This is a genomic window from Pseudomonas sp. CDFA 610, from assembly GCF_021147865.1.
Classification (GTDB): Bacteria; Pseudomonadota; Gammaproteobacteria; order Pseudomonadales; family Pseudomonadaceae; genus Aquipseudomonas; species Aquipseudomonas alliivorans.
The window spans coordinates 115,344-228,452 of record NZ_JAGTPM010000001.1; the positions used below are offsets into that span (position 1 = coordinate 115,344).

A 113,109-nucleotide genomic window follows, 5' to 3' on the forward strand; every position below is an offset into this window, starting at 1 on the left:
AGCCTTTGCCGGTTATCAGAAACGTGATGCGCTGCTCAATGATGCAGCGCCCAGGAACGAGCCATGAAAAACGACACATCCCCGACACTGACATTGCCGGCCCGTCGCGGTGGCAATTATTTCGGCCTGGGCACTTATCTGGGGCTGGCGGGCGCCTTGCTGGCGATGATCGTCCTGTTCTCGATGCTCAGTGACCATTTCCTGTCGTACCAGACCTTCAGCACCCTGGCTAACCAGATTCCCGATCTGATGGTGTTGTCTGTCGGCATGACCCTGATCCTGATCATCGGCGGCATCGACCTGTCGGTAGGTTCGGTACTGGCATTGGCCGCCGCCGCTGTCAGCGTGGCTGTTCTGGGCTGGGGCTGGAGTGTGTTTCCGGCCGCGTTGCTGGGGATTGCCTGTGCAACGCTGGCGGGCACCATCACCGGCTCGATCACCGTCGCCTGGCGCATTCCGTCATTCATCGTCTCGCTGGGCGTGCTGGAGATGGCCCGTGGCGTGGCGTACCAGATGACCGACTCGCGCACGGCCTACATCGGTGATTCGTTCGCCTGGCTGTCCAACCCGGTGGCATTCGGTATTTCCCCGTCCTTCATTATTGCGCTGCTGGTGATCGTCGTCGCTCAGGCGGTGCTGACACGAACGGTCTTCGGCCGCTACCTGATCGGTATCGGCACCAACGAAGAGGCCGTGCGTCTGGCAGGCATCAATCCCAAGCCCTACAAGATTCTGGTGTTCTCGCTGATGGGGCTGCTGGCCGGTGTGGCCGCGTTGTTTCAGATATCGCGTCTGGAAGCCGCTGATCCGAATGCCGGTGCCGGGCTTGAACTACAGGTGATTGCAGCCGTGGTCATTGGCGGTACCAGCCTGATGGGTGGGCGCGGTTCGATCATCAGCACGTTCTTCGGCGTGCTGATCATTTCGGTACTGGCCGCAGGCCTGGCTCAGATCGGCGCCACCGAGCCTACCAAGCGCATCATCACCGGCGCTGTGATCGTGATTGCCGTGGTACTGGACACCTACCGCAGTCACCGGGCGCGGCGACAGGGCTGACATGGCGACCATCAAGGACGTAGCAGCACTGGCCGGGATTTCCTACACAACGGTTTCCCATGTGCTGAACAAGACCCGGCCGGTGAGCGAGCCGGTCCGGCTCAAGGTCGAGGCGGCCATCGCGCAACTGGACTATGTGCCCAGCGCGGTGGCTCGCTCGCTGAAGGCCAAGAGTACATCGACTATCGGCCTGCTGATTCCCAATGGCATGAACCCGTATTTCGCCGAGTTGGCGAGGGGCATCGAGGACTACTGCGAGCGCAACGGTTTCTGCGTCATCCTGTGCAACTCGGATGACAATCCCGAGAAACAGCGCAGTTACCTGCGGGTCTTGCTGGAGAAGCGCGTAGACGGCCTGATCGTCTCGTCGGTGGGCGCAGACGCGAGTGTTGCAGGCGGTCTTGCGGACGTTCGCACGCCCTTGGTCATCGTTGATCGCGAGCTGGACAGCATCGAAGCCGACACGGTGCGCATCGATCACGAGCAGGGTGCCTATCTGGCAACGCGGCATCTGCTCGATCTGGGGCACAAGCGCATTGCCTGTATCGGAGGACCTCGCAACAGCACGGTTGCCGAAATGCGTCTGGCAGGGTATCGACGCGCGATGCAGAAGGCGTCTGTCGAAACCAGTCCGGAGTGGGCCGTACATAGCGAGTTCACCAGTTCTGCCGGTTATGAAACGGCATGCGAACTGCTGGCCAGGCATCGGCCCACCGCGATCTTCGCGGGTAACGACGTTATTGCCATTGGCGTGCTGAGGGCCGCTGCCGAACGCACTATCGCAGTCCCGCAACATCTGTCGGTCATCGGTTTCGATGACATCGACATGAGCCGCTATGTCTATCCCGCACTCACGACCGTGGGGCAGTCGATCATGCAACTGGGTGAAACGGCGGCCGAGATGCTGCTGTGCAGAATCGCCGCCCCTGATGCGTCGCCTGTCGAAAAAAGGCTCGTGACGCCTGTCGTCGTGGTGCGTGAGTCCACGGCCGCCCCCTACAACGCTCCTGATCAATGACGAGCACGCACAGCAACGAGTGAATGAGCCATGCAAGCAAAAATAGTGATAGTGGGCAGCCTCAACATGGATCTGGTGATCCGCGCCCAGCGTCTCCCGCGCCCTGGCGAAACACTGACCGGAGAGAGTTTCGACACCGTTCCCGGTGGCAAGGGCGCCAACCAGGCAGTCGCCGCTGCACGCCTGGGCGCCGATGTAGCCATGATCGGTTGCGTAGGCGCCGACGCTTACGGAGAGCAGTTGCGTGCTGCGCTGCTCGCCGAACAGATTGATTGCCAGGCGGTGACAGTGGTTGACGGCGTACCCACCGGCATTGCCTCGATCGTAGTCGACGCCAACAGTCAGAATGCAATCGTCATCGTCGCGGGCGGCAATGGTCAGTTGACGCCGTCACTGATCGAGCGCTTCGATCCGTTGCTCGCGGGGTCGGAAATTGTCATCTGCCAGCTCGAAGTACCGACCGAGACGGTCTTCCACACCTTGTCGCGAGCTCATGCACTGGGCAAGACCGTTATTCTGAACCCTGCGCCAGCCAGCGAGCCGCTGCCCGCTCACTGGTACAGCCTGATCGATTACCTGATTCCCAACGAAAGCGAAGCCCAGGCACTGTCCGGGATCAGCGTCGACTCGCCAGCCTCTGCGCAAAAGGCAGCCCTGGCGTTGCTGGCAGCCGGTGCACGCAACGTAATCATTACGCTCGGCGAGCAGGGTACGTTGTTCGCCAGTGCCGCTGGCGTCGAACATATTCCAACGCGTCGCGTACAGGCCGTGGACACCACTGCTGCAGGTGATACCTTTGTTGGCGGTTTTGCAGCGGCGCTCGCCAGAGGGCAGAGCGAATCGCAGGCCATCCGCTTTGGTCAGGCTGCCGCCGCGCTGTCGGTTACCCGCGCAGGTGCGCAGCCGTCCATTCCGACGTTCGAGGAAGTACAAGGATTCAACCCGACATGAAAAAAACACCGCTACTCAATATCGCTCTGTCGCGCGTCATCGCATCGCTGGGGCATGGCGATATTCTGATGATCGTTGATGCCGGTATGCCCGTGCCGCCAAGCGTCGAACTGATCGATCTGGCCTTGACCCGCGGCGTGCCGGATTTCGTAAGCGTGCTGGATGTGGTGTTGAGCGAGATGCAGGTCGAGAGCCATGTGCTGGCAAATGAAATGGCTGAAATCAAGCCGCCTGCGTTGCAGGTTATCGAGAGTCTGAACCTTGATGATCAGCTGGGTCATCAGCGTTGGGTCAGCCACGACGATCTGAAAATTCTGAGCCGCAAGGCCAAGGCCATTATCCGCACTGGCGAGTGCCAGCCCTACAGCAACGTGGCGCTGGTATCCGGAGTTGTGTTCTAGGCATTCAGTCTGAACACGTATTCATGACAGGGAGTTACACATGACGTTGACACAGTTTTCCAGACAACTCATCCGGGGGGCGCTGCTCTTGTCCATTCTCAGTGCGACAGCCGTCCAGGCCGTTGAAAAGCGTGACGTGATCATTGATACCGACCCGGGTGCCGACGATGTGGTCGCCCTGCTGCTGGCACTGGCTTCGCCTGAAGAACTCAATGTGATGGCAATCACCACGGTTGCTGGCAATGTGCGCCTGGACAAGACATCACGTAATGCAAGACTCGCTCGCGAGTGGGCTGGGCGTGAGGACGTGCCAGTGTATGCCGGTGCGCCCAAGCCGCTGGTGCGTACGCCAATCTACGCGGAAAACGTGCATGGCAAGGAAGGTCTGCCCGGCGTGCCGGTACACGAGCCTGCCAAAGGCCTGGCCCAGGGCAGCGCCGTCGATTATCTGATTCAGACACTGAGCAAGGCCAAGCCTCATAGCATCACCGTTGCAATGCTCGGCCCACAGACCAACCTTGCGCTCGCATTGGTGCAGGCGCCGGAAATCACCCAGGGCATCAAGGAAGTGATCGTCATGGGCGGTGCGCACTTCAATGGCGGCAATATCACGCCGGTTGCCGAGTTCAATATCTTCGCCGATCCTCATGCGGCGCAGATCGTTCTGGCCAGCGGTGTGAAGCTGACCTACGTGCCGCTGGACGTGACTCACAAGATTCTGACCAGCGAAAAGCGTCTCCAGCAGATTGTTGCCCTGAACAATCAGGCTGGCAAACTGGTGGAAGGTATTCTCAACGAGTACGTCAAGCTGGATATGGAGCACTACGGTTTGCCGGGCGGCCCGATTCACGATGCCAGCGTTATCGCCTGGATGCTCAAGCCCGAGCTGTTTTCGGGCAGGCAGATCAACGTAGCGATCGACAGTCGTGAAGGCATCGGTTTCGGCCAGACCGTCGCCGACTGGAACGGTACGCTCAAGCAGCCGCAAAACGTCTTCTGGGTCGAGGATGGCGACGCCCAGGGGTTCTTCGATCTGCTGACCGAGCGTCTGGCGCGATTGAAGTAACCGTGTCGGGGGCTGATCGTCGTCAGGCGGGCAACCCGGTTGTCGCGTATCGGCTCCAGACCTGAGCGATAAAGGCTCGGGCACCCTCGGTGCCCAGTTCCTTGATCAACAGATCGACAGCGATGATCATCAGCTCCTCCGGTGTCCCCGGGCTGTGCGAGCAATGGCCTTGGGGCCACTTGGCCTTGATGTCCGCATCGATTGAAATCACTGTCATGTCCGTCTCGCCTTCAAGAAAGCACCGCATTGCTCAGGCAGCCGTGCATCGCCCGTTGTCCCTATGGTCAGTTGCAGTAAACCATTCTGCGAGCCGTTTGACACTTCTACTTACGCATCATGAGCACGATTTGACCTTTGCAGAAAACATGCTGTGACGATTTGTCAGCGCGCCCGAAAACGGGGCGAGGCAGACTACACGTGCCTTGCAGACATCTTCGCTTACGAGTAACCGCGATGACTGCAGTGCAACCAATGCAGCAAGCTGCGGTCGCACAAGGTCTGGAAATGTTTATTGGCAAAGGAGGGTGTATGCCCTGGAAATTCGCAACATTGGGTTTTGTGGTCGTGACGTCGGTTCTGGCAGGGTGCAGCAGCACGCCAGATTCGGCGCCCGAGGCCACCAGCAAGACCGAGGCGCCCGCCGCCAGTAATACCGTGCCGGGCCGCTGTGATGCAGAGCCTGCACAGTTCGCCATTGGCAAGCAGGCATCCATCGATCTGCTGACCCAGGTACGCAGTCGCTCCGGCTCCATGGATGCACGTATTCTGGGGCCCAACGACATGGTCACGCTTGAGTACCGGTCCGAGCGCGTCAACGTCAACACTGACGCTTCCGGCAAGGTGATCCGCATCAACTGCGGCTGAGTCTTGCTCATTCCACAGGCATAAAAAAACCCCGTCAATGACGGGGTTTTTTCAAATCAAGTGGATCAGTCCACTTTGACTTCTTCTGCCTGCATGCCTTTCTGGCCTTTAGCAGCAACGAAAGAAACGGTCTGGCCTTCTTTCAGGCTTTTGAAACCGTCGCTCTGGATTGCTTTGAAGTGTACGAACAGGTCGTCACCGCCACCTTGTGGAGTGATAAAGCCGAAGCCTTTTTCATCGTTGAACCATTTTACGGTGCCGGTTTGGCGATTAGACATGGTGTATCTCCAAGAACATAATTTTCAATAGCGTGCTGCTCAGGCCAACTGGGCACACCGGCCTATCATAGTCGAAATGTACGAAAAGACAGCTATTTAGGTGGGAACTTTGGGCACTGCACGTAGGTATGCAGTCCATCATATTCAGAAATGGCTGAATCGGCCTGCTGACTGGCATGCTTGGCGGTGAGGTTCAAATGCGCTAAAGGCCCCGTTGCATGGGGCCTTTAGCGGTATTCCGGCTGATAGAGTGGCGCGCAACGACAGGGCATTTTTACGCGCTCGGCCAGATATTAATTTTTTGCTTTAGTGCAGTTTTCAGTGACCAATTTCTGCAGTTTCGAGGTCAATTCCGGGCTTGGCGCAGTGCCAGTATTGTTCAGCGCTGCGATTTCCTTATCGGAGAAATGGCTGTCCACCTGTTTGGCGCCGCAGTCGCAATGCGCCTTGGCCGTCTTGTCATCCAGTTTCTGCGCCTTCGCGGCACTGATGCACTCTTGGGTGAAAGTGCTGCGGGTTGCTCCATCCATCGCGGCCTGGGCACCCAGGGGAGCCAGAATTGCGGCGCAAGCGAGGAGTGCTGATAGACGTGGAAGCTTCATGGTGTTCTCCGTTGCTGGGGGAATTCTTGCAGGTTGACGAATAGTTCTGACGGCCTGAGGGCGTGCCAGTTCAGATGCTGTGCCGATTTCATCTTCATTCACCGTGAGGTGCGACTCGACGACTGCACTGTGATAGGATGCGCGTCCTGTAAATTTCCAGCACTGTCATTGGCTTTGTTTTCAGTCAGGTGCGACAGGTTTTGTACACTCCAGTCATCTGGTCCGTTTCAAGGTTGGCCGCAAGGCTCCTGCCACTGTGAGGCAGGCGTACCACCGGATCACGTACTGGCTCATCCCAACCCACGTGACCTTTGGTAGGGGTCACCACTAGGAGAGGAGGCGCCATGCCAACTATTACTCTTCCCGACGGCAGTCAACGTTCATTCGATCATGCGGTTTCCGTAGCCGATGTCGCGCTTTCAATTGGCGCGGGTCTGGCCAAGGCCACTGTGGCCGGCAAAGTCGACGGCAAGCTTGTCGATGCCTGCGACCTGATCGAAAACGATGCCAGCCTGCAGATCATTACCCCGAAAGATCAGGAAGGACTGGAAATCATCCGTCACTCTTGTGCTCACCTTGTAGGCCATGCCGTCAAGCAGTTGTATCCGACTGCCAAGATGGTCATAGGCCCGGTGATCGATGACGGCTTCTATTACGATATCGCTTACGAGCGCCCGTTCACGCCAGATGACATGGCGGCGATCGAGCAGCGCATGCAGCAACTGATCGAAAAAGATTACGACGTCATCAAGAAAGTGACTCCGCGCGCCGAAGTGATCGAGGTGTTCACCGCCCGTCACGAAGACTACAAGCTGCGCCTGGTCGAAGACATGCCGAACGAGCAGGCCATGGGTCTGTACTATCACGAAGAATACGTCGACATGTGCCGCGGTCCGCACGTGCCGAATACCCGCTTCCTGAAATCCTTCAAGCTGACCAAGTTGTCCGGTGCCTACTGGCGCGGCGATGCCAAGAACGAGCAGTTGCAGCGCGTCTACGGCACCGCATGGGCAGACAAGAAGCAGCTGGCGGCTTATATCCAGCGTATCGAAGAGGCCGAAAAACGCGACCATCGCAAGATCGGAAAGCGTCTGGGTCTGTTCCATACTCAGGAAGAAGCGCCGGGCATGGTGTTCTGGCACCCTCAGGGCTGGACCCTGTATCAGGTGCTCGAGCAGTACATGCGCAAGGTTCAGCAGGAAAACGGCTATCTTGAAATCAAGACGCCACAGGTGGTTGATCGTTCGTTGTGGGAAAAGTCCGGCCACTGGGCCAACTACGCCGACAACATGTTCACCACTGAGTCCGAGAGCCGCGACTACGCCATCAAGCCCATGAACTGCCCTTGCCACGTGCAGGTGTTCAATCAGGGGCTGAAGAGCTACCGCGAACTGCCGATGCGTCTGGCTGAATTCGGTGCCTGCCACCGCAACGAGCCGTCCGGCGCCTTGCACGGGATCATGCGTGTACGTGGTTTTACCCAGGACGACGCACACATCTTCTGCACTGAAGAGCAGATGCAGTCCGAGTCTGCAGCCTTTATCAAGCTGACGCTGGATGTCTACGCCGATTTCGGCTTCAAGGACATTGAGCTCAAGCTGTCCACTCGCCCTGAAAAGCGCGTTGGCTCCGATGAGTTGTGGGATCGCGCTGAATCGGCACTGGCGGCGGCGCTCGACAGCGCAGGTCTGCCTTATGATCTGCAGCCGGGCGAGGGGGCGTTCTACGGTCCGAAGATCGAGTTCTCCCTGAAAGACTGCCTCGGTCGTGTCTGGCAGTGCGGCACCTTGCAGCTGGACTTCAACCTGCCGATCCGTTTGAGCGCCGAGTACGTTTCGGAAGATAACAGCCGCAAGAGTCCGGTCATGCTGCACCGGGCAATCCTGGGTTCGTTCGAGCGTTTCATCGGTATTCTGATCGAGCATTACGAAGGGGCGTTTCCAGCCTGGCTGGCGCCGACTCAGGCAGTGATCATGAATATCACTGACAAACAGGCCGATTTTGCCCTCGAAGTCGAAAAAACCTTGGCCCAAAGCGGGTTTCGTGCCAAGTCCGACTTGAGAAATGAAAAGATCGGCTTTAAAATCCGTGAGCATACTTTGCTCAAGGTTCCTTATCTCCTTGTGATAGGGGATCGGGAAGTTGAAATGCAAACTGTCGCTGTGCGGACACGCGAAGGCGCTGACCTCGGCTCGATGCCGGTCGCCCAATTCGCTGAATTCCTCGCACAAGCGGTTTCCCGGCGTGGTCGCCAAGATTCGGAGTAATTATTATTAAGCGTGAAATGAGACAAGATAAACGAGCTGCACCCAAGGCCCCGATCAATGAGAATATCTCGGCCCGCGAGGTTCGGTTAATTGGCGCTGACGGCGAGCAGATTGGCATCGTCTCGATTGATGAAGCGCTTCGTATAGCCGAAGAGTCGAAGCTGGATCTGGTAGAGATTTCTGCCGACGCAGTACCTCCTGTCTGCCGTGTGATGGATTACGGCAAGTCGATCTTCGAGAAGAAGAAGCAGGTCGCTGCGGCGAAGAAAAACCAGAAGCAGATCCAGGTTAAAGAAATCAAGTTTCGTCCAGGGACGGAGGAAGGGGATTACCAGGTAAAACTGCGCAACCTGGTACGTTTCCTGAGTGACGGGGACAGGGCCAAGGTATCGTTGAGATTCCGTGGTCGTGAGATGGCCCACCAGGAGCTGGGTATGGAATTGTTGAAGCGGGTTGAAGCTGACCTTCTCGAATACGGTTCCGTCGAACAGCATCCTAAGATGGAAGGACGCCAGCTGATCATGGTCATCGCCCCGAAAAAGAAGAAGTAACCACCAGGGCACGGCAGGCCTTGCGGTTATGTTTATCAACTGAATGCGGAGTATCCGAACATGCCAAAGATGAAGACTAAAAGTGGTGCAGCCAAGCGGTTTCTGAAAACTGCTAACGGCATCAAGCACAAACACGCTTTCAAGAGCCACATCCTGACCAAAATGTCGACAAAGCGTAAGCGTCAACTGCGCGGAAGCAGCCTGCTGCATCCGTCCGACGTGGCAAAAGTCGAGCGCATGCTGCGCCTTCGTTAATTTTGATCAAGATATAGAGGAAGTAACTCATGGCTCGTGTTAAGCGTGGCGTCATTGCCCGTAAGCGTCACAAGAAAATTCTGAAACTTGCAAAAGGCTACTACGGCGCGCGTTCACGCGTATTCCGTGTTGCCAAGCAAGCGGTAATCAAGGCAGGCCAATACGCCTACCGTGACCGTCGTCAGAAAAAACGTCAGTTCCGCGCTCTGTGGATCGCTCGTATCAACGCTGGTGCTCGTGTTAACGGTCTGTCCTACAGCCGTTTCATTGCCGGCCTGAAAAAAGCGTCCATCGAGATCGACCGTAAGGTTCTGGCTGATCTGGCAGTGAACGAAAAAGCGGCGTTTGCTGCGATTGTCGAGAAAGCTAAAGCCACTTTGGCCTAAGTCCCCGACAATCACTGACCCCGGTTTTCCGGGGTTGGTGTTGAACGTCATAAATAGGGGAAGAGCCTTAAGCTCTTCCCCTATTTCGTATCTGGAGTCTGTACATGGAAAACCTGGACGCGCTGGTCTCTCAAGCTCTTGAGGCTGTGCAAAGCGCCGAAGATATCAATGCCCTGGAGCAAATCCGGGTTCACTACCTCGGCAAGAAAGGCGAGTTGACTCAGGTGATGAAGACCCTGGGGAATCTGCCTGCTGAAGAGCGTCCGCAAGTCGGTGCGCTGATCAACGTTGCCAAGGAACGTGTCACAGAGGTCCTCAATGCACGCAAGGCATCGTTTGAGCAGGCAGAACTGACTGCCAGACTCGCGGCCGAATGCATCGACGTGACCCTGCCGGGCCGCGGTCAGACCTCTGGTGGTCTGCACCCGATTACCCGCACTCTGGAGCGTATCGAGCAATTCTTCACTCACATTGGCTACGGCATTGCCGAAGGCCCTGAGGTTGAAGACGATTACCACAACTTCGAGGCGCTCAACATCCCTGGCCACCACCCGGCGCGGGCGATGCATGACACCTTCTATTTCAATGCGAACATGCTGTTGCGTACCCACACCTCACCGGTGCAGGTGCGGACCATGGAATCGCAGCAGCCGCCGATCCGGATCGTTTGTCCGGGCCGGGTCTACCGTTGCGACTCGGATATCACCCACTCGCCGATGTTCCACCAGATCGAAGGCTTGCTGGTCGACCGTGATATCAACTTCGCGGACTTGAAAGGCACTATCGAAGAATTCCTGCGCGTGTTCTTCGAGAAAGAGCTGGCTGTTCGCTTCCGTCCTTCGTTCTTCCCGTTCACCGAGCCATCGGCGGAAGTCGACATGGAATGCGTGATGTGCAGCGGCAAGGGCTGCCGTGTCTGCAAGCAGACCGGCTGGCTGGAAGTCATGGGCTGCGGCATGGTCCACCCGAACGTGCTGCGCATGTCCGGTATCGATCCTGAAGAGTTTCAGGGCTTTGCATTCGGCATGGGCGTAGAGCGTCTGGCCATGCTGCGTTACGGCGTCAATGATTTGCGCCTGTTCTTCGACAACGACTTGCGGTTCCTCGCGCAATTTCGCTAGGTCGCACGTAACGAATCTTTCAGGAGAGCAGGATGAAATTCAGTGAACAATGGCTGCGCGGCTGGGTAAGCCCGCAGGTTTCCCGTGACGAGCTGGTTGCTCGTCTGTCGATGGCCGGTCTTGAGGTTGACAGCGTTACGCTGGCCGCCGGCGTCTTCACCGGTGTCGTGGTTGGCGAGGTGCTGAGCACCGAGCAACACCCTGATGCCGACAAGCTGCGTGTTTGTCAGGTCAGCAATGGCAGCGAAACGTTCCAGGTCGTCTGCGGTGCACCTAATGTGCGTCCGGGCCTGAAGATCCCTTTCGCCATGATCGGTGCCGAGCTGCCCGGTGATTTCAAGATCAAGAAAGCCAAGCTGCGTGGCGTCGAGTCCAACGGCATGTTGTGCTCTGCTGCCGAATTGCAGGCTGGCGAGGGCAACGATGGCTTGATGGAACTGGCTGCGGATGCGCCGGTGGGTCAGGACATTCGTGTCTATCTGGGCCTGGACGATGCCAGCATCGAGGTCGACCTGACCCCTAACCGTGGCGACTGCCTGTCGGTTGCCGGTCTGGCCCGTGAAGTCGGTGCGCTGTATGCCGCTGAAGTCACGCGTCCGCAAGTGGCAACCGTTGCTGCCGTGCACGAAGAAGTACGCCCTGTGGAAGTGTTGGCTCCTGCAGCCTGCCCACGTTATCTGGGCCGCGTCATTCGCAACGTCGACCTGTCGCGTCCGACCCCGTTGTGGATGGTCGAGCGGCTGCGTCGTTCTGACGTGCGCAGCATCGACGCCGCTGTCGATATCACCAACTACGTGATGCTGGAGCTGGGTCAGCCGCTGCATGCATTCGATCTGGCCGAAATCAACGGCGGGATCCGTGTACGCATGGCCGAGGAGGGCGAGAAGCTCGTTCTGCTCGATGGTCAGGAAGTGAGCCTGCGTGCCGACACCCTGGTCATTGCCGACCACCAGCGTGCGCTGGCGATTGCCGGTGTCATGGGTGGCGAACACAGCGGTGTGACCGCTGGCACACGTGACATTTTCCTGGAAAGTGCCTTCTTCGACACCATTTCGGTGGCTGGCAAGGCGCGCTCCTATGGTCTGCACACTGACGCATCCCACCGCTACGAGCGTGGTGTCGACTGGCAACTGGCTCGAGAGGCCATGGAGCGGGCAACCGGTCTGCTGCTGGAAATCACGGGTGGCGAAGCAGGTCCTGTGACCGAAGTGGTCAGCGAGCAGCATTTGCCGTCTGTGGCTCCAGTGACGTTGCGCGCAAGCCGTGTCGAGCAGATGCTGGGTCTGGTGATCGAGAATGCTGAGATCGAGCGCCTGCTCAAGGCGCTGGGTCTGGGTGTATCGGCTGAAGCGAATGGCCAGTGGCATGTCACCGTGCCAAGTCATCGTTTCGACATCAGCCTCGAAGTCGATCTGATCGAAGAACTGGCGCGTCTGTATGGTTACAACCGCCTGCCGGTTCGTTATCCGCAGGCCCGTCTGGCGCCGCAGGCCAAGGCCGAAGCCCAGGGTGATCTGCCTGAGCTGCGCCGTCTGTTGGTTGCGCGTGGCTATCAGGAAGCGATCACCTACAGCTTCATCGATCCCAAGTGGTTCGAACTGTTCACGCCGGGCGTCAAGCCGCTGTTGCTCGCCAACCCGATCTCCAATGACATGGCGGCCATGCGCGCCTCGCTCTGGCCGGGTCTGGTCAAGGCATTGCAACACAACCTCAACCGTCAGCAGGATCGTGTGCGGATGTTCGAAAGTGGCCTGCGTTTCGTCGGGCAACTGGAAGGTCTGAAGCAAGAGCCGATGCTGGCGGGTGTGGTGTGCGGCAGCCGCCTGCCGGAAGGCTGGGCGCAGGGTCGTGACGCTGTCGATTTCTTCGACGTGAAAGCCGATGTGGAAGCTGTATTGGGCTTCGCCGGTGCGCTGGGCGATTTCAGCTTCACGCCGGGCGAGCATCCTGCGCTTCATCCAGGCCAGACCGCACGCATTCTGCGCGACGGTCGTGAAGTCGGTTTCCTGGGTGCCATCCATCCTGAGCTGTCGAAGAACCTGGGGCTGGATCGTCCAGTGTTCGTTTTCGAGCTGGTTCTGGGTGAAGTCGCCAAAGGCCGCCTGCCGAAATTCCACGAGCTGTCGCGCTTCCCTGAAGTCCGTCGCGACCTGGCACTTCTGGCCGACCGGGATATTTCTTCCAGTGCAGTAATGGACGTTATTCGTGAAAATGCAGGCGAATGGCTCACAGACCTCAGGCTATTTGATGTTTATCAGGGTAAAGGCATTGATCCGCATAGAAAAAGCCTTGCGGTCGGCTTGACCTGGCAGCATCCATCGCGCACTCTTAATGACGATGAGGTCAACGCAACGACACTTGCCATCCTCACCTCACTTGAGGAGAGGTTAAACGCCACATTAAGGAAGTAGCGTATGGGGGCTCTGACGAAAGCTGAAATGGCCGAACGTCTGTACGAAGAGCTGGGCCTGAATAAACGAGAAGCCAAGGAATTGGTGGAGCTGTTCTTTGAGGAAATCAGGCACGCTCTGGAAGACAACGAGCAGGTAAAACTGTCCGGTTTCGGCAATTTCGACCTGCGAGACAAACGCCAGCGGCCTGGGAGAAATCCCAAGACCGGCGAAGAAATTCCGATCACGGCACGCCGTGTGGTCACCTTTCGTCCAGGGCAGAAGTTGAAGGCCCGAGTTGAGGCATATGCTGGAACCAAGTCATAACGACGAGCTGCCGCCGATCCCCGGCAAACGCTACTTCACTATCGGTGAGGTTAGTGAGCTCTGCGCGGTGAAACCGCACGTTCTGCGCTATTGGGAACAGGAATTTCCTCAGCTCAACCCCGTAAAACGCCGTGGAAACCGTCGGTACTATCAGCGCCAGGATGTGCTGATGATTCGTCAGATCCGCGGCTTGCTATACGACCAGGGCTTCACTATCGGCGGCGCGCGTCTGCGGTTGACCAACGGTGAAGTCAAGGACGATACCCAGCAGTACAAGCAGATGATCCGGCAGATGGTTGTCGAGCTGGAAGATGTACTGGTCATGCTCAAGTCGTAATCGAGCCAACCAGATACTTCCATAATTCAAACGCTTAGGGTATATTCCTCGAAGTTTTCGCAGCATGCGAAACAGTTTCACGCCTAGTCGGGGCGTAGCGCAGTCCGGTAGCGCACTAGCATGGGGTGCTAGGGGTCGAGTGTTCGAATCACTCCGTCCCGACCATATTTTTCAATGACTTGGCCCAATCTGAAAAGGTTGGGCTTTTTCATGTCCGTAACACTCCCGTCTTACTCACGCGATCGTTCAGGATCTGACGGGCTCTGGTCTTAAGGACTATGAGCGAGCCCATTCTTCGTCGCTACTCAAGAGACGCATAAAGCTGTTGGTGCAATTCATTTGAGCTCGGTTTCATCTCATCGTCCTGACTCGACAGGCTGACCATGTTGATTCCGGCCATATCCACAGGCCGCGACACCGTGCCTGCATGGTGACGATGCACTCTGGTGGGCCTGCCGATGACCGGCAACCCATAAGGTCGACAATCGTCTATCCTCGGTGAAACGATTTTGTCAGCAGAGGATGCATGATGTATTCAAAGTCCGATCTCCAACGAGTCCTTGAGACCGCTTTTTTGCCCTCAAGGTGCGAATGCGTCATGGGTGCCAACGAGAGCTTTTCGGTCAAGCTTCTTCATCCAGACTCAGGTGAGCTTCAACTGTATGTAACGGGCATGCCGCTCTCGGACCTTGCCACCAGTCGGTCCATAGCAAAGTTGGTACTCTCGCTGAAAGAGCAGAGGGACCTCATGGGTCAGATGGAGTTGTCGATGAAGCGACTCGCTTAGCGTAACGAAAAAGCCCGGCGCTGGGCCGGGCTCGTCTTATTTGCAGGTGCCACCCTTATGGTGCGAACCCGTCCCCCCGGTCGGATGTGTGCCCTTTGGACAGGCCGACGCAGAGACTGAAACGATTGAAAGTAATGCGATAAGTCCGGCTACAGCTATCTTTTTCATGATGCCTCCTTGCACTGCGGTATGCAGTACAAGGCTATTGGCTCTGATTGTGCCGACTTAATGATTTTTGCATGTTGGGCATTAGCCTTTTCCACCGTTGACCGCCCGGTGTCCTTCTTCGCATTTTGCCGAGCAGAAGTTGGCTTGAGTCAACATTCTCCACGATGTCATCGCCACATCCATCATCGTAGTCTTCATGTGATTGAAAGCAATCACAGTACGTTGAGTGCCGGCAGAATATAGGGCGGTCTTCGCGCTTGCGCAGCCAAGGCGTACGGCGCCGGATCTTCTGCCTTATGGCCTCTGAAAGCGTTACACGCGGGTTGGCCATGCACCGCTTGCTGTTTGATCTCAGGTCCAATCCATTGTCCCCGCCAGATGAGCAGGTGCATCACTCCAGATTCGCCCCTTGCCCATGCGCGCGCAAACCTGAAACTTGAAAAAAACCATCAAGTTCAAGCCATTACAGTCGATATCCATACGCACCGTTACTAAGTGGCAATTTGGTACAGACCTGTTCAGGATGCCGCGTCATTTGATCGTCATGGAAAGCGAAATGAACGAAATGAAAGTCCCGTCTTCACCCCGCAAGGTCGGAATCATTCTGGGAATCCTGATTGCGCTGATGCCTCAGTTCTTCGTCTGGTTTTTGCTGCGCAGAGGGCACACAAGAAAAGCCAGGCTGATTGGCTTCGGGTGGATGGCGTTTTGGATGATTATTTCATTGGTCTTTCACAAGCCGGCCAATCGAGAAACATCGGCTTCCGTTGCTCCCGCCGTAGCCCCCGCAGCCGTTACTGCAACTCCGGCTGCAGTCGCTCCAGCTCCTGTTGTCAAACCTGTCGCTCAGGTGCCTGTTGAGCCCGTTGCCGAAACGGTAAAGGCCTATACGGCCTTGCAGGTATCGACCGGATACGATGAAAATACCGTAGCCGCAGACATGCTGTACAAAGACAAGCGCGTGCAAGTGACCGGTCGTATTCTGGACATCAACACGGATTTCATGGGGTATCCGTATCTGATATTGGCAGGACATAACAGGGGGCTGGCACCGCAGTTCAAGTTCGGCAAGTCTCACTTGTCATCGATTGCGGCGCTGAAGAAGGGCGCAGAGGTTTCTGTTATCTGCACCGGGACAGGCGATCTGGCCAAGACACCGATGTTCAAGGACTGTGAGTTTCCGCGATAGCGTTCCGCTTCTCGCGAACCTGACCTCATTTGCGCCGCACCCGTGGCGCAACTCCTGTCAGATGCAGGCGGGCGCTCGCCCAGGCGCAGTGCAGCGCCTGACGCAACACGACTGCATCAGTCGCCATGACTCTCACCGACACCCCGCAATCACCCGGCAGGGCACTGACGCCCACATAGCTGTCGATCAGCCCGCTTAACGCCTCACGCAGCCCGGCCTTGACCTCGTCCACTGGCAGTCCATGGCCGAGCAGCATGAAGGTGGCGACGGCTTCAAACCGGCCGCTGACACCCCGCAGGCGACGTTGCAGGTCTTCGCCAGTCAGGGCCAGTCGATCTCCGGCGAGCAGTCGCCCCGCCGGGCAATGCACTTCAAGGTCGGCACGGTAGTAGCCCGGCAGTCCCGCCGTGCCGTGCGGCGTGTGCACACAGAACGCATCGCAGAGCAGGACGCGGGCGTTGGTGTGCAAGGTCACCCGCACCTGGCTGTGCAGACGCGCCTGAGGGAACAGGATGGTTGCCATCGGCAGGTATTCCAGCAACGCACCCGTCCCGGCTATCAGGGTGACGGTCTGGCGCGCCGGTTGTTCGAGCATGCTGTGGGCGATGGTTGCCGCGCCTGTGCTGACATGGACCTGCGTGTCGGCTTCGGCGTGCAGTTCAAGGCGCAGGTGCTCTCCGGCGAACAGCCCTCCCGAGCAGGATTGCAGATACACAGCCGCCATACCGGGCGGGTCCTGCGGCAGTTTCAGGCTGCGTCCCAAGTGGAAGGGATAGCCCACTTCCTGCCGCGAGACGTAGCTGATCCCCGACGGCGCCCTGCTGAAGTCGATTCGAGCGGCAGGGCGCGTCTGCACGGGTACTATCGATTGACGGACGTTCATGGTCGGTCGAACAGCACGGCCCGGCTGATCGCCTCGACCACCGCATCGACGCCATCCCCGGTGCTGCAGTTGGTGAACAGCACGGGGCGGCCGTCACGTGCTTCGGCAGACTCACGCCGCATGCGCGACAGATCGACGCCGACATGGGGCGCCAGGTCGTATTTGTTGACCACCAGCAGATCGCAGCTCAGCACGCCGGGGCCTCGTTTGCGCGGAATGTCGTCACCACCGGCGACGTCAATGACGAAAATCCAGTAATCCACCAGGTCCAGCGAGAAGGTCGAGGCCAGGTTGTCGCCGCCGGATTCGATCAGCACCAGATCAAGATTCTTGAAGTGCGCTTCCAGTTCATCGGCCATCTGCAGGTTGAGGGTCGGGTCTTCACGAATCGCTGTGTGGGGGCATGCGCCGGTTTCCACCGCGCGGACTCGCATGGGGTCGATCAGGCCGCTGCGCTGCACGCGTTCGGCGTCTTCGCGGGTAGCGAGGTCATTGGTGATGATGGCCAGTTCGATTCCGCGGGCAATGAAGCGTGGAATCAGCTGTTCCAGCAGGCGGGTCTTGCCCGAGCCTACCGGGCCACCGATGCCGACACGTGCAGCGCCGGGGTGAGGCTGTGAAGCGGGCAGGGTTGGCGTCTTCAATGGCAGGCTCATGATCAGGCTCCTTCGCAAATGGGTTCAGCGCAGCATGTAGCGTTGAGCGAGCGGGACTTCGCTGACCGGGTCACAGAACAGCCGCTCGCCATCGGCGTAAACGTCGAACGTCTGTGGGTCGACGCGGATGTCCGGGCAGGCATCGTTGTGCAGCATGTCGGACTTGCGCAGCGTGCGTGTGCCGAACGCAGGCAGCAGGGCTTTCTTGAGTCCCAGCTTGCTGGCGGTGTCGGCCTCGACGGCCAGCCGGTTGACGAAATTCACCGACAGCGCCTTGCTCGCTTCGCCGAACGCGCCCCATTGCGGGCGCATCACCAGCGGTTCGCAGGTGTAGAGCGAGGCGGCCGAGTCACCCATCACGCCGTGCACGATGAAGCCGCCCTTGACCACCAGTTCCGGCTTGATGCCGAAGAATGCCGGCCTCCACAGCACCAGATCGGCGAGCTTGCCCGGCTCCAGCGAACCGATGTAGCTGTCGATGCCGAACACGCGCGCGGCGTTGATGGTGTATTTGGCGATGTAGCGTTTGATGCGTTCGTTGTCGCCCAGGGCTGTGGCTTCTTCCGGCAGACGACCACGCTGGTCTTTCATTTTGGACGCCAGTTGCCAGGTGCGGCAGATGACTTCATTGATGCGGCCCATGCCCTGACTGTCCGAGCCCAGAATCGAGATTGCGCCGGTGTCATGCAGGATGTCTTCGGCGGCGATGGTCTGCGGCCGCACGCGGGATTCGGCGAACGCCACGTCTTCCGGCACGTCCGGGTTGAGGTGGTGGCAGACCATGATCATGTCCAGGTGTTCGTCGAAGGTATTGATCGTGTAAGGGTTGGTCGGGTTGGTCGAGGAGGGGATGCAGTTGGGCTTGCCCGCCACGCTGATGATGTCCGGCGCATGCCCGCCGCCCGCGCCTTCGGTGTGGTACATGTGGATGGTGCGGTCGCCGATGGCCGCCAGGGTGTCTTCCAGAAAACCCGATTCATTGAGCGTGTCGGTGTGCAGTTGCACCTGAAAGTCATATTCATCGGCAACCTTCAGACAGGTGTCGATCACCGCAGGCATCGCGCCCCAGTCCTCATGAATTTTCAATCCCAGGCAGCCGCCGCGCAGTTGCCCGAGCAGCGATTCGGGTTTGCTCGAATTGCCGCGTCCGAGAAAGCCGAAGTTGATCGGCCAGTGTTCTGACGCCTGCAGCATCTTACCGACGTTCCACTCGCCACCGCAGTCGATGCCCACGGTGATCGGTCCCAGCGAGCCGCCAATCAAGGTGGTCAGCCCGGCCGCCAACGCATGGTCGCACAGCTGCGCGGAGTCGAAATGCACGTGCACATCGATGCCGCCGGGCGTGACGATCAGGCCTTCGGCATCGCGCACGGTGGTGGCGACGCCGCAGATGAGTTGCGGGTGTACGCCGTCCATGATCTGCGGGTTGCCAGCCTTGCCGATGGCGACAATCCTGCCGTCCTTGATGCCGATGTCGCCTTTGACGATGCCGATCACCGGATCGATGATCAGTGCGTTACAGATCAGCATGTCGAGGGCACCCTCGTCGCTGTCGTGACCGGGCATCAGGCCCATGCCGTCGCGCAAGGTCTTGCCGCCGCCATGCAGGCATTCGTCGCCGGGCACCGCGTGGTCGAACTCGACCTCGGCCAGCAGTGAGGTATCACCCAGCCGGATCGCGTCACCCTTGGTGGGGCCGTACATCGCGGCGTATTCCTTGCGGGTCATCGTGGCCATGGGTCAGGCTCCCTTGAAATGCTGCGCACGCGCTCGGTCCAGCGCCATGCGCTTGCAGGCCGGGTCGTGCAGGTTGCCATTGGTGAGGCCGCTGAAACCGTGAATATCGCCCGTGCCGCCGAACTGCACCAATTGCACCTCGCGCAGTTCACCCGGTTCGAAGCGCACAGCGGTGCCGGCCGGAATGTCCAGGTGCATGCCGAAGGCGATTTCGCGGGGGAAATCCAGCGCCTTGTTGACCTCGAAAAAATGGTAATGGCTGCCGATCTGCACCGGGCGGTCGCCGGTATTCAAGGCGCGCAGCGTCGCAGTGGGTCGGCCGCCGTTGAGCTGGATATCGCCTTCAGGCGCGAGAATCTCACCGGGTGTAGGCATGACCGTCAACGGCTGTCGGCCTGGCCGGATCGGTTGGTGAACCGTGACCAGCTTGGTGCCGTCCGGAAAGGTGCCTTCGACCTGCAACACCGGCAGCAAGTCGGCGACACCGGGCATGACGTCATCGGTGTTGAGAATCGTCGAGCCGAAGCCGATCAGTTCCGCCACGCTGCGCCCCTCGCGGGCGCCTTCCAGGATTTCGTCGGCGATCAGCGCCGAGGCTTCCGGGAAGTTCAGGCGCAGGCCCTTGCCCCGGCGTTTGCGCGACAGCTCGGCAGCGGTGTACAGCGTAAGGCGTTCAAGCTCGGTGGGGGTCAGCAGCATGGCGTGGCTCCTGCGGGCGGTTGATCAATTGGCGAACAGGCGCAATTCCTGGGTTTCGTGGCGCATCACAGCGATCTCGGCCATCGGCGTGAAGCCGCAGGCGTTGTCCGGTTCTGGCGGGTCGAGGGCGAGCAGTTGCGCAATCAAGGGCTGGATGGATGTCAGCACGCGCTGTGCGTCAACGTGACCCATGACCCCGAGCCGTACGGCGGCGCTGACCAGTCCGGTACACAGCCCATGGGCAGCCGCCAGTTGGCAATGCTCAAGCTGCATGCCCAGTTGTTTCCAGATCAGGCCCTGCAGTACGCAAAGATGCCCCGGCGTCTCGCCGACCAGCACTTGGTGTTGATAGCGCTCGGCGCCCGGCGTACCAAGAGCCGCGTGAACGCCCAGCAGCGCCTGACCGACACGCCGTGAGCCCTGACGCAGTTCTTCGGCCATCGTCAGCGCTTCGACCTGCGCGTCCAGTAGCATCAACTGATCCAGATCGTCGGCAGATTGCCAGGCAGCGACCAGAAAGGCCCGGTCGAAACTGTTCCAGCGGTGACGCAACTGGCCCTCTACAAAACCGCACAGCTCAGCGCTGCGGTCCGGGCGCGTTTCCCGCTGGCGGCGTCGCGGCGGGACTCGTTCAATCTGCCCAAGATGACCGTCTGCCTTGAGCGTTTCCAGTCCCCATGACCAGGCCACTGCACCCGTGGGGAAGAAGCTGTCGGCCTGTTGCATGGCCAGCAGGGCGCTGCCCAGGTCGTCGAGAAGGGCGTTCATGCGCGCGACACCCGGCCGTCGGCAATCATGGGCGCGAGGCGTTCCAGATAGTCGGCCTCAGGTCCGTTGAGCGGGATCTGCAAGGTGTCGCCAGCAAAGCGTACGGCCCAGTGCATGTTGCCTGCGAAATAACCCAGTTCCAGCGCCGCTGCGGTATCGCGTGGCCGCAGGCTCAGGTAGTGCTGATCTTGCATCTGCACGACGATGGCACGCTCGCCGTCGAGCATCAGCACCGAGCCGTTGCGCAATTGCTGATGCCGTTGCAGACGAATCGCGCAGTCGGTGCCCCGGTCGCTGGCCAGTCGCAGCCGATGGCGCTGAATGTCGCTGCCGGACAGGCTCAGGGTCTCCACTTGCCCGTTATGGCTCAGGTCATGAAGCCGCTCGGCAAGGGCCGGGTCGCTGGCCTGGCCGAGGATGCGGTCGAGTATCAGCATGGCGCGTTCTCCTGTGCCGGTTCAGATGGTGAGGTAGCGCAGGATGCGCTCGCGGTCGACGGTTTCACGCACTTCGCTGTGCACGAATTCGCCTTTTTCGATGATCAGATAGCGGTCGGCCACAGCCATCGCGAACGACAGCACCTGTTCGGACACAATCAGCGAAAATCCGCGCTCCTGCTTGAGCAGGTTCAGGGCCTTGGTGATGTCCTTGATGATCGACGGCTGGATGCCTTCGGTGGGCTCGTCGAGGATCAGCACCTTGGGGTTGGACACCAGCGCACGGGCGATGGCCAGTTGTTGCTGCTGTCCGCCGGAAAGGTTGCCGCCCTTGCGTCTGCGCATCTCGAACAGCACCGGAAAGTATTCGAAGATGTAGTCGGGAACAGGGGCTGCGGGTACGCCCTGCATACCGGTGAGGATGTTTTCCTCGACGCTCAGGTAAGGAAAGATCATCCGGCCCTGTGGCACGAAGCCGACGCCTGCGGCAACGCGCTCATAGCTCTTGCTGCCGGTCAGTTCCTGTCCGGCCAGGGTGATGCTGCCGCTGCGGGTGGGCAGCATACCTGCCAGACTGCGCAGCAGCGTGGTTTTGCCCATGCCGTTGCGGCCCATGATCGCCAGCGATTCGCCTGGCGCAAGGTCAAGGCTCAGGTCGCGCAGCACGTGGCTATCGCCGTAATAGACGTTCAGTTCAGTGACATTCAGCATGTTCAGTGCCCCAGATAGACGTCAATGACGCGAGGATCGTTCTGCACCTGATCCATCGAGCCGTAAGCCAGGGTCTTGCCCTGATGCAGCACAGTGACCTTGTCGGCCACCGACTTCACGAACTCCATGTCGTGCTCGATGATCACCATCGCGCGGCCCTTGGCGATGAGCTTGAGCAGGCCCGCGGTCTTCTCTCGCTCGCCAGCGCTCATGCCTGCCACCGGTTCATCCAGCAACAGCAACTCCGGACGCTGCATCAACAGCATGCCGATCTCCAGCCACTGTTTCTGACCGTGGGACAAAAGCCCTGCCTTGCGGCCTAACTGGTCCTTGAGAAAGATCATCTCGGCGGTCTGTTCGATCTCGGCCTGCAAGGCGGTGTTCTTTCCTGCGAACAGGCAGTTGAAGATGCCGCGCTTGTCCGGCGAGGAAATGTCCAGGTTCTCGCTCACGGTGAGGTCTTCGTACACCGATGGGTTCTGGAACTTGCGGCCGACGCCCGCACGGGTGATCTGGTACTCGATCATGTTGGCCAGTTGCAGGTCCTTGAAGCGAATGCTCCCGGCGCTCGGGCGGGTCTTGCCACAGATCATGTCCAGCAGCGTGGTTTTGCCGGCACCGTTCGGCCCGATCACTACATGTACCTGGTTTTCCTCAACGTAGAAATTGAGGTTGTCCACGGCCTTGAAGCCATCAAAGGACACCGTCAGGTCTTCGACACTCAGTAGCAGCGCGCCCATCAGTTCGCCTCCTTATTGTTCAGTCGTTGCAGCAGACCGGCCAGACCTGCGGGCAGGAACAGCACCACGCCCATGAACAGAAAACCGATGAAGTACTGCCAGAAGCTGACGAAGTTTTCCGAGAGGTAGGTTTTTGCCGTACCGATCAGCAGCGTGCCGTACACCGCGCCGACCAATGACAGGCGTCCGCCCAGAGCGGCGTAGATGACGATTTCAGTCGACGGAATGATGCCCACCAGCGACGGCGATGCCAGACCGACCTGCAGGGTGAACATCACGCCGCCCAGCGCCGAGATCAGCGCCGCCACGGCAAAGATGAACGCCTTGAACAGGGCGGTGTTGTAGCCGGAGAAGCGCACCCGGTCTTCGCGATCGCGGATCGCCACGATCACCTTGCCCAGGCGGCTGCGCAGGATAAAACCGCACATCGCGACACAGGCCAGCAACAGCAGGGTGGTGATCAGGTACAGGATCCACGGTGTCTGCGGCGTTTGCAGGCTCAGGCCGAAGACCGTCTTGAAATCAGTCAGACCATTGACTCCGCCGGTGTAGCCTTGCTGGCCGATGATCATGATCGACATGATCGAAGCCAGCGACAGGGTGATGATCGAGAAGTACACGCCACCCACGCGTTTCTTGAAATAGGCGTAGCTGAACAGGAACGCCAGCAGCGCCGGAAGAATCAGGATCGCCACCAGTGTGAAGGTTGCCGATTCGAACGGCTTCCACCACCACGGCAACGCCTCGACGCTGTTCCAGATCATGAAGTCGGGCAGGGCCGAGCCGTAAAAAGCGGCGAGGGCGCTGGCGGCTTCGTCCGTGGCCGTGGCTTCGAGTTTCAGGTACATCGCCATCATGTAGCTGCCCAGGCCGAAGAAGATCCCCTGGCCCAGGCTGAGGATGCCGCCGTAGCCCCAGATCATCACCATGCCGACTGCGCAAAACCCCAGGCTCAGGTATTTGCCTGCGAGACCCAGGCGGAAGTCGCCCAGGCATAATGGCAACACCACCAGCAGCAGAACCGAGAGCCAGATCAGGCTGTAGCGTTCCAGCAACGCCAGCCAGCCGCCATTGAGCCACGCGGGTCGGGAGGCGGTTGTCCGGGGCAGGGCTGGCGGCTTTTCAGTCATGTCATTCATCTCAACGTCTCACTTTCGTGGCGAACAGGCCGTTGGGGCGGAAGAACAGCAGCACGATGACCACCAGCAACGTCATGGCCTTGGCCATGGAACCGGTGGTGAGGTACTCCAGCGAAATCTGCGTCTGACCAATGGCGAAGGCCGACAGGAAGGTGCCAAGCAAGCTTTCGACCCCGCCGAACACGACCACGATGAAGGTGTCCACCAGGTACTGCTGGCCGCTGACCGGGCCGGTGGAGGCGAGCATGGTGAACGAACTGCCGGCAATGCCGGCCAGCCCGCAGCCCAGCGCGAAGGTCACCGAATCCACACGTGCTGTGTTGATGCCCGCAGCACCGGCCATGGCGCGGTTCTGGGTGACGGCGCGGATGCGCAACCCCCAGCGGCTGCGATAAAGAAACAGGAACACGGCTGCGGCGATGACGAACGTCAGGCCGATGATGAAAATCCGGTTGATCGGCAGCTCCAGACCTTCGCTGACTTTCCACGCGCCCTGCAGCCATTGCACGGTCGGCACGCTGACTTCCTTGGGACCAAAGACCTGACGAAACACCTGTTGCAGCACCAGCGACAGGCCCCAGGTCGCCAGCAGGGTGTCCAGCGGGCGGTTGTACATGAAACGGATGAAACAGCGTTCAAGCAGGAAGCCGAAGGCGAAGGTCACCAGGAAGGCGACGCCGATCGCGACGATGAAATACCAGCCCATGAGTTCGGGCAGGTAGCGCTGAAACACCACCGACGTGACGTACGTCATGTACGCGCCCATTGCCATCAATTCACCGTGGGCCATGTTGATCACGCCCATCAGGCCGAACACGATGGTCAGCCCCAGCGCCATGAGCACCAGCACCGAGAACAGCGAGAACCCGCTGAAGACTTGCATTACCAGCGTATCGAAAGTCATGGCGTCGCCACCTGTCGCTGAAGGTTTGAAAGAGACGGGCGCGCGTCAACTCACGCCCGCGCACGTGTCAGAGTTTCGGGAACGGGTTGGGCTCGATGGGCGCGGACTCGTAGATGACGTCGACCTGACCCTGAGCGTTGAGGGTGCCGATGCGTGCGCGTTTCCACAGGTGATGGTTGTCCTTGTGCACCTTGATCTCGCCTTCAGGCGCATCCAGTTCCATTTCCGAGGACGCGGCGATCACGTTCGGCACGTCGAAACTGCCCGCTTTCTCGGCCGCTTTTTTCCACAGATAGACGGCGGTGTAAGCGGCTGCCATCGGGTCGCCGATTACGCGTTGCTGGCCGTAGCGGGTCTTGAATGCCTGAACGAATTTTTCGTTGACCGGGTTTTTCAGACTCTGGAAGTAGCTCATGCAGGTCAGAAAACCGGTCAGATTTTCTGCGCCGATACCGGTGACTTCTTCTTCGGTCACGGCCAGCGCCATCAGGGTCTGGTTGCTGCTGTCGATCCCGGCCGCCTTGAGCTGTTTGTAGAACGCCACGTTGGAGCCGCCGACGATGGTGGAAATCACGATGTCAGGCTTGGCGACCTTGATCTTGTTGATCACCGAGGAAAACTCGATGGCGCCCAGCGGCAGGTAATCCTCGCCGACAATCGAGCCGCCTTGCTTGGTTACCGAGACTCGCGCCAGCTTGTTGGTAGTGCGCGGCCAGATGTAGTCCGAGCCCACCAGATAGACGCTCTTGCCCTTGTTGGCCATCAGCCAGGTAACGGCTGCCAGGGTTTGCTGCGAGGCCTCGGCACCGGTGTAGATAATCGCCGGGGATTTTTCCAGGCCCTCGTAGAAAGTGGGGTAGTAGAGCAGGCCCTTGTTGCGTTCGAAAACCGGCAGCACGGCTTTGCGCGAGGCAGAGGTGAACGCGCCGAAGGTCACCGCGACCTTGTCGTTTTCCAAAAGCTTGCGCGCCTTCTCGGCGAAGGTCGGCCAGTCACTGGCACCGTCTTCGACAATCGGTTCGATGGTCTTGCCCAACACGCCACCGCTGGCGTTGATTTCATCGATGGCCAGTTTTTCGGCGTCCACCACCGAAGCTTCACTGATGGCCATGGTGCCGGTGAGCGAGTGGATGATCCCCACTTTCACGGTATCGGCAGCCTGCGCCTGACCGATCAGGGAAAACGGCAGCAGGCTCATGGCGCTCAGCAATAGCGCATGCTTGATCAAACGGCGTTTGTCGTTGTGCATTCACTTCTCTCCCAGGAATAAAAAAAGCCCGACGTTCCGTCCTGCGAACAGGCGGAAGGTCAGGCTTTTGTGCCGAATCTGGCGGGACAGACGATGTCCGATCCAGTCGTACGCGAGGTGTCTCCTTACTTGCCATGAGGGCGTAGGGCAGGCAACTGGCGCGATGTCTCCAAAAGGTCATAGCAAGGCCGGTGCCAAGTCCTGAAATGCCAGCAATGGTTCGCTTTGCAGCGCCTTGCCAGAGCGGCCCTTCATTAGTTGCACGCGCGCAAGGGACTGCGCCGCTTTGGCGCGAGAGCAGGGCGGCGCGCACCAAAAGCGTGACCGGAAACGTGTGCCAGCCAGCGCGTTTCCTGCCGATGATTGATCGTGCGCAGGCTGGCCCGCTCCCTGCATGGGCTTGAACGACACCTTCGCAGGGTCCCTTGTCACACGCCCGTTCCCGGCAGGTGTGGAAGGTCCCTCGCATGCGCTGGCCCTGACACTGTCGTCACGCCAGCCCAGGCACAACCGCCTGAGAGCCACCGCTGAACCTCGCGGTTTTCGCTCAGCCCTTTTATGCATGAACGCCAGGACCCCGGCCAAAGACGGGCGTCTCATCTCACGCTGAACAAGGTTTATTGGCATGGTTGACCAGTCGATCCGCATAGGCGGTCTGTTTTCAAATACCGGGGTCACGGCCGCTGGCGAATGCTCGACGATGCGCGGCGCACAGTTCGCCATTCAGCAGATCAACGCAACCGGTGGTGTGGATGGCCGACCACTGGAAATGATTACCCGTAACCCCGATTCCACGCCTGCGCTGTTTGCCATGCACGTCGAGTCTCTGATTCGCGAAGAGAAGCTGAAATTCTTCTTCGGCTGTTACACCTCGGCGGCCCGCAAGGCGGTGTTGCCTGTCGTCGAACGCTACGATGCCTTGCTGCTGTACCCGGTGTATTACGAGGGCTTCGAATATTCACGCAACATCATCTACACCGGCGCCACGCCCAATCACAACGCCGTGCCGCTGGGCAATTACATGTTCGAGCACTTCGGCAACCGCGTGCTGATGATCGGCTCCGAATACGTCTATCCGTACGAAACCAACCGCTTGATGAGCGACCTGCTGTACGAGCGCGGCGGGCAGAAACTGGGCGAGTACTACCTGCCGCTCAAGAACGCGCGTCCCGAGGATTTCGCCAGACTGATGGTCAAGGCGCGGGAACTGAAACCCTCGTTCATCTTCTCCACCGTGGTCGGCGAAACCATGGCCCATCTCTATCAGGCCTACGCCGATGCGGGTTTCGATCCGTCGGTCATGCCGATCGCCAGCGTCACCACCAGCGAAACCGATATTCAACAGATGGGCAGACAACTGGGCACCGGGCACATCTCGGCCGCCAGTTATTTCCAGTCCATCGACACACCGCTCAATCGCCAATGCATCGCCGAATACCGAGCGCTGTTCGGTCAGCACCAAGTGACCGACCGCTGCTGGGAAGCGGCATATTTTCAAGTGCACCTGCTGGCCAAGGCCATCAGCCGTGCAGGCAGCACTGACGTGGAAGCGGTGCTGCAGACCATGCGCGGTCTGGAATTCGACGCGCCTCAAGGACGAGTGAAAATCGATGAAAACAACCACCACACTTACCTGTATTCACGGATCGGACGCGCCAACGCCGAGGGTCAGTTCGACATTCTTTACGAGAGCCAGAAGGCGCTCAAACCCGACCCCTATGCCATTGCACCTGATTTCATTGGCTGGTCCGGTCTGGCCGGGAGGCGTCCATGACCCTGCGTGCTGCCAAGAAACGCCTGCGCAACGACAGCGCAGGCGGCATCAAGGATCTGCGTGACATCAGCGTGCTGGTGATGCACCCGGATGACGAAGACGGGCGCAATCTGATCGCGCAACTGCAGCGCATTGGCTGTCAGGTGCGCGTGCAATGGCCGATCCCCGAACGTCTGCACAGTGAGGCGGACGTAATCGTGCTGGCGATATCGCCGGAAAGCCTGTCGACCAACACGCCCTGGCTGCTGCACAGCGCGACCCCGCCGATCATCCCGGTGATCGCTTATGAGAACCCGATCATCGTCGAGGCGCTGGTCCAGTTGAACGCCTGCTCGGTGATTCCGTCACCGGTAAGGTCTTTCGGACTGCTCACAGCCCTGACCCTCACCCTGAGCCATGCGCGCAAGACCCGCGAGCGGGAGAAACACGTCAAGCGCCTCGAAGGGCGCATGGCCGTCATGCGCACGGTGCAGCAGGCAAAAATCATTTTGATGGAAACCAAAGGCCTGTCGGAAATCGACGCCTACAACGCACTGCGTGACCAAGCCATGAGCAAGCGCGAGCCGGTGGAGAAGATCGCCGAGGCGCTGGTGAAAGCCCATGAGTTGTTTCAACAGGCCTGTTCCTGATCATCTTTGGAGCGTCAGGCCATAGCGCCTGATCCTCTTCTGCGTGGACGTTTGCCATACGCCCTCAACCGGCAGGTATGGAGCACCGCGTGGCGACCGGCATGGACAACGGCGTCCTCCGGAACGAGCTTGAGCCCGTGCACTCGGCACCGGCGGCTCCTACCGTCATCTGGAGAACATCATGTCCATCAAACGCCCTGAAAATGCCGACTTTTTGATTGCCGCCCAGGACCATGGCTACGACCTGTCCGACACCCAGATGCAGGCGTACCTGAACCTCGCTGACAAGACCCTGAGTTCCTACGAAGCCATCGATACGCTGTATGCCGCCCATGTCGCTCAGCCGACACCGTTGCGTGAGCACAGCAAGCCTTTACCCGCTGAAAACCTGCATGCCGCCTGGTACGTAAAAACCCACATCAAAGGTGCCGCCGATGGACCGCTGAAGGGAAGAACGGTGGTTATCAAGGACAACGTCTCGGTCGCAGGCGTGCCCATGGCCAACGGCTCGTTGAGTCTGGAAGGCTACGTGCCTTCCGAAGACGCTACGGTGGTAAAACGCTTGTTGGCGGCAGGTGCGACGGTGGTTGGCAAATCGGTGTGTGAGGACCTGTGTTTCTCCGGGGCCAGCTTTACCGCCGCCAGTGGCGCGGTGAAAAACCCGTGGGACCTGACCCGCAATGCGGGCGGTTCGTCCAGCGGTAGCGCGGTACTGGTTTCCCTCGGCGAAGTCGACATGGCCATCGGTGGCGATCAGGGCGGATCGATCCGCATGCCGTCGGCCTGGAGTGGCATCGTCGGCCACAAACCGACCTACAGCCTGGTGCCTTACACCGGCGCTTTTCCTATCGAGCGGACCATCGACCACGTCGGCCCGATGGCCAATACCGTGCGTGATTGCGCGCTGATGCTGGACGTGATTGCCGGTGCCGACGGTCTGGATTCACGGCAGAAGAATCCGCCTGCGGTCAACTGCCTCGCGACCCTGGATCAAGGTGTCGCAGGCTTGAAAATCGGCCTGCTGCGCGAAGGTTTTGCGATTCCCGGCATGTCCGAGCCGCAGGTGGATGCGTTGGTCAAAGCGGCCGTCGCCCAACTCGAAAGCCTCGGCGCCATTGTCGGCGAAGCCAGTGCGCCTTGGCATTCGGGAGTAGCGCTGGACATGTGGAACGTGATCGCCACAGACGGCGCGGCCTATCAGATGCTGCAAGGTAACGGCTATGGCATGAACGTCGAGGGTTACTACGATCCAGAGATCATGAGCTACTACGGCGCAAAACGCCGCGAGCACGCCAATTCGCTGTCTCACAGCGTGCGCGCCGTGGCGCTGACCGGCCACTACAGTCTGAAAAATCTGCACGGGGCCAGCTATGCCAAGGCGCGCATGCTGGTGCCGGAACTCACGCGTCAGTATGACGAGGCGTTCAAGTCATTCGATGTGCTGGTGATGCCGACCATGCCGTTCGTGGCGACACCCTTGACCGCACCGGACGCGCCCATCGAGGAATATGTAAACAGCGCATTGAACATGCTCGCCAACACGGCACCGTTCGACATCACTGGACATCCGGCAACGTCGATTCCCGCCGGCTTGGCCGACGGTTTGCCGGTGGCGATGATGATCGTCGCGCCGCGTTTTCAGGACGCGCTGGCGTTGCGTGTGGCGCAGGCCTACGAAGAGGTTCGGGGTGAGTTTCCCAAGCCGCCGCGTGGTTGAAGCCGTTCTGCAATAGTGAAGCGCCCGGACAGGTCCGGGCGCTTCACACGGCGGGCTTCAGGCCGAAAGGTAATCATCCACCGATGTGATCTTGGCGTAGCCAAACTCGAATGCCGCCATCATCGCTGCGTGGGTCTGGGCCGCAGGCACAGTCACGCCATTGAAGCTGAGGTCCAGGGTTGCGCAGGCGTCGTGCAGAACGGTTACCGGGTAACCCATGTCTGCTGCAGCACGCACCACCGCGTCGATGCACATGTGGCTCATCGCACCGATGACAACGACTTCCTGAACATCGAACGCATCCAGTTGATGCTTGAGGTCGGTCTCGCGGAAGGCATTGATGTGCTTCTTGACCGTCACCGTTTCTTTGCCTTGCGGCGCTACGGATGACTGAATCTGCGTACCGTCAGAGCCTTTGGCGAAGATCCCGGCACCTTCGCTTTCGGACTCATGGCGAATGTGAAACACCGGAACGCCCGTGCTTCTGGCATGCGCGATCACCCGGACGGCATTGGCAACGGCGGCTTCAATGCCGGTCAGCGGCAGCTTGCCCGTTGGCAGGTATTCGTTCTGAAGGTCTACGACGATAAGGCCTTGTTTCATGAATTGACTCCAATCGAATGAATGGCAGGGTATGCATTGCCAAGGATTCCATTGTTGGCAAATGTTCGACAATTCAACAGTGGCCTGAATGACATAATTCGATAGAATCGGGCCAATTCGAATTCCGTCAGAGATTGCGCCATGTCACGCATACGCGTTGCCGTTCTGGCTTTTGAAGGCGTAAGCCTGTTTCACCTGTCCGTGCCGGGGATCGTACTGGGCGCTGTTGAAGCCGCACCCGATGAGGCCCGGTACGAGATCAACTACTGCGCGCAAGCGCCGGGCATGGTCGGCAGTGATCAGGGCCTTGGCATCGCTGTCGAGCATGGGCTTGAGCTGATGACAAGCTGCGACGTCATCATCATTCCGGCCTGGGCCGATAACCTTGAGCCTGCGTCTGCATCGCTCGTCAAGGCGCTTCAGGATGCCAACGCCCGAGGCAAACTGATCGTGGGGCTGTGCCTGGGCTCGTTCGTGCTTGGCGATGCCGGTTTGCTCGATGGCAAGGAAGCGACGACGCATTGGATTGCCCGCGACGTCTTCGCACAGCGTTTCCCCAAAGCGCGTTTTCGGCCCGATGTGCTGTACGTCAGCGCGGATAACATCATGACGTCCGCCGGAACCATGGCCGCCATCGACTGCTGCCTGCACCTGATACGTGAACGCCACGGTGCCGATGCTGCAAACCGCACCGCCAGACTGCTGGTGACGCCTCCACACAGGCAGGGCGGGCAGGCGCAATACGTGGAAAACCCGGTGCCTCACCTGGCGACCGAAACCCACCTGTCCGAAGTGCTGGCATGGGCACGCGTCAATCTGGGCAACGAACTGTCGCTAGATGTTCTGGCTGAAAAGGCGCGGATGAGCAGGCGCACCTTCACACGCCGCTTCAAGGAAGCGACCGGCAGTACGGTTTCCAACTGGCTGAACGCAGAGCGGGTTTCCAGAGCGCAGCAGTTACTGGAAACGACGGACCTGCCGATCGAGTGCATTGCAGGGGAAGCCGGGTTCGGAACACCGCTGTCCTTGCGGCAACAGTTCAGCGCGCAGTTGGGCACGTCGCCTTCGGATTATCGGCGGATGTTTTTCCGGGAGAAGGGTGTTGGGAACAAGGGCACCGAGAGCGCACGTTCAAATGTAATGCCCTCTTGATACCCCGGAAGAGCACCAGCCGTTTTCAGCACAAATCATCCGACCCTGACATCACCGGAACGAAACTTGCCTCCCTTCACCCTCGTGACCTTGAAACGCATTGAGGGCAAGGCCGATGAATAACAATAATGCGGCGATACAGACCGCACCTCACCTACAGCATTTCCAGACCTGCGACATTGACGAGCACGGTCGCAACCTTGGCGGATGGCAGGTTCGTTACGACCAACTGACGCCTGGTGGCTTTGAAGGTGAGCTGACTGAGTTTCGCTCGGACTGGCTGCAATTGGTCCGTGACCGCTCTAATCAGGCGCTTGTCAAAAGCGGCTCGGCCTGGAAGGGCGCGATTGTTTTTGCGTTGCCCTTGAGCGCCAACGGTCCGGCGTTCTGCGCTGGGCATACCCTTCAGGAGCCCAGCGTAATCGTCGCGCATGGCGAGCATCTTCCGGAGTTGAGCACGCCTCTGCAACTGGACGCCTTGGGCGTGGCGATTGAAGAGGGCGCCTTGGCGTATGCGCTGGAACGTCAGGGCAGTCGTTTTGAAATTACCGATCTTCCCACGTGTTACCGTTTGGCCGATCCGACAGTGCGGACAAGGTTCGCTGCGCTGTTCGATAACCTGTTGAACGGTGAGCAGGCGTCTCTAGAGAAGCTTGAACACGATTCGATCCGGCGTGGCATTCGTGATGCCGTAATGTTGCAAGTGCTGGAGCTGGTGTCACCGGATCAGGCACCGCCGCTTAACCCTACTGCCCGTAAAAGAGTGGTGGACCGGGCACGTGAGTATGCCTTGGCGCATCTTGATGAACCGTTATCGATTCTGGATGTGTGCAACCACATCGGGACCAGCCGCCGCAAACTTCAGTACTGTTTTCAGGAAACGCTGGGCATCAACCCTGTGGCGTACCTGAGGACCTTGCGTCTCAATGCTGTCAGGCGCGAGCTGCGCGAAAGCGACCGGATTGAACAGGTTCAGGCGGTCGCAGCGCGCTGGGGATTCTGGCATCTGAGCCGGTTCGCCAGTGACTACCGCACGCTGTTCGGCGAGACGCCCTCGCAGACCTTGCAACGCTCCCATGTTTGCTGAAATCGGATAACGGCCTGCGGACACGACTCACTAGCATGGGCCCACCACCTTCGTGGTCAGGGACATGCGATGAGCCATAACAATAATTTCACTATCAGACGCTTCACCTTCTTGACGTTGGGCCTGATCAGCCTGAGCTTCACGCTTCATGCCACAGAGAACGGGGCGCCTGCCACCTCTTTCGGTGTCTACGATTTTGGAGCAGGCATACTGCCCCCATCGACCCCGGTGGGCACGCTGGGAATGCGCGTGGCGTTCTATTCGGCCAACGTACAGAAAGACCGCCAGGGTCGCTCGCTGGACAACAACTTTTCTCTGGATGTCCTGTCCATCGGCGTTGCGTACTTTCGCATGACCGATTACCGGATGCTGGGTGCGCGTTTCGGCTACAGCGTGGCGGTCCCTTTCTTTCAGATGGACGCTTCGTTTCGGGTCCAGACCCCGGGCGGTCCTCTGGACCTCAAGGCGGATCCATTTCGCATGGCAGATGTGTCGGTATCGCCGCTGATTCTGCAGTGGGATCTTTCTGCGAATCTATTCGTCAATGCGCGCTTGCAGGTTCAAGCGCCGACCGGAGACTACGACAAGAATCGTTTGATCTCGCCGGGGGTGAACCATTGGACATTCTCGCCCACGGTCAACGCAACCTACGTCACCGACACCGGTTTCGAGGTGTCCAGCAGTTTCCAGACGGACTTCAATACTCGCAATCGCGCCACCGATTACACGAGCGGCGTCGAATACCGTCATGAGTTTGCCGTCGGTCAGCATGCAGGCCCTTTCACCCTGGGACTGGGCGGGTATTACTACCGGCAGTTATCCGATGACGATGCGCCAGGGCTGGAAACCGGCAATCGCGCCAGGGTGATCGCCGTTGGGCCTGCAATCAGCTACTTCGCGCCCGGCCTGCCTGCTGCGTGGTTTCACCTCTATAAAGAGTTCGGTGCGCGCAACCGCTCCGAGGGTTATACCGTGGCCCTGCGGGTCGGCCACAGTTTTTAACGCGATTGCCGTGACCGGCGATCTCCCTTTCCAGTTGAATCCAGAACATCAGGGGCTTTCACATGAGAGATATTCAGGCATTGTTGAACGACGAGGACGCGACTGGCCTGGCCGAGTGGGTCAGGCGTGGAGAGGTTCAGCCGATCGACCTGCTGGAGGCTGTAATCCTGCGCATTGAGCAGGTCGAACCGCAGCTCAATGCCGTCGCCGAGCGACTGTATGACTCGGCCCGTAGCACGGCGCTGAATCTGAAAAAAGGTGAGGGTGTTTTCGCGGGCGTTCCGACACTCATCAAAGATCTGTTTTCACCCGTCAACGGCGCCGTAATGAGCAACGGCTCGCTGTCGATGGGCGCGTTTCGTGCCAGCTTCGATGCTGAAGGTGTCAGCCGCCTGAGGCGTGCGGGATGCGTGTTGCTGGGGACCAGCACGGCGCCGGAATTCGGCACCTCATACTCCACCGAGTCCACTCGCTTTGGCGCTACCCGCAACCCCTGGAATCCTGACCATAGCGCAGGTGGTTCAAGTGGCGGTGCTGCCGCATTGGTGGCGGCGCGGGTGGTGCCTTTTGCCCACGGCAACGACGGCGGTGGTTCGTTGCGAGTACCTGCGTCCTGCTGCGGTGTGTTCGGCTTCAAGCCCAGTCGCGGCCTGATGCCATCAGGACCGATGGTGGGCGAAGGCTGGGCCGGGCTGAGCATCTCGCATGCCCTCACGCTGTCGGTGCGTGACAGCGCCGCGTTGCTGGACGCCACGGCGGGCATGGACCTTGGCGCGCCTTATGCGGCACCCGTTCAGGCCACGCCTTATGGCAACGCGGTGCGGCATGATCCCAAGTCGCTGCGCGTTGCATTGATCGAACAATCAGGCACCTGGCCAACCTCGGACGAGAGTCTTGTAGCCGTACGCGACGCGGCGCAGTTGTGCGAGTCACTGGGTCACCGGGTCGAACGGGTGAGCCTGCCGGTGGTACTGCCCGAGTTCCTCGACCAGGTGTTCACCATCATCGGTGCCAATACCCGCAACCATGTCGATCTGCTGGGGCGCATGCGCGGTTTTGATGTGCAAGACGCCGAACTGGAAGCGCGCACGCGCATCATTCTGCGTGATAAGGGCGACGTCAGCGGCGCGCAGTACGCCGCCGCCGTCGAATGGATTCACGCACTGGGGCGACGACTGGCAGCGTTCATGCAGGATTACGACATGATTCTCTCGCCGGTGCTGACGCGCGAGCCGGCACGCATTGGTGAGCTTGTCGTACCGGATATCAGTTTGAGTTTCGAGGAAATGATCGAGCGTTCTCATCGCTACTCGCCCTTTGCGGCACTGTTCAATGCCAGCGGTCAACCGGCGATGTCAGTGCCGCTGTTCTGGAGCGCCGCAGGCTTGCCCATGGGCGCACACTTTGCCGGACGATTTGGCGAGGAAAGCACGCTGCTGGCGCTGGCCGGACAACTGGAGCGCGCCCGGCCGTGGCGCGGGCGAGTGCCGTTGGTCAATGCGTGTGGTCGATAGCGGGCTGACCCAGCAGAGGCAGCTTCGCCAGCATGTCTCTGAGTGCCAGGGTGTCCCATGGTAAATGTTCGGCAATGCCGAGGCCGACCACATCGACCTCACGGGACACATCGGCCAGCAGGCGCACGACCTGTTCCATGGTCATCTTGCCCTGCGCGACACCGTCGAACGTGTCGGCTGCGATGCCCGGTTTGGCGAATAGCAACGAGCGGAACAGCGTCGGGTCCAGTACGTCCAGATCGAAGTGAACCGCCAGGTGCCTTGCGCCGGTCTCTCTCAGCCAGTGCAACACCGGCTCGCTGCCATGTGCCAGTTCATCGGCACTTGCGCTGCGCAGCCCGAGACGTTTGATGAATGCCGTCTCCACATCCTGGGTTTCCTGAAGGCCGGCGTACATCACGTTGGCCGGTTTGATCGGACGTTTCACCGCGCTGACAAAGTCGGCATCGCCTTCACCCAGCAGATTACCCATCACCATCGCGTGGGCGTGCTGAAAGTCGTCGGGGGTCAGCACATCGGGATGGGCATCGATCCACAGCACTGCCAGGTCCCCGTCGTAACGCTCGTTCAGGTAGGCAAAGGGCGCCAGGTCAACCAGGCAATCGCCGCCCAGTATCACCATGCGATCCGGCAGGTGACGATCGATCAATTGCCTGGCCTGTTCAAGCTGCGTGAGCAAGGCGTTGCGAGCGATGATCCCGTTTTCAAGTGGCAGGTCGCGCGCGTCGGGCCCGGCCACAGGTACGTGTTCGACCGGCCCTTCCGTTTGCGGTGCCAGCCAGGCCAGCAATTGGGCACCGAAGTGATACGGTGCGTTATTGCCGCCCTGCCATTGAGGGAAGATCAAGCGAAGGGTTTTGGCTTGTGGGGCAGTCATGCTGTGTCCTTCTACGGGTTGCGTGAGGCGCAGGCGCCTTTCATCCCGTCGATACTGGACTTTACTTCAGCATCAGGCTTTGCCTGGAAGGTCAGTCGTTGTGCCCATCGCGCCAATGGTCACAGTTTCAGTAATTGCTGGGGCGATACGCCGTAGGCGTTTTTGAAAGCACGGCTGAAGTGCGAGAAGTTGCTGAAGCCGACACTCAGCGCGGCATCGCTGACGTGCCGGAACCGACCTCGCAGCAGGGCTTCATGACAGGCCGACAGACGTTGTTGCCATAGCCAGCGAATGGCTGTCGTACCTTCTCGGGCAAACAGTCGGTTCACGGTGCGCGGTGAAACATGATTGGCCTGAGCGATGCTGTCGAGGTCGAGCCCGGTGTCTGGCAGGTTCGCCTGTATGAATTGTTTGATACGCCGAAGCTGGCGCTCCTGATGAGAGAGTGGTGCCTTGTCTATGCTGGAAAACGCTGACTCGAACGCCGTGCTAAGGACGTCCAGAAACGATGCATTGAGTTGAGCACCCAGATTGCCCGGCAATGCCTGACTGCTGCAGATCTCCGTCAGCAGCGTTGCCGCCAGCCTGCCGAGCGGCGACTGGCTTGTCAGGGTGCGCGACAGCACGCGCTCAGCCTCGGGAATGTGCCGCAGTAACAAGGTCCGTGGCACGGTGAGTACGATCTGATCGTCACCTTTCGGATAACTGCAGGCATAGGGGCGCGCGCTGTCGTAGAGAACGATATCGCCCTGCGCCTGGCGAGATTCTCGACCGGTCTGAGTGACGATGGCCTGTGGACAGAACGATAGAGAGATCAGAAAGTGATCGCTTTGGGTGTCCCGTGGGGAGCGCTCATACGCAAGTGGCGTTGACGCGATATGGGTAAAGGCCACCTCGCCGAGGATCCTGGTGTTCAACCGGCCGGTGAAAGGCGCGTCATCCAGCGGTCGACTGGCGACCAGGCCGTAGGTGGCGCTGACAACTTCCTGCCAATAGTCGAAGCGTTCCTCGGGCCGCAAATGCTCGGCAGGGTAATACGTGACCATGAGTGCCTCGCCAGTGAAGATCATGTCGATCGGGTGATCATGGCCTCAAGCGTATCAGACATCCGCGCAACGCCAGCCGGAAGCGCCTTCAACATTCGGATTTGAAATGAAACTCCTCCGAGGCGTTCTGGCGCCAGTTGGCGGGGTCTCGCAGGTAATGCGACAGCATCCAGTGAATGGCCACCGCCTGTTCGTCTTCAGAGTTCTCCGGGATTTCGTACCCCAACAGCCTCAGGCCCTGCGCGATGGACATGCAGCTGAAATTCGCTCTGCCCAGGATATAACGCAGTTCGTCATCGAGCGGCAGATGAGTGGGGCTGGTGATAAAGTCGCGTAGCTCCTGGACGGCCGCCGACTGATCGGGGCAGGACAGCTTATCGATCTTTGCCAGTCGCTCCAGCAGAGCAAACTGCACGATTTGACATCTGTTGTTCATGGTCACTCCGGGGCGCACTGTTCGATCATCTCCTTGATCGACATCATTGTCCTTGTTTGCCTGCGAGCAGAAGTCCTTGCTGACAGGCACAACGGCAATGCGGTGATCGTCTGCAGTTCATTGATGTAAGCGTATTGGGTGGCCTTATGATATTGCAGGTGCATCTTTTTATATAGCCGCCGTAAAAAGTACAAGTTCGTTTAATCGGAAGTTGAAGGGTGAGCGCTAGCGAGCGCGTCTTTGCTTCTGAACCAAAACGGCCGGAGCAGGACCGTTCAGTAGTGTCGCCGGCTTCTTGAAGAGCTCCTCGGCAAGAATGGCCACGCTCTTTTTCACGCCGTTCTGGACGTCATGAAACTCGAGACGGGCAGGGATGTTCATGACTGTTGCTCTTGTTGCGTGTTTGCGCGCTCCCGGCCGGTCAGTCCACTGGCGCAGCACCGACTCCGGACGAACCCGCTCGTTGGTGTCCTCTATCGTGCCGTACCACTGGCGGCACAAAACCTGCTTCGTCCAGATTGGGGAACGCCCTGACCCGATATCACTGATATTCGCCTTGGGTTTTGCGCAGTCTTGCCTGAACATCGAAGGGTTGCAGCGTTGCGACCGACTGCTGCCAGTGCTGGATGATCATGGGCATGTCGTAGAACACCGGAAAAGTCCGACCAGCGATGGTGATTCTGAACCGCTCGAAGCAGCCGGCAATCAGGCTGGCATGGCTGCGCAGAAGATCGACCTGGAAGATACCGATCAGCCGCTGATTGTGCGGCGCGTAGACAACGACATTGAATGATTCGGTTCGAAAGCTGTGCATGGTCGGGCATGTCAGTGAGCAAGCATATTGTGGTGAATGCTAAACATGATCCACAGCGTCAGGCCGACCAGCAGGACGATGATGACCGCCGAGAAGATCAGCGCCCTCAGGTTCCAGCGCTGCTCGACGGCGGTGTCCAGATGGAGAAAGAATTTCAGGTGCACGACCACCTGAATCATGCCCGTCAGAACCACCAGCCACACCGTCGTTATGCGCGGCAGCGCAGGGTACATGGCCAGCGAGAATGGAATCAGCGTCAACACCACCGAGAGAATGAAACCGACCAGGTACGAACGCTTGCTGCCAAGGCTGGTGCCGGCGGTGCTGCGAACAGGGCTTTGGGTGTACATGTCAGAGCACTCCGAGGATGTAGACGACGGTGAACACGCAGATCCAGACCACGTCGAGAAAATGCCAGAACAGACTCAGGCAACTGAGGCGTGTGGCGTTGGTGGTCGTCAGGCCGCGAAAGTAGACTTGGCCGATCAGCACCGCGATCCACGCCAACCCTGTCAGAACGTGAGCGCCGTGGGTGCCGACCAGGGTGAAGAAGGCCGTGAGAAACGCGCTACGATCAGGGCCGTGACCCTGCTCGATCAGGTGATGGAATTCGTTGATTTCCATCGCGATGAACCCCAGCCCCAGCACGAACGTCAGACCCAGCCAGCGCAGAACACCGGAGGTGTCATCCCGGTTCATCGCGAGCATGGCGTAGCCGTAAGTGATGCTGCTGAACAACAGCAGCATGGTTTCGGTGAGCACATACGGCAACTCGAAAATATCGACCGTGGACGGCCCGCCCGCGACGCTGTCACGCAGGACCGCGTAGCCTGCAAACAGCGTCGCAAACAGGATGCAGTCGGTCATCAAGTAGACCCAGAACCCGAAAACGGTCAGCGATCCCGAATCTTCGTGTCCCTGCTCGTGGCTGTGGGCAATGTCCTTTTCGATCACGATGTTCGACATGATCAGGCCTCCTCCAGCTCTTTCAGGCGTGCCTGTTCGATCTCGGCCACCTCGCGTGCGGGAATGAAATAATCGATGTCATCGTCGTTACTGCGCACGATCAGCGTGACCACCGACGCCAATAACCCGAACGCCGCCAGCCACCAGATATGCCAGATCAGCGCGAAACTGCAGATCAGCGCGAAGATGCTGATGATCAGACCGGCGGACGTGTTGCGCGGCATGTGGATGGCCCGGTAATCGGTATGGCTGAGCGTGCTGACACCGCGCTCTTTCATGCCCCAGTAGGCATCCAGGTCATCGACCCTGGGCTGTTCGGCGAAGTTGTAGACCGGAGGCGGGGAGGCGGTTGCCCATTCCAGGGTCCTTGCGTCCCATGGGTCGCCGGTGGTGTCGCGGGTCTTGTGGCGATTGCGGATGCTGACGAACAACTGCAGCAACTGTCCGGCCACACCGCACAGGATGATCGCCACGCCGATCAGTTCGAGCATCAGCCAGGGTGCCCATTCCGGGTTGTTGAAATGGTTGAGGCGTCGGGTCATGCCCATGAAGCCCAACACGTAGGACGGCATGAAGGCGAAATAGAAGCCGACGATCCAGCACCAGAAAGAGATGCGTCCAAGCCGGTCGTTGAGTTTGAATCCGAATGCCTTGGGGAACCAGTAGGTGAGCCCGGCCATGTAACCGAATACCGCGCCACCGATGATGACGTTATGAAAGTGGGCGACCAGAAACAGGCTGTTGTGCAATAGAAAATCGGCACCGGGCACCGACAGCAGAACGCCGGTCATGCCACCAATGCTGAAGGTCACGATGAAGCCGATGGTCCAGAGCATTGGCGTCTCGAAGCGCACCCGGCCGTGATACATCGTGAACAGCCAGGTGAATATCTTCACCCCCGTCGGCACGGCAATGATCATGGTCATGATGCCGAAGAAGGCGTTGACGTTGGCGCCTGCGCCCATGGTGAAAAAGTGATGCAGCCAGACGATGAACGACAGCACAGTGATCACGATGGTGGCCCAGACCAGCGACTTGTAGCCGAACAGGCGTTTGCTGCTGAAGGTGGCGGCGATTTCCGAAAATATGCCAAACGCCGGCAGGATCAGGATGTACACCTCCGGGTGCCCCCACGCCCAGATCAGGTTTACGTACATCATCGGGTTGCCGCCGGCTTCGCTGGTGAAAAAGTGCATGCCCAGGTAGCGGTCCAGAGTGAGCATGAACAGCGTTGCGGTGAGGATCGGAAAGGCAGCGAGAATCAGGATCGAGGTGCACAGCGAGGTCCAGGTAAACACCGGCATCTTGAACAGCGTCATGCCCTGGGTGCGCATCTTGAGAATGGTCACGAAGAAATTCAGCCCGGTCAGCAGCGTCCCGATGCCGGACACTTGCAATGACCAGATGTAATAGTCGACCCCGACGCCCGGGCTGTAGCCCAGTTCCGAGAGCGGCGGGTACGCCACCCAGCCGGTGCGCGCGAACTCGCCGACGCCCAGCGATATGTTCACCAGAGCCGCGCCCACCACGAACAGCCAGAAGCTCAGGGCGTTGAGAAACGGGTAGGCGACATCACGTGCGCCGATCTGCAGCGGCACCACGACGTTCATCAGACCGACCATGAACGGCATTGCCATGAAGAAAATCATGATCACGCCGTGAGCGGTGAATATCTGGTCGTAGTGCTCCGGTGGCAGATAGCCGGGGCCGCCGTCGGCCGCCATGGCCTGCTGGGTGCGCATCATGATGGCGTCGGAAAAACCGCGTAGCAGCATCACCAGTGCGACGATGATGTACATGCAGCCGATCTTCTTGTGATCCACCGATGTAAACCACTCGCGCCACAGATAACCCCACTGGCCTTTCCAAGTGATCGAGCCCACCATGCCGATGGCGATCAGAGCGACGACCCCCAGCGTGTACATGATGATGGGTTCGTGCAGCGGGATGGCATCCCATGACAGTTTTCCGAACATCTCAGCGCTCCTTCGTCAGCGTATTCCGGTCATCGGCGTCTTCGGCCGCTACAGGCTCCGGTCCGGTCCGTCCGGCCTTGTTCATGCCCTCATACTTGTCGACGATGGTCTTGAACAACCGCTGGTCCACCGTGGAGTAGTAGGTGATGTCGTAGCCGTGGGTCGGTATGGCCAGGGTCTTGTAGGAAGATTGATCGAGAGTTCGGGAAATGCCTTTGACCTTGACCACCCAGGCCTCGAAGTCGGCGGGTGTCGTGGCGAGGGTGCTGAAATGCATATCGGAAAAGCCCGGCCCGCTGTAGTTGGCGGAAAAGCCCCGGTACTGACCCGGTTCGTTGGCGATCAGATGCAGTCTGGTCTGCATTCCGGCCATGGCGTAGATCTGTCCACCCAGCGCGGGAATGAAGAACGAATTCATGGCCGCGTCCGAGGTGACCGTGAAGCTGACCGGCGTATGCACCGGCATGGCCAGCTCATTCACCGTGGCGATGCCCAGATCCGGGTAGATGAACAGCCACTTCCAGTCCATGGCGACGACCTGGACATTGAGCGGCGGGTTATCGGATTCGATCGGGCGATACGGATCGAGCGTGTGCGTCGTAACCCAAGTGACCCAGCCCAGAATGATAATGATGATCAGCGGAACGCCCCAGACGACGGCCTCGATCTTGTGCGAGCTGGCCCATCGCGGCGAGTATCTGGCTTTCTTGTTGGTCGCCCGGTACCGGTAGGCAAACAGGAAGGTCATGATAATCACTGGAATGACCACGATGAGCATCAAGGCAGTCGACAGAATAATGAGATTGCGCTGCTCGAGGGCTATCTGGCCTCTGGGATTGAACACTACCCAGTTGCAGCCGGACAGCGTCAGGGCGACGAACAGCGCCAGCAGACAAGACTTGATCGTTCGCATTGACGCTCTACCTCACGCAAGGGTTGAACGGGGAGTGCAACACGTTTTCGTGGTCTGAACGTTGCAAAGCCTGCGATGGAGACTGGCACGCTTTTAAGTGTTACTTGCACATGCTGTTTCACTGTCGTGACGGCTGAACGCAGAACTCATCGGCTGTCAGGAACGCCTGTTTTCCGGTTCTACTGAATGACCACCCTATGCCCAGTAGTCATTCGTGGGTTTCTGTTTCTGTCGTTCAGGGCGTTTTTCTTTGTACGTATCATTGCCCGCGTCGTCCGAAGTTCGCTCATATACATGGCCTGTCTTGTCGGCAGGGGTACAGTGAGCGCGGGACTGTTTCCAAGGCTGGTCAATCGTCGACATCTTGCACCTCTTCTCGGCAGGTTAGATGCACCGTTTATCACTTTCTCGTTAAACCGACGTCTGAACTGGGTTGAGCGTTTGAAGTACGGGATGGGCATTGGTTTTAGGCAGGTGCCGAAAACAGGATAAACGGTATTAAAAGCGAAACGGCGCGTGACCTTTTGTCGTTTAATGCGTAAAGGATGGGCGACACACCATATGCTTCATGAGTATTTTAGTGTCTTCATGCGATGGGTTTATTGCGGTGTTTTCTGGAGGGTTATATGTTCAAAAAGAATAAGACCTCGCCTGCAAAGTCTGAAAGTCTGGTGACCGAAAAGTCTTATGATCGACATTTTGAAAACGGTTGCACGGCTAATGTCTGCGCCCGCCAGCTGCCGGAGGGCACGATCGAACTGGTCGTCTGCGTCACGGGAGAGGATGGGCATACGGTGGCCAGGCGCACGACGAAACTGCCGGGCGCCGAGTGGACGGTGCCCGATGCCATGAGGCGTGGTATCGATCAGGCGGAGCGCATCGCCGGAGGCGAATCCGGACGCCTGCGCGTGGCGGACCGCGCCGACCGCGAAGATGACGACGATGACGATGCGCCTGAGGCCCAGCCTGGCGTGACCCGGTCATGGCCCGATCAGGAGTAGATGCCGTGGATGACGAACTCGCCTCGTAACCGGACGGGCTCGATGGCGTAAATGATGCCGGTGGCCAGCGCCCGGGCAGTGTCGAGGATACGAGGGGCGGCGGTCAGGCCTTTCGACGAACTGTCCGCAGGTCGAGGCGTTGATCGGGCCGGTGAAATTGATAATGTGCAACGTCATGTGCGCATCCTTGGACGCGGTATAAACGCAAACTCAGTACGTTATGTTGGCACCCAAGGCACCGTCGAACTATCGGGTTGCGCTATTGCTGACGATTTCACAGAAATACACGTGCGGGGGGCGTTGTCTCCCCCGCAAGGCGATTGAACAACGTGTGACGTGCTGAATGTCGTCCATGTCGGACACCATGCATTCAACCGGTGCGTCATTCTATCTATTCTGAGGATTGACGGCCGCCACCATGGCTCTTTTTTCCAACTTTGCGGGCGGCTTCTGATGCTTTTTCCCGATCGTTTGAAAAGAGTTGCCAGAGTTGTTGTTACCTGTGGTTATGATGGCTCTCCAATATCAAATAAGATTCTTGAAGTTGTGTGTCGATTTTTTATTAAGGAGATTTCTTGGGGTTGGTGTAATGCCTGAAATTTTTGCTGTTTTTACTGGCTGATCAATGGCGGTAGTTGTAAAGGTTTTGTACAGAAACTCACTTGTTTTTTTTTTTTTTTTGGGGGGGGGGTGTACAGTTTTGGTTACATCTGGATCAGGCTGAACATGCAATGATGCGGTTATTGTCAGTTTTGAGTATCCGGGCCGCACGCTGTTGGACACCTCTGTCTCATCGGTGATTGATCGAGCCCCTTGATCCATGTCACGGGTCTGCCCCAGGCACCGATGAAAAATAGTGCGGGGTCCTATGATCTGGCCGGCTCCGTTACGCGTATGCAGGGCTTAGCTTTTTTCCACATGCTGTTTTTTGTCAGGTCCGGGGGACTCATGGATCCGCGTCTCGCAGGGCTTTCCTTCCTGCTTACCCTTGCATGGACCGGTACGGTGGTTTTGGTCATGTGGTTTTTTTCCTGAGGCACGGCGCCTGCTTCCAGATTATCGGTAGTGGCGAACTAATGGCTCGTGGCGCAATCTGTATCAGCAATCAGGCACCTGTACGCAACGCCTTTTCCTCGGCAGAGCCCCGAAGCGCTATCAAACGGATTGAGAAATACGATTACCCACGGACGCCTTCAGGCGGCAATGTCTCACGCGGCGAAGACCGTTTGCCTGTTCTGCCGACACCCATACGCAGCACCCTTTTGATAACTGTTTGACTCTCAGAGCATTTTTCCATGTCGACCACAACTGTAAGTACCCCTAAGGACATGACCGGGGTGCAGTTGGACCTCCACTCGCTGATGACGGCCATTGATCGGTCGCAAGCGATGATCGAATTCGATCTCGAAGGCAATATCTTGCGGGCCAACACCAACTTTCTCGATTGCGTCGGGTATCGACTCGATGAAATCCAGGGTCGGCATCACCGCATTTTCTGCACGCCCGACTATGCGTCCAGCGTCGAATACGTCACCTTCTGGGAAAAGTTGGGTAAGGGTACGTTCGATGAGGGTCAGTACAAACGACTGGGCAAGGGTGGCAAGGAAATCTGGCTGCAGGCGACCTACAATCCGGTGCTGGACGAGCTCGGCAACCCGGTCAAGATTGTAAAGTTCGCGACTGACGTCACTCATCAGCGCAAGACCCATGCCGAATACGAAGGCAAGGTTGCCGCCATCGAGCGTTCGCAGGGTGTCATTGAGTTTGACCTGAACGGGCGGGTGCTCTACGCCAACGAAAACTTCCTGTCGATTCTGGGTTACCGCCTCGACGAAGTGCAGGGCCAGCACCATCGTATGTTCTGCGATGACGAATACCTCAACAGCCCGGCCTATCGAGCGTTCTGGGCGAAGCTGGAGCGGGGCGAATATGACTCCGGCGAATACAAGCGGTTGGGCAAGAATGGGCGCGAGCTGTGGATCAGCGCGACCTACAACCCGATCTTCGACCCCGAAGGCCGTCCTTACAAGATCGTCAAGTTCGCCAACGATGTGACGGAAAGCCGTGCGCGTCAGGCCGAACAGGCAGGCAAGGTGACCGCCATCGAGCGTTCCCAGGCGGTGATTGAGTTCGACCTGACCGGCAAGGTGCTGACGGCCAACCGCAACTTCCTGAATGTATTTGGCTACGATCTGAACGAAGTGGTGGGCGAGCATCACCGCATGTTCTGCTCCGAAGAATTCGTCAGCAGCCTGGCTTACCGTGAGCTGTGGGAGAAACTTGGCCGTGGCGAATATGACGCCAACGAATACAAACGTCGGCGCAAGGACGGCAAGGAGATCTGGATTCAGGCCACCTACAATCCGATTTTCGATGCCCAGGGCAAAGCCTACAAGATCGTCAAGTTCGCGCTCGACGTGACCGATGCCAAAGAAAGCAGTGTCGAGGACAAGGGCAAGGTCACTGCCATCGATCGCGCCCAGGCGGTCATCGAATTCGACATGGCCGGCAATATCCTCACCGCAAACCCCAACTTTCTCAAAGCGATGGGTTACGGCATGCAGGAGATCAAGGGCCAGCACCACCGGATCTTCTGTGAAGAGGAATACGTGCGCAGCACGCCATACCGTGAGTTCTGGCATGGGCTGGGGCAGGGCGAGTTCTTCTCGGGACGCTTCATGCGTCTGAGCAAATATGGCCAGCACGTCTGGATTCAGGCAACGTACAACCCGATCTTCGACCATGAAGGCAAACCGTTCAAAGTGGTCAAGTTCGCCACCGACATTACCCGTCAGGTCGAAATCGAACAGGCCATCGAGGCCAAGACCGTGGCGATGGGTGAATCGGTCAAGGCGCTCATGAACGCGATTGCTTATGTGGCCCAGAGCACGGACACGGCTACCGGCTTGGCACGTCTGACCCGCGACCAGGCCAGCCGTGGGTCACAGACGCTGGGCAAAGCGTCCGAAGCGATGGACATGATCGCCAAATCGGCGGAAGGCATCCAGGACATCGTTCAGGTGATCAGTGAGATCGCCAGTCAAACGAACATGCTGGCATTCAACGCAGCCATCGAAGCGGCACGTGCCGGTGAACATGGCCTGGGCTTCTCCGTGGTGGCGGACGAGGTGCGCAAGCTGGCCGAGAAGTCGTCCCGCGCCACCAAGGAAATCAACAAACTGATTCTGGAAACGGTCAGCCGGATCGAGTCGGGCAACGAGATTTCCCGCAGCGCTGGCGAGGCGTTCGAGCACATTGTCGAAGGCGTTATGCAAACCACTCAGGCCATTGACGGTATCAACACTGCCACCGAGAAGCAGCGTGTGTCTGCCCAGGAGGTCGAATCGCTGATCATCGAACTGCACAAGACCAATTCGAACAGCAACACCGAAGGGCTGGACAAGGTGTCCGTCGGACAATCTGCATGAGCGGCATGAACGCCTACGGGGTGGTGCAGATCAACGGCACCTACCTGGCGGTCATCGCCGACGCGCTGATGGAAGCCGTGCACTGGCCGACCGACCTTCAGGCGCACCCGCTGACGCGTGGCGTGCTGCTGGGGGTCTTCACCTTGCGTGGCAAACCGGTGCCGTTGGTGGATCTGCGCAGTCAGTTGGCCGACGGTGCCAACCGCTCGGCACCGACACCGCTGGTGGCGATTCTGAAGTTCAGCGGCGGTTATCTGGGGCTGGCAATCGATGCCGTGTGCGACATTCTCAAGGCCCGCGAATCGCAGTTCTGCGCCATCGGCCCGGGCGGAGCCAGCGGTGGACTGCTGCCTGAGCTGCTGTTGAACACCGAAGAGTCGCGCATGATCTACAAGCTGGACCTGGCGGTGCTGGCCGGTTTGCCGGGGGTGATGTTTGCCGCCGATCAGCATGCGCAATTGCTCAAGGAAGAAGCCCAGGCCGCCAAGCATCGCCTGCTTCATTACCTGGTGTTCGAATGCGACGGCCGCCATTTCTGTATCGATGCGAGTGTGGTCACCGAACTGGTGGACGAGCCCGACATCAGCGCGTCGGATTTCGGCAGCGATTGCTGCTTCGGCGTGACGTCGGTGCGCGGCACCCAAGTTCCGGCGTTGAATCTTTCCGAGGTGCTGGGGCTGGATCACCAGCGTCAAACCACAAAACCGCAGCTGTTACTGCTGACGGCACCGGACGGGCGGGTCTGCGGGTTTGGCTATGACCGGATGGTGGCGATCCATCGTCAGGACCCGGACAGTCTATTGGCGGTGCCTGGCTATGGCCTGCCGCACCCTGAGCTGTTCGTAGGCGTGATGAATCTGCAGGAGGGCGAGCAGGCCTTGTTGCTTGACCACCCGCAGTTGCTGCAGCGCCCTGAAGTCACGAGTTACACCAAGGTCTACCAGAATGACGTGCAGCCCGCACAGGCCTCGCACGATGTGACCAAGGCCATGTTGCGCCACGCCTGTCTGCTCTTCGATGCGCCGACCCGTTTTGTAGCGCCGTTGAGCCAGATCGTCGAGATTATGGCCATGCCACAGCAGTTGATTGGTTTGTCCCAGCCTTCCACGCATTTGTTGGGTCAGTTCAATCTGCGCGGCGAGCAGGTGCCGCTGATCTGCCTGAGCAGCCTGCTGGGGGAGGTCTCGCCCGAGCGCACCGAGGCGTCGCGGGTACTGATCGTGCGCGGTGAGCGGCTGTGCTTTGGCTTTGCGGTCAGCCGGGTGGATTCTATCGACGCTTTCAATCAATTCGATCCAGCGATGCTCCAGCAGGGGTGGCAGACCAATCTGGGCAAGGAGATTTCGGTCAACGATCGGGCGCGCTCACTGGTCAGTGTCGGCAGCCCTGAACGCAGCTGGCGTTTGACCCTGCTGGACCTGCAGGGCGTGGCCAGGCAACTGGAACACAGCGTGCAGCAGCGCGCAGTGGCTTGATGCGAGGGTGAATCAATCTGAACCGAATGCTGCGCGCGTGGCCTTACGTTGACAGCCACGAGTGGAGCATCTGACGATGACCGACAAGAAAGACGAAAAGAAACCGGAACCTCGCGACGACGTGCCTGCGCACTCGACGCCCGAGGAAAAGGAGCGGCTCAAGGACTTCAATAAGGATGGCATTCCGCCTGGTGTCTGTTGAAACCTGTCTTCGCAAAAACGCCCGGCCTTACGCAGGCCGGGCGTTTTCGTTATGCGGCGTCTGACGATCACTCACCCGCTGCGAAATCCCGCAGAACACTGCCTTCCATCCGATAGCGCACCCACTCATCCTGAGGCGTTGCGCCGATGGCTTCGTAGAACTTGATAGCGGGCTCGTTCCAGTCCAGCACGCTCCATTCCAGACGGCCACAGTCGTTGGCCACTGCTTCGCGGGCAATGTGTCGCAGCAACGTGCGTCCGGCACCGACGCCGCGTTGTTCCGGTGTGATGTACAGGTCTTCCAGATACACGCCATTGCGACCGAGCCAGGTCGAGTAACTGCAGAAATACACGGCGTACCCGATGGGCTTGTCGTCGTACAGGCACATCAGCGCCTTTGCGGGTGCGTTATCGGCAAACAGTGAACGCTGAATGTCCTCTTTGCTGGCCTTGACCTCATGCCCGGCACGTTCGTAGATCGCAAGTTCGGTGATGAACGCCAGAATCTGGCTGGCGTCGGCGGCAGTGGCGGGGCGAATGACGAGCGACACAAAGACTCTCCTTGACGGCTGTGAAAGATGGCGCGGCATGATAGCCGCATCGTCCTGCAAGCCGGTAGTCAGGCGTCGCGCAGCAGGTCGTTGGCGTTGAGCAATTGCCAGGCGATGTGCGGGTTGGCTTCCAGCGCCCGCCTGATAGCGGCTGGAATGGATTGGCGAGTCTTGCGGCAGACCCCGACCTTCTGCTCCACGAGAATATTGATGCCGCGCATGGTGCGTACCTCGTTGAAGCCCGGCATGACTTCTACACGCACGCCCAGTTGCGCTTCGATCTTGTGCAGTACGTGTTCCAGATCGTTCAGGCTGGTGATGGCCTCGAGTCGCTCAAGCAGGCGTTTCTCCTGATCGCGGGTCAGCAGCAGAATCCGCCGGTCGGCATCAGGCGCGTCGAGCCGCTCCCGCTCGCAATCGCAGACGCCGGGTGGGCAAGGGTTTCGGGTGGGAAGCGATGCATTCATGTGGCGCAGCATAGCCATTGTGCGAGGCGTCTGACCATAGATGCGTCAGGCCTTTTATCCTGACACGGGCTCCTGAAGCAATTAAGTGAATGACCGATGGGACGCAGCGCGTCCGGTCTTGATGTGCTCAGAGCATCCCGGGCTGCACGCACCACTCAAATCATCGAAACCCGCACGAATATTCAAGACGTCCACCCGTGATTCTGCGAAAGTTGCTGCCCCATAATCTGTCATGCGGTTGTTCATGTTTCGTTCTTCATCTGCTTATCAGGCGTTCAGTCAGGGCGCCATTGCGGTCATGCCGCTGTCGTTGGCCTGCGCGCCGTGGGGCCTGCTGGCCGGGTCTCTGGCGCTGGAAGCCAATCTCACGCCGCTGGAAAGCCAGGGGCTGTCAGTTATCGTCTTTGCGGGAGCCGCACAACTCGTCGCTATCGGCATGCTGAAAAGCGGGGCAGGGATCGGCTCGATTCTGCTGACGACGCTGCTCTTGACCTCGCAGCACCTGCTCTACGGGCTGCACATGCGCCCGACGCTTTCGCGTCTGCCGTTGCGCTGGCGGATGAGCCTGGGTTTTCTGCTGACCGACGAATTCTTCGCCCTCAACAGCCAACACGGGGGCGCATCGTTCAATCGCTGGTTCGCGCTCGGCGTCGGGCTGACGTTCTACCTGATCTGGAACCTTTTTACCTTTCTGGGCATCGTGCTGGGTAACAGCTTTCCGGGGCTGGAACATCTGGGGCTGGAGTTCTCGATCATCGCCACCTTCATCGCCCTGGTCACGCCGCTGGTGCGTAATTTGCCTGTGGTGGTGTGCGTGGCCGTTTCGCTGTTCTGTTCGGTGCTGTTCAGCTACTGGCACTGGAGTGCGGCGCTGGTGCTGGCCGGAATTGCAGGCATGACCGCAGGTTTTGTCGTCAAACGCGCGCTGGGGCAGGAGGCATCATGATCTTTGGGGTCATTATCGGAATGGGACTGGCGGTGTTTTTCAATCGCTACGTGTTTCTGGAGCCGCGCCTGCCGTTCACGCTGGGGCGCAACGCACGGGATTTTCTCGGCTTTGCCGTGCCCGGCATGCTGACCGCAATTTGTGGGCCGATCATCTTTCTGCCTGAACACCGGCTGGAACTGAGTCTGACCAATCCCTACTTGCTGGGCGCGCTGTGCACCGTTGTTCTGATGCTCTGGACCAGGCGGGTTCTGACCAGTGTGATGCTGGGTATGTGTTGTTTTTATGGGTTTCGCTGGCTTTTTCCGGTCTAGCAACACTGGCAGGCCCGGTAGCGGTGGCCTGCCAGTGGTGAAACGCAATTAGGCTCTGTACGAAACCTAGCGACTGATCAGATCAGTTCGGCCACTTCATCTCGCCTTTGATCACTTTGGCACTCAGCTCCAGCGAACTCGGCTCGGCCAGTTGTGGCCAGGCTTTTTTCATGGCGTCGATCAATGCCGCGGAGTCCTTGGCCTTGGCAGCGTGCTCCTCGAAGGATTTGAGGTAGTCGGCGGTGAACGTGACAGCCTTGGTTCCTTCAGGCACCTCGCCCAGATAGTGGCCCGGAATAACGGTGACCGGCTTCAAGGCTTCGATGCCCTTGAGGGTGGCAAGCCAGTCCTGACGGGATTTCGGCGTCTGGGTATCGGCGATCCAGACGTGAATGCCGCTGGATACGACAACACCGCCTACAACGGCCTTGAGCGACGGAATCCAGACGTAGCTGCGTTGCGGCGCCGAGCCTTGCAGCCCTTTGATTTCCAGCGGCTGGCCTTCCAGCGTCAGATGATCGCCCTTGAGTACTTCAGGCAGGACCAGTTTGGCTGGAGCGTTGTCCTTGAGGATCGGGCCCCAGTAGGCGAGTTTGCCCTGCATCGATGCCTTGATGGCTTTCACGGTGGGTTCGCTGGCGACGATTTTCGCCTCAGGGAACGCCGCCTGGATCACGTCCAGACCGAAGTAGTAATCCGGGTCGCTGTGGCTGATGTAAACGGTGGTGAGTTTCTTGCCGCTGGCCTTGATCTTCTGCACCAGCGCTTCGGCGTCGTTACGCTGGAACTGGGCGTCGATCAGCACAGCATCATGCTGGCCGGTGATGAGTTCGGACGACACCGGGAAAATGGCTTTTTCGGCCGGGTTGTAGACGTCGATCTTCAGCGGATCGGCGGCCTGAGCGGCCAGTGGAAAAAGAGTGGCGAAGGAGAGGGCGAACAGGGCACTGCGCAACATGGGAACAACCTTTTCGAGTGGCAGACTGGAAGTGGTCCTATCTTAGGTTGCTTGAAGTGAAACAAAAGCCTCAAAATTGGCAACTATTGGTTGCCTGGATCGGACGAATCATGGATCGCATCATGGCGGCGCGGGTGTTTATTGCCATCAACGAGCGTGGCAGCCTGATCGCTGCCGCAGAGTCGCTGGACATCTCCCGCGCCATGGTCACGCGCTATCTGGCGCAAATGGAAACCTGGGCCGGAGCACGCCTGCTGCATCGCACCACCCGCAAACTGGGTCTGACGGCACCTGGCCAAGTGACGCTGGCACGCTGTCAGCAACTTCTGGAGCTGGCCGACGCCATGCCACTGGCGGCCGATACGCAGGTGGACGAGCCGCGCGGCATGGTGCGCATCGCCTGTTCCCAGTCGCTGGCGCAGGCGGTGCTGGCACCGGCAGTGACGGCCTACCTGCAGCGCTATCCCGGCACGTCTGTGGACCTGTTGATCGGCAATCAGGCGGTGGATCTGGTGAGCGAACGGATCGATCTGGCGATCCGCATCACCAATCAACTGGACCCCAATCTCATTGCACGCCCGCTGGGAACCTGCGATTCAGTCATGTGTGCGTCGCCCGCTTATCTGGCGGCCCGCGGCACACCGCTGCGGCCACAGGAGTTGAGCGGCCATAATTGCCTGACCTATTCCTACTTCGGCAAGAGTCTTTGGGAGTTCGTGCATGCAGGACAGCCGTTGAGTGTGCCCGTGGGCGGGAACCTCAGCGCCAATGATTCGGTGGTGCTGCTCGAGGCCGCAGTGGCAGGTGCAGGGGTCACCTTGCAACCGGTTCACTCGGCAGCGCCATTGCTGGCCAGTGGGCAACTCGTCGCGCTGATGCCCGACTACCAGCCCCGCACGCTGGGCATGCACGGCATCTACACCTCGCGCCAGCATCAGTCGGCGACCTTGCGCACCCTGCTGGATTTTCTGGCGGAATGGTTCGGGGAGGACGTCTTGTTGCGGGGGTAGAGGCATAGGTTGCGTGATACGCAGGCCACCTTTATCAATCACCTGACTGCTGATCAAACGCTGAAATCTGCTTCTGCCCGGAGAGCGTGGGAGCTCTCGGGGGGTTAAGATGTCAGCGACGGGCTGCGCAGCGGCCCTAGAGTGGATCTGATACGCCGAAGGCTGCCGGTTCCTGGCAGATCGCCGGCACGCCGCCTCCTGGTTGAAGACGTGGCCGGGCCTTCCACAAAAACGCGTTTCCTCGGCAGGTCACGCGTTGCCCGTTGACGGAGGTTTTTCCAAGGTCTTTACCATCAAGTCTTGAACTTGCGCACCAGTGCATCCAGCTCGTTGGACAGCGACGCCAGGCTGCTGGAGTCGACACGGGCCGAGTCTGACAGCGTGGCGATCAGTTGCGCATCGCCATGGATCTGGCTGATGTGTCGGTTAATGTCCTCGGCCACCTGATGCTGCTCTTCGGCGGCGGTCGCGATCTGGGTGTTCATGTCGCGGATCACGTCCACCGACTCGCGGATCTGGCCGAAGCTGCTGCGTGCCTGTCCGATCTTGGTCACGGACTGTTGCGACACATCCAGGCTCGCGTTCATCTGCTGTGCCACGGACTTGGTACGTTTGGCCAGGTTGCCCAACAGCGTGTCAATCTCCGCAGTCGAATCGGCTGTGCGCTTGGCCAGCGCGCGGACTTCGTCGGCCACCACGGCAAACCCGCGACCCTGTTCACCGGCACGCGCCGCTTCGATGGCTGCGTTGAGCGCCAGCAGGTTGGTCTGCTCGGCAATCGAACGAATGGTGGCCAGAATCGATTGAATGTCGATGCTGTCCTTTTCCAGTTGCGTCACATCCTTGGCCGAGCGAGCGATTTCTTCGCTCAATTGATCGACGCTGCGCACCGCGTCGTCGATCTGGCGCTGACCTTCACGGGCCTGCTGTTGACCGCTGTCGGCAGAGTCAGCCGCCTGGCTGCAGGAGCGGGCGACTTCGTTGGAGGTGGCGACCATTTCGTGGAACGCCGTAGAGACCATGTCCACCGCTTCACGCTGACGACCTGCGGCTTCTGCCATGTCGTTGGAGACACGGGTCGAGCTGTGCGACGCCTCTAGAATCTTGTGCGCTGCCTGGCTGATGTGCTGGATCAGGCTGCGAATCGCAGTCAGGAACTTGTTGAACCAGCCCGCCAGTTGCGCGGTTTCGTCGTTGCCGCGCACGGTCAGGTTACGGGTCAGGTCGCCTTCACCGTCAGCGATGCCTTCCAGACCGGTCGAGACGCTGTGAATCGGACGCACGATAACCCTGGCGAAGCTCGCGCCGACAATGGCGAACACCAGTGCGAGCACGGCGGCGATGATACCGATCAGCAAGGTCAGACGCGTGGCAGAGGCCATGACTTCGTCCTGCTTGATCAGGCCAATGAAGTTCCAGCCCAACTGCTCGGACGAGTAGACGTTGGCCATGTAGCGCTCGCCGTTGAGCGTAACCTCGACCAGACCACTGTTGGTCTTGGCCAGTTCGGCAAAGCCGTCGCCCAGCTCACCCAGCTTCTTGAAGTTGTGTTCCGGCTGCTTGGGATCGACCAGCACCGTGCCGTTCTTTTCCATCAACATCAGATAGCCGCTTTCGCCCAGCTTGATCTGTTTGACGATGTTGGTCAGTTGCTTGAGCGACACGTCGATATTCACCACGCCGCCGGGGTTACCGAGCTTGTTGGGAATCGCGCGGATGGTGCTGACCAGCACGGCGTCGTCGGCGGCCCAGTAATAGGCATCGCTGCGTACGGTCTTGCCGACGTTGGCCATCGCCGTCTTGTACCAGGGACGGACGCGAGGGTCGTAGTTGCTCATCCTCGGGTCTTCCGGCGTCATGATGTAGCTGCCGTTGATCAGGCCGTAGGAAACATAGGAATACGCCGGGTGAGCCTTGGCAATGCTGGCGAACAGCTCGGTTGCCTGCCTGTCATTTTCCGACTGCGGCGTCGCAGCGGCACCCATATAGTTTCTGAAATCGTCGCCAGCACCTGCAATCAGCGGATGCGCGGCGATGTAGTTCACGTTCTGAGTGATGCCGTCGAAAAACAGCTGCATGGCGTTATCGACCTGACGAATTTCGCGCCCGCTGCCATCCACAAAATCCTGGGTCGCCTCGTCGCGCAGGTTCACGACGACAATCGTTGCCACCACAATAATTGGAAGGCACGCAATGACTGCGAATGCCCAGGTCAATTTCTGTTTGATATTCATGTGAGCTCCGGAGTGTCCAGTACTATCGCGTGTTGGGCGCTGCATTTGTGTGCAGTCTGTCGAACCATGTCATCACTCGGGAGCGCTGCCTTATGGCCTACCACTAGCAAGTCGGCGTTCTACCGGGATTCTTTAAACGGGATGGCGGTATCAGAGGCATTTATGTCGTTTCTGGGTCAGGGGCGATACCCCAGTTCGCTGCTGATGTGTTCGCTGCAGGCCAGCAACAGATCCTGAAACCGTTCCCGCGCACCGTCCGGGTCCATGATGGCGTCCGGGCCGGACAGGTTGATTGCCGCCGTGACCTTGCCCGCATGGTCCTTGATTGACGTGGCGATGGCGGTCGCATAGTCCGAGCGGTGCAGAACCCAGCCGCGCTCGCGATCCTGCCGTGTCATGGCTTGAAGTTCAGGCAGCGTGCGGGGGGCCGGAGCAGGGTAGTCGTCCAGGCGGATGTGCTGATAGAGCCTGCTCAGCTCTGCGTCGTCCAGTGCCGTCAGCAGCATGCGGCCCATGGCCGTGCAGTGGCAGGCGATGCGGGTGCCGACCGGAACATTCACCGAAAGACGCTGCGCAGCGAAGGCTCGGTAGAGGTACAGGCTGTCGGTCTGCTCACGAATGCTCAGGTGGCAGGACAGTGATGACTGGTCACGCAGCCGGTTCAGGTGTGGCATCGCGACGTCGACAATGTCGCGGCTGGCCAGATAGCTGAAGCCATCGCTGATCACTCGCGCACCCAGTTCGTATTGCGTGCCGCTTTTGTTCAGATAGCCCATGTCGGTCAGGGTGAACAGAATCCGGTAGACCGCAGACGTGCTGACGCCCAGTCGCCCGGCGATTTCGTGCATGCCGAGCGAGCGGGTCTGCGCTGAAAACATGCCCAGCACGCTCAACCCACGGGCCAGGGCGGGGACAATGTAGTCGGTGTCTTTTTCAGTCGTGTCAGTCATGGATAGCTTCACACTGGCTCATGTTCGTTTTCGTCCGCGCCGGATGAAACACAGAATGGGTGGGATGTGCACTCAGCCAGCCACCCTCGTTCTGGATCTGCTTTTCGCGCTCGTTGTACAACGACGAACGCAGCGAGTCAGAACGATTTCAGACACTCGCTCTATCAAACTCCGCCATCGCATCCAGCACTGCATCCTTGAAGTACGCCAGCGAAGCGCGGTCGAACAGAATCTGAAAACACGGCACCGATTGCGCACCGACATTCACCACGATCACGTTGATGCGCGCCGCCGAGGTCTGGGCCACCGCCCCGGGCGGGAATGCATGCACACGCAGGTCGACGCCGCACAGTTTGGCCATCACCTCGCTGATGCACACCCCGCTCAGTTGCAGCCACGCGTGGCTGTCTTGACGTGGCAGGAGGTAATTGGCGATGTGGTCCAGCTCCCAGCGGACTTCTTCGTCGGCGATGCGCTGGCCTTGATCCTGAGCACTGCCCAGCAGCAGGTATTCGGTCTGCGACAGACGCGCAACGTGGCTGCCATCTGCCTGGGTCATTGCGCGGTTGGGTGCGTCGGGCAGGTCGAAGCCGCGTGCGGTCAGGTAAGCGGCGCTGTCCGTACCGCGAAAGCCGACGCGTGGCAGGTCGGTCAGATCCTCCAGCGTGCACAGCGGCATCGAGTCAAATCCAACAGAGCGTTCAGCAGAAAGACGGGTCATGGTTCAGAGCTCCTGGCGCTGATTTTCAGGATCGAAGAAGGGTAGTTTCACCACGGTGGCCTGGACCACCACACCGTCTTCGACGCGAATCGGGATCTGCTGGCCCGGCGTGCTCTGATCGAACGCGGCGTAGGCCAGACCGATGATCTTGCCCAGTGTCTGCGAGTATTCGCAGGAGGTAACGTTGCCGCTGATATCCGGCCCCTTGAGCACCAGATGGCCTTCGAGCGGCAGCGGGCTGGCCTTGGGCAGGGTGAAGCCCACCAGCTTGCGTTTCTGTGGCCGGGCTTCGAGGATGTCCACCGAACGACGGCCGACGAAGAAGGGTTTGCTCCGGCTAACCGCCCAGCCCATGTCGATTTCGGCCGGGTGGGTCATGCCGTCGGTGTCCTGGCTGACGATCACATGGCCTTTTTCCAGGCGCAGCAGACGCTGGGTTTCAACGCCGAACGGGCGCATGTCAAAGGCCCGGCCTGCATCGGTCAGCGCGTCCCAGAGCTTGAGCCCGTGGCGTGCCGGTACGTGAATCTCGTAACCCAGTTCGCCGACAAAGCCTACCCGCAGCAGGCGTGCCCTGATGCCCGCGACAGAGCCCTGACGCACGCCCAGATAGGGAAAACCTTCGCAAGACAGATCCAGATCGCTGCACACCTGCTCCAGCACCTTGCGCGAATCCGGACCTGCCACGTTGACCGCACAGATCGCCGCCGTCACGTTGGTGATGTCCACGTTCAGGCGCCACTGGGCGTTCCACTTGAGCATCTGCTGGTAGATGCGATCCACACCGCTGGTGGTCGCGGTCACGTAGAAATGCTGCTCGGCAAAGCGCGCACAGACGCCGTCGTCGATCACCACGCCCTGCTCATTGGTCATCAGGGCATAGCGCGAACGACCGACCGGCTGCTTGAGAAACGCGAAGGTGTACATACGGTTGAGCAGTTCGGCGGCGTCAGGCCCACGGATATCCAGCCCGCCCAGCGTCGAGACATCAATGATCCCGACCTTGTTGCGTACATGCGCGGCTTCTTCCTGCATGCACGCATCGCGTTGCGACGGTTTGCCGTAGAACGCCGGGCGCTGCCAGATGCCCGCAGGCATCATCTTCGCGCCCGCCTCAACGTGGCGGCGATGCATGGGCGTTTGCCTGTATGGATCGAAGGCGCGGCCTGCGACATGCGCCAGCTTTTCCGCCTCGAACGGCGGGCGTGCTGTGGTCACTCCGGTTTCGCTGATACTGCGCTGGGTCGAAGCCGCGACCAGACGTGCCGTCGGCAGCGCCGAATGACGTCCCTGCGAAGGACCCATGCCGACAGTGGAGTAGCGCTTGACCAGTTGAATGTCGCGGTAGCCGATCCGGGTGGCGTTGACGATGTCGCGCACTTGCAGGTCTTCATCGAAGTCGACGAAGTCCTTGCCTTCGGGATGCGGAAAGATCGGCCAGGCAAAATTGACCCGCGCTTCGTTGCGCAACGCGGGCAGGGTGCCTTCGAAGGTGAGGCCCAGCGCCGTGGTCACGTCGGCTGCGGCGCGCGTCGCGTCGGCCAGCACGTTGTCCAGCGCGTGACAGCCGTTGACGGAACCGGCGATGCTCAGGTTCTGCGGTAAACCGCTGAGGGCGAACTCGGCCTGGGCGTCGTCATAGTCGAGCTTGCCGCCGGCCTGACACAGTAACTGGTAGGCGGGCATGTAGCCGCCGGACATGCACAGCAGATCGCACTCGACGGTCAGGCCGCTGTTGGCCACCTGTCCCTGGCCGGTGATCTTGCGCAGGTCCGCGCCACTGACGTGACGCATGCCTTTTTCGTGCAACGCTTCGAACACCGTGGTGTTCATGTGGCAGGTGATGCCGCGTTGTTCGACCGCGTTCTGCAATGCCCGGTCGTGTGCATGGGGGCGCATGTCGACAACGGCGACGACATCCAGGCCCTGATCGTGCAGGTCCAGCGCCGCGAGGTAGCCGTCGTCGTTGCCGGTCAACACCACCGCGCGCTTGCCGGGTTTGACCGCATACAGCTTCATCAGCCGCTGCACGGCGCTGGTCAGTATCACGCCGGGCAGGTCGTTGTTGCGAAAGATCACCGGCTGGTCGAATGACCCGCTGCACACCAGACATTGCGTGGCGCGCACCTTATACATGCGCTTGCCCTGAATCACCGGCAGGTAGTTGTCGGTGAACCAGGCGTTGCAGGTCGCCTGCTTGAGCACGCGGATGTTGGCGTGGCCTTCCACGGCCTCGACCAGCTCGCGGCGCACCTGCCCGGCGCGCTGACCTTCAAGGTCGAAGCGGGCGTAGGTCAGTGAGCCGCCCAGAATCGCCTGCTGTTCGATCAGGAGCACTTGGGCACCGGCATGGGCGGCGGTCAATGCAGCCTGCAACCCCGCTGGCCCGGCACCAATGATGGCAAGGTCGGTAAACAGATAAGCCTTGTCGTAATACTCCGGCTGAAATTTCAGGTCCAGCACGCCCAGACCGGCCTTCTTGCGAATGATCGGCTCCCAGACTTTCCACATGCCTTTTGGCTTGTAGAAGGAACGATAGTAGAAACCGACCGGCATGAACTTCGAGAATTTGCCCAGAACGGCATCCTTGTCGTTGTCCAGCGAGCCATTGAAGTTCTGTGCGCTGACCTGCAGACCTTGCTGCAGCGCAAAGGTGTCGGCCAGTACGTTGGGCTCATGGGGCAACTGGATCAGGCTGTTGGCGTCTTGTCCCGCCATGGTCAGGGGGCCGCGCGGGCGGTGGTACTTGAACGAGCGCGAGAGCAGAAAGCGACCGTTGGCCAGCAGGGCGCTGGCGATGCTGTCGCCTTGCAGGCCCTGATAGGTCTTGCCGTCGAAACTGAAAGTGAGCGGCTTATCGCGGTCGATCAGCAGACCCATGGGCGCGGACAGGCGAGTGGGCATGTTCATCCTGCGATCTCCTTGGAGGGCATGGGGGCGAAGTCGACGCGGGCGGTGAAGACCTCGCGCGGGTCAAAGGTGCGGATGATCTGGTCGCTTGCGGTGTGGCGCTCGGCCAGAAACCAGTAGCTGGACGGGTTATGCATCCACCATTCACGCACGACGCCCAGCGTGTCTTCGCTGTTGAACACGTAATCGGCCCACTCGGCGTCGCTGCAGGTCTGCGGGTCGGGCATGTGCTTGAACTCGCCGCCGTAAGTGAACTCGCTGATGTTGCGTGGCCCGTTGAGCGGGCAGGTCATGATTTTCATGTATCGCTCCTTACTCGATAACGGGTCAGTGGCTGGCCGCAGTTGCGCCCATTTCGTTGACTTGCTGAAAGGTGGAGAACCGCTCCAGCGCGAAGGGCCTGATCAGCTCCGGGACCTTGCCGCCGCTGGCCACCAGTTCGGCCATGGTCTTGCCGCAGATGGGCGTTGCCTTGAAACCCCAAGTCCCCCAGCCTGCGTCCAGGTAATAATTCTTCACCGGTGAAAGGCCCATGATCGGGCTGTAATCCGGGGTCATGTCGGTGATCCCGGCCCACTGGCGCATCAGCTTTGCATTGGCCAGAAACGGAAACATCTCGATGGCATGGGCCAGCAGGCTTTCCTTCAGGTCCAGGGTCGAGCGGGTGTTGAACAGCGGATAAGGATCCGAGCCTCCGCCAAATACCACTTCACCGCGGCTGGTCTGCTGTACGTAGCAATGCAGCGCTGAAGAGCTCACCAGCGGATCGAGAAAGGGTTTGAATGGCTGGGTGACCATGGCCTGTAGCGGGAAGGTCTGGATGGGCGAGCGAATGCCAGCCTTTTTCATCATCTGCGAACTCATGCCCGCGACCGCCTGTACCGCGCAGCCACACTGGATGGTGCCGCGGTTGGTCTTGACCGCCGTGATGGTGCCGTTCGTGATCACCAGCTCTTGGACTTCAGTCAGTTGATGGATCTCCACGCCGCGTTTGGCGGCCTGTTTCGCATAGCCCCAGGCGACGGCATCGTGCCGTGCCGTGCCGCCGTCGATGTGCCACAGCCCGGCAAGCACCGGAAGGTGGCCGGGATCAAGGTTGAGGCTTGGCACCAGTTCGCGAATCTGCTGGCGGTCGATCATCTCGGTGCGCCCGCCAAAATGCTTGTTGACCTCGGCCCGCTGACGAAACGAACGCACCGTGGCGTCGGTGTGTGCCAGGGTCAGTTGGCCGCGTTCGGAATACATGATGTTGAAATCGAACTCGTTGGACAGACCCTGAAACATTTTCACCGACTCGGCGTAGAACCGGACGCCTTCGCTGGTCAGGTAGTTGGAGCGGATCACGGCGGTATTGCGCGCCGTATTGCCGCCGCCCAGATAGCCTTTTTCCAGCACCGCGATGTTAGTGATGCCGTGGTATTTGGACAGGTAGTAAGCGGTAGCGAGGCCATGACCACCGCCGCCGATGATCACCACGTCATAAGCCTTTTTCAGCTCCTTGGGCGCAGGCAGGTCAACATCGACCGGGTACTCCGGGCTGAGCCCGTACTTCAATAGATTGAAAGGCATACGGCCTCCGATTGGCTGCGTTGCGCACGGGACTGCTGGCGGGCAGCGGTCACGGTGTTTTTCATGAGAAAGGCGATGGTCATCGGGCCGACGCCACCGGGCACTGGAGTGATGGCCGATGCCACGTGCAAGACGCTGTCGAAATCCACGTCGCCGACCAGTCGGCTGCGGCCCTGATCCTGAATGCGGTTGATGCCGACATCGATCACCACTGCGCCGGGCTTGAGCCAACTGGCGTCGATCATGCGCGGACGGCCCACGGCGGCGACCACAATGTCCGCCAGTTGGCACAAGGCCTTGGCGTTCGAGCTGCGCGAGTGCACGACGGTCACCGAGCAATGGGCTTGAAGGAGCAGGGCGGCCATCGGTTTGCCAACGATGTTGGAGCGACCGATCACCACTGCGTGCTTGCCGGTCAGGTCACCGCAGATTTCCTGCAGCAGGTGCATGCAGCCGCTGGGCGTGCAGGGCGTCAGTACATCGCGGCCCTGACTCAGACCGCCGACGTTTTCACTGTGAAAACCGTCGACGTCCTTGGCCGGGTCGATGGCCTGCAGGGCGCAGGCTTCTTCCATGTGGGCAGGCAGGGGCAGTTGCAGCAGAATGCCGTTCACGCTCGGGTCGGCATTGAGCCCGGCAATCACCGCCAACACGCGGGCCTGTGAACTGTCGGCGGGCAGACGGTACTCCAGCGAGCGGATCCCGGCTTCCTCGGCGCGCAGGATCTTGTTACGCACGTAGACCTCGCTGGCCGGATCGTCGCCCACCAGAATGACCGCCAGCGCCGGTGAAATGCCATCGGCCTTGAGGTGCTGCACCTCTTCGCGTACCTGCTGCAGCACCTGGGTGGCCGAAGCCTTGCCATTAATGATTCTGGCCTGGGTCATCGGAAGATCACCGTTCGGTCAGTGTTGAGAAATACCCGATGTTCCAGGTGATATTTCACGGCACGGGACAGGGCTATGGTCTCGGTATTACGGCCCGCTGCGACCAGATCGTCCGGCAGGTACACGTGATCGACGCGCTGAACTTCCTGCTCGATGATCGGGCCTTCGTCCAGATCGCTGGTGACGTAATGTGCGGTGGCGCCAATCAGCTTCACGCCCCGCTCGTAGGCCTGGTGATACGGCTTGGCGCCCTTGAAGCCCGGCAGGAAGGAGTGGTGAATATTGATAGCCCGCCCCGAGAGCTGGCGGCACAGGTCGTCGGAGAGAATCTGCATGTAGCGCGCCAGCACCACCAGTTCGGTGCCGGTCTCGTTGACCACGCGCATCAACGCCGCTTCCTGCTCGGCCTTGGTGTCTTTGGTCACCGGCAGATAGATAAAACGAATCCCCTCACGCTCGGCCATCGGTCGCAGGTCAAGGTGGTTGGAAACGATGGCGGTGATGGCCATGTCCATCTCGCCCTTGTGATAGCGATAGAGCAGGTCGGTCAGGCAGTGGTCGAACTTGCTGACCATCAACAGCACCCGCATCGGCTGGCGCGTATCGTGCAATTCCCACTGCATGGCGAAATCGCTGGCCACCGCACCGAACCCGGTCTTGAGCTGTTCGATATCACCCGCGTGCCCATCATTGAAACGAAATACTGCACGCATGAAAAACGTACCGCTGAACTCATCGTCGAACTGGGCCATTTCCCCGATGTAGCACTGATTGCCTGCCAGATACGACGTGACGGCCGCCACGATCCCGGACGTCGCCGGACAACTGATCTTCAGGATGAAATGGTTCTTCTCGTGTTGCATGGTCAGTCCTCTGGAAGATGGCGGCAGCTCGATAAGGCGAAAATTCAGGGATGAAAACCGTTTTGATGGATGAATAAAAATTCCTGTCAGGAATTTAATATTCATGAAGGCTGTTTTATAGGCGAAAGAAAATGCAGCGTCCAGAGTTTTCTGGAAACTTTATTGAGTGAGGGGAATATTTACGCGCGTGCTGTAACTCAGGTCATCCTCTGCACAGGCGTGCAGTCGGAACGCTCCACCATCGGTTTAAAGACTGGCATTACCACCCTGGAGCATGGGAACGATCATCTTCGATCGCCAGCCCACTGACTGTGCCCATCGCTCCGCGTGGGGATGCGGCCGGGACGCACTGCGTCCCGAGCGGGTCTGACGGCGCGATCTACTCTCCCTGCGCTCCATAATTCATGATCGACAACAACCTGATCGGCACTTGCACCAGTTGCTCCGGCCCATGGGGAATGTCGCCGTCGAACGTCAGGCTGTCACCCGCCTGCATAGGGTACAGCTGATTGCCGTGGCGGTAGATCAGCTCGCCTTCCAGCAAATGCAGAAACTCTGTGCCGGGGTGCGAGAAGGTCGGGAACTCTTCGCTGGCGTCGTCCATGGTCACCATGTACGCCTCGAAACTCTTCTTCGGACCTCGTGTGTGATTGAGCAAGTGATAGGTATGGCCTTTCTCCGTGCCACGCCGGACCACTTCCAGACCTTCATCAGCCTTGACCAGCAGTGCGCTGCTGCCCTGTTGATCGTATTGGCTGAACAGCTTTGACATGGGCATGCCCAGCACGTCGCACAAGCGGCTCAGGTTATCGAGGCTAGTGGAAACCTGAGCGTTCTCGATCTTGCTCAGCATGCCTTGGCTGATGCCTGCGATGCGTGCCACATCGGCCAGTTTCAGCTCCTGCGCCTGACGCTGGCGTTTGATCTGGATGCCCAGGTATTGCTCAAGCTTCAGCTTGGGCGGCGTTTCGTTCGGCGTGTTCATCTGGTCTGTCATCGGGTGTGCACAGTTTCCGCTCGTTAATTTTAATTTCGCACCGGGAATGTGCGGCGTGTTTGCCTGTCGGGCGAATTATTCCCGGAGAGAAAACGAGTTTCCCATATAAACAGCAGGAATGCCCCTGCCTCGCGCATCCGACTTTTGGCATACCAAACTGGCAAGCGCTTTGCATTCCTATTGGGAAAGTAACTTTCCTGATCGGAATATAGACCGAGGGAGGGTGAAACTGCGGTTCTTACCTGAAACGTTCTGCTCATGCCAGGAGACAAGTCTCATGTTGCCACCCGAAACACAGCGTCTGATCGAACAGCACGGCATCAAATACGTGCTGGCTCAGTTCGTGGATATTCATGGCTCGTCGAAGACCAAATCCGTGCCGATTTCGGGCCTGGAAATGGTCGCGGAAGATGGCGCCGGTTTTGCCGGGTTTGCCATCTGTGGCATGGGCATGGAGCCGCACGGTCCCGACTTCATGGCCAAGGGTGACTTGTCGTCGCTGACGCCGGTGCCGTGGCAACCGGGGTATGGACGGGTGGTGTGCATCGGGCATGTTGACGGCAAACCCTGGCCCTATGACAGCCGTTTCGTGTTGCAGCAACAGGTCGAGCGCCTGAGCCAGCGTGGCTGGACCCTCAACACCGGCCTTGAACCCGAGTTCAGCCTGTTCAAGCGTGATGCTGCGGGCAACCTGCAAATGGTCGATGCCAGCGACACCCTCGACAAGCCTTGCTACGACTACAAAGGCCTGTCGCGATCCCGGGAGTTTCTTGAGCGCCTGACAGAGGCGTTGCAGCCGGTCGGATTCGACATCTATCAGATCGACCATGAAGACGCCAATGGCCAGTTCGAGATCAATTACACCTACAGCGACGCGATGGAGTCCGCCGATCGCTTCACTTTCTTCCGCATGGCCGCAGGAGAGATTGCCAACGACATGGGCATGATCTGCTCGTTCATGCCCAAGCCCGATCCCAAGCGGGCGGGCAATGGCATGCACTTTCACCTGTCGATCGGCAGCGCCAGCAACAAGAACCTGTTCCACGACGCCAGCGACCCCAGTGGCATGGGCCTGTCGAAGATGGCCTATCACTTTGCCGCAGGTCTGTTGGCGCATGGCCCGGCGCTGTGTGCGTTTGCCGCGCCGACGGTCAACTCCTACAAGCGTCTGGTGGTCGGCAACTCGTTGTCGGGTGCGACCTGGGCACCGGCATTCATCGCCTTCGGTGCCAACAACCGCTCGGCGATGGTGCGGGTGCCTTATGGCCGCCTGGAGTTTCGCCTGCCTGACGCCGGCTGCAACCCGTATCTGGTCAGTGCCGCGATCATCGCCGCAGGGCTGGACGGGATCGACCGCCAACTGGAAATCGACCACGTCTGCAACGAGAACCTCTACAAGCTGAGCCTTGAAGAGATTGCAGCACGTGGCATCAAGACCTTGCCGCAGTCGCTCAAGGAAGCCTGCGATGCGCTGGAAGCCGACCCGCTGTTCGCCGAAGTGCTGGGCAACGAGATCGTCGGCGAATTCGTGCGCCTCAAGCGCATGGAGTGGGTGGAATACAGCCGCCATGTCAGCGATTGGGAAGTCAAGCGTTACATCGAATTCTTCTGATTTGCCGGATCGTCAAGCAACCGTTTTCGACGTCTTGCCGGAGGGCGGGACGTCTCTGCCCAGGAGTTGAGTCATGTGTGGAATCGTAGGGCTATACCTGAAAAATCCGGCGCTGGAGTCACAGCTCGGCCAGTTGTTCGAGCCGATGCTCGAAGCCATGACCGATCGCGGTCCTGACAGCGCCGGGTTCGCCATCTACGGCGATGAGGTGGCCGATGGCTGGATCAAGCTGACGTTGCAGGCGACCACCGAAGCGTATGATTTCAAGACGCTGATTGCCGCCATCGAAGGCAAGCTGAACGTGGCGCTGGACTGGTTTCAGAACGCCAGCGCCGTGGTCCTCAAGGTCAAGGCCGAAGAAGCAGCGGTGCGCGCCTTGCTGGCGCAACTCGCGCCGACCGTGCGCATTATGAGCGCCGGGCAAAGCATCGAAATACTCAAGGGCATGGGCCTGCCGAGGGAGATTTCCCAACGCTTCGGACTGAGCTCCATGAAGGGCAGCCACATTATCGGCCACACCCGCATGGCCACCGAAAGCGCCGTGACGATGGAAGGCAGTCATCCGTTTTCCACCGGCGCCGATCTGTGTCTGGTGCACAACGGCTCGTTGTCCAATCACTTCCGTCTGCGCCAGAGCCTGCGCCGCGAAGGCATTCATTTCGAAACCGACAACGACACTGAAGTGGCCGCCGGTTATCTGGCCTGGCGCCTGCAGCAGGGCGACAGCCTCAAGCAGGCCCTCGACAAATCCCTGGATGACCTCGACGGCTTCTTCACCTTTGCCATTGGCACGCGCAACGGTTTTGCGGTGATTCGCGACCCGATTGCCTGCAAGCCGGCCGTCCTCGCCGAAACCGATGACTACGTCGCCATGGCCTCGGAGTATCAGGCGCTGTCCAGCCTGCCGGGTATCGAGCACGCCAGGGTCTGGGAACCTGTCCCGGCCACCCTGTACATCTGGGAACGCGAGTCGGCCTAAGGAGCACGCACATGAAAACCATCGATCTGTCCAACGCCACCGTGCGTGATCTCAATCAAGCCCTGCATGATCAGGTCAGGCAACTGGAAGACCGCGAATGGGTGGTCACTCACCCCGACGGTGCTCACAACCTGGCGGTGGGCGTCAACGAAGCCATCTCCATCGATATTCAGGGTCACGCGGGCTACTACTGCGCGGGCATGAACCAGAAAGCCTCGATCACCGTGCATGGCAATGTCGGCGTCGGCTGCGCAGAAAACATGATGTCCGGCGCGGTCCGGGTCAAAGGCAGTGCTTCCCAGGCTGCTGGCGCGACTGCTCACGGCGGGTTGCTGGTGATCGAAGGCGACGCCGGTGCCCGTTGTGGAATTTCCATGAAGGGCATCGACATTGTGGTCGGCGGCAGCATCGGCCACATGAGCTGCTTCATGGGCCAGGCGGGACGGCTTGTGGTTTGCGGCGACGCGGGCGACGCGTTGGGCGATTCGCTCTATGAGACCCGGATTTACGTCAAAGGCACGGTCGAGTCGCTGGGCTCGGACTGCATTGCCAAGGAGATGCGCGAAGAGCATCTGCAGGAATTGCAGGAGCTGCTCAACCGCGCAGGCTTCAACGAGAAGGCCGCGGATTTCAAACGCTACGGCTCGGCCCGTCAGTTGTACAACTTCAAAGTCGACAACGCCTCCGCGTACTGATCCAGGAGCAAGACCATGAGCGATTCCTCCACTCCAAAAGCCCCGGTTCTGCGCGAGTCTGCCACGTTTGATCGCCTGACCATCCAGGAAATCCAGCGCGCCGCCGAAACCGGCATCTACGACATTCGCGGCGGTGGCACCAAGCGCAAACTGCCGCACTTCGACGACCTGTTGCTGCTTGGGGCCAGCGTCTCCCGTTATCCGCTGGAAGGCTATCGCGAGAAATGCGGTACCGACGTGGTGCTCGGCAACCGTTTCGCCAAGAAGCCGCTGTACCTGAAAATCCCGGTGACCATTGCGGGCATGAGTTTCGGTGCGTTGTCGGCCAACGCCAAGGAAGCACTGGGCCGTGGCGCAACCATCGCAGGCACCAGCACCACGACGGGTGACGGCGGCATGACGCCTGAAGAGCGCGGCCAGTCGCAGCATCTGGTCTATCAATACCTGCCGTCCCGCTACGGTATGAACCCGGACGATCTGCGTAAGGCCGATGCCATCGAAATCGTGCTGGGGCAGGGCGCCAAGCCGGGCGGTGGCGGCATGCTGCTGGGCATGAAGGTCACAGAACGTGTTGCAGGCATGCGCACTTTGCCGGTGGGCGTCGACCAACGGTCGGCCTGCCGCCACCCCGACTGGACCGGCCCGGACGATCTGGCGATCAAGATTGCCGAGATTCGTGAAATCACCGATTGGGAAAAACCGATCTACGTGAAGATCGGCGCCAGTCGCCCCTACTACGACGTCAAGCTGGCCGTGAAGGCGGGTGCTGACGTGATCGTGCTGGACGGCATGCAGGGCGGTACGGCAGCCACTCAGGAGGTGTTCATCGAGCACGTCGGCATCCCGATTCTGCCCGCCATTCCGCAAGCGGTTCAGGCGTTGCAGGAGATGGGCATGCATCGCAAGGTGCAGTTGATCGTGTCCGGCGGCATTCGCAACGGCGCGGACGTGGCCAAGGCCATGGCGCTGGGTGCCGATGCCGTGGCGATTGGTACCGCCGCGCTGATCGCGCTGGGCGACAACCATCCGCGCCTGGACGAAGAGTTGAAGAAGATCGGTTCGGCGGCAGGTTTCTACGATGACTGGCAGAACGGTCGGGACCCGGCGGGCATCACCACGCAGGACCCGGAGCTGTCCAAACGGCTCGACCCGGTGGAAGGCGGTCGCCGCCTGGCCAACTACCTGCGCGTGCTGGTTCTGGAAGCACAGACCATGGCCCGCGCCTGCGGCAAGTCGCACCTGCATAACCTGGATCCTGAAGACCTGGTGGCGTTGACCGTTGAATCCGCAGCCATGGCCCGTGTGCCACTGGCGGGGACGTCGTGGATTCCTGGAGGTGGTAGCGGGTATTGATCTGCAGAGCACCGCTCGTGCCCATGCGCTGCGTGGGCACGCAGCCGTGACGCGCTGCGTTACATCTGTACATCGCCGCGTGAAGAGCGAGCGATGAGTCGTCCATAAGAGGCCGTAAAGGCCCGTTGCTTCAGATAAACCCCTTCGTTCGCTGCCCGACATTTTTCCATTCATTTGCGGGAGCTTTGAACATGGTCAATCGTCTATTCGGCAAATCCCTTCTGGCCGCACTGGCACTCGGCATTTTCGCCCCGCTGGTACAGGCCGCAGAAACCCCTGCGCTCAACACCGGCAGCACCGCCTGGATGATCACTGCGGCGGTGCTGGTGCTGTTCATGTGCCTTCCGGGGCTCGCGCTGTTCTACGGCGGGCTGGTGCGCGCCAAGAACATGCTGTCGCTGTTCACCCAGTGCTTCGGCATCGCGGGTGTGGTGGGCGTGCTCTGGGTGATCTATGGCTACAGCATGGTCGTCGACACCAGCAACATGGTCGAAGGGCAGGTGACCTTCAACAGTTTTGTCGGCGGGCTGAGCCGCGTATTTCTCGCGGGTATGACGCCCGACAGTCTGGTCGGCGATATTCCGGAAGGGGTGTTCGTAACCTTCCAGATGACCTTCGCCATCATCACCCCGGCGCTGATTGCCGGTGCCTTCGCCGAGCGCATGAAGTTTTCGGCCGCGCTGCTGTTCATGGCGCTGTGGTTCACCTTCGTTTATGCCCCGGTTGCGCACATGGTCTGGGGCGGGGCGGGCGCGTTGATGCACAACTGGGGCGTGCTGGATTTTGCCGGTGGCACCGCCGTGCACATCAACGCAGGCGTCGCGGCACTGGCGGCCTGTCTGGTGCTGGGCAAGCGCAAGGGCTATCAGAACACGCCGATGCCCGCCCATAACCTGAGCCTGACCATGGCCGGTGCAGCCATGCTTTGGGTCGGCTGGTTCGGTTTCAATATCGGTTCGGGCGGTGGTCTGAGCGGCACGTCCGGGATCGTCATGCTCAACACCCAAGTGGGTGCCTGCGCCGGGATTCTCGGCTGGATGTTCACCGAGTGGTTCAAGGTCGGCAAACCCAGCGCATTGGGGCTGGCCAGCGGTGCATTGGCCGGTCTTGTAGGCATCACGCCTGCGTGTGCCTATGTCGGCGTCGGGGGCGCATTGGCAATCGGCGTGCTGTGCGGGGTGTTCTGCTACCTGAGCGTGACGGTGTTGAAGAAACGCCTGGGTTACGACGACAGCCTCGACGTATTCGGCCTGCACGGCATCGGCGGCATGATCGGTGCTGTGCTGACCGGTGTGTTCTGCGTGCCGTCAATGGGAGGTCTGGTGCCGGACGTGACCATGGGCGCGCAGGTCGTTGCGCAGATCAAGGGCGTGCTGTTCACCACGGTTTATTGCTTTGTGGTGAGCTGGGTGATTCTCAAGGTGGTCAAGGTGCTTATCGGACTGCGAGCCCATGAGACCGTCGAAGAGCTGGGGCTGGACCTTTCCGAGCATAACGAGCGCGCCTATAACCATTGAGGTCGGATGCGTTTTTTGTGGAAGGCCCCACCACTTCTTCGCCTTGGCGCCGTCGCGCAGCAAGCACCGGCCTGTGGGCAGCTGCTTGCCGGCGATCTGTCGGGAACCGGCAACAGACCTCCACAAGGGGTTGTACCGGACGCATTCAAGGGCTGCCGCGCAGCCCATCGCTGCCGTCGTAACGTCCGAGGGCTCCCGCGCCCTCCGGACAGAAGCAGATGCAGTGCTTCTTCGACAGTCCGGTGTCTGCTGCGAGACAGCGTTGTGCCAGCGAGACTTTACTGAAATGCAGGCACCACGTGCTGGATGAACAGCGCCAGCGACTTTTTCTTTTCGGTGTGCGGCAGGCTGTTGTCGCACCAGAAGCTGAACTCGTCGACACCCAGTTCCTGATAGTACTTGATGCGTGGAATGATCTCTTCCGGCGTGCCGATCATTGCCGTCCTGTGCAGGCTGTCGAGGCTGAACTCCGGGCGCTCGGCGAACTTCTCTTCAGGACTCGGCGCGAGAAAACCATTGACCGGCGTCTGCTTGTTGCCGAACCAGGCGTCGAACGTGCGATAGAACTTCGAGATCGCCCTGGCGCCGACCTTCCAGCCTTCCGGATCATCCGTCGCATGGACGTGGGTGTGGCGCAGCACCATCAGTTGCGGACGCGGCACGCCGGGGTTGTTGGCCAGCGCGGCTTCGAATTTGTTCTTCAGGTCGACGACTTCCTCGTCGCCCTTCATCAACGGCGTAACCATCACGTTGCAGCCGTTCGCCACCGCAAAATTGTGTGAGTCCGGATCGCGCGCGGCAATCCACATCGGCGGCGTATTGATGGGCTTGGGCACACAGGTCGAGGTAGGGAATTTCCAGAGGTCGCCGTCGTGGGCGTAGTCGCCTTGCCACAGTGCACGCACCACCGGAACCATCTCGCGCATTGCTTTGCCGCCTTCGGACGCGGGCATGCCTCCTGCCATGCGGTCGAACTCGACCTGGTACGCGCCACGCGCGAGGCCGACTTCCATGCGCCCGTTACTGATGACATCCAGCAACGCGCATTCACCCGCGACCCGCAGCGGGTGCCAGAACGGCGCGATGATGGTGCCTGCGCCAAGATGAATGGTCTCGGTTCTGGCCGCCAGATACGCCAGCAATGGCATGGGGCTCGGGGAAATGGTGTACTCCATCGCATGGTGTTCGCCGATCCAGACCGTGCTGAAACCGCCTTTTTCGGCCATCAGCGTCAGTTCGGTCAGGTCTTCGAAGAGCTGGCGGTGGCTGACGGATTCGTCCCAGCGTTCCATGTGCACGAACAGCGAAAATTTCATGACACTTACCTCGATCAGAGCGGGGGCGCCTGCTTGGCCGGCACCCGTATTATCAAATGGGTGGGAAGAGTGAAATCACTCAGGCCAGAGCAGGCAAGGTGCTCATCTTGCCCCGGCAATACACCATCGGGTCGACAGGCTGCTGCGGCTGAATCAGGTTCTTGATTTCGCCGACCATGATGGCGTGATCGCCACCTTCGTACTCGCGCCACAGTTCGCACTCGATGATCGCCGTGGCGTTGTTCAGCAGCGGGTTACCCAGGTCGCTCAACGTCCACTCGATGCCTTCGGCTTTCAGCTTGCCTTTGCGGGCGAATGCATAGGCTTCTTCCTGCTGGCCGCCGGAAAGCAGATGGATGGCGAAACGTCTGCTTTTGATCAGCGTGGCGTAGGAGTCGGAGCTGTAATTGGGGCAGAACAGGACCAGCGGCGGGTCCATCGACAAGGAACTGAATGCGCTGGCGGTCAGGCCGACGACTTCGCCTTCGTCATTGAGTGTGGTGATGACGGTGACACCCGACGGAAAGGAGCCCATGACGTTCTTGTAGTCAATTGCGTCGATCATTTGCTACCTCTGCACGGTGTGCCGACAGGATTATATTTTTGTCTGTCTGATGGTATACCGTAATACTTTAGGTGCAAGTGTTTTTTGACGATCGCGCGCGCAGGCAGTCGCGCAACGCTTGTAGAAAGCGCTGCGGTGCTTGATCGGTAAGAGGGAGTGGTTGTTTTGGGAAAAGGGCAGTGCAGGCAGCGCTTAACTGCAGGCTTCGGCCTGAATGTATTGAGCGGTGGAGTCGCGAATCACCGGTCCCATGCCGCTGACTGCATGAGCGCTTTCCATGATTTCAAGCGTCTCACCCGTGCCGACCAGATTGACCGTGTGATTGTCGCAGTTATAGACGCGCTTGGAATAGATCACGCCAAGCAGGCTTTCGCGCTTGGTCACCACGACGCGATGCTTCATTGTGCCGGTCTTGACCACGAGTGCATGCTGCGCGGCAGGGTCAATGGGGACCGAAATGGGTTTTGCTTCAGCATGTGCCGAAACGGCGGGGATCATGAGGGCCAGAAACAGTGCATGAAATTTCATCGGTGCTCCTGCGGATGAATAGAACTTCATTGGATCCAAAAGTACGCCGAGTCAGACGTGCTGGATAGCCAGTGGCCATGCCTTCCGTCGGGTTTGGATTCTGTCGCCGACGAGTGGCTTGTTTCCGTACCGTCTGTGGTTTTGAAAAGACAGGACTCAGCCGATTGCGTGCGTCACCAGCGCCGCCACCATCAGGTAACGCGCGCCTTTGGCTACGGTGACGATCAGCACGAAGCGCCACAGCGGCTCGCGCAGAACGCCCGCGATCACGGTCAGCGGATCGCCGATGAGCGGGACCCAGCTCAGCAGCAACGACCAATAGCCGTACGTGAGATAGAAGCGCTGGGCTTTTTCCAGTTGCGCTTCGCTGGCTGGAAACCAGCGCTTGTGGCGCAGTCGGATGATGGAACGGCCCAGCAGCCAGTTCAGAATTGAGCCCAGCACATTGCCTGTCGTGGCCACCCAGAGCAGCACTGTGGCCGGGTAGGCCTGGCTGAGCAGCATACCGCCCAGCACGGTTTCCGACTGCATGGGCAGTAGCGTCGCCGCACCCAGTGCTGCCATGAACAGACCGAAATAGCTTGAGAGTTCGAACATCAAAGGCAGCCTTGTGCGTGCGAATCGTCGCAAATGACGCGGGCGCATTGTGTGGCAGGTCAAGTCCTGCGACAAGGCGGCCTACTGTTGCCTGGGCAACACCGGTCCAACACCTTGCAAAGCTGCCGACAGCCGGGGTTTTCAATCAGGCTTTCCAACCTTTTGATCTCATTGAATATCTTGCGGTGGCACGGTTGCTGCTCTGTTGCTTGCCATCAAGCCCGCTCGATTCTTGTGGCCGGGACCCTGAAGCCAGAGGAGTAACGATATGAGTCAGACCCCTATCAAATTTGCATACTGGGTGCCAAACGTCAGCGGCGGCCTTGTGGTGAGCAGGATTGAGCAACGCACCAGCTGGACCATCGATTACAACCGGAAGCTGGCGCAGATCGCCGAGAAGTCCGGTTTTGAATATGCCCTGACCCAGATTCGTTTCACCGCCGGTTACGGTGCCGAATATCAGCATGAGTCGGTCGCGTTCAGCCATGCGCTGCTGGCTGCCACGGAAAAACTCAAGGTCATCGCCGCGATTCTGCCGGGGCCCTGGACGCCTTCCGTGGCGGCCAAGCAATTGGCGACCATAGACCAGCTCACGGCCGGGCGGGTGGCGGTCAACATTGTCAGCGGCTGGTTCAAGGGCGAGTTCACCGCCATCGGCGAGCCCTGGCTTGAGCACGATGAGCGCTATCGCCGTTCGGAAGAGTTCATCCGGGCGCTCAAGGGCATCTGGACCACCGACAATTTCACCTTCAAGGGCGATTTCTACCGCTTCCACGACTACACCCTCAAGCCCAAGCCTATCCAGCGCCCGCACCCGGAAATCTTTCAGGGCGGCAGTTCCCGAGCGGCAAGGGACATGGCGGCCCGCGTGTCAGACTGGTATTTCACCAATGGCAACACCGTGGAAGGCATCAAGGCTCAGGTCGACGATATTCGGGCCAAGGCAGCTGCCAACGGGCATTCCGTGAAAATCGGTGTCAACGCGTTCATCATCGCTCGCGACACCGAAGAAGAGGCGCGTGCCGTGCTGGCGGAAATCGTCGACAAGGCAGACCCGGAAGCGGTCAATGCCTTCGGTGATGCAGCGAAGCAGGCGGGCAAGGCGAGTCCCGAGGGTGAAGGCAACTGGGCGAAGTCCACCTTCCAGGATCTGGTGCAGTACAACGATGGGTTCAAGACCAACCTGATCGGCACGCCGAAGCAAATCGCCGAGCGCATCGTACAGCTCAAGGCGGTGGGTGTGGATCTGGTGCTGTCCGCGTTCCTGCACTTTCAGGAAGAGGTCGCCTATTTCGGTGAGCACGTCCTGCCGCTGGTACGAGCGCTGGAAGCCGAATCCGTTCGCGCCCCTGTGCAGACTGCCGCCATCGCCTGATCTCGACATCTCTGCATCTCTGCGAACCTATGCGTAACAATCCCGCCTTATCGCCGTGAGCCGCAGGGCTCACGGCCCTTCAAAAATAAATCCTCGGCAGTGATCCAATCTGCGGTCCTGCGCGTAAGTTGAGCCCTGTTTGATCTGCGATTCCAGGTGACTCAATCGTCAGAACCGACAGCGGGTGCTGAAGCTCACGCCCATTGATGCCGATAAGTGACTATTGGCGTGTCCGGACACTGATACTCAGATTTCGTGCGGGTCGGTTGCGCGAGCTCTCATTTGCCGCGGAGGCAGGTTTTGAAACGCGATCTCAGACTCGCCTCATGGCTGATCTGTACAACCTGTGTCTGTGTTGTATTGCTCATGGCCTGGCAGACCTGGACAGCACGCCAGAAGACCCTCGAAAACATCGAGACCAACAGCGCAAACCTGGCCAGCGCGCTGAGTACCTATACCGACGGTATTTTCAAGCAGAGCGAGGTCATGCTCCTCGGTCTGACCGAACGTGTTGAAAAAGACGGTGTAGGGCCTGAGCAGATCGAGCGCCTGCGCCGGATAATCGCTCGGCAGATGGGGGCCTTGCCCCAGATCAGCAGTGTTTCGCTGTACAACGCCGAAGGGATCTGCACCTTTTCCACCAACGGCAATGCCGTTGGTATCAACAGCACGAATCGCGAGTTCTACAGGCACCATGCTGAAAACGCCGGACGTGCGTCTTTCATCGGGCCTACCATCCGCAGCCGCGCCAACGGCCAGTGGGTCATCTCGGTAAGTCGGCGGATCAATCGCCCGGACGGCGGTTTCGCGGGGCTGATCGTGGTGACCATTGGTATCGACCACCTGCTGAAGTTCTATTCCAACATTCAGGTGGGGGAGTCCGGCATCATCAGCCTGACAACATCGAAAGGGCAACTGCACGTCAGGTTTCCCTATCGGGAGGGCGACATCGGTCGTGATCTGTCCTCAACGCCTATTTTCAGCCTCTTTGCTGACAAGAGGTCCGGCTCGGTCGATTTCGTCTCACGGCTCGACGGCGTTCCGCGCTTTTATGCGTTCCAGCGCAGCGATGTTTACCCGCTGGTGACGGTGGTTGCATTGGGCCAACAGGAAGCCATGCATGCCTGGCTGGTGCAGGCCAAACAGTCGCTGCTGTTGGTTCTGGTGCTGCTGGTACTGGTGGTCGGCCTCGGGGTGCGTCTGATCGCGCATATTCACCGCCGCATCCGGGTCGAGGAGCAACTGCGGGTATCCCAGGCCGCCCTGATCGAACTTAACCAGAATCTTGAACTGATTGCCTCCGAGGACAAACTGACCGGACTGGCCAATCGTCGTCGTTTCGATCAGTTCATCGATGTCGAATTCAAGCGTGCCCGCCGCGAGCGCGGTCTGCTGTCACTGATCCTGATCGACGCCGACCATTTCAAACGCTACAACGACCATTTCGGCCATCTGGCCGGGGATGAATGCCTGGTCGCCATTAGCCGATTGGTCGAGCAGTGCATTCGCCGACCCGGTGACATCGCCGCGCGTTATGGCGGTGAGGAAATTGCTGTGGTGTTACCCGGTACTGATGAGGCCAACGCCTGTAAGGTGGCCGAAGCGATCCTGCGCAAGCTGCAGGAACAGCGTATCGAACACCCGGAAAGCCCGTTTGAAATCGTCACCGTCAGCCTGGGCGTGGCGACGTTTGTCGGTACTGATCGGCACATGGATCCGCGCGGGCTTATCCAGATGGCCGACCGGGCGCTGTATGCCGCCAAATCCCAGGGTCGCAACCGGGTTTGCGTGGCGTCCGGGATCGTCACCGATACGGTTCCCGCCTGGACCCAGGGCCATCACCCTGCGGATGATGGCGCGCTTGTGCCTCAGTCGCCCGATGCCTTGTCCTGAGCGCTGTCGACGGTCTGTTGATGAGGCTTGCGGCGCAGCACCGACAGCACCCATACGAAGAAGATCGGCACCAGCACCACGCCCAGCAGGGTCGCACTGAGCATGCCGCCGATCACCCCGGTGCCGATGGCCCGTTGACTTGCAGCGCCTGCGCCGGTGGCCAGGGTCAGCGGCACGACGCCCAGAATGAATGCCAATGAGGTCATGACAATCGGCCGGAAGCGCAGGCGTGCGGCTTCCATCGCAGCGTCACGCAAGGAGTGGCCCTGTTCCCACAGTTCCTTGGCGAACTCGACAATCAGAATGGCGTTCTTCGCCGCCAGACCGATGATGGTGATCAGGCCGACCTTGAAATACACATCGTTCGGCAGGCCCACAGCCGTCACTGCCAGCACTGCACCCAGCGCACCTACGGGCACAATCAGCATCACCACCAGCGGAATCGCCCAACTCTCGTACAGCGCGACCAGCAACAGAAACACCACCAGCAGCGCCAGGGCGAACAGCCCGGTCGCCTGACCGCTGGCGATCTTCTCCTGATAGGACAAGCCGGTCCATTCATAACCAATGCCTGGCGGCAACTGCGAGACGAGGCGCTCGATTTCAGCCATTGCCTCGCCGGTGCTGACGCCCGGCGGTGCATCGCCCGAGATCCTGAAGGCCGGGTAGCCGTTGTAACGGGCGATCTGTACCGGACCTTCCTCCCAGCGCGTCGAAACAAATGCACCAAGAGGAACCAGTGTGCCGCTGTTGTTGGGCACATACAGCTGAAGCACGCTTTCAGGCGTCATTCGGGCGCCTTGCTCGGCCTGCACTACCACACGTTGCTGACGACCGGCGTTGGCGAAATCGCTGATCACCGAGGAGCCGAATGCAGTCGCCAGCGCGCTGCTGATCGACTCGAAACTGACCCCCATTGTCCGGGCTTTCTCACGGTCAATGTTCAGGCGCAATTGCGGTGCTTCTGCGAGGCCTTCCATCATGGCGTAAAGAATTTTCGGATTGCCATTGGCCTTGCTCAGCAGTTCGTTGCGTGCCGCCAGTAGCGCTTCACGGCCCAACCCGGCGCGATCTTGCAGACGCAGGGCGAAACCGCCTGATGTGCCGAGCCCTTCAATGGGCGGTGGTGTGACCGCCATGACCGTGCCGTCGCTGAGGCCGGCAAAGTGCTGATTGAACGCCGCTGCTTCGTCACCGGCCGATTGCCCGTCGCCGCGTTCCGACCAGTCCTTCAGGGTAGGGAAGGCCAGACCCGCGTTTTCGCCCATGCCGGAGAAACTGAAGCCCAGCAGCATGGTGACGGCGTCTGTCGTTTCCCTGGACAGCATGTAATCTTCCAATAGTTTCGCAGTTGCATCGGTGCGCAAACGCGTCGCGCCGGGCGGCAATTGCACGTCGATGATCAGGTAGCCCTGGTCTTCGACCGGCACGAAGGATTCGGGCAGACGCAGGTAAAAGAAACCCAGCAGCCCGACGATGCCGACGTACAGCAGCATGTAACGGCCTGCACGTTTGATCAGGCTGGAATTGACCCGCTCGTAACGGTCGGTGAGTGTGCCGAACAGACGGTTGAAGCCGCCGAAAAAGCCGCGCTTCTCGGTATGGCCCTTGGGGATCGGCTTGAGCAGCGTGGCGCACAGGGCTGGCGTGAAGGTCAGGGCCAGAAAACCCGAAAACAGAATCGACACAGCCAGCGACAGTGAGAACTGCTGGTAGATGACCCCGACCGAGCCGCCCATGAACGCCAGTGGCAGGAACACCGCTGCCAGCACCAACGTGATGCCCAGAATCGCACCGGACACCTGTCCCATGGCCTTGACGGTTGCGGCGGGCGGGGACAGGCCTTCCTCGGCCATGATCCGCTCGACGTTTTCGACGACCACAATGGCGTCGTCCACCAGAATGCCGATGGCCAGCACCATGCCGAACATGGTCATCATGTTCACCGAGAAGCCCAGCAGGTACATGATCGCCAGCGTACCGGCCAGACACACTGGCACCACGATGGTCGGAATCAGTGTGTAGCGGATGTTCTGCAAAAACAGGAACATCACCAGGAACACCAGCACCATGGCTTCGATCAGGGTGTAGATCACCTTGTCGATGGCCACGTCCACGAAGCGTGAGGTGTCGTAAGGGATCGAGTACTCGACGCCTTCCGGAAAGTTGACCGATAGCTCGTCGAGACGCTGCTTGACGGCCTTCACCGTCTGGATGGCGTTGGCGCCGGGCGACAGTTGAATGGCTCCGGCGACGGCGCGTTTGCCGTTCAGTCTTGATTCAAAGTTGTAATCCTGACTGCCCACTTCCAGCCGGGCGACGTCTGCCAGGTGAACAGTGGAACCGTCCTGATTGGCGCGCAGCACGATGCGCCCGAACTCGTCAGGGTTATCCAGCGTGCCTTTCACCGCCAGGGTCGCGGTCAGCTCCTGCAGGGATGAGCCCGGAGTGCTGCCGAAACTGCCGGCAGGCACCTGAACGTTCTGGGCGCGAATCGCGGCGTTGACGTCGTCAATCGACAGACCGAAGCCCACCAGTTTCTGCGGGTCTATCCACACGCGCATGGCTGCTTCGGCAGCGAAGAATTGCAGTCGGCCGACACCGTTTACTCGACTGATCTCATTGTTGACGTTGCGCGCCGCATAATCGGCCAGTGCCACCGTGTCCTTGTTGGCGGTATCACCGGTGTAGCTGAGGGCAAAGATCATCAGGAACCCGGAACTGGCCTGCTCGACCTGCAGACCCTGACTGAGCACCGGCTGCGGCAGACGGGCTTCGGCTTTCTTGATCCGGTTCTGGACTTCGACCTGAGCCATGTCCGGGTTGGTGCCCGGATTGAAGGTCACGTTGATTTCGGCCGAGCCGGTGGAGTTGCTGGTCGACTCGTAATACAGCATGCCCTTGGCGCCGTTGAGCTCGTCCTCAATCACGCTGGTGACCGAATCGACCAGCACCTTCGCCGACGCACCGGGGTAGGTGGCTGTGATGGTGATCTGCGGCGGCGCGACCACGGGGTATTGCGCTACAGGCAAGGCGGGCAGGGCCATCAGCCCCGCCAGCAGGATGAACAGGGCGAGCACCCAGGCAAAATTGGGTCGCCGGATAAAGAACAGGGACATGGAAGGTGATCCTCGATCGCGCTGAAGGCGGCTTTACTGAGCCTTGGCCTGCTGTTGGGCGGGTTGCGATTTGGGGACGACCTTGTCACCCGGGTTGATGCCGGTCATGTTGCCGACAATCACATGCTCATCGGCCTTCAGGCCTTCGGTGATCTGCCAGCGCGAGTCCTGCATCGCACCTGTCTTTACAGGACGGGCCTCGACTGCGCCGTCCTGACCGATCACCAGTACACGTGCAGTGCCGTCGCCGGAACGCTGAACTGCGCGCTGCGGCACGAGAATGGCGTGCTCATTGATGCTTTGTGGCGTGCGCACACGTACATACATACCGGGAAGAAGGACGCCTTGAGGGTTGGCGAAACGGGCCCGCAACAGCACTTGCCCGGTGGTGCGATCCACTTCGACGTCGGTAAACAGCAGCGTGCCGGTGCTGGTGTAATCGGTACCGTCAATGCTCAGCGACAGCGCACCTTCTCCTCCCTTGGGCAGGCGACCTTCCTGGATCGCAGCGCGCATGTGCAGTGCATCGGCTACGGGCTGGGTGAAATCGACGAACACGGGTTCCAGTTGCTGGATGGTCGCCATCAGCGTGGTTTCCGCCTGGCCGACCAGTGCGCCTTCGGTGACCAGCGCCCGGCCGATGCGTCCCGAAATCGGTGCCCTGACCGTCGCAAAACCCAGGTTCAACTGTGCTGTTTCCACGTCAGCCTGAGCCGATCGTCTGGCGGCGACAGCGTTCTGCAGTGTGGCGCGGGCGGTATCGAAGGTCTGGCGGCTGACAGCCTCGATCTCCACCAGCGACTCATAACGTTTGACCGTGGCACGGGCTTCGAACAGCGTGGCTTCGGTTCTGGCCAGATCACCTTGCGCCTTGGACAGGGCGGCCTTGAACGGAGCCGGGTCGATCTGGAACAGCACGGCGCCAGCCTTTACATCGGCCCCTTCTTCGAAGTTGCGGGTCAGCACAATACCCGCAACGCGGGCACGTACCTGAGCGACGCGGACTGGCTCGACGCGGCCGGGCAGCTCGTTGATGAGCGTAAGCGATTCGGTTTTCACCGCCACCGACTCGACCTGTCGGGGAGCCCCTGCAGCACTCTGGTCCTGTTGGGGCTTCTGCTCGCAACCGGCGAGAAGCGCCGCAGACAGCAGCGTAACCATCGACAACGTACGCCAGTCGCGCAATGTACTCATATCTCACCCGGGCATGGCCCATCAGACGCTAAAGTCGCGAATGATCTACGCTAGTAGTCATATGAGTCAATATTGACTCACGTGATACTTTCGTGACCAAATGTTAATGGCTTTTGTGAAAACAGGCTGGCTTCTGCACAATGCGCCGCATTCCACCCGAAGAGGTAAAAAAGCACCCAATGGACTTTACCGCTGCTGATGAAAAGCTTTTGAAGGCTCTTGCCGTTGCGCTGGTTGACCATCCCGCCGGCACCTTCAAGGACATCGCCCAGGCTGCCGGTGTGAGCAAGGCCACGCTCAACCGGTTCTGTGGCACCCGCGCCAATCTGATTGAAATGCTGCTCAATCATGCATCTGACCTGATGAATCAGATGATCGCCGAGGCTGACCTCGCGCACGCGCCTCCTGTCGAAGCCCTGCAACGTCTGGTCGATAACCACCTCATTCATCGTGAAATGCTGGTATTTCTGGTCTTTCAATGGCGCCCGGACACCATGGACGAAAGCTGCGGCGGCCGTCGCTGGTTGCCGTATTCCGACGCGCTGGATTCATTCTTTCTGCGTGGCCAGCGGGAAGGGCTTTTCAGGATCGACATGAGCGCTGCGGTGCTCACGGAAACCTTCGCGTCGTTACTGTTCGGTCTGGTCGATGCCGAACGGCGCGGGCGAGTGGCGCGGGCCGGGATAGGGGCGATGTTGACTCAATTGTTCATGCAGGGTGTCCATGTTGGTTGACTGATCATGCCGGTGGCTCTGAGGTCGGACAGCGGAACGGCTACCTGTGCCGTTTTGTCGCACCCGCAGCGCAGCCCGCAGCAGCGCGGCTCGGCCATCAGCACGTTTTTTGTAACAGCATTCGCGGTGTTCGCCAGCACCCTTGAGTGTTAAATTCGCCGCCATGAATTTCGTCCGAACCCACCGCTCGCTTATTGCCTGGATGCTGTACGGCTTCGTCCTGTTCAATGGCGTTGCGTGCGGTTTCGGCCATGGGCAGATGCTGTCGGCCATTTCGTCGGTTTCAGCGGACGATATCTGCGGTAATGTCGGCGCTGCTTCGCCTTCGATGGACAAGGGCAGCCATGCCCTTGTCATGCAACTGGCCGCGTTCGATTGCGCCTTTGCAGGCAAGCTGACCGTTGCGCTGCTGTTCTTCATCGGCCTGGGCTGGCTGGCGCGCACGCTGAATGTCAGGCGGCGCCTGCCTCAAGGCCTGTTACATGAAGTCCCTCGCCATTCGTCTCCCGGATGCCTGCCGCAGGCACCTTGAGCCTGCGTGCCTATGCTCATCGTTTGTGGCAAGGCATCAACGCTGTTGAGCCTGCCGGTTTACGGGAACGACAGCTGGATTCATACCAGTGGTCGCGCCTTTTCCTTCAAGGGACGTAATACATGACGCAGAATTTCACCCGCCGCGAGGTCGTCTCCGGCCTCTCGCTGCTCAGCCTCGGCCTGCTGGCCGGTTGCGGCAATTCCAATGCCTTGCCGTTCAAATATGGCAAGGACATGAGCAATGAAATCGTCGGTCGCAACTTCCGGCTCAAGGACCCGAAGGGCGAGGTCAAGACGCTGTCGAGCTTCCGCGGCCTGATGCCTATGGTCTTCTTCGGTTTCACCCAGTGTCCGGCCATCTGCCCGACAGCGCTTGCCCGCGCCGCTCAGATCAGAAAGCTGATGGGCGAGGACGGCAAGACCTTTCAAGTGGTGTTCATCACGCTGGATCCGGAGCGCGATACGCCGGAAGTCATCGATGCCTACGTAAAAGCGTTCGATCCAACCTTCGTCGCCCTGTCCGGAACACTTGAAGAAACCGCTGCTACCGCTAAGGAGTTCGGTGTGTTCTTCGAAAAGGTCCCGCTTGGCGATACCTACACGATCTCTCACACCGCCACCAGCTACGTCTATGACACGCGTGGCGTCCTGCGTCTGGGCCTGTCGCACAAGTTATCTGCTCAACAATGCGCCGAAGACCTGCTCACTTTGATGGAAGTATGTTGATGAATACGCTGATTCGTAATGCCGTTAAACCCATGCTGTTGGCCGTTTCGTTGCTGGGCCTTAGCGCTCAGGCGTTTGCCGAGACCCGGATCGACGATGCCTGGGTGCGCGCCACCGTGCCGGGCCAGTCTGCAACCGGTGCGTTCATGCAGATCACAGCAAGCGAGGACAGCAAGCTGGTCGACGTCGCTTCGCCTGTTGCCAAGACCGTTCAGATCCATCAGATGAGCATGAAAAACGATGTGATGAACATGGGTCAGGTGGCATCCGTGGACCTGCCTGCCGGCAAGACGGTTGCGCTTGATGCCGACGGCTATCACGTGATGTTCATGGGGCTGCTGGCGCAGGTCAAAGAGGGTGATCAGGTTCCGTTGATCCTGACCGTGGAAAACACCAAAGGTGTGAAGGAGTCCATCAAGGTGACAGCCGTGGCCAGGTCGTTGACGACTAATGGACACAGCGGTCATGGCGATCACAGCGGTCATTGAGTCTGTCGGCCGAGCGGCCTGCACAGGCAGGTCGCTCTGGAGTAAGGTAGGCGGGGCATCACGATATTTCTCTTGCTACTGGAGGTGAATATGAGTGTTCCCATGCTTTCCAAGACCCAGATCAACGGCTATCAATTGATCAGCGTCAATCGCGGTCCATGGACCGTCTGTACACCGAAAGACCGCCTTGCCTCATTCAACACGCGACAGGAAGCCATGGCCTACGCGGCTTCCCTGCCGGTTCGTGACTGGGGCAAGTCGCGTCCGGCTTGATGCGGAGAGACTTCGGTCTGCACGCTTCGCAGAGAACGCACATTGCGGGAGGCGGCTTGCCGGCGATGCGTTTTTTCAGACACCCTTTCAATAGCTTGCCGGATGCCATCGCCGGCAAGCCGCCTCCTGCCGACCTTATGTCGATTCCCCTCAACAATTTTATATCTCTTAAAAGAATAACCAGCGAACCAAATATTCTTTTCAGGAACAAGCATCTTTAAGCCATGATTGCCTTGCCACATCAACTTTGGAAAGGTGACTGATACCAACAGAACCTGGATTTTTATCAAAAAATGCAGGGAGTGTATCAATGGGCAATGTCCAGACCGCCGCCAGCGCACTTGATGTGCCACGGCACCAGACGCCGAGTGGCGACTTGGTCGATCTGGGGCGTCCTTTTCGTGGGCCCTTGTCTTCGTCGCGACTGCACAGCACCCCCACACCTGTTCTCGGACGTCGTGAAGCCATCCTGCTGGGCGTGTTTGCGCTCGTGTTGCATGGCGCGGTGATCTATTGGCTGAGCCAGAAACCGGCCCCGGTGTTGCCGGTGGTGCCACCGGAAATTCCGCCGATGACCATCGAATTTTCAAGACCCGCGCCGCCCGTGGAAGCACCGCCGCCACCTGAGCCTGTTGTACAGCCGGTGATAGAACCGCCGCCTCCGTTCGAGGATGAGCTGGCCGTGAAGCCGCCGCCACCCAAACCGCTGCCCAAACCAAAGCCGGCACCGCCCAAACCGGTCGCGAAACCTGTTGAGCCGAGGCCTGCGCCAACTGTGCCCGCACCGCCAGTCGCGGCACCTGCACCTCCCGCGCCGCCCGCGCCAAAGCCCGTTACCCCGGCTTCGGCCAGCGCCGGGTATCTACGCAATCCGGCACCGGAATATCCCTCGCTGGCCATGCGGCGCGGCTGGGAAGGCACAGTGATGCTGCGCATACACGTGCTGGCCAGCGGCAAACCCGGCGAGATTCAGATTCAGAAAAGCAGCGGTCGCGAGTCGCTTGACGATGCCGCACTGGCCGCTGTGAAGCGCTGGAGTTTCGTGCCCGCCAAGCAGGGCGATGTTGCCCAGGATGGCTGGGTCAGCGTGCCCATCGACTTCAAGATCAACTAAACCCACGTATTCGACTGACCTTGCGGGCTACCTGACAAAAGGCGCATCGCGACACCCCACGCCTTGTTCAGAGAGAGCTGTGCCATGAATCTACTTGCTTCGCCGTTTGAATCCATCGAACACGCCGTCATCTGGCTACTGGTGATCTTTTCGGTCGCCACGTGGGGCCTGGCCCTGCTCAAGGGTGTGCAGTTCTCGCGCCTCAAGGCTCAGGATCGCAAGTTTCACAAGCAGTTCTGGGCCGCTTCAAGCCTGGATGCCGCAGCCCGGCTGGCCCACGAAAAGCCGGGTGCTGCCGCCCGCGTTGCACTGGCCGGTTACGCGGCCATTCAGGTCAGCGAAGATTCGCAACCTCATGACCTGAGCCAGTCCATCAATCATCAGGATCGACTTGAGCGTTCGCTGCGTCAGCAGATCGTGCGCGAGCGTCGGTCGCTGGAAAGCGGCCTGGCGATTGTCGCCAGTATCGGCAGCACTTCGCCCTTCATCGGTCTGTTCGGTACGGTCTGGGGCATCATGTCGGCGCTCAAGGGCATCAGCGCCGCGGGCTCTGCAAGTCTTGAAACTGTGGCGGGTCCCATCGGTGCTGCGCTGGTGGCGACAGGTGTTGGTATCGCGGTCGCCGTACCTGCGGTACTTGTTTACAACTACTACCTGCGCCGCCTGAAGCTCACGGTTGCCGATCTTGACGACTTTGCCCACGACTTCTACAGCCTGGCGCAGAAGAGTGCCTTCCGGGTGCTGCTGCATCCTGTACTCAAGTCAGGTGCAAACAGTGCCGGGCAAAAAGTGAAGGAGGCATCTTGATATGGCCTTTTCCACCCAGGACAGCGATGAAGTGCTGAGCGAGATCAACGTCACGCCGCTGGTGGATGTGATGTTGGTGTTGCTGGTGGTGTTCATCGTCACCGCGCCGCTTTTGACCAACTCGATTCCGATCAACCTGCCCAAGACCGAATCCGTAGCACCAGTGGAGCAGAAAGACCCGCTGGTGGTGAGCATTGACGGGCAGGGCAAACTGTTCATCAACAAGGATGAAATCCAGCCGGACCTTCTGGAAACCAACCTCAAGGCTGCCAAGGATAAGGCACCGGACGTGCGCGTGCAGTTGCAGGCCGATGACGGCGTGAACTATGGCGAAGTGGCACGCGCCATGGCGTCCATCGAGCGCGCCGGGATTACCAAGCTGTCGGTGATCACCGCCAGATAGGCGTCGTCAGCGCTCAGACCCAGTCACCTTTCGGGGCCGCATTCCAAGGCAGATGCGGCCTCTTTTTTATGTGTCATCGGGGCGTTTTCGGCTTGACGAAAAGGCAGTGGCTTATGCGTTATTGGTATTTAAAACCTATCCTTTAGTTGCGTTAAGCTATAAAGCATCGGTCCACCGGAACATCAAATAAAACCGTCATGATCGCCACCGTCCACCGCACGGATCGCTCGTTGTCACCAGAACACGATGTTCTGGATCAGGGAATTCAAGGGGCTGCGGTATGGGGAGTTTCAAACGAAAAGTGCTGGCTACGGCGATTTTCTCGGCAAATCTGCTGGGCGCTGCAGGTGTCAGCACAGCCGCGACAGCTGAAGAGGTTGTTGAGGACAATGCACAGGCGCAAACCTCGACCCTGGGCACCGTCATTGTCACCGGCACGCGCGCACAGGAACGTACTGCCAGCGGATCACTGTCGCCCATCGATGTGATTTCCGGCGACAGCCTGCGCAGTTCCGGCTCCAGCGAGCTGGGCACGGTGCTGGCACGCCTGATTCCATCCATCAACTTTCCGCGGCCCAGCCTGGTGGACGGTGCCGAACTGGCCCGACCGGCTCAATTGCGCGGGCTGTCGCCGGATCAGGTGCTGGTGCTGGTCAACGGCAAGCGCCGCCATACCTCGGCCTTTGTCAATCTGGGGGGCGCGGTAGGGCGAGGCTCCGCTCCTGCGGATCTGAACGCCATTCCACTGTCTGCCATCGACCATATCGAAGTGCTGCGTGATGGTGCTTCGGCCCGTTATGGCTCGGATGCTATCGCCGGGGTGATCAACATCATCCTCAAGAACGCCGATCATGGCGGCTCGGTCTCGACGCGTTACGGTCAGTACAAGAAAGGCGACGGCATTCAGCGCCAGGTTGCAGGCAATACAGGATTTGCGCTGGGCAGTAATGGCTTTTTCAATCTCTCAGGCGAGGGCGCCAATAACGACTACACCAACCGCGCAGGTGATGACCTGCGCGCCTCCAGTATTGGCTCCACGACCTATGGACAGCGGGTGTTTCGGCAGGGTGAGCCGGAAACCGAAGAGGGCAAAGTCCAGTTCAACACCGAATACAGTTTCAGTGACGCGTTGGAGTTCTACAGCTTCGGTGGCTACAGCAAGCGGCGGGGCGAGACCGCCGCGTTTTATCGACCCAGCAACGCGTCGAACAACAACCCGGCCATTTTTCCCAATGGTTACCTGCCGCTGATTCACGGCACACTGGAAGACACTTCGCTGGTCGCGGGTTTGCGCGGCGAACTGGCTGATGACTGGCATTACGACCTGTCGGCCAACTACGGCAAGAACAGCTATGAAATTCGCACCAGGACCATCAATACCTCGCTCGGTCTGGCCACGCCGCGCTCGTTCGACAACGGCACGCTGACCAATGATCAGAAGCAGCTGAGCCTGGACCTGTCGCGGGAATTCAACGCAGCCTGGCTGCCGTATCCGGTGTCGGTAGCGTTCGGTGCCGAATACCTGCATCAGGGTTATCAGATTGAGGCAGGGCAGGCCGAATCATACTTCCAGACCGGCAGTTCGGGGCTGGGTGGGTTCCGTGCGGCCGATGCAGGCAGTTCCTCACGCCACAACTTCGCGCAGTACCTGGATGTGGAAACCAACCTGACCGAGAAGCTCGGCGTGTCGGCGGCGGTGCGTCACGAGGATTACAGCGACTTCGGCTCCAACATCAGCGGCTCGGTGTCGGCGCGCTATGATTTCACCCCTCAGGTCGCCTTGCGTGGCAGTGTGTCCACCGGTTTCCGTGCGCCGTCGCTGGCGCAACAGAACTTCACCTTTACCTCATCGCAGTTGATCGGCAACACCATTCAGGAAGCCGGGACGTTCCCGGCAGGCAGCAACGTGGCGCAGTTGCTTGGCGCTGAGGACTTGAAGGCCGAAAAGTCCCGCAACTACAGTCTGGGACTGGTGCTGGAGCCTCTGGACAACCTGACCGTTACAGCCGATGTGTATCGCATCGACATTCGCGACCGGATCTCGCTGTCGTCCAATCTGGTGCTCAACAACACCGCGATCAACTATCTGCGCAGCAATGGCGTGGGCGACATCAATTACACCAGTGCCCGCTATTTCACCAACGCTACTGACACCAGCACCGACGGCGTCGATCTGGTGGCCAACTACCGTTATCAGTTCGATAACGGTGTGCGCTGGAACAGCACTGTGGGCTACAACTACAACCACACCAAAGTCACCGATGTAAAAGCCAACCCGGCGATACTCGATCAACTGGGCGTGAATCTGGTGCGAGTGGACCGCCGCGAACGCATCGGTCTGTTGGGCGATACCACGCCGCAGCACAAGCTGAGCCTGGGCAACGACCTCACGTTCGGGCGTTGGGCACTGCACTCCAATCTGGTTCGCTACGGGGAATTCACCAGCTATCAGGCCGACAAGGTCAACGATCAGACCTTCAGCGCAGCCTGGCTTCTGGACCTCGCCGTTGATTACACGTACAGGAATTGGGTGTTCACCCTGGGAGGGGACAACGTGACAGACAAGTACCCGGAAAAGCTCAACGACTTCGCGTCCAGCGGCGGCAATCTGGCGTACAGCACCTATTCGCCTTACGGCTACAGCGGGGCGTTCTATTACGGGAAGGTGACGTACAACTGGTAACGGAGGGCGCACGGCACGGATTCAGGCGCAGTGATTTGGATGGCTCACTGCGCCTGATCACGGTCAGATTACGCCAGCAGATCTGCTCCCAGCTGGAACGCGACCCACAGCGCCAGACCTGTGGCGAAGGTCAGCGCAATGTTTTCGAACAGGTTGTTGCGGTATTCCTTGGTCAGCAGGGATTTCTGGTTGGACATGATCAGCAGGCCTAGCGAGATAATTGGCAGGCCGACGATGTTCAGCGCGTTGACGCCCAGCGTCAGGGTCACGAAATCCGGCATGCCTGGCAACGACCAGATCAGTGGTGTCACCAGAATGAACAGCATGAACCACTTGTGCATCGGGTCACGGTGAAACTCTTTGCCGTAGCGTGCACGGCGTTGCGGACGGATGTGCTGAAATGCGTCGGTGATGAGCATCGGGAACGCTGTGGTCTTGCCGGAAATACTGGCGAACAGCGTGGCGAACACGCCGACGAAGAAGATGTACCAGCCCAGCGGACCGAAGAACAATTCCAGCGCCTTGCCCAGATCGCCCAGCGTGTTCACCTGAATGCCGTTTGGACGCAGAATCTCGACGCCTACCACCCAGATCGCCAGATTGATGACGATACCGACGATGACCGCGAACAGCAGGTCGTTGCGCTGAATGCGTTTGTGTTGCGGACCGACCCAGCCTTTTTCACGCATCACGTAAGGATGAACGAAGTTGGCGATGGAACCGGCCACTGCTCCGATGACCGACACCGCGACCAGCAGCGCACCATGCACGCCTTCATCGGGCGGGATACTGAAACCGATGGTGCCCTTGATGATGCCGGTCACATCTGGCCCTGACATGATCGCCAGAGTCAGAAAGGCCAGCGTCATGATCGCCAGCAGGACTTTCATCACGCCTTCTATCATCGTGTAAATGTTGCGTCCGACCAGCAACCACACGGCAATCACCACCGCGACCGAACAGAGCAGCGGCTGGTTGATGTGCAGCAACATGGCGAGCGCTTCGCCAGCGCCCTTGATCATGTAGGCGTTGATCAGATGGCCCATCAGCAGTGCGTACGCCAGCATGAACCAGGCGAAGAACGGATGCAGTTGCGCGTAGCCCTGCAGGATGGTCATGCCCTGGTTATTACAGAGCTGGAAGCGGGCAATGATGTTGACGATCAGAAACCTGAGCAGCAGCGAAACCGCCAGCACCCACATCATCGCGTAACCGTAACTCGCACCGGCAACCGAAGACGTGATCAGGTCGCCCGCGCCGAGCCAGGACAGCACGGCGATGATGCCGGGTCCCAATAGCTTGGCGAGCTTTTTCAAACGGGGCTCTGCGACGGGCGTAACCTTTTTTTCAATCGAGGGGCTGCCGGGCATGTGTCGAATCTCCATTGTTATTGTAGTGAGATGAAAGACAGTCGCAGATAAGATAAGACGTCGTACAACGTGCGCGGAGGATTGAAATGTAACTTCATATGAATGCAGATTGCTCCTGCGTTCTTTGTGGTAACGCCTCTTAGAGCGCTCCGCGTCCGGTCTGGAGTTCGTGCACAATGCCCCGGACGGATCGCTGACCTGCCGAACAATTCATGGAGACTGCCATGCCCCCGATACTTGCCGCCGCGCAATTCCATTCCGAGCGGGGCCAGATTGCGCACAATCTCGATGGCCACCTGACCTTCATGCGCCGTGCCGCAGAACAAGGTGCCGATTACCTGCTGTTCCCCGAGCTGTCCCTGACCGGCTACGAGCCGGACATTGCTCATGAACTGGCCTGCGACCCTCATAGCAGTCGTTTCGAGCTCATCCGCTCATTGGCGATGCAGTTGAATCTGGCTACCACCGTCGGCATCCCCTTGAAAGGGCCGAACGACACCGTCCACATTGGCGCGCTGACCTTCACCGCAGAAGGCAAGGTCATCGCTTACGCCAAGCAATACCTGCACCCCGGCGAGGACGCGGTGTTCAGTGCCGGATCAACAGACGGTTTCCTGCCACTGGGGCAGCAGTTGATCGGTCTGTGCGTGTGCGCCGACTTCAGTCATCCCGAACACGTACACCGCATGGCTGCGGGGAAGGCCTGGGTGTATGCGGCCAGCGTGCTGATCTCACCTGGCGGCTACGAAAAGGACGCAGCGCTGCTGCAAGGCCATGCCCGACGCCACGGTTTACCTGTCCTGATGGCCAACCACGGCGGACCTACCGGCGGTTGGGAATCGGCCGGGCGCAGCGGTCTGTGGGACGAAGAGGGCCGTTGGAAAGGCGGTCTGGAAGGGGCAGGAAATGGACTGGTAATCGCGACCTGCCAGCCGCACGGCTGGCAGGTGCAGACGGTCAGGCTGGCGTGACGGTCATTGTGTCAGGGTCGGAATCGGTCGGGCCCTTTCCATCGGAGTTCCGCTCGGACTGGGTAAGGGTTTCCGGCACGGCGAACCACAACAGACAGAGCGCCGCCGCAGCCACCCCTGCCAGGGTCAGGAACGCGGCACTGTAACCCGCCGAATGCACCACGAAACCTGCCAGGCTGTTGCTCAGCGCAGCTCCGAGACCGAACATCGTCGACAGCGCCCCCAGGCTGACGTTAAAGCGTCCGGTTCCCTGGGTCAGGTCCTTGACCATCAACGGGAACAACGCGCCGAACAGACCGGCACCGATGCCGTCGAGCATCTGCACCGCGACCAGCCAGTAGGGATCGTCCGACAACGTGTAGAGCACGCCACGAATCGGCAGGATCAGAAAACCTGCCAGTAACAAGGGTTTGCGGCCCCACACGTCCGCTTTCACACCCACCAGCAACGCCGCTGGAACCATGACCAGTTGCGCGGCAACGATGCAGGCCGAGGTCAGCGGCGTGGCCATCTGCATGTTGATCTGCGAAAGCTTCTGGCTCACCAGCGGCAGCATCGCGGCGTTTGCCAGGTGGAAGAGGGCGCAGCAGATGCCGAACAACAGCAGCGGCTTGTTGCTCAGCAGGGCCTTCAGGCCCGACGGCGCACCGTCATGGATTTTATGACTGGCATCGAAACCTCGCGCCACATCATGGTCGATCGCGTCGGCGGAAACGAAGCTGACAGCAATGATGCTGGCCAGCGCCATGGCGGCCATGAGATAGAACACGGCAACCGGACCGAACAGGTAAGCGAACCCTCCGGCCAGCAGCGCTGCGCACGCATTACCTGCGTGGTTGAAGGTTTCATTGCGCCCGGTGCGTCGGGTGAAGGCGCGCGGTCCGGTAATACCCAGCGAAATGGCGGCGATGGCCGGGGCGAAGACCGATGCGGCGACGCTGCTCAGTGCCTGAGTCAGCGCCACCAGCGTGAAAGAGGAGGTGAACGGCAGCACCAGGCAACTCAGGGTGACGAGTAACGCAGCGGCGGCAATGATGGCGCGTTTGTAGGTCGTGCGGTCGATCAGGGCACCCGCGGGTGTTTGGGTCACCAGCCCGGCAATGCCCGCGATGGTCATGACCACGCCGATGCTGGCCGGGTCCCATTTGTGTACTGCCAACAGGTAAATGGCGAGGTAGGGCCCCAGTCCGTCGCGAACATCGGCGAGGAAAAAGTTCAGGCTATCCAGAGACAGGGTATTGCGGCGATCTGCATGACTGGCCAAGGCGAGCATTCTCGTAATTCGTCAGACTCCAACCCACCGAGCCACGAGAAATACAGACCTGAGCCGTTTTAAAGAAGTTTCAGCATGTTTCATGAATAAGCGGTGTCAGACAGTCTTTTTCTGCAGGCTCTTCATGCGCTGAGCAGCGCGTTGCACAGCGGCCATTTTTTCCGGACGTTTCATGCGCTTCCATTTGCGAATGTCTTCCTTGGTACGGCCACAACTCACGCACAGATCACCGCTGAGCTGGCACACGGAAATGCAGGGGTTTTCGATGTCCTTGGCCATGGTCAACCTCGTCTGGCGTATTGACGTGAAAGCCGCAGCTCCCAATTGCCGCCGTTCTCGCGCAGGCACTGCTCTTCGCTGTCGAAATGCACGTGTCCGGGCAACGTCGTCAGCGTGATCGCGGATTCTTCCAGCGCCTGGGCAGTCAACTCGATCATGCGTTGACCCAGCCCCTGGCTCAATGCTTGATCCTTTGCCGCCACGGTATCGAACGCCCAGATCACCTGAAGACTTTCCGGGAAGTTCGCGTAGTCGACTTCGTGGGTCAGCCAGCAGAAGCCCGCGATCTCCGATTTAGCCGTTTCGCAGGCCCGTGTCAGCGCTGCAATCAAGCGTCGTTCGGTCCGTGCCTGTTCGCGTTTGCTCGACGGCATGCCTGAATCCCTCGAAAAATGAGATGAATGAAGGCGCAGCACAATACCTGATTGTGGTTTCAAGCCCCAGCCTGTTCATTGTCGAATGCACATCGCACTTGAGCGACCTTGACGCTGTCCTACTGCCTGGGCACCGTCGAAGGTGCGATGTCACTCCTCTAAAAATAAAAAGGGATGCACATATGGATTTTTCTCAAGCAGTTACCGCTACCGATCAGGGCCGCCGGGGATTTCTGAAAAAATCGCTGGCGGTCTCGGCGACCGTTGCGGCCATTGGCGCATTGCCGCGTTTTTCCGTCGCCGAGCCGCTGACCCAGCGTTACCCCGACCCCTTGGTCAACGTGCTGGACGACAGCTTCATGGACCTGCGCATTTTCAATGCCAGCGTCGAAAGGCTCGCGACCGGCATGCGTTGGGCCGAAGGGCCGGTATGGGTGGGCGATGGTCGCTACCTGCTGGTCAGCGACATCCCCAACAACCGCATCATGCGCTGGGATGAGGTCACCGGCAGCCTGTCGGTGTACCGCGAGCACTCCAATTTCTCCAACGGCATGTGCCGTGATCGTCAGGGACGTCTGCTGGTCTGCGAAGGGTCATCGACCACCCAGGAAGGGCGACGCGTCACACGCACCGAATACAACGGACGCATCACCGTGCTGGCCGACAGTTTCGAAGGCAAGCCTTTCAATTCGCCGAACGACATCGTCTGCAAGCGCGACGGCTCGATCTGGTTCACCGATCCCATGTTCCAGGCCAACAGCGACTACGAAGGCCACAAGGTGCCGCAATCGCAGCCATTCGGTGTGTACCGCATTGATCCGGCCGACGGCAAGGTCAGCCGGGTGGCCGATGATCTGGCCGGGCCGAACGGCCTGTGTTTCGCGCCGGATGAGAAGACCTTATATGTCGTCGAAGGTCGCGCCAAACCCAATGGCATCATCTGGGCTGTCGCGGTCAATGATGACGGCACGCTGGGCGCGCGTCGCAAGCATGTCGAGGGTGTGGATTACGCCGCCATCGACGGCATAAAATGCGACGAGAACGGCAACCTGTGGTGTGGCTGGGGCGGCAACGGCAATCCGCAGGCCGACCTGGAAAAGCTCGACGGGGTGCGGGTGTTCAATCCGCAGGGCAAGGCCATCGGCCACATCACGCTTCCGGAACGTTGCGCCAATGTCTGTTTTGGCGGTCGGGAAGGCAATCGGCTGTTCATGGCGAGCAGCCATTCGCTGTACTCGGTGTTCGTCAATGCCCGAGGCGCGACCTTCGTCTGATGCGACGTCGAGGGTGCAGAGCGATTCATTTCGCGCTGCACCTCAATTGCTTCGAACCCCTGGAGTGGTCACGGGTCTGTTCGTGTATCACTCTTTTCAGGGAAGGTCCTTATGTCTGCGCAACGCAGCCTTGTCATGCTTGCACGAGGCGGTTACGCCGCTCGTGGTGTTGTCTATCTGATCATCGGTCTGTTTGCCGTGCTGGCGGCGCAGGGTTCTTCACAGCCCGCAGACAGTCACAGCAGCCTCGAGGCCTTGTTGAGTCAGCCGTTCGGTAACGTACTGGTCGGCATTGTTGTTTTCGGACTGCTCGCATTCGCCGCCTGGCGTGTGCTGCAAGCGACCCGCGATGTCGATCATCATGGGCGCGAACTCAAGGGGCTGGTGATTCGTGGCGGTCTGCTGGTTGGCGGTTTCACCTATGGCGCACTGGCGTTCTTCGCTGCGGGCCTTTTGATCAGCGGTCTGAAAAGTTCAGGCGGCTCAGGCGGTGGTCAGACGCAGGATCTGCTGCAGTCGATCCTGTCCTGGGACCACTCCAACCTGCTCGTTTACGTTGTGGCGCTGGTGCCGCTGGCACTGGGCATCGTGCACATCATCAAGGGCTACAAGGCGTCGTTCGAAAAATACTTTGAGGCTGACGAAGACGTCATGCGCTACGTGCGTCCTGTCTCGCGCTTCGGTCTGATTGCGCGGGGAGTGGCGTTCATCGAGATCGCGGTATTGCTTGCCGTGAGCGGTTCCAGCTACCAGGCCATGCATCCGCCAGGCATGAAAGATGCGCTCAACGGTTTGCAGGATCTTCCGGCAGGCGGTCTGGTGCTGCTGATCGTGGCGCTCGGGCTGATTGCATTTTCGGTATACAGTTTTGCCCAGGCGGCGTGGCGTCGCATCAACATGGATGTACCCGATGCGCCTGAAGCGGTCGCGCGACATTTCCGCTGATCTTCATCAGGACAGTGCCTGAGGCGACGTCAGGCACTGCCCGAGCAACATGAAATAGTGTGAACCCTGCCTCAAGTCGCCTATTCCCCAGCCGACACCCTTTTTTGAGCTCCGACTCATTTGCACGCTGACGCCCCGGTGTCACCGTGCATTGCACCCGGCGCACCATAAAAACAAAAGAGGACAGCCATGACCATTCTTCAGCGAGTGATTGGTGGGTTTGCCGTGCTGGTGGTGCTGTTACTCGCCATGGTGAGTATCAGCTATCAGAGCACCCATTCGATAAGCGACCGTCTGACCGTGATCACGGGGCAATCGGCACCGTTGAGCCGCGCAGCGAGCGAGCTGTACGTGCATGTTTTGCGCGCCAACCAGGCGCTGTTGGGCGTGCTGGTCAGCAATGATCCGAAGCAGATCGATGACGGCAAGCAGCCGTTCAACGACAGCATGGCGCGTTTCAATCAGTTGCTCGACAGCACGTCTGCCTATATCGGCGACCGCGCCGCGCTGCGGGACAACCTGACACAGGAGCGGCAGCTCAGCGCGGCCTATGCCGAGCAGGCGCAGACCCTGATCGCCAGCCACCGTCAACACGTCATCCAGATGTTGCAGGCCCGCGTCCTGCAGGGTTACAGCAGCAGTCAGGGCGTCCAGTTGACCAGTTACCTGCGTGACTATATAGCCCGCGAGCGCAACACCGGTTCTGCCGACAACGTCGCCGCGGCCGAGAAGTTGCTGCTGGAAGTGGGCAAGTCCTACGAAGGTCTGGCCGCGCACGCTGCGACGCCTGATATGCAAACCTTGCAGCGCCTGCTCAATCTGCAGGACGAAGTGATCAGCACCCGCGCTCGCGAACTGACCGCTGTCGACCCTCGCGCCGGGCGTATTGCCGGGGTGATGGTCAACCGTCTGCTCAATGATCTGACCGGTGCTGACGGCGTCTATCAGGCCTACCGTCAGGAAGCGGCGCTGGCTGATCAGGTCGGCAAACAGCGTCAGGCCGCCGAAGCACGCCTTCAAGCCACGCTGGACAAGATCGGCGAGTTCGGCAACCAGTCGCTGGCGGTTGCCAACGAGGCCAAGGAGGGCGCCGACTCGACGATCGCCACCAGCCTGAGCCTGCTGCTCGTCGCCTGCATGCTGGCGGTACTGGCAGCGGTCGTGATCGGGATCTGGGTGGCCTTCAGTCTGCGTCGCCCGCTGGCTGCGTTCCGTGAGGTGCTGAAAACCCTGAGCACAGGTGACATGCGCGTGCGCTTCGATGTCAGCCGCAAGGATGAGTTCGGCGAGCTGGGTGGCTATCTGAACGAGTTCACCCAGTCCCTGCAACAAACCTTCCGCGAGCTGATCGGCTCGGCCGATACATTGGCGCTGACCGCCAGCAACAATGCGCAGATCAGCGAGCGGACCACGCGGGTGGTCGATGAACAGAAGGATCGCCTGCATTCGGCCGCTTCGGCCATGAACGAGATGGAAAGCACAGTCGAGGAAGTCGCCCGGCGTGCTCAGGACACCCGTAGCGCAGTGGACAGCACCAGCGAGCTGACCGAAAAGGTTCAGCAGCGTGTGGCTGAAACCATCGTCAACATTCGCCAACAGGCTGAGCAGGTCAACAAAGCGTCGGCGGTGACCGACGAGTTGCAGAAGTACGGCCAGAACATCGACGGTATTGTCGATGCGATTCGTACCATCGCCGAGCAGACCAACCTGCTGGCCCTCAACGCCGCCATTGAGGCTGCACGTGCGGGCGAGCAGGGTCGAGGGTTTGCGGTGGTGGCCGATGAAGTCAGATCGCTTGCCAGTCGCACCCAGACGTCCACCAGCGAAATCCAGGAAATGATCGGTCAGATGCAGAGCAAGATTCATTCTGCGGTGCAGGTCATGAACGAAAGCCAGATCCAGTCCAATCACTGCGTCACGCTGGCGTCCGGCGCGGATGAGCTGTTGCAGGAAATGGGCGAGGCGGTAGGCACCATCCGTGACATGAACATCCAGATTGCCGCCGCTACCGAAGAGCAGAGCGCCACGGTGCAGGAAACCAGTCGCATGGTCACGCACATCAACGACTCTGCCCAACAGGCCGCTGACGGTGCCGAACAGTCGGCCAGCAGCAGCCAGGACCTGTCGAAAATGGCCAGGGATCAGCGTGAGCTGCTCCATCATTTCAGCGTTTGATGCCCGGGAGTCAGAACATGAAGCAATGGTTAACGATTTCTCTGGGTGCCAGCCTGCTGGCCGCCAGTCTGGCCTACGCCAGCACCCCTTTGGTCGGCGTCGGCATGGCCAAGTACAACGACAACTTTCAGACCATCCTGCGCCACGGTGTGGAGAAGCAGATTGCAGTGCTAGACGCCGATATCTTCATGGAGAACGGCCAGGACAATGTGGAGTTGCAGATGCGCCAGTTCCGTAATCTGGTTAGCTCCAGAGTCGACGCCATTGTCGTCGCGATGGTCAGCGGCAAAAGCGCGCCGGAGATGATGCGTCTGGCCAACGAGGCAAAGATTCCGCTGGTGTTCGTCAATCGCAATCCCGAGCCCGCCAAGTGGCCGCCGCAGACGGCGTTCGTCGGTTCAGACGAACTGGAATCCGGCACGCTGCAGGCGGAAGAGCTTGCACGGCGTGCCAACTACAAGGGCAACGTGGTGATTCTGGTGGGTGACCCCAGCAACAAATCGTCGGTCATGCGCACTGAAGACGTGGAAAAGGTGGTCTCCAAATACCCGAACATGAAGGTCGTGCAGAAGAAAATCGGTAACTGGGAACGCAGCCAGGCCGCGACCATCGTCATCGACTGGGTCAAGCAGGGTGTGGACTTTTCGATCATTGCTGCCAACAACGACGAAATGGCCATCGGCGCAATTATGGGGCTGGAAAAGGCTGGCAAGAACGCGAGTGACTATCTGGTGGGCGGCATTGATGGCACCCCTGACGGACTGAAGCTGATGGCCGAGGGCAAGCTGGCGGTGAGTGTGTTTCAGGATGCGGTCGGTCAGGCCAACGGTGCCGTGGACGCGGCATTGAGCATGGCGCGAGGCGAAACGCTGGCGTCTCCGGTGATCTGGGTACCGTTCAAGCTGATTACCCCGGAAAACCGCCAGCAGTTCGAGTAATGCACGAGCAGGGCGTCCGACTGTTACTTACAGTCGGATGTCCTGTGGTCCGCGAATCTGCGCCTCGATGCGGGTACCTGTCAGACGCTCCTCGTTGGAGAAACCGTCATAGTCCGCGAGTTTGCCGAAGTTGATGCCGGTGAGCTTTTCGATCTGCGCCACACTGCGTTGCCAGGTCTTGAGCTGGCCGAACACGATGCTCAAGTCGCCCAGTTCGCGGCTCTGATCGATCATATAAGCGCTGGCAGAAGGCTTGCCGTCGTCGCCTAGAAACGCCACGACCTTCCAGAAAGCCGAAGGGATTTTGACGTTACGGTAGCTGCGGTCGTCATCGCGCAGGATGGGGCCGCTGAACACAGTCACCCGAGATTTCCAGCGGCGGGTGCTATCAAGAATGTAGTCCTCCAGCTCCAGCCAGGTCTTCTGGTTGAACGCGCTCATCTGTGGTGAGCAGTTGGTGAAATGGAAGGTGTCGGCATTGGCGGTTTGCGCGTCCTTGCCCCAGTTCGGGTCCTGCCGCCGAACCAGATGCCCGCGGTCCAACAGGTTGCTGGCATACAGGCTCTCGCCAATCTGCGCATCGGCAGGCAGTCGGCCGTCGTATGACCACGCGTCGTTGCTGCGCTTCACCTCCACACTGCTTTCGCCATCAATGTTCACGCCCACGTAAAGCGCCAGACGGCGACTGCGCGACATGGTGATGGAGAAGTGCATGTAGTCCAGGCGGTCCCCGGCGTTCTTCAGGGGATAGACGTCGGCGGCCAGTTCAGTGTCCGGCACGGGCCAGGGCACAACGAAGTCGCCCAGAAAATTCTCCGCATAACCTTTGCGCGACTTCAGATCGCTGGCAGGTGTGGTGCGTGGGGCCACCAACGGCTCGGCCTGGGGTGCGAGCAGTCCGGCGGGCGGGTTGAGTGGGGTGAGGTCGGCGAGGCGAGGGCGATAGGTCAGATCGGCTTTCAAGGTCTTGTCAGGCACTGCGCGTGCTCCTGCGGTGGGCGTGGATTGCGTTCAGTTCACCATAGACCCATGACAGCGCTGCGTCAGGTTGCGCTTGGCTGGACGCAATTGCCGACTGCCGCCAATCACCGCAATCCTCGTCATTCTTATCCGATAATCGCCCGGTTTTATGCGCAAGTTTGCGACGTATCCCTACCAAGAAAACATTTATTCGGCACGGATCGTCGCTTTTGGCTGCTATTCGAGGATGAAGCTCGCTGAAATCGGGATTCGATCCACCGCACCCCAATCAAAAACACATTGACGTTATTAACCGGCTGGTACATTTTTACTGCATATCCGCCTGTGCCGTTCCAGGCAGGAACACAATAAAAACAATCGAGGCACACCGTCATGCTCCAGGGATTGATCCTTTCCGTTTTACCTTCACCCGTCGTTAACGGTCGATGCCGATATTCAGGCATTGGCTGGATACGCTCGCAGTAGTTGTCCGATTCGCCCATCCGCTTCAGCGCAGATCCGTCACATGGCGCCCCTTTCACGTAGGGCTTTCAGGGTGTCTGGCTGCTGCGCTGGCTCTTGTGCATCTGCGAGGTCTGGCCAATGACGAAAATCGTCGATCTGTATTTCAAGCTGCTCAAACTGTTGATCGTGCTGTGCATGGTGGCCATGGTTGTGCTGGTGTTCGGCAACGTCGTGCTGCGTTATGCATTCAACTCCGGCATCAGCGTGTCGGAAGAGCTCTCACGCTGGTTCTTCGTGTGGATGATCTTCCTCGGCGCGCTGGTGGCCATGAAAGAGCGAGGCCACCTGGGCCTCGACAGCCTGGTCAAACGCTTGCCACCGATGGGCAGGCGCATCTGCCTGATCGCCAGCCAACTGCTGATGCTCTACATCTGCTGGCTGATTTCCAGCGGCAGTTGGCAGCAGGCTGTGATCAACCTGCATGTGGTGGCGCCTGCGTCCGGATTCTCGATGGCGGTGTTCTACGCTGCGGGCCTGGTGTTTGGAGTCAGTGCTGCCGCGATCCTGTTGTATCAGTTGTATCTGGCGCTCAGTGGTCGGCTGGATGAGGAGGCGCTGGTCATGGTTCGGGAAAACGAAGCCGACACGGTCGTCAAATCCGATGCACCTGCTGCCACGCGGAGTAATCGACCATGACCCTGATGATCTTTCTCGGATCGCTGCTGGGCAGTATGGCGCTGGGTATTCCGATTGCGTTCGCGCTGCTGCTGGTCAGCGTTGCGTTGATGCTGCATCTGGACCTGTTCGATGCGCAGATCATTGCCCAGAACCTGCTCAATGGCGCTGACAGCTTTCCGTTGATGGCCGTGCCGTTCTTCATGCTGGCTGGCGAGGTGATGAACGCCGGAGGTTTGTCCAAACGTATCGTCAATATCGCCATGGCGTTGGTCGGGCACAAGCGCGGCGGGCTGGGTTACGTGGCGATCATTGCCTCCTGTCTGCTGGCTTCGCTGTCGGGTTCGGCGGTGGCCGATGCTGCCGCACTGGCCGCGTTGCTGGTGCCGATGATGGTCCATGCCGGGCACAATCGTTCGCATTCGGCGGGCCTGATTGCGGCAGGCGGCATCATTGCGCCGATCATTCCACCGAGCATCGGCTTCATTGTGTTCGGTGTCGCGTCCGGTGTCTCGATCTCGAAGCTGTTTCTGGCCGGGATCGTTCCGGGGTTGATGCTCGGTGTGGCGCTGGCGGTCGCCTGGTGGTTCGTCTCGCGCAGCGAAAACGTCGAACCGCCACCCAAGCGCAGCGGCAAGGAAATCCTGCGCACGCTGGTGGATGGTTCATGGGCTCTGGGCTTGCCGCTGATCATCGTCTTCGGCCTGAAGTTCGGTATTTTCACACCGACTGAGGCGGCCGTGGTTGCAGCGGTTTATGCCTTGTTCGTGTCGCTGGTGATCTACCGCGAGCTGAAGATCAATCAACTGTTCGAACTGGTGCTGTCGTCCGCCAAGACCACTTCGGTGGTGATGTTGCTGGTCGCTGCGGCCATGGTTTCGTCGTGGCTGGTGACTATCGCCGAGCTGCCTGACCAGTTGGCGGCGTTGCTCGAGCCGTTCATGGACAACCCGACCCTGCTGCTGATGGTGATCATGCTGCTGGTGATTCTGGTTGGCACCGTGATGGATATGACACCGACCATTCTGATTCTGACGCCGGTTCTGATGCCTGCAGTGACCATGGCCGGTATCGACCCCGTGTATTTCGGCGTGCTGTTTCTGATCAATACTGCCATCGGCCTGATCACGCCGCCCGTGGGGACGGTGCTCAACGTGGTGTGCGGCGTCTCGAAGATCAGCATGGACGAGATCATCCGAGGCGTCTGGCCGTTCATGCTGGCGCAGTTCGTTGTGCTGTTTTTATTGGTGCTGTTCCCGCAACTGGTCCTGGTCCCCCTGAGTTTCCTGACCCGTTGATGAGGTGACAGACGTCGCAGGCTATCAACCACTCCATTTCCAATAACAAGACCGGAGAATGACATGCAGAAACTGATGAAAACCCTTTTGGCCGGAGCCTGTGCCACCAGCCTGTTGCTGGCGAGTGTGGCCAGTCATGCGGCAGAGATTCGCGAGCGCACGCTGCGGTTCGCCTTCCAGAACGTCAAGGAACATCCGCAAGGGCAGGGTGCACAGAAGTTTGCCGATCTGCTGAGTGAAAGCAGTGGCGGCAAGATCAAGGTACGGCTGTTTCCTGGCGGCACGCTGGGCGGCGATGTGCAGACGGTGTCAGCCTTGCAGGGCGGCACGCTCGACATCACGGTGCTCAACTCCGGAATTCTCGCCGCTCAGGCGCCCGACTTCGCGATGCTCGACTTTCCATTTCTGTTCAACGACGTGAAGGAAGCGCATGCCGTCATTGACGGCCCGGTCGGCCAGAAACTCTCCGCGCAACTCGACAGCAAGGGGTTGGTCGCCCTGGGCTATTGGGACCTGGGTTTTCGCAATGTGACCAACAGCAAGCACCCGATCACCCGCCTGGAGGACATGCAAGGCCTGAAGATCCGCGTCATTCAGTCGCCGATCTACCTGAAAACCTTCTCGGCGCTCGGCGCCAACCCGGTGCCGATGGCGTTTCCCGAGGTCTACACCGGCCTTGAGCAGCACACCATCGACGGTCAGGAGAACCCTTACACGGTGATTGAAGGGAGCAAGTTCTTCGAGGTGCAGAAATACCTGTCGGCGACCGGGCACATCTTCAACCCGCAGTCGCTGATCATGAGTCAGAAAACCTGGAATCGCCTGAACGACGATGAGAAAGCGTTGATTCGCGATGCCGCCGCCAAGGCGCAGGTCTTCCAGCGTGAAGTGACGGCCGAAAGCATGGACAAGGCCCGGGCCAATCTGGAGAAACAGATTGCGGTCAACGACATTTCTCCCGCCGAGAAAGACCGTTTTCGTGAGCGCGTAAAAACTGTCATCGACGAGTTTTCCCAGCAACTGGATGCCGGCCTGGTGAAGATGATGTACGACGAAATCGCCAAAGCGCGTGCATCGCAGTAAAGAAGCGAGGCTGCACCCTTCGCCGCGTCAGAACCCGTCCTGCGGGCCTGACGCTGCTCTCTCGACACCTTCTTTTCGATTTAAACCGGTAACCCCGCGAAAATAGTCTTAAATATCCGTGAACAGGCGTCGATAAGCTTTGCATAAGAGTAGTCCGCAGCTCGCGTTATTTCATTGACCGCAGGGGAGCTTCAGGATGTCGATCAAACTTCGTTTGTTCTTGTTGATAGGCACCGGGGTAGTGGCTGTGTTGATCATCAGTCTGGTCAGTTATCTGGGCAACAACCGGATGGCGGCCGCGATGACCGATAACGAGGTCAGCATGACTGCGCTGAGCAATCATCTGCAGGCCGACATGATGCACGACGCCCTGCGCGCCGATGTGCTCTCGGCGATGCTGGTCGGGCTGGGCAAGAGTGAGACCACCCGTGAAGAGGTGCTGGCGTCCCTCAGCGAGCACGCCACGCAATTCCGCAAAGTCCTGAGTAACAATCTGCAGTTGCCCATCAGCGACACCCTCAAGGCCGAACTGAACAAGGTCAAACCGAGCCTCGATGCCTACATCAGCGCAGGCGAGCGGATTGTCGGCCTGGCGCTGGACAGCCCTGACCGTGCCCAGCAGGACCTGAGTACATTTTCTGCCGCCTTTACTCAGCTTGAAGGCCAGATGTCCACGTTGAGCGACTTGATCGAAGACAACTCGAAAGCCAGCGGTGAAGTCACCCGCGATGCCATCAGCACCGCCAATATCACGCTCGGCGTGGTTCTGGTCATCAGCCTGTTGCTGCTGTTGGCCCAAGGGTATTGGGTGACTCGCAGCATCATGATCCCTTTGCGATCTGCCAGCCGTATCGCTGACAGCATTGCGCATGGCGACCTCAGCGAGCCAATTGCCGAGCCGAGCAGCCGTGATGAAGCCAGCGCGCTGATTCGCAGCCTTGCCGTCATGCAGCGCGATCTGCGCGGCATGATCGAAGTGGTGCGTGGCAATGCCCATGGCGTCAGCGGCATGAGCGGGCAATTGAGCAGCGGCTGTCACGCTGTGGCGGGCAGCAGCCAGCAGCAAAGCTCGGCAGCTGCGACCATGTCGGCGGCCGCCAGCGAAATGACCGCCAGCATCGAAGAAGTCACGCGTCATGCCGAACAGGCAAGGGAGATGGCCAATCAGGCCGAGGCGCTGGCCAAGAACGGCGGACGGGTGATCCATCAGGTGGTCAGCGACATGGACGGCATTGCCCGTTCTGCCCAGCAATCGGCGCAGGTAATCCGCACGCTCGACAAGGAATCGGAAGCCATTTTCAACATCATTCAGGTGATCAAGAGCATTGCCGACCAGACCAACCTGCTGGCGCTCAACGCGGCCATCGAGGCGGCACGTGCCGGTGAACAGGGCCGTGGCTTTGCCGTGGTGGCCGACGAGGTGCGCAGCCTGGCAGGTCGTACCAGCGCATCGACCCAGGAAATCACCGGCATGGTCGCCCGCATTCAACAAAGCACCCGCGAGGCGGTGACCAGCATGGAAGCCGGGGTGGTGCAGGTCGACAAAGGCATGGTGGTGACCGCCGAGGTCCAGCAAGCCATCCGGGATATTCTTGATGCCACGCTGAGCACCACGCATCTGGTCAACGACATCACCCGCACGATTGGCGAACAGAGTCTGGCCAGCAATGAAATTGCTCATCAGGTGGAGATGATCGCCAGCATGTCCGAGGACAACAGCCGGGTCATCGGCCAGACGGCGGCCACCACCGACGAGTTGTCCGCGCTGGCAGTCCAGCTCTCGCGTTCAGTGGACCGGTTTCGGCTTTGATATCTATAAGCCATTATCTGGCGTAATCTCCCGATCCGCCCACTCTGTGCTTTTTTGCCGGTAGTCGAGCCTGATCGGGACACCGTCCAGTGTTCTGATCGCTCCGGTCATTAAAGCTTTTGCACTAACAGACGTTAACCATCCAAACGGATTACCTTCCGCGCCCAGGAGCTGCTGCATGCAAACGTTAAAGGCTTTGTACGAGTCGGTCGAAAAGCAGTTTTTCAACACCTTGACCAAAAAGCTCTCAAGCCTTTTTCTGCTGGTTGTCGTCAGTGCGCTGCTGTATTGGGTGGCGCTGTCCGTTCATGCCGACATCGTGACGTTGTTGCGCAGTGCGCAACTGGAAGCCGGTGTACTGACGCGCATTGAAGGCAGGCTGGATGCGCTGAGCAACGCCATTCTGATCAGCACCCTGTTCACGCTGGGCATGGTCGGTTTCATGGTCTGGTACCTGCGCCATCTCATTGTGCGGCCTGTGATGTTCATGACCGGTGCGCTGGAAGAAATCGCCAACGGCGAGGGCGATCTGTCCAAGGATCTGCCATTGCTGACCCACGACGAAATCCGCGTGCTGGCCAGCACCTGCAACCGCTTCCTGGCCAAGCAGCGCGAAGTGATCAGCAGCATTCAGGCACTGACCGTGCAGATCGCGGTCGAGTCGGCGCGCTCGCTCAAGAACATCAGTGATTCCAGCGACAGCGCAACCGATCAGGCGCGTTTTGCCAAGGAGGTCATGGATCAGAGCAACATGGCGGTAGGCAGCATCGAGGACGTGTCGCAGCAGACTCAAGGCATTTCCAGCACCACTGCCCAGAACCTGAGCATGGCGCGCGGCTCCTATTCCGAACTGCTGGAAGTGACCGGCAACATCAGCCAGATATCCAGCAGCCTCAACGAGTTCGGCGTGCTGGTATCTGCCTTGAATCAGCGCTCGTCGAGCATCAAGTCCATCGTCGGCCTGATCCAGAAGATTTCTTCGCAGACCAACCTGCTGGCCCTCAACGCGGCCATCGAAGCGGCACGTGCCGGCGAAAGCGGCCGCGGCTTTGCCGTGGTGGCCGACGAGGTGCGCACCCTGGCGCAGAACGTCAGCAAAGCCACGGACGATATCTCGCAGAATATTGATGCGATGCTCCTGGAAGTCAGCTCGACCTACGAGCAGACCACTCAGATCAGTCAGAGCGCACGTGAAACGCAATTGGTCGTGGAGCGTGCGTCGGGTCATTTCGAAAGCATGATCGTCGACTTCGAGTCGACCAATGGCAAGCTTGCCGACATTGCGTCCCATATCCAGCAGTTCGCCACGACCAACACGGGCATCAACGACCGGGTCACGCGTATCTATGCGGACAGCCAGGCCATCGACCAGCGCATGCAGCATTCAGCGACGGCCACCCGCGACCTGTCCGGTGTTGCCGAGCGCGTGCAGGCGTTGCTGGGACGTTTCGTGCTCGGGCACGGTGAGCTGGATGCTGCAATCACGCGGGCCAGTCAGTGCCGCGATACCTTGCAGGCGCGGCTTGCGGTGCTGCACAAGGAGGGCGTCAATCTGTTCGATCACGACTACAAATTGATTCCCGGCACCGATCCCAAGCAATACATGACCAGTTACACCGAGCGATTCGCGCAGATCTGCCAGGAGGAGTGCGACAAGCTGACCAAGGGCACCCGAGGCGGCAAGGTCTCGTTCATTGTCGATAGCAAGGGTTATTGCCCGGTCAACAACAGCTGGGTTTCACAGAAACCGACCGGCAATCGCGCTGTTGACTTGCCGGTATGTCGCAACAAACGGATGTTCTCTGACCCGGTCGGCCTGCGAGCGGCAAGCAATAAACAGCGCTTCCTGCTGCAGACCTACCTGCGCGATACCGGTGAAATCATGACCGAGATCGATGTACCGTTCTTCTTCGACGGCCGTCATTGGGGCAACCTGCGGATGGGCTTCGACGCGGCGCAGTTGCTGGGCCGCTGAGACGTCGGGTGACTTCCGTCGGTCTTGCGAATACCGACGGGAGTTTGTTCAGTCAGCCAAGCAGGTGCTGGGCGATATACCTTGATATCTGGACCACTGACGTCTTGCCTGTGAATTCGAACTTCACCTTGCCGATCGCCGAGTAATAGATTTCCAGTTCCGAGTCCAGGTCGAATGTCCCCGACGTTTCCACCGACCAGGCGACGATGTTCTTGTAGGGCAGAGACGTGAAGTCTTTTTTGCTGCCTGTCAGTCCCTGAACGTTGACCGAGATGATGCGTTTGGTGGTAAAGACGACGCCGTCGCGCATGGACTTGTAGGAGTCGATGACTGTTTCGCCGTCCAGCAGCAGATCCTTCACACGGTCTGCGTACTCGTCATTCTGTTTGAGTTTGAAAAAACCTTTGTTGTTGAAGTCGATCATTTTCTATCCTTGAACCGTTAACGAAGGAAGCGGAGCGCGTCTATGCCGGGCATTGCCGCGTGCAGAGTAGCATCTGGCCACTTTTCCGGTCAGTCGCCCGACCAGGAGCATTGCTCCAGTCTGACTTGACGGCAATGGAACGTTAACGCCTGTTCAGGCTCAATTTCTGTGACGCTCTGATTCCCGGAACGCCTACGGAGGTGTGATTTTGAACATTCAAGACCTGTCCAGCGACATCAAGGCTGGCAAGATCAGTGAACTCAATCTGGTGTCGATGGAAGGCGGTTCCTACGTGCTTCACGCACTTGTGCAAGGCAAGTCAGTGCCGGTTCAGGATTCACACGGCAAGCCTTTGCATCTGGCTTCGGTGGAGGAAGCACGCAAGGTGCTGTCGTCGGTACCGGACGTACAGCTGTTTCTGAGCCAGGGCGTGGCTCACGACGAGATGGTCGGCCTGGACGACGTGCAGGTCGAATCGTCCCGGCATGAGATTCCGTTGCGCTCGAGCCTTTGATATACAGCGTTCACCTGTCCGAATGAATGGAACACCGCTCTGCACGTCAGAGCGGTAAGTCGATACTGCCGGTTGAGGTTTTGACGGCAGTTCACTCCTCAGGAGCAGTCATGTCTTTCCAGAAACTACCCCGAATCCTGATCACCAATGACGATGGCATCGATGCCCCGGGTTTGCTGGCGCTTGAAGAAGTGGCCCGCGAACTGGCCGATGAGGTCTGGATCGTCGCCCCTGATCATGACCAGAGCGGCATCTCGCACGCGTTGAGCATTCACCATCCATTGCGCCTGACCACGCGTGGCGATCATAAGTTTTCGGTTTCGGGTACGCCCGCAGACTGTGTCGCCATGGCCTTGCAACAGTTGATGAGTCAGCCGCCCACGTTGATCCTGTCCGGCATCAACAAAGGCGCGAACCTGGGCGTTGAGACGGTGTTTTCCGGTACGGTCGGCGCAGCCATGGCCGGGCTGTTACTGGGCGTGCCTTCGATTGCCCTGAGTCAGGCCCTGACGCGCCGTGACTCGGTGCGCTGGGATACGGCACGGCAACTGGCACCGGATGTGATTCGCAAGGTCTGGGGGCTGGGGTGGGAGCAGGGCGCCTGCCTGAACATCAATTTCCCGGATGTTCCCGCAGCGGAAGCTGGCCCGATGCAGTTCACCACCCAGGGTGCCGGTCGCATCGATGCGCTGGAAATCACTTCACGCACCGATATGCGTGAGCGCGACTATTTCTGGCTGAGCATCCATCGACACGATCTGGCGGACGCGCCCGGCAGCGAAACCCATGTGGTCATGAATGGCGGTATTTCCGTTACACCGCTGCGTTTCGAACGTACCGACACGGCAATGCTGGACCAGTTGAAAACGCGTCACGCGAGCTGAGGCATCCTTTCAGGACTGGCGTATCACGGCGATACATTTGATCTCCAGCAGCAAGCCGGGGTGCGCCAGTTCAGCAACGCCTATGCAGGTCCAGGCGCATTGTCCGCGTGGAAACAAGCGGTTCTTGACGTCGCGAAAGACCGGCATGTGCTCGCTCATCGACACGTGATAGGTCGTCATGTCGACGATGTCGTCGAACGTGCAGCCAGCCTCGGCCAGTACCGTGCGCAGGTTTTCCCAGCAGGCGATGAATTGCGCTTCAGGGTTCAGGATCACTTCCATATCGCGTGTGCGCCCGACCTGTCCCGAGCAGTAGAGCGTATGGCCGACCCTGACCGCAGGCGCATAGCCGGCGCGGTCCATGATCAGTTCCATGGTGGGAGGGACAATGATTTCGCGGTCTGACATGTGGCTACACCTGGCTATGCAGTTTTGAATTGATTCTTTGCAGCGAATACCTGCCTGACGGTCTTACGCCTTGCTGGCAGGTTTCGCGGCGCGGCGCGGTTTTTTCACCGCCGTGCCGGTTGCTTTCTCGGCGCCTGCGGCCTTGCGCGGGCTGGCCTTGCGTTTTTTCTTCCACGGCGGCTTCACGCCTGCCGGGCTCGCAGGCCCGCTGATGGACATGCGCATGCCGACGCATCGGCTCACGTGTTTGCTCATCCAGGCGGCCTGCCGGGTAACGAACTCCTCAAGGCTCATCTCGCCGCTCTGCACCATGTCCAGCGCCTGTTCCCAGATAGCGGTGGTGCCAGGGTCGGCGATGGCGCGCGGGACGGCGTCGATCAGGCCGAATGCCGCCGGTGTTGCGCACAGCGCCTTGCCCTGTTTGGTCAGATACCCGCGGTCCAGCAGGCCCTGAATGATGCCGGCCCGCGTCGCCTCGGTGCCGATCCCGGTGGTGTCCTTGAGCTTTTGCTTGAGCAGCGGATCTTCCACCAGTTTCGCGACGTTTTTCATCGCCTTGATCAGATCGCCCTCGGTGAACGGTTTGGGCGGCTGGGTCCAAAGGTCCTTGAGCATGACATCGGCGACGGCGCACTCACAGCCCTGGATCAATCTGGGCAGTGGCTGCGGCGCAGGGGCTTCGCGACCTTTTGGCGGGGTCAGTGCCTCGGGCATGGCACGCTTCCAGCCCGGTTCGACGACCTGTTTGCCGACGGCGCGCAAGGCGTGTCCCGCGCAGTCGAAGTCGGCCTGGGTGCGGTCGTATTCGTGGTTGGGCAGAAACTGCGCCAGATAGCGGGCTCTGATCAGCGTGTAGACCGCTTTCGGTTTGCCGGTCAGACGCTCGATGCCTCGGGCCGCGGCGGTGGGGATGATGCCGTGGTGGGCGCTGACCTTTGCATCGTTCCATGCCCGTGAGCGGCGTTGCGCGTCAAGGTGCGGCATCAGCTCGCCAAGCGCCGGGTCGGCTTTGCCCAGCGCCGCAATGATGCTCGCCGCTTCGCCGTGCTGGCTGTTGGGCAGGTAGCCGCAATCGCTGCGCGGGTAGGTGATGACCTTGTGGGTTTCGTACAGGGACTGGGCGATGTCGAGGGTTTCCTGTGCGCCAAGGCCCAGCTTCTTCGAGCAGATTTCCTGAAGCGTGCCGAGATCGAAGGGCAGGGGCGCCGCTTCACGAATCCGCTCGGTGCGCAGCTTGACCAGTCGGGCGCTGTTCGTCCCGCGAATATCCTCTGCTGCCTGTTGCGCCAGCGGCTGATTCAGGCAGCGGTCCTGATCATCACAAGCGTCCGACGGTGCCCGCCATTGGGCGATGAACGCCTGATGCTCATGGAGCAGCTTCACATCGATGGCCCAGTAAGGCACAGGGACAAAATTGGCAATGCTGCGGTCGCGGTCCACGACCAGTCGAAGTGTCGGGGTCTGTACGCGTCCGACCGGCAGCACGCCCTGATAGCCCGATTGTCTGCCCAGGAGGGTAAACAGGCGGCTCATGTTCATGCCGATCAGCCAGTCGGCGCGGGAGCGGCCCAATGCCGAGTGGTACAGGCTGAAAGTATCAGTACCGGGCTTGAGCGTGGCCAGCGCCTTGCGGATCGAGGCGTCGTCCAGAGCGGACAGCCACAGGCGCTGGATCGGCCCGCGATAACGGCAATGTTCGACCAGCTCCCGGGCAATCATTTCGCCCTCGCGGTCGGCATCCGTGGCAATCACCAGTTCTTTTGCTTCGCCCAACAGACGTTTGACCGCCTTGAACTGGCTGGCGGTTCTGGGTTTGACCAGCATCTTCCATTGCTGCGGAACGATGGGCAGGTCTTCCAGCACCCACCGCTTGTAACGGGCATCGTAGGCATCCGGCGGTGCAGTTTCCAGCAAATGGCCAATGCACCAGGTCACCGTGGCATTGGCACCCACCCAGCAGCCGTCCCCACGCCGCGTTGCGCCGAGCACAGCCGCGATGTCTTTGGCCTGAGAGGGTTTTTCGCAAAGGAACAGCCGCATGACTACCGTCTTCGATTACCGGTGGTGAAGGCTGCAAGGATGAACGTCGAATCGGCGATGAGCAAGTTTTATCTGTATGGATATACAGATAAACGTCCTGAGAGGTCATAGACGTCTGATCAGCAGCAGGGCGCGCGGAGCGCCCTGAGCTGCATGCCCGCGTCCCGGCGACGCATCTGGAGTAAAGCGTGATTCTGTCTGCCAACGATCCCCGCCGCTAAACCGCGATCTCCACCTGATCACCATTCAACCGCACCGGCCAGACCTCCAGTCGCTGCTCCGGATACTCCAGGCAGGAGCCGTCATGCAGGCGGAAGTGCTGTTTGTAGAGTGGCGAGGCGATCACCAGGTCTCCGGCGATCTGGCCAATCAGCCCGCGCCCGATCACGTTGGCTCCAGACTTGGGGTCGCGGTTGTCGATGGCATAGAGCTTCTCGCCGTCCGCCGTATTCGGCACATAGAACAGCGCTACCTGCGTACCGTCTAGCCAGGCCACCACACCTGAGTTGGCGACCAGATCCTGCCGACCGCACAGGGCGTGCCAGTGCAGGTGCAGCGCGGAATGAGTGTTTTCTGGGAAGGCTGTATCGGGCGAGTTCATCAAACCACCTCCTTGAACAATGGGATCAGTGTGAGTTCTTCAGGTTTTGCAGGACGACGCTGAGCGCGTTCCTTGACGAAATGCACGTCCGGATCGCCACGGCCGTCGTTGACGAAGGTGCGGAAGCGCTTGAGTTTTTCCGGATCCTTCAGGGCGTTGGCCCATTCGCATTCATAGCGGTCAACCACCAGCTGCATCTGCGACTCAAGCTCCGCCGCCAGCCCGAGGCTGTCGTCGAGGATCACGGACTTCAAGTAATCCAGCCCGCCTTCCAGCGATTCGCGCCACACCGATGTGCGCTGCAGCTTGTCGGCGGTGCGGATGTAGAGCATCAGGAACCGGTCGATGTAGCGGATCAGGGTTTCGTCATCCAGATCGGTGGCGAACAGTTCTGCGTGACGTGGGCGCATGCCGCCGTTGCCGCACAGGTACAGGTTCCAGCCGTTCTCGGTGGCAATCACGCCGACGTCCTTGCTCTGCGCCTCGGCGCATTCACGGGTGCAGCCGGAGACCGCGAACTTGAGCTTGTGCGGTGAGCGCAGACCCTTGTAGCGATCCTCGATTCGCAGTGCCATGGCGACGCTGTCCTGGACGCCATAGCGGCACCAGGTGCTGCCGACACACGACTTGACGGTGCGGGTGGATTTGCCGTACGCGTGACCGGTTTCGAAGCCGGCTTCGATCAGTTCACTCCAGATGTCCGGCAGCTCATGCAGTTGCGCGCCGAACAGGTCAATGCGCTGGCCGCCGGTAATCTTGGTGTATAGGTCATACTTCTTGGCCACCGCGCCGATGGCGATCAGGCCGTCGGGCGTGATTTCGCCGCCTGGAATACGCGGCACCACCGAGTAGGTGCCGTTCTTCTGCATGTTGGCCATGAACGTGTCATTGGTGTCCTGCAGTGGCACCAGTGAGGGCTCGGTAATCGGCCGGTTCCAGCACGAGGCGAGAATCGAGCCTACCGCAGGCTTGCAGATGTCGCAGCCATGAGCGCCTTTGCCATGACGGCTCAACAGCTCTTCGAAGGATTCGATCCCTTCGACGCGCACCATCGAATACAGCTCCTGACGGGTGTAGGCGAAATGTTCGCAGAGGCTTTTGTCGACGGCGACACCACGGGCAATCAGTTCGTGTTCGAACACTTGCTTGAGCAGCGCTGTACAGCCACCGCAGCCGGTCGCGGCCTTTGTGCAGGCCTTGACCCCGGCAAGGTCGGTGCAGCCGTTGTCGATGGCCGAGCAGATCGAACCCTTGCTGACGTTGTGGCATGAGCAGATCGTCGCTGTGGCGGGCAGGGCGTCGGCACCCAGCGTCGGCGCGCCTTCGCTGTGTGGCAGGATCAGGCTCGACGGATCGGCGGGCAGAGTGATGCCGTTCTGCGCGTATTGCAGCAGGGTGTCGTAATAACTGTTGTCGCCGACCAGCACCGCGCCCAGTACCTGTTTGCCATCAGCCGACACCACCAAACGGCGATAACTGGCGGTGGCTTCGTCGATGTAGCGATAGCTGACCGCGCCCGCCAGCGCGCCGTGAGCATCGCCGATCGAGCCGACGTCCACGCCCAGCAACTTGAGTTTGGTGGACATGTCGGCACCGAAGAACGGTTCGGTGTCCTTGTCGCATAACTGCGCCGCGACGCCACGGGCCATCTGATAGCCGGGTGCGACCAGACCGAACACGCTGCCGTTCCAGGCCGCACATTCGCCGATGGCATAGATGTCTTCATCGCTGGTGCGGCAGTGTTCGTCAATCGCGATGCCGCCACGAGGGCCGAGTTCGAGTTCGCACTGGCGGGCGAGGGCATCCTGCGGACGGATACCGGCGGAGAATACGATCAGGTCGGTTTCGAGAAATTCGTCATTGGCGAAGTTCATGCGGTAGCGGTACTGCTTGCCGTCGCTGATTGACTGAGTGGCACGTGACAGGTGAACACCCACGCCGAG

Annotated in this window: 111 protein-coding genes, 1 tRNA gene and 5 pseudogenes (2 of these 117 running past the window's edge); 62 read left to right on the forward strand and 55 right to left on the reverse strand. The window is 59.6% G+C overall.

The genetic code is table 11. From position 1 onward, the window contains the following. The 6 genes in view from KDX39_RS00530 to KDX39_RS00555 are tightly spaced (at most 40 nt apart) and all read left to right on the forward strand, a layout consistent with a single transcriptional unit that may run on beyond the window. Positions 1-67: the final stretch of a sugar ABC transporter ATP-binding protein gene (locus KDX39_RS00530; RefSeq protein WP_231658823.1), read on the forward strand. The gene continues 1,487 nt to the left of window position 1, outside the view; 67 of the gene's 1,554 nt are visible here — the last part of the coding sequence; its start codon lies off the left edge, out of view; it ends in the stop codon at positions 65-67. Further along, positions 64-1,056: an ABC transporter permease gene (locus KDX39_RS00535; RefSeq protein WP_184323086.1), complete on the forward strand. Its 993-nt coding sequence runs from the start codon at positions 64-66 to the stop codon at positions 1,054-1,056. Before KDX39_RS00530 ends, KDX39_RS00535 begins: the two co-directional genes overlap by 4 nt. Position 1,057: 1 nt before the next feature. Continuing rightward, a complete protein-coding gene (locus tag KDX39_RS00540; RefSeq protein ID WP_231658824.1) occupies positions 1,058-2,074 on the forward strand; it encodes a LacI family DNA-binding transcriptional regulator in 1,017 nt (338 codons plus the stop codon). Positions 2,075-2,104: 30 nt separating this feature from the next. Continuing rightward, positions 2,105-3,025: a ribokinase gene (gene rbsK / locus KDX39_RS00545; RefSeq protein ID WP_210042392.1), complete on the forward strand. Its 921-nt coding sequence runs from the start codon at positions 2,105-2,107 to the stop codon at positions 3,023-3,025. Next, a complete protein-coding gene (rbsD, locus tag KDX39_RS00550; protein ID WP_231658825.1) occupies positions 3,022-3,426 on the forward strand; it encodes a D-ribose pyranase in 405 nt (134 codons plus the stop codon). The genes rbsK and rbsD overlap by 4 nt, the downstream gene beginning before the upstream one ends. Before the next feature lie 40 nt (positions 3,427-3,466). Continuing rightward, positions 3,467-4,492, forward strand: coding sequence for a nucleoside hydrolase (locus tag KDX39_RS00555; RefSeq protein ID WP_231658826.1), 1,026 nt, complete (start codon positions 3,467-3,469; stop codon positions 4,490-4,492). A gap of 22 nt (positions 4,493-4,514) precedes the next feature. On the opposite strand, the gene KDX39_RS00560 is transcribed toward KDX39_RS00555, so the two are convergent. Beyond that, on the reverse strand, positions 4,515-4,709 hold the full coding sequence (locus tag KDX39_RS00560; RefSeq protein ID WP_184323083.1) for a hypothetical protein: 195 nt from the start codon (positions 4,707-4,709) through the stop codon (positions 4,515-4,517). Positions 4,710-5,020: 311 nt separating this feature from the next. On the opposite strand from KDX39_RS00560, the gene KDX39_RS00565 reads away from it, so the two are divergent. After that, complete coding sequence (locus KDX39_RS00565) at positions 5,021-5,356, forward strand: I78 family peptidase inhibitor (protein WP_099227453.1); 336 nt, start codon at positions 5,021-5,023, stop codon at positions 5,354-5,356. A 65-nt stretch (positions 5,357-5,421) separates the two neighbouring features. Here the strand turns inward: KDX39_RS00565 and KDX39_RS00570 are convergent, their stop codons facing one another. Both KDX39_RS00570 and KDX39_RS00575 read right to left on the reverse strand, forming a co-directional pair. Then, positions 5,422-5,634: a cold-shock protein gene (locus KDX39_RS00570; RefSeq protein ID WP_004886948.1), complete on the reverse strand. Its 213-nt coding sequence runs from the start codon at positions 5,632-5,634 to the stop codon at positions 5,422-5,424. A 293-nt stretch (positions 5,635-5,927) separates the two neighbouring features. Continuing rightward, on the reverse strand, positions 5,928-6,236 hold the full coding sequence (locus KDX39_RS00575) for a hypothetical protein (RefSeq protein WP_099227452.1): 309 nt from the start codon (positions 6,234-6,236) through the stop codon (positions 5,928-5,930). 344 nt (positions 6,237-6,580) lie between these two features. Here KDX39_RS00575 and thrS point away from each other — a divergent pair, with 344 nt between their 5' ends. The 11 genes from thrS (at position 6,581) to KDX39_RS00630 (ending at position 16,014) form a co-directional block, all read left to right on the forward strand. Beyond that, complete coding sequence (thrS, locus tag KDX39_RS00580; protein WP_231658827.1) at positions 6,581-8,503, forward strand: threonine--tRNA ligase; 1,923 nt, start codon at positions 6,581-6,583, stop codon at positions 8,501-8,503. Then, complete coding sequence (gene infC, locus KDX39_RS00585; protein ID WP_177429407.1) at positions 8,503-9,054, forward strand: translation initiation factor IF-3; 552 nt, start codon at positions 8,503-8,505, stop codon at positions 9,052-9,054. The genes thrS and infC overlap by 1 nt, the downstream gene beginning before the upstream one ends. Before the next feature lie 60 nt (positions 9,055-9,114). Further along, entirely contained in the window at positions 9,115-9,309 is a 195-nt protein-coding gene (gene rpmI / locus KDX39_RS00590) for a 50S ribosomal protein L35 (protein ID WP_002553160.1), read from the forward strand. 29 nt (positions 9,310-9,338) lie between these two features. Beyond that, positions 9,339-9,695, forward strand: a complete 357-nt coding sequence (gene rplT, locus KDX39_RS00595; RefSeq protein ID WP_002553161.1) for a 50S ribosomal protein L20 — start codon at positions 9,339-9,341, stop codon at positions 9,693-9,695. 104 nt (positions 9,696-9,799) lie between these two features. Beyond that, on the forward strand, positions 9,800-10,816 hold the full coding sequence (gene pheS, locus KDX39_RS00600; protein ID WP_024685429.1) for a phenylalanine--tRNA ligase subunit alpha: 1,017 nt from the start codon (positions 9,800-9,802) through the stop codon (positions 10,814-10,816). A gap of 32 nt (positions 10,817-10,848) precedes the next feature. Next, positions 10,849-13,227, forward strand: a complete 2,379-nt coding sequence (gene pheT / locus KDX39_RS00605; protein WP_231658828.1) for a phenylalanine--tRNA ligase subunit beta — start codon at positions 10,849-10,851, stop codon at positions 13,225-13,227. 3 nt (positions 13,228-13,230) lie between these two features. Then, positions 13,231-13,533, forward strand: a complete 303-nt coding sequence (gene ihfA / locus KDX39_RS00610) for an integration host factor subunit alpha (protein WP_002553164.1) — start codon at positions 13,231-13,233, stop codon at positions 13,531-13,533. After that, the gene (locus KDX39_RS00615; RefSeq protein WP_231658829.1) at positions 13,514-13,870 is read left to right on the forward strand and encodes a MerR family transcriptional regulator; all 357 of its coding nucleotides are present in this window, start codon (positions 13,514-13,516) and stop codon (positions 13,868-13,870) included. The genes ihfA and KDX39_RS00615 overlap by 20 nt, the downstream gene beginning before the upstream one ends. An 88-nt stretch (positions 13,871-13,958) precedes the next feature. Beyond that, positions 13,959-14,035: transfer RNA gene (locus tag KDX39_RS00620), tRNA-Pro, on the forward strand. Between the two features lie 364 nt (positions 14,036-14,399). Continuing rightward, entirely contained in the window at positions 14,400-14,657 is a 258-nt protein-coding gene (locus KDX39_RS00625; RefSeq protein ID WP_210043471.1) for a DUF1652 domain-containing protein, read from the forward strand. Between the two features lie 604 nt (positions 14,658-15,261). After that, positions 15,262-16,014 (forward strand): OB-fold putative lipoprotein, encoded by a 753-nt coding sequence (locus KDX39_RS00630; RefSeq protein WP_231658830.1) that lies wholly within the window; start codon positions 15,262-15,264, stop codon positions 16,012-16,014. Positions 16,015-16,039: 25 nt separating this feature from the next. Here KDX39_RS00630 and KDX39_RS00635 read toward each other — a convergent pair whose 3' ends face one another. From KDX39_RS00635 to urtA, 11 genes are all read right to left on the reverse strand, one after another. Further along, complete coding sequence (locus KDX39_RS00635; RefSeq protein WP_231658831.1) at positions 16,040-16,897, reverse strand: urease accessory protein UreD; 858 nt, start codon at positions 16,895-16,897, stop codon at positions 16,040-16,042. Further along, entirely contained in the window at positions 16,894-17,553 is a 660-nt protein-coding gene (gene ureG / locus KDX39_RS00640; protein WP_099226524.1) for an urease accessory protein UreG, read from the reverse strand. Before ureG ends, KDX39_RS00635 begins: the two co-directional genes overlap by 4 nt. Positions 17,554-17,577: 24 nt before the next feature. Beyond that, positions 17,578-19,290: an urease subunit alpha gene (gene ureC / locus KDX39_RS00645; RefSeq protein ID WP_099226525.1), complete on the reverse strand. Its 1,713-nt coding sequence runs from the start codon at positions 19,288-19,290 to the stop codon at positions 17,578-17,580. 3 nt (positions 19,291-19,293) lie between these two features. Further along, a complete protein-coding gene (locus KDX39_RS00650) occupies positions 19,294-19,989 on the reverse strand; it encodes an urease subunit beta (protein WP_231658832.1) in 696 nt (231 codons plus the stop codon). A 24-nt stretch (positions 19,990-20,013) separates the two neighbouring features. Further along, a complete protein-coding gene (locus KDX39_RS00655) occupies positions 20,014-20,757 on the reverse strand; it encodes an urease accessory protein UreF (RefSeq protein WP_231658833.1) in 744 nt (247 codons plus the stop codon). Continuing rightward, positions 20,754-21,194 (reverse strand): urease accessory protein UreE, encoded by a 441-nt coding sequence (gene ureE, locus KDX39_RS00660; RefSeq protein ID WP_231658834.1) that lies wholly within the window; start codon positions 21,192-21,194, stop codon positions 20,754-20,756. Before ureE ends, KDX39_RS00655 begins: the two co-directional genes overlap by 4 nt. Positions 21,195-21,215: 21 nt before the next feature. Further along, positions 21,216-21,905, reverse strand: coding sequence for an urea ABC transporter ATP-binding subunit UrtE (gene urtE, locus KDX39_RS00665; protein WP_231658835.1), 690 nt, complete (start codon positions 21,903-21,905; stop codon positions 21,216-21,218). Positions 21,906-21,907: 2 nt separating this feature from the next. Beyond that, positions 21,908-22,645, reverse strand: coding sequence for an urea ABC transporter ATP-binding protein UrtD (gene urtD, locus KDX39_RS00670; protein WP_231658836.1), 738 nt, complete (start codon positions 22,643-22,645; stop codon positions 21,908-21,910). Continuing rightward, positions 22,645-23,784 (reverse strand): urea ABC transporter permease subunit UrtC, encoded by a 1,140-nt coding sequence (urtC, locus tag KDX39_RS00675; protein ID WP_231658837.1) that lies wholly within the window; start codon positions 23,782-23,784, stop codon positions 22,645-22,647. The genes urtD and urtC overlap by 1 nt, the downstream gene beginning before the upstream one ends. Position 23,785: 1 nt before the next feature. Beyond that, a complete protein-coding gene (gene urtB / locus KDX39_RS00680; protein ID WP_004886981.1) occupies positions 23,786-24,688 on the reverse strand; it encodes an urea ABC transporter permease subunit UrtB in 903 nt (300 codons plus the stop codon). Between the two features lie 67 nt (positions 24,689-24,755). After that, positions 24,756-25,937 carry an urea ABC transporter substrate-binding protein gene (urtA, locus tag KDX39_RS00685; protein ID WP_231658838.1) on the reverse strand — a complete coding sequence of 394 codons (1,182 nt, stop codon included), beginning with the start codon at positions 25,935-25,937 and terminating at the stop codon, positions 24,756-24,758. Between the two features lie 625 nt (positions 25,938-26,562). Between urtA and KDX39_RS00690 the strand changes: the two genes are divergently transcribed. From KDX39_RS00690 to KDX39_RS00700, 3 genes are all read left to right on the forward strand, one after another. Further along, positions 26,563-27,711: a transporter substrate-binding domain-containing protein gene (locus tag KDX39_RS00690; protein WP_231658839.1), complete on the forward strand. Its 1,149-nt coding sequence runs from the start codon at positions 26,563-26,565 to the stop codon at positions 27,709-27,711. Further along, the gene (locus KDX39_RS00695; RefSeq protein WP_058432800.1) at positions 27,708-28,340 is read left to right on the forward strand and encodes an ANTAR domain-containing response regulator; all 633 of its coding nucleotides are present in this window, start codon (positions 27,708-27,710) and stop codon (positions 28,338-28,340) included. The genes KDX39_RS00690 and KDX39_RS00695 overlap by 4 nt, the downstream gene beginning before the upstream one ends. Positions 28,341-28,521: 181 nt before the next feature. Continuing rightward, entirely contained in the window at positions 28,522-30,057 is a 1,536-nt protein-coding gene (locus KDX39_RS00700; RefSeq protein WP_231658840.1) for an amidase, read from the forward strand. Positions 30,058-30,114: 57 nt separating this feature from the next. Here the strand turns inward: KDX39_RS00700 and KDX39_RS00705 are convergent, their stop codons facing one another. Then, the gene (locus KDX39_RS00705; protein ID WP_231658841.1) at positions 30,115-30,660 is read right to left on the reverse strand and encodes a cysteine hydrolase family protein; all 546 of its coding nucleotides are present in this window, start codon (positions 30,658-30,660) and stop codon (positions 30,115-30,117) included. 141 nt (positions 30,661-30,801) lie between these two features. On the opposite strand from KDX39_RS00705, the gene KDX39_RS00710 reads away from it, so the two are divergent. The 4 genes from KDX39_RS00710 (at position 30,802) to KDX39_RS00725 (ending at position 35,415) form a co-directional block, all read left to right on the forward strand. Continuing rightward, positions 30,802-31,812, forward strand: a complete 1,011-nt coding sequence (locus KDX39_RS00710; RefSeq protein ID WP_231658842.1) for a GlxA family transcriptional regulator — start codon at positions 30,802-30,804, stop codon at positions 31,810-31,812. Positions 31,813-31,927: 115 nt separating this feature from the next. Continuing rightward, positions 31,928-32,899, forward strand: a complete 972-nt coding sequence (locus tag KDX39_RS00715; protein WP_231658843.1) for a helix-turn-helix domain-containing protein — start codon at positions 31,928-31,930, stop codon at positions 32,897-32,899. A 69-nt stretch (positions 32,900-32,968) separates the two neighbouring features. After that, entirely contained in the window at positions 32,969-33,901 is a 933-nt protein-coding gene (locus KDX39_RS00720; protein WP_231658844.1) for a SphA family protein, read from the forward strand. Positions 33,902-33,963: 62 nt separating this feature from the next. Next, entirely contained in the window at positions 33,964-35,415 is a 1,452-nt protein-coding gene (locus KDX39_RS00725; RefSeq protein ID WP_231658845.1) for an amidase, read from the forward strand. On the opposite strand, the gene KDX39_RS00730 is transcribed toward KDX39_RS00725, so the two are convergent. From KDX39_RS00730 to cyoA, 9 genes are all read right to left on the reverse strand, one after another. After that, a complete protein-coding gene (locus tag KDX39_RS00730; RefSeq protein ID WP_231658846.1) occupies positions 35,396-36,292 on the reverse strand; it encodes an arginase family protein in 897 nt (298 codons plus the stop codon). The two genes, KDX39_RS00725 and KDX39_RS00730, sit on opposite strands and share 20 nt — an antisense overlap. A 119-nt stretch (positions 36,293-36,411) precedes the next feature. Next, complete coding sequence (locus KDX39_RS00735) at positions 36,412-37,338, reverse strand: helix-turn-helix domain-containing protein (RefSeq protein WP_231658847.1); 927 nt, start codon at positions 37,336-37,338, stop codon at positions 36,412-36,414. Positions 37,339-37,426: 88 nt separating this feature from the next. Continuing rightward, complete coding sequence (locus tag KDX39_RS00740; RefSeq protein ID WP_231658848.1) at positions 37,427-37,774, reverse strand: hypothetical protein; 348 nt, start codon at positions 37,772-37,774, stop codon at positions 37,427-37,429. 225 nt (positions 37,775-37,999) lie between these two features. Further along, complete coding sequence (locus tag KDX39_RS00745; protein ID WP_231658849.1) at positions 38,000-38,155, reverse strand: hypothetical protein; 156 nt, start codon at positions 38,153-38,155, stop codon at positions 38,000-38,002. A 160-nt stretch (positions 38,156-38,315) separates the two neighbouring features. Next, positions 38,316-38,588 (reverse strand): hypothetical protein, encoded by a 273-nt coding sequence (locus tag KDX39_RS00750; protein ID WP_231658850.1) that lies wholly within the window; start codon positions 38,586-38,588, stop codon positions 38,316-38,318. A gap of 11 nt (positions 38,589-38,599) precedes the next feature. After that, entirely contained in the window at positions 38,600-38,938 is a 339-nt protein-coding gene (gene cyoD / locus KDX39_RS00755) for a cytochrome o ubiquinol oxidase subunit IV (RefSeq protein WP_231658851.1), read from the reverse strand. Between the two features lies 1 nt (position 38,939). Further along, positions 38,940-39,554 carry a cytochrome o ubiquinol oxidase subunit III gene (gene cyoC, locus KDX39_RS00760; protein ID WP_231658852.1) on the reverse strand — a complete coding sequence of 205 codons (615 nt, stop codon included), beginning with the start codon at positions 39,552-39,554 and terminating at the stop codon, positions 38,940-38,942. A gap of 2 nt (positions 39,555-39,556) precedes the next feature. Further along, the gene (gene cyoB / locus KDX39_RS00765) at positions 39,557-41,530 is read right to left on the reverse strand and encodes a cytochrome o ubiquinol oxidase subunit I (RefSeq protein WP_231658853.1); all 1,974 of its coding nucleotides are present in this window, start codon (positions 41,528-41,530) and stop codon (positions 39,557-39,559) included. Between the two features lies 1 nt (position 41,531). Next, positions 41,532-42,443 (reverse strand): ubiquinol oxidase subunit II, encoded by a 912-nt coding sequence (gene cyoA, locus KDX39_RS00770; protein WP_231658854.1) that lies wholly within the window; start codon positions 42,441-42,443, stop codon positions 41,532-41,534. Between the two features lie 626 nt (positions 42,444-43,069). Here cyoA and KDX39_RS00775 point away from each other — a divergent pair. Continuing rightward, on the forward strand, positions 43,070-43,444 hold the full coding sequence (locus KDX39_RS00775; RefSeq protein ID WP_231658855.1) for a hypothetical protein: 375 nt from the start codon (positions 43,070-43,072) through the stop codon (positions 43,442-43,444). A 391-nt stretch (positions 43,445-43,835) separates the two neighbouring features. Here KDX39_RS00775 and KDX39_RS00780 read toward each other — a convergent pair. Beyond that, positions 43,836-43,922, reverse strand: a pseudogene (locus tag KDX39_RS00780) (KGG domain-containing protein); the annotation flags it as partial. 47 nt (positions 43,923-43,969) lie between these two features. Continuing rightward, positions 43,970-44,227, reverse strand: coding sequence for a hypothetical protein (locus tag KDX39_RS00785; protein ID WP_231658856.1), 258 nt, complete (start codon positions 44,225-44,227; stop codon positions 43,970-43,972). Between the two features lie 578 nt (positions 44,228-44,805). On the opposite strand from KDX39_RS00785, the pseudogene KDX39_RS00790 reads away from it, so the two are divergent. The 4 genes and pseudogenes from KDX39_RS00790 to KDX39_RS26325 all read left to right on the forward strand — a co-directional run. Continuing rightward, positions 44,806-46,245, forward strand: a pseudogene (locus KDX39_RS00790) (PAS domain S-box protein); the annotation flags it as partial. A gap of 162 nt (positions 46,246-46,407) precedes the next feature. After that, a pseudogene (locus KDX39_RS26475) lies at positions 46,408-46,872 on the forward strand (methyl-accepting chemotaxis protein); the annotation flags it as partial. Continuing rightward, the gene (locus KDX39_RS00795) at positions 46,869-48,347 is read left to right on the forward strand and encodes a chemotaxis protein CheW (RefSeq protein ID WP_231658858.1); all 1,479 of its coding nucleotides are present in this window, start codon (positions 46,869-46,871) and stop codon (positions 48,345-48,347) included. The pseudogene KDX39_RS26475 and the gene KDX39_RS00795, both read left to right, overlap by 4 nt. A 76-nt stretch (positions 48,348-48,423) precedes the next feature. Continuing rightward, on the forward strand, positions 48,424-48,549 hold the full coding sequence (locus KDX39_RS26325; RefSeq protein ID WP_004887921.1) for a hypothetical protein: 126 nt from the start codon (positions 48,424-48,426) through the stop codon (positions 48,547-48,549). 67 nt (positions 48,550-48,616) lie between these two features. On the opposite strand, the gene KDX39_RS00800 is transcribed toward KDX39_RS26325, so the two are convergent. Both KDX39_RS00800 and KDX39_RS00805 read right to left on the reverse strand, forming a co-directional pair. Then, positions 48,617-49,099, reverse strand: a complete 483-nt coding sequence (locus tag KDX39_RS00800; RefSeq protein WP_231658859.1) for a GNAT family N-acetyltransferase — start codon at positions 49,097-49,099, stop codon at positions 48,617-48,619. Positions 49,100-49,167: 68 nt separating this feature from the next. After that, entirely contained in the window at positions 49,168-49,566 is a 399-nt protein-coding gene (locus KDX39_RS00805) for a hypothetical protein (RefSeq protein WP_231658860.1), read from the reverse strand. A 244-nt stretch (positions 49,567-49,810) separates the two neighbouring features. Here KDX39_RS00805 and KDX39_RS00810 point away from each other — a divergent pair, with 244 nt between their 5' ends. Both KDX39_RS00810 and KDX39_RS00815 read left to right on the forward strand, forming a co-directional pair. Continuing rightward, positions 49,811-50,512 (forward strand): AzlC family ABC transporter permease, encoded by a 702-nt coding sequence (locus tag KDX39_RS00810; protein ID WP_099226552.1) that lies wholly within the window; start codon positions 49,811-49,813, stop codon positions 50,510-50,512. Next, entirely contained in the window at positions 50,509-50,826 is a 318-nt protein-coding gene (locus KDX39_RS00815; protein ID WP_231658862.1) for an AzlD domain-containing protein, read from the forward strand. The genes KDX39_RS00810 and KDX39_RS00815 overlap by 4 nt, the downstream gene beginning before the upstream one ends. A gap of 82 nt (positions 50,827-50,908) precedes the next feature. Here KDX39_RS00815 and KDX39_RS00820 read toward each other — a convergent pair whose 3' ends face one another. Further along, positions 50,909-51,784, reverse strand: a complete 876-nt coding sequence (locus tag KDX39_RS00820; protein WP_231658863.1) for an MBL fold metallo-hydrolase — start codon at positions 51,782-51,784, stop codon at positions 50,909-50,911. A gap of 110 nt (positions 51,785-51,894) precedes the next feature. Here KDX39_RS00820 and KDX39_RS00825 point away from each other — a divergent pair, with 110 nt between their 5' ends. Continuing rightward, positions 51,895-52,794, forward strand: coding sequence for a LysR family transcriptional regulator (locus tag KDX39_RS00825; RefSeq protein WP_231658864.1), 900 nt, complete (start codon positions 51,895-51,897; stop codon positions 52,792-52,794). A gap of 293 nt (positions 52,795-53,087) precedes the next feature. On the opposite strand, the gene KDX39_RS26480 is transcribed toward KDX39_RS00825, so the two are convergent. The 10 genes and pseudogenes from KDX39_RS26480 to KDX39_RS00870 form a co-directional block, all read right to left on the reverse strand. Then, positions 53,088-53,855 carry a methyl-accepting chemotaxis protein gene (locus KDX39_RS26480; protein ID WP_371321821.1) on the reverse strand — a complete coding sequence of 256 codons (768 nt, stop codon included), beginning with the start codon at positions 53,853-53,855 and terminating at the stop codon, positions 53,088-53,090. Positions 53,856-53,945: 90 nt separating this feature from the next. After that, positions 53,946-55,073 (reverse strand): annotated as a pseudogene (locus KDX39_RS26485) (cache domain-containing protein); the annotation flags it as partial. 131 nt (positions 55,074-55,204) lie between these two features. After that, a complete protein-coding gene (locus KDX39_RS00835) occupies positions 55,205-55,978 on the reverse strand; it encodes an IclR family transcriptional regulator (RefSeq protein ID WP_231658866.1) in 774 nt (257 codons plus the stop codon). A gap of 148 nt (positions 55,979-56,126) precedes the next feature. Beyond that, the gene (locus tag KDX39_RS00840; protein ID WP_231658867.1) at positions 56,127-56,699 is read right to left on the reverse strand and encodes a sarcosine oxidase subunit gamma; all 573 of its coding nucleotides are present in this window, start codon (positions 56,697-56,699) and stop codon (positions 56,127-56,129) included. A gap of 3 nt (positions 56,700-56,702) precedes the next feature. Next, a complete protein-coding gene (locus KDX39_RS00845) occupies positions 56,703-59,609 on the reverse strand; it encodes a 2Fe-2S iron-sulfur cluster-binding protein (RefSeq protein ID WP_231658868.1) in 2,907 nt (968 codons plus the stop codon). Next, positions 59,606-59,911: a sarcosine oxidase subunit delta gene (locus KDX39_RS00850; RefSeq protein WP_099226560.1), complete on the reverse strand. Its 306-nt coding sequence runs from the start codon at positions 59,909-59,911 to the stop codon at positions 59,606-59,608. The genes KDX39_RS00845 and KDX39_RS00850 overlap by 4 nt, the downstream gene beginning before the upstream one ends. Positions 59,912-59,936: 25 nt before the next feature. Further along, on the reverse strand, positions 59,937-61,178 hold the full coding sequence (locus KDX39_RS00855) for an FAD-dependent oxidoreductase (protein ID WP_231658869.1): 1,242 nt from the start codon (positions 61,176-61,178) through the stop codon (positions 59,937-59,939). After that, complete coding sequence (folD, locus tag KDX39_RS00860; protein WP_231658870.1) at positions 61,160-62,065, reverse strand: bifunctional methylenetetrahydrofolate dehydrogenase/methenyltetrahydrofolate cyclohydrolase FolD; 906 nt, start codon at positions 62,063-62,065, stop codon at positions 61,160-61,162. Before folD ends, KDX39_RS00855 begins: the two co-directional genes overlap by 19 nt. Beyond that, positions 62,062-62,928: a formyltetrahydrofolate deformylase gene (purU, locus tag KDX39_RS00865; RefSeq protein ID WP_231658871.1), complete on the reverse strand. Its 867-nt coding sequence runs from the start codon at positions 62,926-62,928 to the stop codon at positions 62,062-62,064. Before purU ends, folD begins: the two co-directional genes overlap by 4 nt. Before the next feature lie 379 nt (positions 62,929-63,307). Further along, positions 63,308-63,913, reverse strand: coding sequence for a helix-turn-helix domain-containing protein (locus KDX39_RS00870; protein WP_025994689.1), 606 nt, complete (start codon positions 63,911-63,913; stop codon positions 63,308-63,310). Between the two features lie 289 nt (positions 63,914-64,202). Between KDX39_RS00870 and glnT the strand changes: the two genes are divergently transcribed. From glnT to KDX39_RS00895, 5 genes are all read left to right on the forward strand, one after another. Further along, positions 64,203-65,537 (forward strand): type III glutamate--ammonia ligase, encoded by a 1,335-nt coding sequence (gene glnT, locus KDX39_RS00875; RefSeq protein ID WP_231658872.1) that lies wholly within the window; start codon positions 64,203-64,205, stop codon positions 65,535-65,537. 73 nt (positions 65,538-65,610) lie between these two features. Beyond that, entirely contained in the window at positions 65,611-66,516 is a 906-nt protein-coding gene (locus tag KDX39_RS00880) for a class II glutamine amidotransferase (RefSeq protein WP_231658873.1), read from the forward strand. An 11-nt stretch (positions 66,517-66,527) separates the two neighbouring features. After that, entirely contained in the window at positions 66,528-67,211 is a 684-nt protein-coding gene (locus tag KDX39_RS00885; protein ID WP_029241147.1) for a protein glxC, read from the forward strand. Positions 67,212-67,226: 15 nt separating this feature from the next. Further along, the gene (locus KDX39_RS00890; protein WP_029241146.1) at positions 67,227-68,564 is read left to right on the forward strand and encodes an FMN-binding glutamate synthase family protein; all 1,338 of its coding nucleotides are present in this window, start codon (positions 67,227-67,229) and stop codon (positions 68,562-68,564) included. 191 nt (positions 68,565-68,755) lie between these two features. Continuing rightward, a complete protein-coding gene (locus KDX39_RS00895) occupies positions 68,756-70,081 on the forward strand; it encodes an ammonium transporter (protein ID WP_231658874.1) in 1,326 nt (441 codons plus the stop codon). A 278-nt stretch (positions 70,082-70,359) separates the two neighbouring features. Here KDX39_RS00895 and KDX39_RS00900 read toward each other — a convergent pair whose 3' ends face one another. The 4 genes from KDX39_RS00900 to KDX39_RS00915 all read right to left on the reverse strand — a co-directional run bounded on the left by KDX39_RS00900 (position 70,360) and on the right by KDX39_RS00915 (position 73,087). After that, a complete protein-coding gene (locus KDX39_RS00900; RefSeq protein WP_231658875.1) occupies positions 70,360-71,397 on the reverse strand; it encodes an LLM class flavin-dependent oxidoreductase in 1,038 nt (345 codons plus the stop codon). Positions 71,398-71,476: 79 nt separating this feature from the next. Further along, positions 71,477-71,962 (reverse strand): flavin reductase family protein, encoded by a 486-nt coding sequence (locus KDX39_RS00905; protein ID WP_231658876.1) that lies wholly within the window; start codon positions 71,960-71,962, stop codon positions 71,477-71,479. A gap of 192 nt (positions 71,963-72,154) precedes the next feature. Next, positions 72,155-72,490, reverse strand: coding sequence for a hypothetical protein (locus tag KDX39_RS00910; protein ID WP_231658877.1), 336 nt, complete (start codon positions 72,488-72,490; stop codon positions 72,155-72,157). Between the two features lie 156 nt (positions 72,491-72,646). Next, positions 72,647-73,087, reverse strand: a complete 441-nt coding sequence (locus tag KDX39_RS00915) for a YqaA family protein (protein WP_231658878.1) — start codon at positions 73,085-73,087, stop codon at positions 72,647-72,649. Positions 73,088-73,355: 268 nt separating this feature from the next. Here KDX39_RS00915 and sfnG point away from each other — a divergent pair, with 268 nt between their 5' ends. Together sfnG and KDX39_RS00925 are read left to right on the forward strand one after the other, a co-directional pair. After that, positions 73,356-74,462, forward strand: a complete 1,107-nt coding sequence (sfnG, locus tag KDX39_RS00920) for a dimethylsulfone monooxygenase SfnG (protein ID WP_099226573.1) — start codon at positions 73,356-73,358, stop codon at positions 74,460-74,462. 300 nt (positions 74,463-74,762) lie between these two features. Continuing rightward, the gene (locus KDX39_RS00925) at positions 74,763-76,355 is read left to right on the forward strand and encodes a sensor domain-containing diguanylate cyclase (protein ID WP_231658879.1); all 1,593 of its coding nucleotides are present in this window, start codon (positions 74,763-74,765) and stop codon (positions 76,353-76,355) included. On the opposite strand, the gene KDX39_RS00930 is transcribed toward KDX39_RS00925, so the two are convergent. Both KDX39_RS00930 and KDX39_RS00935 read right to left on the reverse strand, forming a co-directional pair. Next, positions 76,331-79,474, reverse strand: a complete 3,144-nt coding sequence (locus KDX39_RS00930) for an efflux RND transporter permease subunit (protein ID WP_231658880.1) — start codon at positions 79,472-79,474, stop codon at positions 76,331-76,333. The two genes, KDX39_RS00925 and KDX39_RS00930, sit on opposite strands and share 25 nt — an antisense overlap. 33 nt (positions 79,475-79,507) lie before the next feature. After that, complete coding sequence (locus KDX39_RS00935; RefSeq protein WP_231658881.1) at positions 79,508-80,668, reverse strand: efflux RND transporter periplasmic adaptor subunit; 1,161 nt, start codon at positions 80,666-80,668, stop codon at positions 79,508-79,510. A gap of 179 nt (positions 80,669-80,847) precedes the next feature. Between KDX39_RS00935 and KDX39_RS00940 the strand changes: the two genes are divergently transcribed. The 9 genes from KDX39_RS00940 (at position 80,848) to KDX39_RS00980 (ending at position 88,430) form a co-directional block, all read left to right on the forward strand. Further along, positions 80,848-81,402: a TetR/AcrR family transcriptional regulator gene (locus KDX39_RS00940; RefSeq protein WP_231658882.1), complete on the forward strand. Its 555-nt coding sequence runs from the start codon at positions 80,848-80,850 to the stop codon at positions 81,400-81,402. Between the two features lie 163 nt (positions 81,403-81,565). Continuing rightward, entirely contained in the window at positions 81,566-81,934 is a 369-nt protein-coding gene (locus tag KDX39_RS00945) for a DUF2946 domain-containing protein (protein ID WP_231658883.1), read from the forward strand. Between the two features lie 122 nt (positions 81,935-82,056). After that, entirely contained in the window at positions 82,057-82,662 is a 606-nt protein-coding gene (locus KDX39_RS00950) for an SCO family protein (protein ID WP_231658884.1), read from the forward strand. Then, positions 82,656-83,150, forward strand: a complete 495-nt coding sequence (locus tag KDX39_RS00955) for a copper chaperone PCu(A)C (protein ID WP_231658885.1) — start codon at positions 82,656-82,658, stop codon at positions 83,148-83,150. Before KDX39_RS00950 ends, KDX39_RS00955 begins: the two co-directional genes overlap by 7 nt. 90 nt (positions 83,151-83,240) lie before the next feature. Beyond that, positions 83,241-83,423 carry a DUF2188 domain-containing protein gene (locus tag KDX39_RS00960; protein WP_122412589.1) on the forward strand — a complete coding sequence of 61 codons (183 nt, stop codon included), beginning with the start codon at positions 83,241-83,243 and terminating at the stop codon, positions 83,421-83,423. Between the two features lie 310 nt (positions 83,424-83,733). After that, positions 83,734-84,537 carry an energy transducer TonB gene (locus tag KDX39_RS00965; protein WP_231658886.1) on the forward strand — a complete coding sequence of 268 codons (804 nt, stop codon included), beginning with the start codon at positions 83,734-83,736 and terminating at the stop codon, positions 84,535-84,537. A gap of 84 nt (positions 84,538-84,621) precedes the next feature. Continuing rightward, positions 84,622-85,344 carry a MotA/TolQ/ExbB proton channel family protein gene (locus tag KDX39_RS00970; protein ID WP_231658887.1) on the forward strand — a complete coding sequence of 241 codons (723 nt, stop codon included), beginning with the start codon at positions 84,622-84,624 and terminating at the stop codon, positions 85,342-85,344. A gap of 1 nt (position 85,345) precedes the next feature. Next, positions 85,346-85,747, forward strand: a complete 402-nt coding sequence (locus tag KDX39_RS00975; protein ID WP_099226583.1) for an ExbD/TolR family protein — start codon at positions 85,346-85,348, stop codon at positions 85,745-85,747. Between the two features lie 280 nt (positions 85,748-86,027). Further along, on the forward strand, positions 86,028-88,430 hold the full coding sequence (locus KDX39_RS00980) for a TonB-dependent receptor plug domain-containing protein (protein ID WP_231658888.1): 2,403 nt from the start codon (positions 86,028-86,030) through the stop codon (positions 88,428-88,430). 68 nt (positions 88,431-88,498) lie between these two features. Here the strand turns inward: KDX39_RS00980 and KDX39_RS00985 are convergent, their stop codons facing one another. Further along, entirely contained in the window at positions 88,499-89,800 is a 1,302-nt protein-coding gene (locus KDX39_RS00985) for an Nramp family divalent metal transporter (protein WP_231658889.1), read from the reverse strand. A gap of 224 nt (positions 89,801-90,024) precedes the next feature. On the opposite strand from KDX39_RS00985, the gene KDX39_RS00990 reads away from it, so the two are divergent. Then, positions 90,025-90,771 carry a carbon-nitrogen hydrolase family protein gene (locus KDX39_RS00990; RefSeq protein WP_371321818.1) on the forward strand — a complete coding sequence of 249 codons (747 nt, stop codon included), beginning with the start codon at positions 90,025-90,027 and terminating at the stop codon, positions 90,769-90,771. Here the strand turns inward: KDX39_RS00990 and KDX39_RS00995 are convergent. From KDX39_RS00995 to KDX39_RS01005, 3 genes are all read right to left on the reverse strand, one after another. Next, a complete protein-coding gene (locus KDX39_RS00995; RefSeq protein ID WP_231659344.1) occupies positions 90,758-92,035 on the reverse strand; it encodes an MFS transporter in 1,278 nt (425 codons plus the stop codon). The two genes, KDX39_RS00990 and KDX39_RS00995, sit on opposite strands and share 14 nt — an antisense overlap. Before the next feature lie 105 nt (positions 92,036-92,140). After that, positions 92,141-92,323, reverse strand: coding sequence for a DUF1289 domain-containing protein (locus tag KDX39_RS01000; protein ID WP_099226588.1), 183 nt, complete (start codon positions 92,321-92,323; stop codon positions 92,141-92,143). Between the two features lie 2 nt (positions 92,324-92,325). After that, positions 92,326-92,697, reverse strand: a complete 372-nt coding sequence (locus tag KDX39_RS01005) for a hypothetical protein (protein WP_231658891.1) — start codon at positions 92,695-92,697, stop codon at positions 92,326-92,328. 182 nt (positions 92,698-92,879) lie between these two features. Between KDX39_RS01005 and KDX39_RS01010 the strand changes: the two genes are divergently transcribed. From KDX39_RS01010 to KDX39_RS01025, 4 genes are all read left to right on the forward strand, one after another. Next, entirely contained in the window at positions 92,880-93,971 is a 1,092-nt protein-coding gene (locus tag KDX39_RS01010) for an SMP-30/gluconolactonase/LRE family protein (RefSeq protein ID WP_231658892.1), read from the forward strand. A 111-nt stretch (positions 93,972-94,082) separates the two neighbouring features. Continuing rightward, positions 94,083-94,916: a DUF1206 domain-containing protein gene (locus KDX39_RS01015; RefSeq protein WP_231658893.1), complete on the forward strand. Its 834-nt coding sequence runs from the start codon at positions 94,083-94,085 to the stop codon at positions 94,914-94,916. A gap of 189 nt (positions 94,917-95,105) precedes the next feature. Beyond that, the gene (locus tag KDX39_RS01020) at positions 95,106-97,091 is read left to right on the forward strand and encodes a methyl-accepting chemotaxis protein (RefSeq protein ID WP_231658894.1); all 1,986 of its coding nucleotides are present in this window, start codon (positions 95,106-95,108) and stop codon (positions 97,089-97,091) included. A gap of 17 nt (positions 97,092-97,108) precedes the next feature. Beyond that, positions 97,109-98,029 carry a substrate-binding domain-containing protein gene (locus KDX39_RS01025; RefSeq protein WP_231658895.1) on the forward strand — a complete coding sequence of 307 codons (921 nt, stop codon included), beginning with the start codon at positions 97,109-97,111 and terminating at the stop codon, positions 98,027-98,029. 27 nt (positions 98,030-98,056) lie between these two features. Here the strand turns inward: KDX39_RS01025 and KDX39_RS01030 are convergent, their stop codons facing one another. Beyond that, positions 98,057-99,007: a DNA/RNA non-specific endonuclease gene (locus KDX39_RS01030; RefSeq protein WP_231658896.1), complete on the reverse strand. Its 951-nt coding sequence runs from the start codon at positions 99,005-99,007 to the stop codon at positions 98,057-98,059. 585 nt (positions 99,008-99,592) lie between these two features. Here KDX39_RS01030 and KDX39_RS01035 point away from each other — a divergent pair. From KDX39_RS01035 to KDX39_RS01055, 6 genes and pseudogenes are all read left to right on the forward strand, one after another. Next, entirely contained in the window at positions 99,593-100,150 is a 558-nt protein-coding gene (locus tag KDX39_RS01035; RefSeq protein WP_231658897.1) for a TRAP transporter small permease, read from the forward strand. Continuing rightward, entirely contained in the window at positions 100,147-101,427 is a 1,281-nt protein-coding gene (locus KDX39_RS01040; protein ID WP_231658898.1) for a TRAP transporter large permease subunit, read from the forward strand. The genes KDX39_RS01035 and KDX39_RS01040 overlap by 4 nt, the downstream gene beginning before the upstream one ends. A gap of 63 nt (positions 101,428-101,490) precedes the next feature. Continuing rightward, positions 101,491-102,510 carry a TRAP transporter substrate-binding protein gene (locus tag KDX39_RS01045; RefSeq protein WP_231658899.1) on the forward strand — a complete coding sequence of 340 codons (1,020 nt, stop codon included), beginning with the start codon at positions 101,491-101,493 and terminating at the stop codon, positions 102,508-102,510. A gap of 196 nt (positions 102,511-102,706) precedes the next feature. Further along, positions 102,707-103,462 (forward strand): annotated as a pseudogene (locus tag KDX39_RS26490) (MCP four helix bundle domain-containing protein); the annotation flags it as partial. A gap of 132 nt (positions 103,463-103,594) precedes the next feature. After that, complete coding sequence (locus KDX39_RS26495) at positions 103,595-104,320, forward strand: methyl-accepting chemotaxis protein (RefSeq protein ID WP_371321823.1); 726 nt, start codon at positions 103,595-103,597, stop codon at positions 104,318-104,320. A gap of 178 nt (positions 104,321-104,498) precedes the next feature. Beyond that, positions 104,499-106,295, forward strand: coding sequence for a methyl-accepting chemotaxis protein (locus KDX39_RS01055; RefSeq protein WP_231658901.1), 1,797 nt, complete (start codon positions 104,499-104,501; stop codon positions 106,293-106,295). A 52-nt stretch (positions 106,296-106,347) separates the two neighbouring features. Here KDX39_RS01055 and KDX39_RS01060 read toward each other — a convergent pair whose 3' ends face one another. Beyond that, positions 106,348-106,719 carry a PH domain-containing protein gene (locus tag KDX39_RS01060; RefSeq protein WP_099226598.1) on the reverse strand — a complete coding sequence of 124 codons (372 nt, stop codon included), beginning with the start codon at positions 106,717-106,719 and terminating at the stop codon, positions 106,348-106,350. A gap of 202 nt (positions 106,720-106,921) precedes the next feature. On the opposite strand from KDX39_RS01060, the gene KDX39_RS01065 reads away from it, so the two are divergent. Then, the gene (locus tag KDX39_RS01065) at positions 106,922-107,233 is read left to right on the forward strand and encodes a DUF6482 family protein (RefSeq protein ID WP_231658902.1); all 312 of its coding nucleotides are present in this window, start codon (positions 106,922-106,924) and stop codon (positions 107,231-107,233) included. A gap of 110 nt (positions 107,234-107,343) precedes the next feature. Continuing rightward, positions 107,344-108,117 (forward strand): 5'/3'-nucleotidase SurE, encoded by a 774-nt coding sequence (gene surE, locus KDX39_RS01070; RefSeq protein ID WP_231658903.1) that lies wholly within the window; start codon positions 107,344-107,346, stop codon positions 108,115-108,117. Positions 108,118-108,126: 9 nt separating this feature from the next. Here surE and KDX39_RS01075 read toward each other — a convergent pair whose 3' ends face one another. The 4 genes from KDX39_RS01075 to nirB form a co-directional block, all read right to left on the reverse strand. Beyond that, the gene (locus KDX39_RS01075) at positions 108,127-108,525 is read right to left on the reverse strand and encodes a RidA family protein (RefSeq protein ID WP_099226601.1); all 399 of its coding nucleotides are present in this window, start codon (positions 108,523-108,525) and stop codon (positions 108,127-108,129) included. Between the two features lie 63 nt (positions 108,526-108,588). Then, the gene (locus KDX39_RS01080; RefSeq protein ID WP_231658904.1) at positions 108,589-110,565 is read right to left on the reverse strand and encodes a DNA topoisomerase III; all 1,977 of its coding nucleotides are present in this window, start codon (positions 110,563-110,565) and stop codon (positions 108,589-108,591) included. Positions 110,566-110,782: 217 nt separating this feature from the next. Next, positions 110,783-111,166, reverse strand: a complete 384-nt coding sequence (gene nirD, locus KDX39_RS01085; protein ID WP_231658905.1) for a nitrite reductase small subunit NirD — start codon at positions 111,164-111,166, stop codon at positions 110,783-110,785. Continuing rightward, positions 111,166-113,109, reverse strand: the 3' portion of a protein-coding gene (gene nirB, locus KDX39_RS01090) for a nitrite reductase large subunit NirB (protein WP_231658906.1). It continues 618 nt past the right edge of the window; only the last 1,944 of its 2,562 coding nucleotides appear in the window; its start codon lies beyond the right edge, outside the window; the stop codon is at positions 111,166-111,168. The genes nirD and nirB overlap by 1 nt, the downstream gene beginning before the upstream one ends.

Coding starts and splice junctions, on each gene's coding strand:
- KDX39_RS00535 (WP_184323086.1), top strand. CDS start 64: ATGAAAAACGACACATCCCCGACACTGACATTGCCGGCCCGTCGCGGT.
- KDX39_RS00540 (WP_231658824.1), top strand. CDS start 1,058: ATGGCGACCATCAAGGACGTAGCAGCACTGGCCGGGATTTCCTACACA.
- rbsK (WP_210042392.1), top strand. CDS start 2,105: ATGCAAGCAAAAATAGTGATAGTGGGCAGCCTCAACATGGATCTGGTG.
- rbsD (WP_231658825.1), top strand. CDS start 3,022: ATGAAAAAAACACCGCTACTCAATATCGCTCTGTCGCGCGTCATCGCA.
- KDX39_RS00555 (WP_231658826.1), top strand. CDS start 3,467: ATGACGTTGACACAGTTTTCCAGACAACTCATCCGGGGGGCGCTGCTC.
- KDX39_RS00560 (WP_184323083.1), bottom strand. CDS start 4,709: ATGACAGTGATTTCAATCGATGCGGACATCAAGGCCAAGTGGCCCCAA.
- KDX39_RS00565 (WP_099227453.1), top strand. CDS start 5,021: ATGCCCTGGAAATTCGCAACATTGGGTTTTGTGGTCGTGACGTCGGTT.
- KDX39_RS00570 (WP_004886948.1), bottom strand. CDS start 5,634: ATGTCTAATCGCCAAACCGGCACCGTAAAATGGTTCAACGATGAAAAA.
- KDX39_RS00575 (WP_099227452.1), bottom strand. CDS start 6,236: ATGAAGCTTCCACGTCTATCAGCACTCCTCGCTTGCGCCGCAATTCTG.
- thrS (WP_231658827.1), top strand. CDS start 6,581: ATGCCAACTATTACTCTTCCCGACGGCAGTCAACGTTCATTCGATCAT.
- rpmI (WP_002553160.1), top strand. CDS start 9,115: ATGCCAAAGATGAAGACTAAAAGTGGTGCAGCCAAGCGGTTTCTGAAA.
- rplT (WP_002553161.1), top strand. CDS start 9,339: ATGGCTCGTGTTAAGCGTGGCGTCATTGCCCGTAAGCGTCACAAGAAA.
- pheS (WP_024685429.1), top strand. CDS start 9,800: ATGGAAAACCTGGACGCGCTGGTCTCTCAAGCTCTTGAGGCTGTGCAA.
- pheT (WP_231658828.1), top strand. CDS start 10,849: ATGAAATTCAGTGAACAATGGCTGCGCGGCTGGGTAAGCCCGCAGGTT.
- ihfA (WP_002553164.1), top strand. CDS start 13,231: ATGGGGGCTCTGACGAAAGCTGAAATGGCCGAACGTCTGTACGAAGAG.
- KDX39_RS00615 (WP_231658829.1), top strand. CDS start 13,514: ATGCTGGAACCAAGTCATAACGACGAGCTGCCGCCGATCCCCGGCAAA.
- KDX39_RS00625 (WP_210043471.1), top strand. CDS start 14,400: ATGTATTCAAAGTCCGATCTCCAACGAGTCCTTGAGACCGCTTTTTTG.
- KDX39_RS00635 (WP_231658831.1), bottom strand. CDS start 16,897: ATGAACGTCCGTCAATCGATAGTACCCGTGCAGACGCGCCCTGCCGCT.
- ureG (WP_099226524.1), bottom strand. CDS start 17,553: ATGAGCCTGCCATTGAAGACGCCAACCCTGCCCGCTTCACAGCCTCAC.
- ureC (WP_099226525.1), bottom strand. CDS start 19,290: ATGGCCACGATGACCCGCAAGGAATACGCCGCGATGTACGGCCCCACC.
- KDX39_RS00650 (WP_231658832.1), bottom strand. CDS start 19,989: ATGCTGCTGACCCCCACCGAGCTTGAACGCCTTACGCTGTACACCGCT.
- KDX39_RS00655 (WP_231658833.1), bottom strand. CDS start 20,757: ATGAACGCCCTTCTCGACGACCTGGGCAGCGCCCTGCTGGCCATGCAA.
- ureE (WP_231658834.1), bottom strand. CDS start 21,194: ATGCTGATACTCGACCGCATCCTCGGCCAGGCCAGCGACCCGGCCCTT.
- urtE (WP_231658835.1), bottom strand. CDS start 21,905: ATGCTGAATGTCACTGAACTGAACGTCTATTACGGCGATAGCCACGTG.
- urtD (WP_231658836.1), bottom strand. CDS start 22,645: ATGGGCGCGCTGCTACTGAGTGTCGAAGACCTGACGGTGTCCTTTGAT.
- urtC (WP_231658837.1), bottom strand. CDS start 23,784: ATGAATGACATGACTGAAAAGCCGCCAGCCCTGCCCCGGACAACCGCC.
- urtB (WP_004886981.1), bottom strand. CDS start 24,688: ATGACTTTCGATACGCTGGTAATGCAAGTCTTCAGCGGGTTCTCGCTG.
- urtA (WP_231658838.1), bottom strand. CDS start 25,937: ATGCACAACGACAAACGCCGTTTGATCAAGCATGCGCTATTGCTGAGC.
- KDX39_RS00690 (WP_231658839.1), top strand. CDS start 26,563: ATGGTTGACCAGTCGATCCGCATAGGCGGTCTGTTTTCAAATACCGGG.
- KDX39_RS00695 (WP_058432800.1), top strand. CDS start 27,708: ATGACCCTGCGTGCTGCCAAGAAACGCCTGCGCAACGACAGCGCAGGC.
- KDX39_RS00700 (WP_231658840.1), top strand. CDS start 28,522: ATGTCCATCAAACGCCCTGAAAATGCCGACTTTTTGATTGCCGCCCAG.
- KDX39_RS00705 (WP_231658841.1), bottom strand. CDS start 30,660: ATGAAACAAGGCCTTATCGTCGTAGACCTTCAGAACGAATACCTGCCA.
- KDX39_RS00710 (WP_231658842.1), top strand. CDS start 30,802: ATGTCACGCATACGCGTTGCCGTTCTGGCTTTTGAAGGCGTAAGCCTG.
- KDX39_RS00715 (WP_231658843.1), top strand. CDS start 31,928: ATGAATAACAATAATGCGGCGATACAGACCGCACCTCACCTACAGCAT.
- KDX39_RS00720 (WP_231658844.1), top strand. CDS start 32,969: ATGAGCCATAACAATAATTTCACTATCAGACGCTTCACCTTCTTGACG.
- KDX39_RS00725 (WP_231658845.1), top strand. CDS start 33,964: ATGAGAGATATTCAGGCATTGTTGAACGACGAGGACGCGACTGGCCTG.
- KDX39_RS00730 (WP_231658846.1), bottom strand. CDS start 36,292: ATGACTGCCCCACAAGCCAAAACCCTTCGCTTGATCTTCCCTCAATGG.
- KDX39_RS00735 (WP_231658847.1), bottom strand. CDS start 37,338: ATGGTCACGTATTACCCTGCCGAGCATTTGCGGCCCGAGGAACGCTTC.
- KDX39_RS00740 (WP_231658848.1), bottom strand. CDS start 37,774: ATGAACAACAGATGTCAAATCGTGCAGTTTGCTCTGCTGGAGCGACTG.
- KDX39_RS00745 (WP_231658849.1), bottom strand. CDS start 38,155: ATGAACATCCCTGCCCGTCTCGAGTTTCATGACGTCCAGAACGGCGTG.
- KDX39_RS00750 (WP_231658850.1), bottom strand. CDS start 38,588: ATGCACAGCTTTCGAACCGAATCATTCAATGTCGTTGTCTACGCGCCG.
- cyoD (WP_231658851.1), bottom strand. CDS start 38,938: ATGTACACCCAAAGCCCTGTTCGCAGCACCGCCGGCACCAGCCTTGGC.
- cyoC (WP_231658852.1), bottom strand. CDS start 39,554: ATGTCGAACATCGTGATCGAAAAGGACATTGCCCACAGCCACGAGCAG.
- cyoB (WP_231658853.1), bottom strand. CDS start 41,530: ATGTTCGGAAAACTGTCATGGGATGCCATCCCGCTGCACGAACCCATC.
- cyoA (WP_231658854.1), bottom strand. CDS start 42,443: ATGCGAACGATCAAGTCTTGTCTGCTGGCGCTGTTCGTCGCCCTGACG.
- KDX39_RS00775 (WP_231658855.1), top strand. CDS start 43,070: ATGTTCAAAAAGAATAAGACCTCGCCTGCAAAGTCTGAAAGTCTGGTG.
- KDX39_RS00795 (WP_231658858.1), top strand. CDS start 46,869: ATGAGCGGCATGAACGCCTACGGGGTGGTGCAGATCAACGGCACCTAC.
- KDX39_RS26325 (WP_004887921.1), top strand. CDS start 48,424: ATGACCGACAAGAAAGACGAAAAGAAACCGGAACCTCGCGACGACGTG.
- KDX39_RS00805 (WP_231658860.1), bottom strand. CDS start 49,566: ATGAATGCATCGCTTCCCACCCGAAACCCTTGCCCACCCGGCGTCTGC.
- KDX39_RS00810 (WP_099226552.1), top strand. CDS start 49,811: ATGTTTCGTTCTTCATCTGCTTATCAGGCGTTCAGTCAGGGCGCCATT.
- KDX39_RS00815 (WP_231658862.1), top strand. CDS start 50,509: ATGATCTTTGGGGTCATTATCGGAATGGGACTGGCGGTGTTTTTCAAT.
- KDX39_RS00820 (WP_231658863.1), bottom strand. CDS start 51,784: ATGTTGCGCAGTGCCCTGTTCGCCCTCTCCTTCGCCACTCTTTTTCCA.
- KDX39_RS00825 (WP_231658864.1), top strand. CDS start 51,895: ATGGATCGCATCATGGCGGCGCGGGTGTTTATTGCCATCAACGAGCGT.
- KDX39_RS26480 (WP_371321821.1), bottom strand. CDS start 53,855: ATGGCAGAAGCCGCAGGTCGTCAGCGTGAAGCGGTGGACATGGTCTCT.
- KDX39_RS00835 (WP_231658866.1), bottom strand. CDS start 55,978: ATGACTGACACGACTGAAAAAGACACCGACTACATTGTCCCCGCCCTG.
- KDX39_RS00840 (WP_231658867.1), bottom strand. CDS start 56,699: ATGACCCGTCTTTCTGCTGAACGCTCTGTTGGATTTGACTCGATGCCG.
- KDX39_RS00845 (WP_231658868.1), bottom strand. CDS start 59,609: ATGAACATGCCCACTCGCCTGTCCGCGCCCATGGGTCTGCTGATCGAC.
- KDX39_RS00850 (WP_099226560.1), bottom strand. CDS start 59,911: ATGAAAATCATGACCTGCCCGCTCAACGGGCCACGCAACATCAGCGAG.
- KDX39_RS00855 (WP_231658869.1), bottom strand. CDS start 61,178: ATGCCTTTCAATCTATTGAAGTACGGGCTCAGCCCGGAGTACCCGGTC.
- folD (WP_231658870.1), bottom strand. CDS start 62,065: ATGACCCAGGCCAGAATCATTAATGGCAAGGCTTCGGCCACCCAGGTG.
- purU (WP_231658871.1), bottom strand. CDS start 62,928: ATGCAACACGAGAAGAACCATTTCATCCTGAAGATCAGTTGTCCGGCG.
- KDX39_RS00870 (WP_025994689.1), bottom strand. CDS start 63,913: ATGAACACGCCGAACGAAACGCCGCCCAAGCTGAAGCTTGAGCAATAC.
- glnT (WP_231658872.1), top strand. CDS start 64,203: ATGTTGCCACCCGAAACACAGCGTCTGATCGAACAGCACGGCATCAAA.
- KDX39_RS00880 (WP_231658873.1), top strand. CDS start 65,611: ATGTGTGGAATCGTAGGGCTATACCTGAAAAATCCGGCGCTGGAGTCA.
- KDX39_RS00885 (WP_029241147.1), top strand. CDS start 66,528: ATGAAAACCATCGATCTGTCCAACGCCACCGTGCGTGATCTCAATCAA.
- KDX39_RS00890 (WP_029241146.1), top strand. CDS start 67,227: ATGAGCGATTCCTCCACTCCAAAAGCCCCGGTTCTGCGCGAGTCTGCC.
- KDX39_RS00895 (WP_231658874.1), top strand. CDS start 68,756: ATGGTCAATCGTCTATTCGGCAAATCCCTTCTGGCCGCACTGGCACTC.
- KDX39_RS00900 (WP_231658875.1), bottom strand. CDS start 71,397: ATGAAATTTTCGCTGTTCGTGCACATGGAACGCTGGGACGAATCCGTC.
- KDX39_RS00905 (WP_231658876.1), bottom strand. CDS start 71,962: ATGATCGACGCAATTGACTACAAGAACGTCATGGGCTCCTTTCCGTCG.
- KDX39_RS00910 (WP_231658877.1), bottom strand. CDS start 72,490: ATGAAATTTCATGCACTGTTTCTGGCCCTCATGATCCCCGCCGTTTCG.
- KDX39_RS00915 (WP_231658878.1), bottom strand. CDS start 73,087: ATGTTCGAACTCTCAAGCTATTTCGGTCTGTTCATGGCAGCACTGGGT.
- sfnG (WP_099226573.1), top strand. CDS start 73,356: ATGAGTCAGACCCCTATCAAATTTGCATACTGGGTGCCAAACGTCAGC.
- KDX39_RS00930 (WP_231658880.1), bottom strand. CDS start 79,474: ATGTCCCTGTTCTTTATCCGGCGACCCAATTTTGCCTGGGTGCTCGCC.
- KDX39_RS00935 (WP_231658881.1), bottom strand. CDS start 80,668: ATGAGTACATTGCGCGACTGGCGTACGTTGTCGATGGTTACGCTGCTG.
- KDX39_RS00940 (WP_231658882.1), top strand. CDS start 80,848: ATGGACTTTACCGCTGCTGATGAAAAGCTTTTGAAGGCTCTTGCCGTT.
- KDX39_RS00945 (WP_231658883.1), top strand. CDS start 81,566: ATGAATTTCGTCCGAACCCACCGCTCGCTTATTGCCTGGATGCTGTAC.
- KDX39_RS00950 (WP_231658884.1), top strand. CDS start 82,057: ATGACGCAGAATTTCACCCGCCGCGAGGTCGTCTCCGGCCTCTCGCTG.
- KDX39_RS00955 (WP_231658885.1), top strand. CDS start 82,656: ATGTTGATGAATACGCTGATTCGTAATGCCGTTAAACCCATGCTGTTG.
- KDX39_RS00960 (WP_122412589.1), top strand. CDS start 83,241: ATGAGTGTTCCCATGCTTTCCAAGACCCAGATCAACGGCTATCAATTG.
- KDX39_RS00965 (WP_231658886.1), top strand. CDS start 83,734: ATGGGCAATGTCCAGACCGCCGCCAGCGCACTTGATGTGCCACGGCAC.
- KDX39_RS00970 (WP_231658887.1), top strand. CDS start 84,622: ATGAATCTACTTGCTTCGCCGTTTGAATCCATCGAACACGCCGTCATC.
- KDX39_RS00975 (WP_099226583.1), top strand. CDS start 85,346: ATGGCCTTTTCCACCCAGGACAGCGATGAAGTGCTGAGCGAGATCAAC.
- KDX39_RS00980 (WP_231658888.1), top strand. CDS start 86,028: ATGGGGAGTTTCAAACGAAAAGTGCTGGCTACGGCGATTTTCTCGGCA.
- KDX39_RS00985 (WP_231658889.1), bottom strand. CDS start 89,800: ATGCCCGGCAGCCCCTCGATTGAAAAAAAGGTTACGCCCGTCGCAGAG.
- KDX39_RS00990 (WP_371321818.1), top strand. CDS start 90,025: ATGCCCCCGATACTTGCCGCCGCGCAATTCCATTCCGAGCGGGGCCAG.
- KDX39_RS01000 (WP_099226588.1), bottom strand. CDS start 92,323: ATGGCCAAGGACATCGAAAACCCCTGCATTTCCGTGTGCCAGCTCAGC.
- KDX39_RS01005 (WP_231658891.1), bottom strand. CDS start 92,697: ATGCCGTCGAGCAAACGCGAACAGGCACGGACCGAACGACGCTTGATT.
- KDX39_RS01010 (WP_231658892.1), top strand. CDS start 92,880: ATGGATTTTTCTCAAGCAGTTACCGCTACCGATCAGGGCCGCCGGGGA.
- KDX39_RS01015 (WP_231658893.1), top strand. CDS start 94,083: ATGTCTGCGCAACGCAGCCTTGTCATGCTTGCACGAGGCGGTTACGCC.
- KDX39_RS01020 (WP_231658894.1), top strand. CDS start 95,106: ATGACCATTCTTCAGCGAGTGATTGGTGGGTTTGCCGTGCTGGTGGTG.
- KDX39_RS01025 (WP_231658895.1), top strand. CDS start 97,109: ATGAAGCAATGGTTAACGATTTCTCTGGGTGCCAGCCTGCTGGCCGCC.
- KDX39_RS01035 (WP_231658897.1), top strand. CDS start 99,593: ATGACGAAAATCGTCGATCTGTATTTCAAGCTGCTCAAACTGTTGATC.
- KDX39_RS01040 (WP_231658898.1), top strand. CDS start 100,147: ATGACCCTGATGATCTTTCTCGGATCGCTGCTGGGCAGTATGGCGCTG.
- KDX39_RS01045 (WP_231658899.1), top strand. CDS start 101,491: ATGCAGAAACTGATGAAAACCCTTTTGGCCGGAGCCTGTGCCACCAGC.
- KDX39_RS26495 (WP_371321823.1), top strand. CDS start 103,595: ATGTCGGCGGCCGCCAGCGAAATGACCGCCAGCATCGAAGAAGTCACG.
- KDX39_RS01055 (WP_231658901.1), top strand. CDS start 104,499: ATGCAAACGTTAAAGGCTTTGTACGAGTCGGTCGAAAAGCAGTTTTTC.
- KDX39_RS01060 (WP_099226598.1), bottom strand. CDS start 106,719: ATGATCGACTTCAACAACAAAGGTTTTTTCAAACTCAAACAGAATGAC.
- surE (WP_231658903.1), top strand. CDS start 107,344: ATGTCTTTCCAGAAACTACCCCGAATCCTGATCACCAATGACGATGGC.
- KDX39_RS01075 (WP_099226601.1), bottom strand. CDS start 108,525: ATGTCAGACCGCGAAATCATTGTCCCTCCCACCATGGAACTGATCATG.
- KDX39_RS01080 (WP_231658904.1), bottom strand. CDS start 110,565: ATGCGGCTGTTCCTTTGCGAAAAACCCTCTCAGGCCAAAGACATCGCG.
- nirD (WP_231658905.1), bottom strand. CDS start 111,166: ATGAACTCGCCCGATACAGCCTTCCCAGAAAACACTCATTCCGCGCTG.